Genomic DNA, 110049 nt, shown 5'->3' with positions numbered 1-110049 from the left:
ATGGTGGCATGGGCGCACACGGCACCGCACAGGACACCGCATCGCGCGCTTGACCCTTGATCACCCGTGCGTCAACGTCGTCCGCAGCCGGGCCTCCATCGGTGAGAGGCGGGCCCGGCGGACTCATCGTCTGCGACGAAAGGCCGGTCGACCCGCATGAAGCTCGTGACAGTGCTCAACAGCGTGACCGACAAGATCCTCGACCGCCTCGTCGGTGAGGCGACGGCGGAGGCCGGGGTGGTGTACTGCCGGTGCGTCTACAACCCGGTGGTCTGCGCCAAGACGGGTGGGGCGGAGCTGCTGTGCCACAAGCCCGGTGGCAAGGAGTACTTCGCCGGCTGCGGCTGTCCCTGAGTGATCCGCGCGGGGGTTCCGGGACGCCGCGGGTCGGTGGCCCGGGGCCTTCGCGTCAGTCGTCCCAGTTGAGCAGGTCGGCGATGGTGCGCCTGGTGTTCCGCAGCGCTTCGTATCCCGGCGGGGTGAGGTCCTCCTGGCTGCCCACCTTGCGGAGCCAGAGGTACCCGTACGCGCCGACCGCGACGGCGGCGACGCCGACGGCCGCGCCGGCCTTGAACCAGGCGGATCGCGATTTCCTTGCCATCGGTCGACCTCCGGAGCGGGACGGATCGGGAACTGGAGGATAGTTCCAGAAGGGGGCGAGGGCAAAGAAGAACGGCCCCGGATCTAGGATCCGGGACCGTTCCTTCGTGGTAGCGGGGACAGGATTTGAACCTGTGACCTCTGGGTTATGAGCCCAGCGAGCTACCGAACTGCTCCACCCCGCGTCGCTTGGTGCTTGCAAACCATACCCCGGGACTCGTGGATCAACAAATCGGGGGTCCGTGTGAGCTGTTCGCCCCGTTTTCACCCGGCTCGGCCGCGATGATCGAGCCATGACTGAACAGCGCGGAGGGCCGGTGTCCCCGGCCGACATCACGCCCCGGAAACGTTGGTACTGGATCGCCGCGGCCCTGGTCGTGGTGGGTGTCGTGCTCGGGTGCGGTGCCTTCTTCCTGACCGCCAAGATCTTCTCCGAGGCCCTCCCCGACGCGGGGAAGACCTTCCCGTCGGGGCAGGCGGCGGTGGTGCAGTTCACCAGTACCGATGAACTCGTCATCTACGTCCAGCTGGCCTTCGACATGGATCCCAACCAGTCGGTGCCGGCCAACACGACGGTCTGCACGGCCGGTTCGGACGTGACCTTGAAGAAGGTCACCGACCAGATCGTGCTGTCCGACCAGTCCGCGCGGCGCATGTGGCAGGCCGTCTACACGGCCAAGGCGGCCGCGACGGGCGACCATGAGCTGACCTGCGACCAGGAGGACGGTTCGGTCGCGACGTACGGGCTGGGCGAGATGCCGTGGGGTGGTTCGCTCGTCGCCGGGGTCGGGACCTTCGTCGTCGCGATCGGCCTGCCGTGCGTGTGCATCCTGGCGGCCGCGGTGATCGTGATCGTCGTCCTGGTCAAGCGGCGCTCGAACCGGCGCCGGCTCGCGGCGGGCTCGTCGGGCAACGCGGCCATCGACGAGTACCTGCGCAACAAGGGGCAGAATCCGCCGCCCCCACCGCCCGTCTAGGCGCTGTCCCGGGCCGGACCGCCCACCCGGCCCGGGGCCGCTCCCGCGGCCTCCAGGACACGCTCACGCCCCGCCTGGCCCTGTGCCTGCGGCTCGGCGTACCTCGTCAGCGCCAGCACCGCCCCGAGGGTCACCAGGAAGCCGACGGCGGCGAGCCATTCGCGTCCGGCGGCGATCTGGTCGCCGAGCAGGAGCAGACCGACGGCGGCGGCGGGTGCGGCGAAGGCCGCGTCCATCGACGCGACGGCCGCCGTGGTGCTGCCGCGCTGCATCGCCAGGGCGAGCAGGAGCTGCCCGGTCAGGGAGTACACGATCATCAGGTAGAGCAGCGGGTCGGTGAGGAACGCCTTCGCGTCGAGGATGTTGGACAGCGGCCGCGACGCGACGGCGGCGGCGCCGAAGGCGAGTCCCGCCAGTCCGCCGAGGGCGACCGAGCCGGTCACGCCCTGGAGCCGCGCGGTGAAGTACCCCGCGACGCCCAGGCCGATCAGGATCACCACGAGCGCGACGATCGCGGCGGGCGTGAGCTGGTCCGAAGGGGACGGCTCGGCCGACACGACGAGCGCCACGATCCCACCCGACAGCAGGATCAGCAGCCCGATCTCCGACTTCGGCAGGCGCCACTTCAAGAACACGACCCCGAGTACGGCGGTGATGCCGATCCCGGCGGCGACGCTGGCCTGCACGAGGAACAGCGGCAGGTAGCGGCGGGCCATGAAGGCCAGCACGAAGCCGAGGATCTGGCAGCCGATGCCGGCGAGGTAGACGCGGTGCACCGCCAGCTGCAGCAGCAGCCGGGGGTGAAAGGTCTTGTGCTCGCGCACCTTGTTGGCGGCGATGGCCTGTAGGAAGTTCGCCAGCCCGTAGACGGCGATCATCGCGACCAGGTACAACCATCCCGCCGACATCACCAGGCGAGAATAGTCCGCGTTGGCATACCCCCGCCGTCCAGCCGGTGAGCATCACCCCACGTATGTGCGGGGCGACACCACCGGACCGGTCAGGACGGGACGATCCGGGCGGTGAGGTCGCGGAACGCGCGGCCGCGATGGCTCAGCGCGTCCTTCTCCTCGGGCGTCAGCTCGGCCGTGGTCAGCTCGTGTCCTTCGGGAACGAACACGGGGTCGTAACCGAAACCGCCGGTGCCGCGCCGTTCGCGCACGACGTGCCCGCGCATCTCGCCCATGGAGACGAGCTCGGTCCCGTCGGGGTGCACGTACGCGGCGGCGCACACGAAGGCGCCCCCGCGGTGCTCGTCGGGGACGTCGGCGATCTGCGCCAGCATCAGGTCGAGGTTGGCCGCGTCGTCGCCGTGCTTGCCCGACCAGCGCGCCGACAGCACGCCCGGCATGCCGTTGAGCGCGTCGACGGTCAGGCCGGAGTCGTCGGCCATCGTCGGCAGGCCGCTGTTGCGGACGCCGTCACGGGCCTTGAGCAGGGCGTTTCCCGCGAAGCTCAGCTCGGTCTCGGGCGTGTCCGGGAAGGCCGGGACGTCGTCGAGGCCGACGAGCTCGATGCCCGGGGCGGTCTCGGCGAGGATCCGGCGCAGCTCGATCAGCTTCTTGGCGTTGCGGCTGGCCAGAAGTATTTTCATGACGAAAGCGCCTTCACGAAAGGAGCGCCTTCACCTGCAGGCCGGTCAGCTCCTTGCAGCCCTTGGCCGCGAGGTCGATCATCGCGTCGAGGGCGGCGCGGTCGAAGACGTTGTCCTCGCCGGTGCCCTGGATCTCGACGAACTCGCCGTCGCCGGTGAAGACGACGTTCATGTCGACCTCGGCGGTGACGTCCTCCTTGTAGCAGAGGTCGAGGCGCGGCTGGCCGCCGATGACGCCGACGCTGACGGCCGCGACGGACCGCTTGAGGACGTTCTCGGGGCGGCGGACCTTCTTCTCGGCGCCGATCCAGGTGATCGCGTCCTGCAGGGCGACGTAGGCGCCGGTGATGGCCGCCGTGCGGGTGCCGCCGTCGGCCTGGAGCACGTCGCAGTCGAGGGTGATCGTGTGGTCGCCGAGGGCCTTGAGGTCGACGCAGGCCCGCAGGCTGCGGCCGATCAGGCGGCTGATCTCGTGCGTGCGGCCACCGATCTTGCCCTTGATGCTCTCGCGGTCGCCGCGGGTGTGGGTCGCGCGGGGGAGCATCGAGTACTCGGCGGTGACCCAGCCGCCCTGTCCGCCGCCACGGCGCCAGCGCGGTACGCCGTCGCTCACGCTGGCGGTGCACAGCACCCGGGTCTGTCCGAACTCGACGAGCACGGATCCTTCGGGGTGCTCCGTCCAGTTGCGACGGAAGGTGACGTCACGCAATGCGTCGGGGGCGCGTCCATCGGGTCTACTCACTTCGTCAGGGTAGCTGTACGTGCCCACGGTGATATCGCCCGGTTCGCGTGCCGCTCCGGTTAATCTTGCGACTTCCGCAATATTGCGAGGCAAGAAAACTTGCGGAACACGCAAGTTTTGTTCTAGCCTGCACACATGGCCGGACTCCGCGAACGCAAGAAGCACGCCACTCGCCAGGCACTGGGCATCGCCGCCATGACCCTGGCGGTGGAACGCGGCCTCGACAACGTCCTGGTCGACGACATCGCCGAGGCCGCCGGTGTCTCCCCGCGCACCTTCAACAACTACTTCGCCAGCAAGTACGAGGCCATCTGCGCACTCGCCGTCGACCGCTCCCGCCGCGCCGGCGACGCCCTCCGCGCCCGCCCCGCCGACGAACCCCTGTGGACGGCGCTGACCGCGGCACTCGCCGCCGAACACCGCGACGACGGCCCCCCGACCCGCGAATGGGCCGACGGCGTCCGCCTCGTCACCGGCCACCCCGCCCTCCAGGGCGAATACCTCAAGGCCCAGGCCCTCATGCGCGACGCCCTCGCCGAGGCCATCGGCGAACGCGTCGGCGCCGACCCCGGCGACATGTTCCCCGCCGTCCTCGCCGGCGCCGCCGCCACCGCCACCGAGATCGCCCTCGACCGCTGGCTCGCCGCCGACCCACCGACATCCGTACAGCACCAGGTCGAACGCGCTCTCGACGAGCTCGCCGAGGTCTGGTCGCGCCCCTTGAAGGAGACAGCATGAACACCCTCGACGTGCCCGGCGCCCGCCTCCACTACGAGGTCTACGGCTCCGGTCCCACCACCCTGCTGCTCATCCCCGGCGGCAACGGCGACGCCGCCCCCTACAGCCCGCTCGCCCGCGCCTTCGCCGAGACCCACACCGTCATCGCCTACGACCGCCGTGGCTACTCCCGCAGCCCGATCGACACGCCCTTCGACGCCGACACCCGCCTGGACGCCGACGTCGCCGACGCCGTCGCCCTCCTCGACACCGTCGGCGGGGCCCCGGCGGACGTCTTCGGCAGCAGCTCCGGCGCCATCGTCGGCCTGCACCTCCTGACCGCCCACCCGGACCGGATCCGGACCCTCGTCGCCCACGAACCGCCGCTGGTCACACTCCTGCCCGACGCCGACGACGTCCTCGCCCTCCTCGACCGGGTCCACGACCTGCACCGGACCAAGGGCGTCGAAGAGGCCATGCGGGTCTTCGGCGAGGGCATCGGCCAGCCGCACGAACAGGGCCCGCCGCCGGACGGCCTGCCCGCGCCCGTGCTGGAGATGATCGCGCGCATGCGCGGGAACTTCCCGTTCTTCCTGGAGGAGGAGGTCACCCGCTACCCCCGCCGCGTACCCGACCGGACGGCCCTGAAGTCCCTCGCCGACAAGCTGATCCTCGCCGGGGGAGAGGACTCACGCGAAGAGTTCCCCTACCGGCCGAACCTCGTCCTGGCCGCCGAACTGGGCCTGACCGTGCACGACCTGCCCGGCGACCACATCGGCTACGTCAGCGCCCGCGAGACCTTCCCGCGCGCACTGGCGGCATTGCTCGACGCCCGCTAGAGCCCCTCGCGCGGCACGCTGAAACCGAACGGCAGCTCCAGCCGGTGCCGCGCGAGCAGCTCATCGTCGCCGAGCAGCTCGCGGGCCGGGCCGTCGGCGACGATCCGCCCGGCGTCGAGGATCAGCGCACGCTGACATAGCTGAAGCGCGTAGGGCAGATCGTGCGTCACCATCAGCAAGGTCACGTCCAGCCCCAGCAGGATCTCCGCGAGCTCCCGCCGCGCCGCCGGATCGAGGTTCGACGAGGGCTCGTCCATCACCAGGATCTGCGGCCGCATCGCCAGCACCGTCGCCACCGCCACCCGCCTGCGCTGCCCGAAGGACAGGTGGTGCGGGGCGCGGTCGCGGTGCTCCGACATGCCGACCGCGGCCAGCGCCTCGCCGACACGAGCGTCGAGCTCGGCGCCCCGCAGGCCGAGGTTGGCCGGCCCGAAGGCGACGTCCTCGGCGACGGTCGGCATGAACAACTGGTCGTCGGGATCCTGGAACACCACGCCCACCCGGCGGCGGATCTCGGTGAGGTTCTCCTTGACGACCGGCAGCCCCCCGACCGCGACCTCGCCCTCCCCGGACAGGATGCCGTTGAGGTGCAGCACGAGCGTGGTCTTCCCCGCCCCGTTCGGCCCGAGCAGCGCGACCCGCTCGCCCTCACCGACGCTCAAGTCCACGCCGTGCAGGGCCTCACGCCCGTCGGGATAGGTGTAGCGGACACCGGACAGGGACAGCACGGGCGACATGGAGTCGATCATGTCAGGGCCGCGGCCAGCGCCACGGCGCCGGTCGCCACCGGCAGCGCCAGCGCCGCCGCCCACTCGCCGGGCCGCGCCGAGCGGCCCTTCAGGCGAGGGAAGGTCCCGGTGTAGCCGCGCGAGAGCATCGCGACGTAGACGCGCTCACCGCGCTCGAAGGCGCGCAGGAACAAGGCCCCGGCGCCGGTCGCCCACGCGCGCAACTGCCAGAAGAAGCGCGGCCGGTACCCGCGCGAGAGACGGGCGACGCGCATGCGCCTCGCCTCGTCGGACAGCACCTGGAGGTAGCGGAGCATGAAGGCCGCGATCTGGGTGATGATCTGCGGGCAGCGCAGCCGCTCCAGGCCGGTGATCAGGTCGTTGACGGGCGTCGTCGCCGCCAGCACCAGCGACGACACCACGCCGAGAGTGCCTTTCACGGCGATGTTCCAGGCCCCGTACAGGCCCTCCACCGACAGGTCCACGCCCAGCCAGGCGACCGTCTCACCGGTCCCCAGAAAAGGCAGGATCACCGCCAGGATCACGAAGGGCACCTCGATCACCGTCCGCCGCGCGATCCACAGCGGACCGATCCGGCCCAGCGCCGCCACGACCGCGAGCAGGCCCGCGTAGACCGCGAAGGCCCACATCCGCTCGCGCGGCGTCAGCACCACCAGCAGGGTGAACGCCACCGAGGCGACGATCTTGACCTGCGGCGGGAGCCGGTGCACGACCGAGTCGCGCTCCAGATGGAGCACATGCGCGTGCCCGGCGCCCACCCCTACTCCTTCACTGACTTACGGCGGCGCATCAGCCAGAACAGGCCACCGCCGACCGCGAAGGTGATCACGACACCGAGGACGCCCGACAGGCCCGTCGACACGAACTCGTTGTCGAAACCGGCGATGCCGTAGTCGGCCAGCGGACCGCCGACCTCGTGCTCACCCGCCGCCTGCGCCATGCACTCGCCGCCGGTGATCTCGTCGTCGGCGTCGAAGGTGCAGCCTTCGCGGCTGACCGAGTCCAGGCCGTCGGGGTCGGAGGAGGCGAAACTGCTCACCACGCCGGCGAGGACGAAGGCGACCAGCAGCCCGCCGATGAGGAAGGCGAAGAGCTTGACCTTGGGCTTGTTCGTCATGCCGCACTCTCCACGGTGGACTTCGGCGTCGAGGGGAGCAGTCGCTTGCCGCGCAGCGCGTAGACCAGGTCGGGCCGGACCTTCGCCACGGCGAGGACCGTCGCGGCCGTGATGAGGCCTTCGCCGACGCCGATCAGCGCGTGCACGCCGACCATCGCGCCCGCCGCGCCACCCAGGGAGATCCCGTCGACCTGGCCGCCGATGGCGTACTGGAGCACGAAACCGAGGCTGCCGGCCACGACGCTGACGACCGCCGCGACGAAACCGGTGACGGCGACGCCCGTCGCGGTCCGGGGCAGGACCTTCAGCAGCAGCGCGAGGACGCCGTAGGTGAGGAAGGTGCCGATCAGCGCCATGTTGGTGACGTTGAGGCCGATCGCCGAGACACCGCCGTCGGCGAAGACCAGCGCCTGCACGATCAGCACGATGGTGACGCACAGCGCGCCCACCCATGGGCCGACCAGCATCGCGGCCAGCGCACCGCCGAGGAGGTGCCCGCTGACGCCGGGCAGGACGGGGAAGTTGAGCATCTGGACGGCGAAGATGAACGCGGCCACCAGGCCGGCCATCGGTGCGAGGCGATCGTCGAGGTCGCGCCTGCCGCGCAGGACGCACACGATCATCCCGGCGAGGGCGATCGCGGCGAACACGGCGGAGGTCGCGGGGTCGACGATGCCATTGGAGATGTGCATCGCCACGGTGTCCATGGGGGTCCTTCCAGACGGGGGCGACGCGAGCCTATGACAGGCACGAAGTTGTTGCAAATGTTTGGCAAGAAGGCCGACAGTAGGAATCGCGAACGCGGCCCGTCAGCTCGCCCGCCGGGAGCGCCGGAATGCGTCCGGTGATCGTCGCGGGCCGGAGTTCTTGATCTAGAAACACAGTTCACTGTCTCGCGACAACTACCGCAAAACGGCCCGTCTTCAATAGCATGTGCACGATCCGGACACACCCGGAAACACTCCTGTGATCTTTCACCACCCCCAGAAAGCAGGAACCATTCTCATGCGACACCACTTAAGGGCCCACCGGCTGATCGCCACGGGCGCCTCCCTCTTACTGGGCGCCACCGCGCTGGCCACGCTCTCCCAGAGCGCCTCGGCCGACGACGGCGCCCTCACCGCCCGTGAAGAGACCCGCGCCGAACTCGTCGCGAGCGTCTCCCCCGACATGGTCGACGCCCTGGGCGAGACCCTCGGCTTCACCGCCGACCAGGTCTACGACCGGCTCACCACCGAAAGCCTCGCGATGCGCGACCAGCCCACGGTCGCCTACACCCTCGACGAGGACTTCGGCGGCCTGTGGATCGGCTCCGGCGTCGACCAGGTGTACGTCGCGGTCACCGACACCGCCCGCATGGGCGACGTGTCCGCCTTCGGCTACATCCCGACGCTCGTCCGCTACAACGCCAAGCAGCTCAGCGGCTACCAGAAGGCCCTCGACGCCGGGAAGGCCGCGCCCAAGGGCGTGACCGGCTGGCACGTCGACGTCCCGACGAACGCCGTCGTCCTCCTCGCCAAGCCCGGCACGGCCGCCAAGGCCCGCTCCTGGGCCGTGGCGAAGGGCGTCCCCGCCGACGTCGTGCGCGTCGAGACGACCACGGCCAGCCCACGGCCGTACGCCGACATCGTCGGCGGCACCGCGTACTACATCGGCGGCTCCTCGCGCTGCTCGGTCGGCTTCTCCGTGACGCACCCCAGTCGCGGGCCCGGCTTCGTCAGCGCCGGCCACTGCGGCAGCACCGGCGCCTCCGTGACCAGCGGAACCGGTTCGGTCGGCACGTTCATCGTGTCGTCGTTCCCCGGCAACGACTACTCCTACATCGACGCCGGCGCCAGCTGGACCGCGAGCCCGCGCGTGCAGGGCAGCAGCCAGCAGGTCGCCAACGCCAACGTCGCGCCCGTCGGCTCCTCCATCTGCCGCTCGGGTTCGACCACCGGCTGGCACTGCGGATCCGTCCAGCAGCTCAACACGTCCGTGACGTACCCGCAGGGCACCGTCTCCCAGGTGACGCGCACGAACGTGTGCGCCGAGCCCGGCGACTCCGGCGGCTCGTTCATCTCCGGCGCCAGCGCGCAGGGCATGACCTCCGGCGGTTCCGGCAACTGCTCGTCGGGTGGCACGACCTACTTCCAGCCCGTCGGTGAGGCCCTCTCGGCCTCCGGTGCCGCGCTGACCACCAGCGGTGGCCCCGGGCCCGGCCCGTCCTGCGGCAACCACCAGAACAACTACACCGGCACCCTCGCCTCCAACGGCAACGCCTACCAGCCGACCGGTGGCTCCTACCAGTCGACGACGTCCGGGCTGCACTCCGCGTGCCTCGCGGGACCCTCCGGCACCGACTTCGACCTGTACCTGCAGAAGCTGAGCGGCTCCACCTGGACCACGGTGGCCACGTCGAACAGCCCCAGTAACAACGAGACCATCAGCTACAACGGCACGGCCGGCACCTACCGGTACCGCGTCCACGCCTACAGCGGATCCGGCACCTACGCGCTCGGCCTGACCAAGCCCGCGTAACACCCCGACGCGACCCTGCCCGCGCGGCCCACGCCGCCGGGTAGGGTCGTTTCGTGACCGTACGGCTTGAACCGGGCGACACCGCCCCGGACTTCACCCTCCCCACCGACACCGGCGAGAGCCTCAGCCTGTCGTCCCGCAAAGGACGCAAGGTGATCCTCTACGCCTACCCGAACGCGATGACGCCCGGCTGCACCAAGCAGGCCTGCGACTTCCGCGACTCGCTCGACTCGCTGTCGGCCGCGGGCTACGACGTCGTCGGCATCTCGCCCAACGACCCCGCCAAACTCGCCAGGTTCCGCGAACGCGACGGACTGACCTTCCCGCTCGTGTCCGACGAGGACAAGGCCGTGCTCACCGCCTACGGCGCCTACGGCGAGAAGAAGAACTACGGGCGCGTCGTCCAAGGCGTCATCCGCTCCACGTTCGTCATCGACGAGGACGGCAAGATCGAGCAGGCGCAGTACAACGTCCGCGCCACCGGGCACGTCGCCAAACTGCGGCGCGATCTCGGGCTCGACTAGACTGGCCTGGCCGCGCGGGGGACTCCATGCCCGCGCGGAAACGCGTGAGTGGCGGAATTGGCAGACGCGCTGGATTTAGGTTCCAGTGTCCACGGACGTGCGGGTTCAAGTCCCGCCTCGCGCACGGCACTGACCTTTGCTCGCTTCGCTCGCGGGCGAGGGAGACTCCGTCTCCACCCGCGCCCCCTCTGCAGGGGCTTCGCCCCTGGCCCCTCTCGGGTTGCCGCCCCGTGTTGGTTGCGGGCGGTGGTGGGTTGCGGTTTTCGGGGCTTCGCCCCTGGCCCCAAGGGCTTGCGTCGGCTTCGGTGGGGGAGGTGCCCGGCGTCGGGGTGGCGGGTGGCTGACTGGCCGAGCGCAATTCCGTAAGCGCACTCCGGCATGGGAGGGCACTCAACGACGACGCTTCATGAGCGGGTCACCGATGCCCCGGGGTTCAACGCCGAGTTGATCGAAGAGTCGAAACCACCGCTGACACCGGCGCCGCGTTCCTGGCACGTGTCATCGAGCTCGGGTTGACCCCGCCGGAAAGGCCGGGCGTGCTTCGGTGAGGGTTCGGGATCCTCGGTGAGGCCGACGGTGCCGAATGGCTCGTTTGGGATACCGAGTCGGTGGTGTATCCCGAGGACGCTCCAGAAGACGACGGCGCTCCGTCGTCGGCGTGAGGTTCAGGCGTCGAAGGCGCCGGACTTGAGGGCGGTGACGAAGCCCGTCCACTCAGGACGATCGGCCGTGAGGACGGGGCCGGTGCGGTCCTTGGTGTCGCGGACGGCGACGGTGTGGGTGCAGGTGCCGACTTCGACGCATTGGCCGCCGTTGCCTGAGCTGCGGGACGCCCGGGGTCGCGAGGGGCGGGCGGCGCCACTTCACACACCGCCAACGCCGTGAGCGCGTTCCTTCACCTTCCCCAGGTCGGCGCGCTCGGGTGGTCGGTGCCGCCCGCCCACCTCGCCGGACTTTCCTGAACGGAGCTTCACCATGCGAACCGTCAACCGTGAGTGGGCCGCCTACTGGCGCGCTCCTCGCCCTCGTCCGACACCGCCGCCAGCAATCCATCCTCCGCGAGCACAAACCCGGCCGCCGACGGATAAGGCTCGTCCGCTTCGCGGGCTTCCCCATCCCCGCCCTCGCCGCCCGCTGCCGGTGCTGCAACGCCATCTGGCCCTGCCGCGAACTCATCACCGTCCTACGCGACTGGCTCGGCTGGACACGACGACTCGACCGCGCCCTGGCACTGCTGCGAAGGAACCTGGAGATCACACACACCAGCCTTGACCGCGAATGAGCGACCGAGCATTGCGTCTAGTGTTGTCAACTGACAACACTAGACGCAATGGCGGCTCGCGTTCCGTAAAGCCTTCGCCGCCAGGATTCTCCAAGTGGCCCGGGCGTCGCGTTCGTGGGCGCCGAGGACCGTCCAGAGGCTGTCGTCGTCGGGCATCCGGGCGGCGGCGAAGCCGAGGCGTTGCCGGTCCTTCTTGTCGGTGCGTTCACGCAAGGCGAAGGGGTCATCGACGAGGCTGCACAGGAACGCCAGGTCGCGGAAGTGCCGGGTGGGCGACTTCAGCTCGATCTCGGTGGCGGCGGCCTTGATGACCAGCGCGCCCAGGAGGTCGGGCCGGGGGATGTCGGCGGTGCGGTCCTCGTACGTCACGTAACGGTGCATGATTCCATCCGGACTCGGCGGCCCGACCGCTTCGAGCCCGAGCCGTTCGAAGATCCCGACCAGTGCGCGCAACCCGTCCTGCTTCGCGCGCAGGTCGACCACCGTGTCGATGTCGGCGGACACCCGTGGGGCCTCACGGTCGCGTTCCAGTCCGTGCAGCATGACCATCTGGCCGCCGACGAGGGTCCACGGGACGGACGCGGCGTGCACGGCGAGGTCGATGAGCAGTGTCCACAACTCGCCGGTGGCCGCCGCGAGCGACGGCAGGCGAACCGGGGTGCGTTCCGGTGTCGTCATCGGGTCGGTGTCTCCCATGAGTCGAGTGCCCGTTCGTACAGGCGTCGTGCGCTTTCCTGTGAGCGGTCCTCACCGGAATCCCACAGGTCGAAGGCGACGCAGGCGGGGCCCGGTGAGGCGTCGAAGGGCCAGATCTCCTTCGGGACGCGGAGAACGACGTTGGCGTCGCCGGGTTCCGCCGGCGACGCCAGGAAGAACCGACCGGCGATGTCCTCGACCTGCTCGGCGGGCACGTAGGCCTCGACGAGCGCGAGGTCGACGATGTCGTTGTTCCCGGCCGAGGCCCCGGTCGGGAGGACCTCGGGTGCGTCGAGGACGAGCGGCAGGGCCGAACGGTGTCCCGCGAAACGGTGGAGTTCGCTTCGACGGCTCAGCCACCAGGCCGCCTGCTCCATGGAGGGACGTCCGCGCAGCCTGGCGCGCAGGCGGGACGCCTCCTCCGCGCGAAGCCACGGCACAGGCATCCCGTCCAAGAGGGCGACGAATCCCCACGCGATTCTGGCCGCCATGGGGCGGGACCGGAAGCTCCGCGCAACCGGGGCGAGTCCGGCGTCGTCGAGGATCCACTGGGCGCCGACCTTCCGCGCGGCCAGGCGACCCGCCTGAATGAAGGCGAGCACCTGCTGTCTCGACACTCCGAGACGGCCCGCCGCTTCGGCGACTGAGATGTCCACTGACCTGGCCTCCTTGCGTCTAGTATTGTCAATTGACAATACTAGACGCAACTACGAACGGTGTCGATCGGTTGACGTCCGGCGACGGCCGCATGTTGACACCGCACCACAACCATCGCGCCGATCCGTTCAGATCGGCACACTGTCCCGATGTCCCCGATCCCCGAACGCCGCATGTCCTTCAACGCCTCCGCCGCCGCCTACCACCGTGGGCGTCCGCCCTACCCCGACGCGGTCTTCGACCTCCTCACCACTCGCTGTGGGCTGCGGCCGGGTGTCCGGGTCCTCGAACTCGGGGCCGGGAACGGGCTCGCGACCGGACCGCTGCTCGCGGCCGGGGCACATGTCACCGCCGTCGAACCGGGCGCGGAGCTCGCCGCGATCCTCCGGGAGCGGTTCGCGGGCGACGAGCTGAGCGTCGTCGTCGCCGACTTCGAGACCGCCGAGGTCACCGGGTCCTTCGACCTCGCGGTGGCGGCGACGTCCCTGCACTGGCTCGACCCGGGGGTCTCGATCGCGAAGCTCGCGCGGCTCGTCGAGCCGGGTGGGTGGCTGGCGGCGTGGTGGACCGAGTTCGGCGACGTCGCGCGCCCTTCGCGCTTCCGCGACCGGCTCGACGAGGTCTACCGCGACCTCCTCCCGGACGAGCCCGGCTATCGCGACAGTCGTGCCCGCGGTCGCCAGTTCGAGCACTGGACCGGCGTGATCACGTCCGGCGGCCACTTCGGCGACCCCGCCATCGAGGTCATCGACTGGCACCAGACCCTCACCGGCGACGGCGCCCGCGAGCTGTGGTCGACCTTCCCCAACATCGGCGAGCTGGCTCCCGGCGCCCGCGCCGAGTTCCTCGACCGGCTGTCGCGTCTGGTCGACGAGGAGCCCGGGGGCACCGTCGACGACCCGCGGCAGACGGTCGTCTACACGGCTGAGCGGGTCACCGGCTGAGCCCGAAGTCCGTCGGCAGATCCATCACCAGGAAGTGCGCGACACGGTCGATGCCGCCGTCGCTCACGCCCAAGACAATCAGTCCGGCGGGTTTCCCGCCCAGGAAGCACCCGAACGCGGGCGCGCCGTTCGCCCGCGTCGGCACCAGCTCGAAGCGCGCCAGGTGCCCGCAGGCCGTGCGGGCACGCAGGAAACCCGCGACGGCCGCGCGCCCGACGTACTCGTGCGGCGCCGGCGGCATGCTCAGCCAGGCGTCGTCGGTGAGCAGCGCGACGACACCGTCGACGTCGTCGGCGCTGAACGCCGCCGCGAAACGCCGGGCCAGCTCACGCTCCTCGGCCGAGTCTGCCGACAAGGTCTCCCGCGGCGGGCCGACCGCCGACCGCGCCCGCTGGAGCAGCCCTTTCGCGGCGGTCCCGGTCGTCGCGAGCATGTCGGCGGCCTCGCCTGCCGAGTAGCCGAGCACGTCGCACAGCAGCAGGATCGCGGCCTGCCGTGGAGGCAGCCGCTGCACCGCCGCCACGAAGGCCAGCTCGACCGACTCGCGCAGCTCGTACCGGGCCGCCGGGCCCGGGGCGCCGTCGAGGAGCGCGTCGGGAAACGGCTGGAGCCACGTCACGTCGCCTCTCGACGACGGCTCCGGCGGCACGAACGGCGGCACCGGCTCGGCCGGTGGCACACGACGGTGGCCGTCGCGAATCGCGTTGAGGCAGCGGTTCGTGGCGATCCGGTACAGCCACGTCCGCACCGACGAGCGGCCCTCGAAGGCCGCGAGCCCGCGCCAGGCGGCCGTCAGTGTCTCCTGGAGGAGGTCCTCGGCGTCGGTGAGGGAACCGAGCATGCGGTAGCAGTGCGCGCGCAGCTCCCGCCGGTGCGGGCCCACGAGCTCGCCGAACGCGCGCTCGTCACCGCCGCGCGCGAGGTCGAGGACGGATCGGCTCACCGGATCAGTCTGACACCGTTCCGATCACGCCGCCCGTGGTGTCAACACCGTCGAGAGAGAGGAAGAACCATGAGCGACAGCACCGCCCTGCGCACCGCGCTGGCCTACCACCACGCCTGGACCGGCGGGGACTTCGAGGACGCGATGGCCTTCATCGCCGACGACATCGTCTGCCTCGGCCCCGCCGGCCGCGTCGAGGGAGCCGCGGCCTTCCGCGACTTCATGGGCCCGTTCAGCAAGATCGCGACGAAGGTCGAACTCCGTGCCGCCTTCGGCGACGACACGAACGCCGTCGTCGTCTACGACACCGACACCGTGCCGGTGAAGGACGCGCCCGGAGCCGAATGGGTGACCGTCGAGGACGGCCGGATCACCCGGATGAGGATCATCTTCGACCGGCTGCCGTTCGAAGCGGCGAGAGGGAACTAGCCGGGGACGGCCGTGACCGCGCGTAAGGGCGGTCACGGCCGGGCCGTTCGCCCATAGTGGACGGCGGCCCCGCCGGCGAGCCGCGCTTCGAGTTCGGTCGACCGGCCCGGGAGGAGTGCCTGGATCCTGTGAGGGCGACGAATGCCCGTTGCCCGTACGCCCGTTCAGCAAGGAGCCCGGCCCACGCCCGATGCCCCTGCCGGGGAGCCCGCATTCTGCTCGTCGCCGCGATCGTGCTCACGGTGGCCGTGGGCAGCACCGCAGGGAAACTCGCCGACAACCAGGATCAGCCGGCCGCCTCCGAGCAGACCGTCGAGGCCCGTACGGCGTGCATCGGCGAGGTCGAGATGTTCTTCGAGGCGTCGCCAAGCAGAGTTCCTCCGCCCTGGAGAAGGCCATCAAGGGCATGGACAAGACCTGTGAAGAAGCGGAGAACCACCGGTAGGACGCCGCGCACAGATCAGAGCCCACGCGTGCCTGAAACCACCGGCGGGAAGCCCCCGCGACACCCAGCCCCCTCCGACGCGACTCCGAGCCGACGTCGAGGTGGGCCGCTTAACGTCGCCGCATGAGCATCAAACGACGTACTGTCCTCGCCGCCGGTGGCGGCGTCCTGGGCGCGGCGGGCCTGGCTCTGGCGGGGTGTAAGGCGAGTGGCGACGGAAGTGCGGCGGCGCCGTCGGCGTCCTCGCCGGCCGCCGACGGCACCTGTGTCCTGACCAGCGAGCTCACCGAGGGCCCCTACTATCTCGACGGGTCGAAGATCCGCGCCGACATCACCGAGGGCAAGGGCGGCGTGCCGCTGATCCTGCGGGTCACGGTCCTCGACGCGACGGGCTGCGCGATGGTCGCCGACGCGGCCGCCGTCGAGATCTGGCACTGCGACGCGTGGGGCTACTACTCGGGCTTCACCGGCAACAGCCCGGGCGGCGAGGTGCCCGCCGAGGACGGCGTCGGCGACGACAAGACCTACCTGCGCGGCATCCAGATCACCGGCGACACCGGCGAGGTCGTGTTCACCACGATCATGCCGGGCTGGTACTCCGGCCGCGCCACGCACATCCACACCAAGGTCCACCTCGGCGGCACGGTCGACGGGGACCAGTACGAGGGCGGCACGACCATCCACACCGGACAGTTCTTCTTCGCCGACGACGTGGTCGCCTCGCTCGACGAGGTCGACCCGTACTCCCGCCACACCGGGAGTCACGTCTGGCTCGACGACGACATGGTCTACCAGGGCAAGGGCGTCCAGGACGGCCTGCTGACCATCACCGCGAACTCCGCGAGCCCCGCTGAGGGCTACACCGCGACCATCACCGTGGGCATCGACCCCGAAGCCAAGTCGACCGGCGGCGGAGCGCCCGGCGGCGGCACGCCACCCGATGGCGGCGCCCCTCCCGGCGGCGGTACCCCGCCCAGCGGGGCCCCGGGCGGGGGACAGCCGCCCGCATAGACGGGCACGGCGCCGGCGCGGAGTGCGCGTTCCGCGAGCGCCGCCGCCCACCCCGCCCGGCCGTCACCTCCCCCAGCGGCCGGGCGGGCTACCCTCCACCATGGACTCCGAGCCGAACCTTCCGACGATCACCGAGACGGTCGCCGAGATCCGGCGTCAGCTGATCGCCGCGCAGGCCGCGTCGCGCGCCGACGCCGACAAGAACAAGCGCGTCCCCTTCCCGATCGCCGAGGCGGAGGCGGAACTGGGGATCACGGCCGTCCGCGACGGCGACGCCGTCCGCGTCGGTGTCGTCGCCGCCAACGGCGAGGCGACGCACCACGTGCGGATCCGTTTCGAGCCGCGCAGTAAGAACGCGGCGATGTACGAGGTCTCCGACGACGGAGACGACGACGACTTCTAGCGGCTACTCCTCGCAGGCGACGCCGTTGCCGTCGGCGTCGTCGTACCAGTAGTACTCCGGGTCCTCGCCCATGAAGTAGTAGCCGTAACCGGCCTCGTTGGCCTCGCCGCAGCTCGCGAAGCGCGGGTCGGCGGGGCCTTCGGCGGGCGCCGGCTCGGCCGTGAACGGGTCGTCGGCGGTCGCGTCCTCGGCGACGGCTCCGCGGCCCGGTTCGGCGTCGGCGGGACCACTCCAGGCGACCGCTCCGGCGGCGATCCACAGCCCGGCGATCGCCGCGACGGCGAAGGCGCCGAGCACGGTCAGCGGGTTCTTGCGCAGGGTCGTACGCATGGCGAGGGGACTCCTGTATTTCGGGGCGTCGCCGGGGGATGGCAACCGTCACCCACCGTAACCGAGGGTCCGCTACCAGGCAATACTCCGATCGGGCTAGTGAGCCACACCGCTGCGGCGGGCCCGCACGAGCGCGCCGACGGCAAGCCCGGTGCCCACGCCGAGGGTCGCCACGACCATCGCCCGCCCGACGTCACCGGGCCATGGCGTCGGGGTCACCGCGTAAGCGAAGGACGTCACCCGCGACAGACCCGAGAACAGCGCGATGCAGACCCCGGCCACGCCCAGGGCGAGGTCGGCGGCGGGTTTCCCGAGGGCCGCGTACACCGCCGCGCCCAAGCCCACGAAGGCTCCGATGAGCGGCCACAGCTCGCTGTCGACGAGCAGTTTCAGCCACGACACCGACAGGTCCTCGGCGGTCACCGCGCGGCCGACCGCGTCGGCCAGCGCCGCCGCGCCCGCGACGCCCGCCGCGCCCGCCAGGGCCCACCGCGACACCGCAGCCGGGATCCTCGCCGCGATCGCCACGGCGGCCACGGCCGCGCCCGCCAGCAACGTCAGCGCGCCCCAGGTCCCCGCCGACGGGGGCGCCAGCCAGTCGAGGGTCCCGGTGACCGCGTAGTTCGTCACCCCGACGCGCAGCGGGATCGCCCAGTCGAAGATCTTCTGGTCGACGCCCGGGTTGTTCGTCACCTGCGTCGGCGGCGCCTCGTTCATCCAGTGCGCGCGATGGTCGAACCAGCGCACGCGCGGCTCGTCGGTCGCCTTCTGCCAGAACGGCGCCTGCGCGGGGGAGGCGTAGTCCGGCGCCGGGGTCGAACCCGCCGCGGTCTCGTTGAGGTAGGCCGCCGGAGAGAACACGTTGACGTAGACCCCGTCGGGCCGCACCTCCAGGTACGGCTCCCCGGCGTAGCCGAGGACCTCCACCGTCAGGGGCCCGCCGTTGTACAGCTCCAGCCTGCTGGCCGCCTCGACCGGGCGGATCTCCACGCCCGTCAGCTCCGGAGGCACCGAGGTGACCGTGACCCGGTAGTCGGAGTCGTCGACCCCGTCGGCGCCGTGCGCGGCAGCCATACCCGGAGTTACCAGGACAATGAGGACGACGAAAAGCCCGGCGAGGGCGGCCCCCATTCCATGCCGCCGACTCGCCGGGCTCACGTGCTATCCGTCTCCAGTTCTATGCGTCGTTCGGTGCTTCGCTCACGACGTGCTCGCGCTCGGGTCGGCACTCGCCCCGCCGGCCGCGCCGATCGCCGCGTCGAGCGCGGTGGCGAAGTCCTTGAGCTCCACCGACTCGCCGTTGATCTTCACATACGGCGTGCCCGACAGTCCGTCCTCGGACGCCTTCTCGGTGCCCTTGTCGATCCAGGCCGCGTAGGTCTGCGCGTTCGTGCAGTTCGCGAACGTGTCACCCAGCCCGACGCCCTTGCCGATGTCGGTCAGTTCGCCGTTGGTCAGACCGGAGGTGTTCTCCTGCGGCTGCGCGGCGAACAGGGCGGTGGAGAACTCGGTGAACTTCCCGTCGTTGGCCGCGCACACCGACGACGCGCCCGCGCGGGTCGAGTAGTCGGTGCCCTGCGACATCCGGTTCAGGATCGCCACCGGGTGCTTGATCAGCGTGATCTGCCCCGCCTGCGCGGCCTGCTGGAGCTGTTGCTCGTAGGTCTGCTCGAACGCCTTGCAGGCCGGGCACATGAAGTCGACGTAGAGGTCGACGGTGACCGGCCCGTTCCCGGTCTGGAAGCCGTAGTTGACGGTCGCCGCGATCGGTTCGGTCACCTTCGACTCCTTGTTGCCCTGGTAGATCCCGTAGCCGATGGCCCCGCCGACGACGAGGACCGCCACGGCGACCCCCACCGCGATGAGCGTCCGCTTCCGCCGCTGTTCGGCGGCGAGTTGTTCGCGGACGACCTGCGCGGCCTGCCGCTGCCTTTGTGCTTTACCCATGAACCTTCCTGTCCTGTCGCGTGCACACCACGTTGACGACCGGTGGGGTACCGGTCATGCGCCGCGGATCCAACGGTCGACGGAGAGGGGTGTACGCGGCCGGAGCACCAGTATCGCGGAGGCGAGGAGGAGGCCGACATCCCGGAGGATCTCCCAGAAATAGTTCGGGCTCTGCCCGGCGGCCAGTTCCCCGCCGTTGCCGAAGCAGCCGCAGTCGATGCTCATGCCCCGGGCCCACGCCGAGGAGATGCCGATGATGAAGGCGACCTGGAGCAGCCCCGACACCACCGCCGCGTACCGGGTGAACAACCCGGCCAGCAGCAGCAGGCCCACGGCGATCTCCAGTGGCGGCAGCCCGTATCCGACCACCGACGCCAGGCCGGTCGGCAGGAGCTTGTAGGCCTGCACGGCCCGCACCGACTCGGTCAGGTCGGGGAGCTTGAGCGCCCCCGCGGTGATCCACACCCCCGCCAGCACCAGCCTGCACGCCACGCCCAGCCAGGGGAGCGCGCGCCGCCACCCCGGATCGTCCACGGGCGGCGTCGATCCCACGTTCTCGGTCATCACCACTTAGTCGCTTCCTCGCGCCTCGAAGTTCCCCTAGGACGGGCGAGGATCGGCTCCCTCGCGCGCCGGGGACGCCATCAGCGTCTCCACCAGCTCGGCCCGCGCCCGCGCCACCCGGGACCGGATCGTGCCGACCGGTACCCCCTCCACGGTGGCCGCCTCAGCGTAGGGCAGACCCAGCACTTGCGTGAGGATGAAGGCGGCGCGTCGCTCATCGGACAAACGCGACAGAAGATCCAGCACGGTGACCGCGCCCGCCGGATCCGGCTCGCTCGGTGAGCGCTCGGCCTGCCCGACGATCTGCGCGGTGAGCCGCCTGCGGCGCACGACGGAACGCAGGTGGTCGGCGCACACCCGCCGCGCGATGCCCAGCAGCCACGTCCGGGCGGTGCTGCGCGCCTCGAACGACGGCAGGGACCGGAACGCGCGGAGGAAGGTCTCCTGGGTGAGGTCGTCGGCGCTGCCCCGGTCGATGAGGGACGCGCACAGCCGCCACACGTCGGTCTGGGTGGCGCGCACGAAGGCCGCCTGCGCGACCGGATCCCCGTCCGCGGCCGCCAGCGCCCACGAGGTCGCCTCGTCGCGCTCGGGGGCAGGGGGATGCGGCTCGCTCACATCCACAGAGAGTACGGGGCCGCGCGCGGGAACTAAACCCGAGTGCGTCTCGACTAATGCGTACGTGGACTGTGACACCGCGCGCATCGCGCTCTCGGCGATCCTGGACGGCGAGGCCCCCACGGCTTCCGAAGCGGAGCCCGAAGCCTTCGCCGCCGTGCACTCTCACCTGCGCACCTGCGCCGACTGCGGAGCCTGGCACCGCGAGGCCGTGCGCCTGCGCGGCCTGACGCTCGACGCGGCGACACCCGCGCCGGACCTCACCGCGCGCGTGCTCTCGGCCGTGCGCGACGAGGACGCCCGGCGCGACGTCTACGCCGAGTCGCTCAACGCCGGGCGCCGCCGGATCCTGCGCGTCGCCGTCGCGGTCGCCGCGGGCGTACAGCTCGCGCTGGCCGTCCCCGCGCTGCTCAGCGCCGCCGGGCTCACCGACTTCGCAGCCGTGCACACCAGCCGCGAGATGGCCTCCTTCGACATCGCCGTCGCCGTGGGTTTCCTGCTCGCCGCGATCCGGCCCGAACGCGCGAAGGCCTTCGTGCCCGTCGCGGTGGTCCTGGCCGCCTGCCTGCTGTTCAGCAGCTCCCTCGACGTGGCTCAGGGCATGACCGTGATGGCCGACGAGACCGGGCACATGGTCGCCTGCGTCCAGGCGGGACTCCTGTGGCTGCTGGGACGCGCGAGCGTTCGATCACCACGCCCGGCGACGGCGTGAGAACCTGCCGCATGGCCACCGGAACCGCGCACCGAACGCCCGCCCGCCCGACCACGCGGAAAGCCCTCCTGCTCGCGCTCGTCACCGTCCTCGCCGGGCTTTCGGCCGCGCTGTTCGCCACACCCGCCTACGCGCACGCGACCGTCGTGTCGACCACACCGCAGGCGAACGCGACCGTCGACACGCAGCCGGTCGAGATCACCGTCGTGTTCAGCGAACCGGTGAGCCCGGTCGCCGCCCAGACCTGGGTGGTGGCCCCCGACGGTTCCCGCGCCAACAGCGGCGACGCCGTCGTCCGCGGCAACACCCTCGCCTACCCCCTGCGCGCGGGCCTGCCCAACGGCACCTACCTCGTCGGCTACCGCGTCATCTCCGCCGACGGCCACCCCGTCCCCGGCGGCTTCACCTTCTCCATCGGCGAACCCTCGGCCTCGCCGCCGACCGCCGCCTCGCTGACCGGCCCGGACGTCGACCCCACCGTCGACGTCCTCGTCCAGGTCAACCGCGGCCTGGCGATCCTCGGCCTCGCGCTCGCGATCGGCCCGACGCTGCTGCTCATGACGCGCTGGCCGGCCCCGCGCAAAGGCGTGCTGAAACTGACCGCGACCGGCTTGAGCACCGTCGCGGCCACGGCCGTGATCGGCCTGTACCTCCAGGCGCCCTACACGACCGGCTCGAAGCTCTTCGCGGTCAGCGGCGAGGACGTCGCCGCCGTCGTCGACAGCCGCTTCGGGCAGGCCATGCTGCTGCGCCTGTTCGCGGTCCTCGCCGGACTGCCGCTGCTCCTGCTGTCCCTGCGCAGAAGCCCGCGCAAGGGCGACAAGTGGCTCCTGGCCGTCCTCGGGCTCGCGCTGGTGGTGAGCTGGCCCCTCGGCGGGCACGCGACGACCTCGCCGGTGCCGCCCTTGACCGTCGTCACCGACACCGTCCACGTCGGCGCGGGCGCGATCTGGCTCGGCGGGCTGGTCGCGCTGGCCGTGTTCCTCCTGCGCCCCGCACTGTCCGACGAGGCCGCCGAGTTCATGCCGGTGTGGTCGAAGTGGGCGTTCCGGCTGGTCGCCGCCCTGGCCGTGGCGGGCGTCGCGCAGGCGCTCATCGAGATCAGCGAACCGGCGGCGCTGTGGGAGACCACCTACGGGCGGCTCGTCATCGCCAAGGCCGCGCTCTTCGCGCTGCTCATCGGCATCGCCTCCATCGCCCGTAACGCCCTGCGCGGACGCGAACCCACCGAAGGGCTGTCGGGTGCCGAGAACGCCCTGCTGCGCCGGACGATGACCGTCGAGATCGTCCTCGCGCTCGCCGTCGTCTGCGTCACGGCGGTCCTGGTGCAGACGACGCCGGCGCGCGTCGCCTACGCCGACCAGCAGCGCAGCGAGGCGCAGCCCTTCTCGCAGCGGCTGTCGACGAAGTACTACCAGCTCCAGGTCGAGGTCACACCCGGCGAGGTCGGGCCCAACAGCCTCCACCTGTACGCCTTCGCGCCCGACGGCACCGAACTCGACGTCCTGGAGTGGAAGGCGACCGCGGCACTTCCGTCGGCGAGCCTCCCGCCGGTGGCGATCGAGCTTCTCGAACTCTCCCCGAACCACGTCACCGGCGAGATCACGCTGCCCTCGGCGGGGGACTGGGAGTTCAGCTTCACCCTGCGGGTCTCCAAGCTCGATCAGGCGACCGTCACGCAGTCCATTTCCATCCGTTGACCACCGGGAAGTGCCCGTCCGCCCGCGGAAGGCGGCACCGAACAAGAAAGAGAAGGATGACCACTCTGATGAGCAAACCCCCTGCGTCGCGGCGCGGACTCGGGCGCCTGGCGGTCATCGCCGGGATCGCCGCGATCGGCGTCGCGGCCGTGGCCGGCCCGGCATCGGCCCACGTGACCATCAACCCCGGCGAGGCCGAGGCGGGTTCGTACGCGCGCCTCGACCTGCGCATCCCCAACGAGAGCGACACGGCCAGCACGGTCAAGGTCGAACTGACCCTCCCGGCCGACCACCCCTTCGCGTCGGTGCGCACGTCGGCGATGGACGGGTGGAAGGTCGAGACGAAGAAGGCGACGCTCGCCACGCCCCTCGACGTGCACGGCCGCCAGATCACCGAGGCCGTCAGCACGATCACCTGGACCGCGGAGGACGCCGAGGCCGGCGTGCAGCCGGGCCAGTTCGCCGAGTTCGGGCTGTCGCTCGGGCCGGTGCCCGACGCGGTCGGCACGACCCTGGTGTTCAAGGCGATCCAGACCTACTCCGACAAGACCGAGGCCGCCTGGATCGAGGACCCGCCCGCCGAGGGCGCCGCCGAGCCGGAGAAGCCCGCGCCGACGCTGAAGATCGTCGCCGCCACCGGTGACGGACACGGCTCGGGCGCCTCGGACGAGGGGACCGCCGGGCACGACGAGGCCGCGGCCGACTCCGGTTCCGACTCCGCGTCCGACGAGGCCAAGCCCGCCCTCTACCTCGCGGTCGGCGCGGGCGCCGTGGCGCTGCTCGCGCTGATCCTCGCGTTCACCGCGCTGCGTAAGCGCTCGTCCTGACCCACGCCCACGAAAAAGGGCCGCCGGAGCGTTCCGGCGGCCCTTTCCCGTCGCGTTCATTCGACGCCGAGGGCCTCGCGGACCGGAGGCGAGACCAGGACCAGGCAGGTGGCCAGGCCGAGCAGCATGACGGGGCCGCCCCACCACCACAGGCCGGCCTTGATCATGAAGTAGCCGATGGGGAGCAGCATGAGCTGCAGGAAGATCGTGGCGTTGCGCGCCCAGGACCGGCGCTTGGCCATCGCACCGGCGAACACGCAGAGCAGCGTGGCCAGGACCACGGCGACGACGCCTTCGGTGATGCCGGCGCCGTAGGAGAGGGCCTGACCGGTCGTCGAGGAGGCGATCGCGAAAGAACCCAGCGTCACGAGGCCGGCGGCCTCCAGGACGAGGGCGACGAGGACGGTCTTGAGGGTGATGGGCAGCACGGCCCGCGGTGAACCGGTCACGACCGCAAGGCTAGCCGCAGTACAGTCCGCCCATGCGCGCCGTCCTCGTCGTCAATCCCAAAGCGACCACCACCACCGAGCGCGGACGGGACGTTCTCGTCCGCGCGCTGGGCAGTGAGGTGGACCTGGCCGTCGAGTACACCAGACGTCGCGGGCACGCCGCTGAGATCGCCACCAGGGCCGCGGCCGACCGTGTCGATGTCGTGGTGACCCTTGGCGGCGACGGGACCGTCAACGAGGTCGTGAACGGGTTGCTGGCGGGTGGGCGGACCGCCGATGAGGCGCCCGCGCTCGCGGTCGTGCCGGGCGGATCGACGAATGTCTTCGCCCGGGCGCTGGGCTTGCCGCGCGACTGGGCCGAGGGCACCGGCGTGATCCTGGAAGCCTTGCGCGACAAGCGTTACCGGCGGATCGGACTCGGTACGGCCGATGGTCGTTTCTTCACTTTCTGTGCGGGACTCGGACTCGACGCCGCGGTGATCCGCCGAGTCGAGCGGGCCCGCGTCAAGGGAAGTACCGCGACGCCGGCGTTGTATCTCAAGTCGCTGTTCGCCCAGTTCCTCGTCGGATCCGACCGGAGTCATCCGATGGTCACGCTAGAGCGCGCGGGCGAGTCGCAGAAAACGAATCTGGCGATGGCGATCGTGCAGAACACCGCGCCGTGGACATATATCGGCGGACGCGCGGTGAACCCCAATCCGAAGGCCTCGTTCGACAGCGGACTCGACGTCATGGGCCTGCACGCACTGACGACACCGGCCACTGTGCGTACCGCCGGACAACTGCTTTTCGGCGGTGAGGGACCTCACGGCAAGCAAGTCGTCACCCTGCATGACCTGGGGGAGTTCACATTGAAGAGTGAGCGTCCGCAGCCGTTTCAGTTGGACGGCGACTACGTGGGGGAGCGCGAGTCGGTGAAGTTCGTCGCGATTCCGGGCGCGTTGAAAGTTTTGACGTGATCTTGACGGAAAGGCCGACATTGGACGGCCGGAAGTACTAGGTTTGTAAGAGGCCGCCGTACAGGCAAGTGGAACGGCCTTGTGAAGCTTGGGCAAAATCGGACAAAAGCCCCGTGAGGTTCCTCACGTAGCCGAAGTTTCCTGGAGTTTCCCCCTTGACATCGCGCGAGTTCGTGAAAGCATTCACAAGGTCGCTGGTACGAGGCCGCGCATAGATGCGTCGCGCAACTTGAGCCACGTACGCGCATAGACGTTGAGTTTCGTTCGCAAGATCACTTATTCAGATCAAGGAGAGTTGTACTCATGGACTGGCGCCACCACGCCATCTGCCGGGACGAGGACCCCGAGCTTTTCTTCCCGATCGGCACCACGGGTCCCGCCTTGCTCCAGGTCGAGCAGGCCAAGACGGTCTGCCGGCGTTGCCCGGTCACCGAAGAGTGCCTGAAGTGGGCTCTTTCGAGTGGCCAGGACGCCGGAGTGTGGGGCGGAATGAGTGAGGACGAACGCCGGGCGCTGAAGCGTCGCGGTGGTGTTCGGACCCTTTCCGTCGAGGCCGTATAACCGGCAGGCGTTTTCCAGTCATCCCCCCATCCTGTTCCCCGGGATGGGGGGATGACTGCGTTCAGGGGTGGACGTGCGGGGTATCCCCGGAACGGGTGAGGCGCGATGGCGAATCCGGCGAACGACTCCGTTTCGCGGCGGCCGTGGCCCTCGAACGGCCCACCTCGCGGCGGCCCGCGAAGTCCGGGTCCGGACGGTCTCGGGCTTCTCGCGGTGCTCGGCGGTTCCCCGGAACGGGTGAGGCCACGGCGGAGAGTCCGGCTCTCGGTGATCGACCCGCCGGAACACCGAAAGGGCGTCCCGGGGGAAGGTTTAAGCGTTCCGGGGATCCACTTTCGGCCCATCGCCGGGACTGTGCGACTTGTGCGACGCGGGAACCGGCGTCCTAGTCGTTCCCGTCGGTGCGGTTCTTGACCAGGGTGATCGTCGTCGACGACTCCGACTCGCGCGTCGAGACCGTCCCCGTCAGCGCGTTGAGTACCCGCCACGGGATCGTGTCGGTGCCCAGCAGCCGTCCCGTGCCCGGTACCGACACCGAGACGGTGACGTCGGCCTCGGTCACGTCGAAGCGGCAGGTCATCTCGGCTCCGGGCGCGATCCCGCCCCCCGACGGGCCTTTGCCGCCACCGGCGATCAGCATCGCGGCGGCCTCGTCGACGGCGATGCGCAGGTCCTCGATCTCGCCGAGGGTGAAGCGCAGCCGCGTGGCCAGCCCGGCCGCGGCGGTCCGCAGGACGGCGAGGTACGCCGGGTCGACGGGCACCTGCACCTCGATGACCTCTGCCTCGTCCATGTTCCTCCCCGTGTCGTCCACGTCATGGTACGGAACCGTCTCGGCCGCGGCGTGTCAAGCCGACCTCGCCGGGGTCACGCGCCATTGAAAAGACCGCATCCGGCCCGCCCGGGCCGGATGCGGTCATGAGCCTGCTCAGGCCTGCTTGGTCTCCCAGAAGATCTTGGCGATCTCGTCGATCTTCGCCAGGAGCTTGTCGGCGACCTCGGGGTCGGCGGAGCCCTTCGCACCGGAGGCGCCGGCGAGCTTCGTCGCCTCGTTCACGAGCGCGTGGAGCTGCGGGTACTTCTCGAAGTGGGGCGGCTTGAAGTAGTCCGTCCACAGGACCCACAGGTGGTGCTTGACGAGCTCGGAGCGCTGCTCCTTGATGATGAGCGCCCGGGTACGGAACTCCGGGTCCTCATTGGCCTGGTACTTCTCGCAGATCGCCTTGACCGACTCGGCCTCGATACGGGCCTGCGCCGGGTCGTACACGCCGCAGGGAAGGTCGCAGTGGGCTTCGGCGACGGCGTGCGGCGTGATCAGGCTGATCACACGGGATAGACGCATCGGATCCTCCAGCTGTAGATGATCGTCCGAGCCGACCATACTCGCGGTCCTTACCGCAGAAGGCGGCACCCAGGAAATGGGACGCACCCGGCCGCCTGTGGGCCGGGTGCGCTTTCTGGGGTTAGTGTCGTCGGGTGGCAAATCCGCAGCATGACGCTATCTTCGCGGCCCACCGTGGCGGCAAACTTGAGATGTCCTCCCGAGTGCCACTGTCCACAAAGGAGGATCTGTCCATCGCGTACACCCCCGGTGTGGCCGAGGTCTGCCGCGCGATCGCGGCCGACGAGACGCTCGCCGCCGAGTACACGTGGACGTCCAACCTCGTCGCCGTCGTCACCGACGGCACGGCCGTGCTCGGTCTCGGCGACATCGGCCCGAAGGCCTCCCTCCCGGTCATGGAGGGCAAGGCCGCGCTGTTCCGCGCCTTCGCCGGCGTGAACTCCGTGCCGATCTGCCTCGACACCACCGATCCCGACGAGATCGTCGAGACGGTCACCCGCCTCGCCCCGTCCTTCGGGGGCATCAACCTGGAGGACATCTCCGCGCCGCGCTGCTTCGAGATCGAGCGGCGCCTTGAGTCCACTCTGGACATCCCGGTCTTCCACGACGACCAGCACGGCACCGCCATCGTCACCCTCGCCGCGTTGCGCAACGCCGTCCGGGTCACCGACCGCAAGCTCGGCGACCTCCGCGTCGTCGTAATGGGCGCCGGCGCGGCCGGTGTCGCGATCAGCCGGGCGCTGCACGCCGCCGGTGTCGGCGAGATCGTCGTCTGCGACTCGCGCGGCATCATCCACAGTGGACGCGAGCACCTCAACCCGGTGAAGGAGGAACTGGCCACCATCACCAACCCGAGCGGACTGCGCGGCGACATCGCCACCGCGCTGCGCGGTGCCCAGGTCCTCATCGGAGTGTCCGGCGGCAGCATCGACGAGTCCGCGCTCGAAGGCATGGCCGACGACGCGATCATCTTCGCGCTGGCCAACCCGACGCCCGAGGTCGCGCCCGAGGTGGCCCACAGGTACGCCTCGATCGTGGCGACCGGCCGCAGCGATCACCCCAACCAGATCAACAACGTGCTGGCCTTCCCCGGCATCTTCCGTGGCGCCCTCGACGCGCGCGCCACGCACATCACCGAGGCGATGAAGCTCGCCGCGGCCGACGCGATCGCCGACTGCGTCGGCGCCGACCTCGCCCCCGGCAAGATCGTGCCGAGCCCGCTCGACCCGAAGGTCTCCATCGCCGTCGCCGAGGCCGTCAAAGCGGCCTGGGAGGCGCGCAAGTAGCCGACGCGAAGGCCGGGAGCCGACGCCGCGACGCGAGTCGCGGGGGCTCCCGGCCTTTCGTGTGGGGGCAGCCGCATCGGCGAGGCGCGGGGTTGCCGCGGGCGGTTTGCTGGAGTGCGGAGGGTGGTGCGGTTCGAGGGGGCTGCCGCGACGCCCGCCGCCGGCTCGATCACCGCGGTGGTCCGGTGCCGCGGTTCCTGTTTCGGCAGCCCGGCGCGCCCGCGCCGCTGTTCGCGCCGCCGCTCGCGAGCGCGGACCGATGCGGGCAGCCGACCCGAGCGCGGATCGACGCGCGCAGCTGCCCCGAGCGCGGGGGCGGTGCGCCCGCAGCCGCGCGGGCCGGTCGGCTCCCGCCGCAGCCGACCCGAGCGCGGGGGCGGTGCGGCTCGCGAGGGGGCCTCCCTCGATCTCACCGCGCGGGCTTCACGGGCTTCTTGCGTTTGTCGGCGCGGCGCTCGGAGGGCCGGGGTGTCTCCGCGAACGCGGAACATCCGCGGGGCGGTTCACCGGAGTGTGCGAGGCGAGCGTGGACGCGAGGTCCCGCCTCCGGCTTCGCGAGACCTCGCGCCTTCTTCCGCGGCCTCGCTCGCCACGCCTTCCGCGCAGGGGGGACATCCGCGAGAGGTTCACCGGAGTGCGGGTCGCGCGCCCGCCCGTGAGGGTTCCGTCTTCCTGCTTTGGTCGCTCGTGGCGGCCGCGTCGTCTTCCGTGCACATCGGCCAACCGCGCGGCAGTTCGCTGGAGTGTGCGAGTCGAGCGCGGCCGCGAGGTCCCGCCTTCCGCGAACTTCGGCTGTTCGCGTGGCAGTCCGCTGGAGTGTGCGCGTGGAGCGTGACCGCGAGGTCCCGCCTTCCGCGAACTTCGGCTGTTCGCGTGGCGGTCCGCCGGAGTGTGCGAGTTGAGCGTGGCCGCGAGGTCCCGCCTCCCGCGCATATCGGCCATCCGCGCGGCAGTCCGCTGGAGTGTGCGCGTGGAGCGTGGCCGCGAGGTCCCGCCTTCCGCGAACTTCGGCTGTTCGCGTGGCAGTCCGCTGGAGTGTGCGCGTGGAGCGTGGCCGCGAGGTCCCGTCTTCCGTGCACATCGGCCATCCGTGCGGCAGTCCGCTGGAGTGTGCGAGTTGAGCGTGGCCGCGAGGGCCGCCTTCCGCGAACGGGGGACATCCGTGAGCGGTTCACCGGAGTGCGGGTCGCGCCCGCCCGTGAGGGTTTCGTCTTTCTGCTTTGGTCGCTCGTGGCGGCCGCGTCGTCTTCCGTGCACATCGGCCATCCGTGCGGCGGTCCGCTGGAGTGTGCGCGTGGAGCGTGGCCGCGAGGTCCCGCCTCCCGCGAACGGGGGACATCCGCGAGCGGTTCACCGGAGTGCGGGTCGCGCCCGCCCGTGAGGCTTCCGCCTTCCTGCTTCGATCGGCCTCGGCGCCCGCGTCGCCTCCCACGAACTTCGGCCATCCGCGCGGCAGTCCGCCGTAGCTCACGCGTCGAGCGCGGCCGCGAGACCACCAGCCACCACCACTACCCCCACCACCAGCTCCGCGGAGCCTTCAATCCCGCAGCAGGCCGCCCGAATGCGCACCCAACGCGGCCCGCAGCGCCGCCGTCGACGGCTTCACGTCGCGGAGATGGCACACGCGGTAACCCGGGCGGATCGCGGCGTCCCACATGGGGTCGAGTCCCGCGATGACGCCCCCGTGCTCGTGGGTGCGGATGATCAGCTGCTCGGTGCGGTCGTCCCTCACGATCGACACCGCCGTGATCCGGTCCCAGGGAACCCTGATCGGCGCGCTTCCGCGTGTCCTGAGGGTCAGCGCCTCGCCGTCGATCTCGATGTGGTTCTCGCGCTCGTTCTGGTCGAAGGACCACGCGGCCATCAGCAGCAGCGCGAGGCTGAGCCCGCGATCGGCCCACAGCGTCGCCTCGTCGGCGGTCCTCGGATTCAGCAGCAGGTAACCGGCGATGAGCAGCATCGTCACGCCCAGACCGGCGTAGACGACGTTGAACTCGTTCTTGGTGAGGAAGACCTCACCGCTCGGCCCGTGCCCGCGCGCGGCGACGTCCTTGGCGAGCCGGTACTGCCGCCACGCGAAGTACGTCCCGGCCGCGCCGGCGAGCACACCGACGACCTGTAAAGCCGTCTCCAGTTCGGGATCCACCCGGCAAGGCTACGGGGCACGTTCCGTTACCCCGCCCGGATCGCCGCCGCGTACGCGTCGAGTGTCTCCACGCCGCCCCAGGCCTCGGCGAGTTCCCACGTCTCGGCGTACGGCCCGTGCATCACGGCGTCCTTCGTCCCCTGGAACCACAGCCCGTCGATCGCGGCGTGCCACTCGGTCTCGCCGTGCGAGGTCAGTCCCGCGACCACGCTCAGCCCGGACGCCAGCGGCGCCAGGGCCGTGGCGTCGACGTCCATCCCGGTCGGCAGCATGATCCGCACGGACTCGGCGGACTCGCCGTCGAGGCTCTCCACGACGTCGACGACCAGCACGACCGTGGCGTCGTATCCGCCGGCCCGCGCGGCCGTGCTCTCGTCGGCGGAGGGCGCGAGCACGTCGGCGACCGTCCCGAGCACGATCAGGTCCGCGGCCTCGCGCGCGGCGGCGGGCGACGCGGTCGGCTCGTAGTCGAAGGCGATCCCGCCGCCGACCTTGCCGGTGAACGCGGCCGCGGAGGCCGAGCTCTCCACCGTGATCGGCAGCGCCTCGGCCGCCGGCGGGGCCACTTCGGCGGGCTCGCGGGCGCAACCGCCCAGGACGACGGCCGCCATCAGCGCTCCCGCGAAGATCCTGCTGCGCATGGGACTGCCCCTTCCTAAGTGACGGTGGACACTTGGACCGCGCGGAGGCCGGTTCGGTTCCCCTCGGGCCACAGTGGACCGCGCCGGGCCCGGTGGGAGGATGAGCGCGTGATCGTACGCATGTGGGAGGTCCAGGCCCACCCCGAAAGCCTCGCCGACGTCCTGTCCTGGGTGTGCGAGCGGGCGGTGCCCGCCATCGGCGCCGACCCGAACCTGGTCGGCACCGAGGTGTTCAGCTCGCTCGACAGCCGGATCGTGGTCATCACCCGCTGGCGGCGCGAGCCGCGTGAGCTGGAGGGACCGCCCGGCTACCTGGTGACGCGCAAACCGCACTCGTGGGATTTCTCTCCCGTCGAGCTCTGAGGCCCGCTCCGCCGGGTGCTCGCAGCCGGTATGGTCCGGGCATGTTCGCCGCCTATGCCGCCACCGTGAACGCCGAGGATCCGCTGTCCGCGCTGCGTGTCGGCGAACTGCCCGACCCGGAGGTCCCCGAGGGCTGGGCGACGGTGCGCCTGTCCGCGAGTTCCCTCAACCACCACGACCTGTGGTCCCTCAAAGGCGTCGGCCTGCCCGTCGAGCGCACGCCGATGATCCTGGGCTGCGACGGCGTGGGCGTCGACGAGAACGGCGACCCGGTCGTCGTGCACGCCGTCATCGCCGACCCGGACCTGCCCGACGAGACGCTCGACCCGAAGCGCACGCTCCTGTCGGAGCTGCACCCGGGCACGCTCGCCGAGCGCGTCTCGGTGCCCCGCCGCAACCTCCTTCCGCTGCCCGCCGGGTGGACCGCCGAACAGGCGGCGTGCCTGCCGACGGCCTGGCTCACCGCCTACCGCATGCTCACCACGCGCGGCCGCCTCCCCGAAGGCGGCTCGGTCCTGATCCAGGGCGCGGGCGGGGGAGTGTCGACGGCCGCGATCCTGCTGGCCACGGCGATGGGCGCGCGTGTCCACGTCACCAGCCGCGACGGCGCGAAACGCGACCGCGTCACCGAACTCGGCGCGCACGCGTACGAGCCGGGCGCGCGGCTCCCCGAACGCGTCGACGTGGTGATCGAGACCGTCGGGGCCGCGACCTTCGACCACTCCGTCAAGTGCGCCAAACCGGGCGCGCGGATCGTGGTGTCCGGCTCGACCTCCGGGCACGAGGCGGTCGTCGACCTGCGCCGGGTCTTCTTCCTCCAGCTGGAGATCGTCGGTTCGACCATGGGCACCCGGCGGGAACTCGCCGACCTGCTCGACCTGTGCGGGCGGACCGACGTGCGTCCGGTCGTCGACAGCACCTACGCGCTGGCCGACGCCGCCGATGCGCTGCGGCACCTGGCCGACGGGGACGTGTTCGGCAAGATCGTCCTGACCCATGGTTAGCTTCCGCCATGACGACTTTTCTCTGCTATCACCGGGACCGGCCGGGTTCCCTGCCGTTGCGCGAGAAGCTCGGCGAGGCCCACTGGTCCTATATGGACGGTTTCGAGGCGGAGCTGATCGCGCGCGGCCCGACCTTCGCCGACAAGGGTGAGACGCTCACCGGCAGCGTGCACATCGTCGAGCTGCCCGACGTGGCGGCGGTTCGCGCGTTCGCCTTCGACGAGCCGAACTACCAGGCCGGCGCGTACCGCGACGTGCTGATCCGCCGGTGGCGCAACGCCCTCGGCCGCACGATGTGGGAGTTCCCGGGCGGCGCCGAAGGCGGCGAGCGTTTCCTCGTGCTCGCGTTCGGTGAAGGCGAGGCCGCCGACCTTGAGGTCCCGGACCTCGACGGGCTGATCGCCTACGGCCCCCTGCTCTCCGATGACGGTGCGGCGTGGCTCGGTACGGCGATGCTGGTGCGGGCGGCCGACGCCGACGAGGCGCGCGGAATCCTGACCGCCGACCGCTACGCCGCCATCGAGGTCCACGAGTGGACTTTCGGGGGCCGCCGCTAGGTGCCGAGCGCCTCGGCGTTCCAGCGCCGGATCGTCTCGTGCTCGGGTTCCCACGCCGCCCACACCGCCCGGCCCCATGCCCAGACCAGGCGCCGGTGCTCCTCGGCGTCGCGTGCGGCGGCGACGTCGGCGACCGTCACGAGGCCCGGCGCCGGGGGTGGGGGCAGGGCGTGGAAGTCGGGCCTGCCCGCGACCATCCGCTTGTGCAGCGCGGCCCCGTCGCGCGGGTCGGCGTTCTTCTCGACGAACAGGCACAGCGTCATCAGGCACAGCGCGACGGCCGCGATCTGGCGCCGGGTCGACGACAGCGGGTGCTGCGCGATGTAGGCGTCGACGACGATCTGGTGCACCGGCCGGTATCCGGTGAGTCCGTAGGAGCGGGCCAGGACGGTCTCGTAGAGCTCCCAGCACCCGGGTGAGGCGTGGCGCTCGGAGGGGACGGGACCGGCGGACTCGCCGGTGACCAGGCCGCATCCCGGACATGTGACCATCGTCACTCTCGCTCCTCGGCTCGTGGGCGGCCCCGCGGGCGTATCCGCTGTTCGCCCGCTTCGACGGGTCGACGCTAGACCCTGACCTCGCGTCAGTGTCGAGGTTCGGGTCTCCCGCCGCCGCCGACGAGCGTGCATCGTGGAGGAATGTTGCGGATCCGGTTCACGATGGCCGACCTCGGGCGGGTGGTGGTCTCCGACGCGCCGATGATCGAGGTGGCGGCCTCGCTCGACGCACTGGGGACGCCGCCGCGCTCGGAGTTCGTCGAGCGCTGGCGGCGATGGGCGCTGCCGCGCATCCCGCCCTCGGCCCAGCGCGTCGTCGGGGTCCTGCGGGCCCTGCCGCACACCCCGCCCGAGATCATCCCGATCGGCTGCGTGCTGCCCTCCGGCGGTCCATTGTGGACGGCCTTGCGGGCGTACCACGAGGCGTGCCTCGGCGACGTGTGGAAACGCGTGCAGGCCAACAAGAGCGAAGCCGTCACGACCGTCACCAACGCCGTCATCAAGCACGGTGTCCTGGCCGGCCTCGGCGCGATGGGCCCGTCGATCCGCTGGCGGGGCGACCACCTGGAGGTCGACCACCACCGGGACGGCGAGATCCACCTCGCCGGACGCGGCATGCGCTTCGTCCCCTCGGTGTTCTGGCAGACCCCGCAGTTCACCGAGCGGGGAGTGCCGCAGCCGACGCTCACGTTCCCCGTCGGCGCCGCCCCCGTCGCCCGCGACGACGGCCCCGACGCGCTCGTCACGCTCCTCGGCCGCACCCGCGCCGACGTACTCCGTTCCGCCGTGACCGGCGCGGGCACCGGCGAGATCGCCCGCCGTCTCGGCGTCAGCCCGGCCTCGGTCTCCGAGCACGCGACGGCCCTGCGGCAGGCGGGGCTCCTCGACACCGTCCGTGCCGGGCGCGAGGTCCGGCACTCGCCGACGGAGCTGGGCCGCCGGCTGATCACGCCCGCGTCGACGGCGGTGGCCGACGGCGTTTCGGCGTGGACCGAAAAGCTCGCGCGGCAGGACGCCGGCCGCGCATGATCCTTGCGTTGCCGGGGTCGGCGGGCGGGTCGGCCCCGGCAAGTCACCACGACGGTGAACGGGGGATGGCGCGCGCTTCGGCGTGCGCCATGCCGTCATCCGGGCCGACACCCCATGCTTGACCCATGATCGACGGTCCCGCGCCCCTGTCCCCGCGTGTTCCCGACCTGCCGAGCCTTGAGCTGCTCGTCGGGGTCGCCCGCCTCGGCAGCATCGGGCGGGCCGCCGTCGCGTACGGCATCAGTCAGCCTTCGGCGAGCCACCGGGTCCGGACGATGGAGCGCCTCGTCGGCGTCCCACTGGTCACCCGTTCCCCACGGGGCTCACGGCTCACACCCGCCGGGACGCTGCTCGTGGAGTGGGCCGGCGCCGTCGTCGACGCCGCCCGCGTCCTCGACGCCGGGATCGACGCCCTGCGCGAACAGCGCGACCAGCGCCTGCGCGTCGCCGCGAGCCTCACCATCGCCGAGTACCTCCTGCCCGGCTGGCTCGTCGCCCTCCGGCGCGACCGGCCCGGCACCGCCGTCTCCCTCGGCGTGGAGAACTCCGCCCAGGTCGCCCGCGCGATCCTCGACGGCGACGCCGACCTCGGCTTCGTCGAAGGACCCGGACCGGTGAAAGGCCTGCGCTCGGCGAGCGTCGGCCATGACGAACTCGCCCTCGTCGTCGGCCCCGGACACCGCTGGGCGAAGCGCGGGAACCCCCTGGGGCCCGGCGAGCTGGCCGCCACGCCCCTCATCTGCCGGGAAGAGGGCTCGGGCACCCGCGCGGCCCTCGCCGCCGCCCTGCGCGGTCACGGTGAGCCCGCGCCCCCGCTGCTCGAACTGGCCTCGACCACCGCGGTGAAGGCCGCCGTGGCGGCCGGGGACGGCGCCGCGGTACTGAGCTCGCTGGCGGTCGCCGACGACATCGCGGCGGGACAGCTGACGCGCGTACCGGTCGAAGGCGTCGACCTGCGGCGCTCGCTGCGCGCGGTGTGGCGGACGGGCACGCGGCCGACCGGACCGGCGGCCGACCTGCTGGCCCTGGCGGTGCGGGGGAGGGGCTAACGCCCGGCCAGGAACCGTCCCGTCCGGTAGACGACCGCGCCCCATGCGCCCGCCAGGCCCGCGTACAAGCCGACCGCGAGCCAGCCGTAGGCCACCGCGCCGGTGTGCGCGGCCAGCACCGACGCCGCCGTCACGCAGGTGCCCAGCGGGAAGGTGAAACTCCACCACGTCGGCGCGAACGGCAGCCCCCTCCGGACGGTGCGGACGGTCACCGCCACCGCCAGGGACATCCACAGCAGCGCGAAACCGAAGACGCAGACGCCGTAGACGACGCCGAACAACGCCAGCGCCTCGGCGAGGTGAGCGTCTGCCGCCGTCCCCGCGACCGCGCCGAGCGCGCCCGCGGCGGTCACCGACTGCCCGAGCGGCCCGAGCACGATCCACAGGGTCGGCACGGTCGCCGCCGCACCGACCTTGTGCCTCGCCAGCCGCGACCACACCTGCGGCAGCACGACCACGGTCGCCAGCAGGCTCAGCCCGAACATCGCGTAACACGCCAGCAGCAGCGTCAGCCGCGCCTGGCCGGCGGCGGCGTGCGGGACGAGGGCCGCGCCGGTCGCCGCCGAGACCATCGGCGGCACCACGGGCATCAGCCAGGCCGGGACGGGCGCGTCGCCGTCAAGGCCCTCGCGGGTGAACATCGCGTACGGCACGCTCACCGCGCTGACCAGCCCGCCGACGGTCCCCAGCGCCCACAGGACCACCGCGACCGGCACCGCGGCGCCGCCCAGTAGAGGCGGCCCGTACAGCAGCGTGCCCGCGCCGACGGTGAGCAGCGCCATCGGCGGCGCTCCGTAGAACTGGACCGCCACCGCGTCGGCGTGATGCCCGCGCGCCCGCGCCGGATCCCGCAGCCACTGCGCGGCGAACGCGACCGTCAGCGTCACCAGCCACAGTGCCGCCAGCGCCCACACCACGCCCGCCGCGGCGTGCAGCCACGGCGGGCGGTGGGGGAGGGTCGCGGCGGCGTTGGCGACGATGCCGGTCCCCATGACCGAGGCGAACCAGTTCGGCCCGATGTGGCGTACGAGGGTGTGCGACTGGGTAGTCAGTGCGGGAGAGGTCACCGTTCCAGCCTGGTCGCCCCGGGCGGCGTGCGGCAGACCTCGTCTTGCTGCCGGGTCATAGTCGCCGACTATGACTCAGCGGCGGTCGTTTAGGGGACATAACCCGGCAAGGCGGCCGAAGCGCGCACATAATTTGATGCGAGGGTACGGCGGTCTCGAATGAAGGGGGCGCGGCGATGGCGATCGACACGGTAGGAACGGATGTACTGGTCATCGGTGCCGGGCCCACGGGCCTGACCCTCGCCGCCGAGCTCCGCCGGCACGGCGCGAGCGTCGTCCTCGCCGACGCCGGCGGCCGCGCCGAACGCGTCGCCCGCGGCTCCGGAGCGGTCGTGCTGCACGCCCGCACGCTCGAACTCCTCGGCCCGCACGGCGTCGCCGGTGAACTGGCCCGCCGCGGCCACCGCGCGCACGCCGTGCACCTGGTCGCCGGACCGCGCCGGACGGCCTCGATCGAACTGCACCGCCTCGACACCGCCCACCCCTACGTTCTCGTCCTGCCCCAGCCCGCGCTGGAGGAGGCGCTCCTCGACCACGCCGACGTGCGCTGGCACCACCGTGTCGAAGAGCTCACCGACCACGCCACCGGCGTCGGCGCCGTGCTCCAGGGCCCGGGCGGACCGGTCACCGTGCACGCCCGCTACGCCGTCGACTGCGGCGGCGCCGACAGCGTCCTCGCCGCCGGCCTCGGCGTCACCGCGCGCGGCGGGACGACGTCGGTCGCGGTGTCGGCCGACGTGCGCGTCGACGGCGACTTCGCCGCCGGGGTCGTCACCGCCTACTCCGCCCCCACCGGGGTCGTGCTCCTGCTCCCCTACCGTGACGGACACGTCCGCGTCAGCGTCCTCGACCTCACCGGCACCCCGCCCGAGCCGACGCTCACCGGAATGCAGGAGGCCGTCGACGCGATCGCGCCGATCCCGCTGCGCCTGAGCGACCCGCGCTGGATCGGCCGCCACGAGACCACCCCGCGCCTGCTCGACCACTACCGTGCCGGACGCGTCTTCTTCGCCGGGGACGCCGCCCACCGCTTCGCGCCGATCGCCGGGCTCGGCCTCAACGTCGGCATCCAGGACGCGGTCAACCTGGGCTGGAAACTCGCCTACGTGTGCCGCGGCCTCGCCTCCGACAGCCTCCTGCACACCTACCACGCCGAACGGCACGGTGCCGGGGCCAAGGCCATGCGCGCGGCCGAAAGCCTCAACGGCCTGCTGCGCAAGCAGTCGGTGTCACCGCTGGTCCGGAACCTCACCGGCCCGGTGATGCGCCGCCTGCTCGCGACCGAGACCGTGCAGGACCGCTTCGGGACGCTGTTCTCGCAGCTCGGCCTGCACTACCGGCAGACCCCCTTCTCCCGCTCGCACCGCGAACACGGCGCCCGCGCCGCCGGGGACCGCGTGCCCGACGTCCTCACCGCCTCGATCGGCGACCCCGACCTGCGGCTCTACGAACTGCTCAGCCGGCCGGGCTACCTGCTCATCGGCTGCACCTCGCAGGCCCAGCCCCGGGCCGAACGGGAGGCGCTCGCCGACCTCTTCGCGCAGGTCCGCGAGGCCTACGACGGCCTCGTGCGCCCGCACCTCCTCGTCGCCGAGGGCCTACCCGCCGACGGTGCCGTCCCCGTCCTGGTCGACACGCGCAGGCAGTTCCGTACGCGCCTGCGCGCCCAGGACGGCGACCTCCTGCTCATCCGCCCCGACGGCTACCTCGGCTTCCAGCTCCCGCGCGCCGGGGCCGGGCTGCTGCCGAACCTGCTCGGGGCCTGGGTCGTGACGCACGCGACGACGCCCGCTCTGACGCCCACGCATTCGGTGCTGGGATGACCACGTCCCCGCGGACACCGAGGTCCGCGGGGACGTGTTCTCACCCCGCCGACACGCAGAACAGGTGCCCCGCCGGGTCGGCGAGCACCGTCCACCCGTCGCCGGGCTGGAACTCCGGCACCGTCGCACCGAGCGCGGTCAGTTCCTTCACGGCCACCTCCACGTCGGCCACCGACACGTCGACGTGGGCCTGCTTGGCGTCGTCGGGCCAGCCGGGGGCGGTGTACCCCGCGACCCGCTGGAAACCGAGCTGGACGCCGGAGTCGTCGCCCAGGTAGATCAGGTCGTCGTCGCGGTAGCCGACGGCCATCCCCGTGAGCCGCTGATAGAACTCGGCGAGCACGGCCGGCTCGGGGCAGTCGAGGATGACGGCGGACAGTTTCCCAATGGCGCTCATGGCGTCTCCCTGGTGATCACTGGTCGATTCACCACGAGCCTCCGTCCATCCCGCGCGCACGGCTTGAACATTCTTGCGGCCTCGTCGTACCCCGGCGCTAGCCTGCGCCCATGCTGTCGGCAACGACCATCGCGCGACGCCCGGCCTTCGAGGTCAGCGCCGTGATCTGCCGCGACGACCACACCGGCTGGTCGCCGCCCGACGCCCACACCGGTCACCGGCTCGTCCTCGTGCGCGCCGGGCGCTTCCGGCGCCGCACACCCGGCGCGGTCACCGACCTCGACCGCACCACCGCCTACCTCGGCACGCCCGGCGAGGAGGACTCCTTCGCCCACCCGGCCGGCGGCGACGTGTGCACCGCCCTCCACCTCGCGCCGGAACTGTGGCGCGACATCGTGGGAGAGACACCGGTGCGGCCCTGGGCGTACGTCGACGCCCGCGTGGACCTCGCCCACCGGCGACTCCTCGCCGCGCGCGAAGACGTCGACTACGCACTGACCGAGCGGCTCCTCGCGCTGCTCGCCGCGACGATCGGGCGCGCCGCCACCGGCGCCGTCCCCGCCCACCGCCCCCACGACCCGGCCGCCGAACGCCTCGCCGCGGCCGCCCGTGAGGTCGTCCTCGCCGACGACCCCGCGGCCGTGGGCCTGTTGCCGCTCGCCGCTCTGCTGGGGGCATCGCCGTACCGCCTGAGCCGTGCGTTCAGCGCCGTGACGGGAGTGTCGCTGACGCGCTACCGCAACCGCGTGCGCGTCGCCCGCGCCCTCGACGGGATCGAGGCCGGGGAGACGGACCTGGCCGCGCTCGCCGCGCGTCTCGGCTTCGCCGACCAGGCGCACCTGACCAGGACCGTGCGGCAGCACGCGGGGGAGACGCCGAGCGGGGTGCGGAGGGGGTTGCCCGGGGGGTGAGGGCGCGGCCCTGCCGTTCCTCTCGACGCGGGCACGTCGCGCCGGGGTCACGTGGTTCGGGCGTTCGTGCGGGTCCGGCGGGGCCGGCACCCCAGGTCGATGCCGTCGTGGGTGTCGCGGACCTCGTGGTGTTCGGGCGTTCGTGCGGGTCCGGCGGGGCCGGCACCCCAGGTCGATGCCGTCGTGGGTGTCGCGGACCTTGTGATGTTCGGGCGTTCGTGCGGGTCCGGCGGGGCCGGCACCCCAGGTCGATGCCGTCGTGGGTGTCGCGGACCTTGTGATGTTCGGGCGTCCGTGCGGGTCCGGCGGGGGCCGGCACCGGTCTCGCGCCGTCGTGGGGTGGGCGGTGTTCGCCGTCGCCTCTCCACTCGGGCGCGCCGAGCTCGGGTCACGCGGTTCGCGCCCCCCGCGAGCGTCGCGGAACCCGTCCGGCGCAGCGGCGTCCCCCGGCCTCAGCCCTCCGTCGGCCGTGACCTCCGGTCGAGGACCAGATCCCCGGCCCGCGTCAGCACTTCCAGTCGTGTCCGTCCGGGGTGGTCGGCGGCGAGGAACTGGCTGCCGATCGCCAGGCAGAACGCCAGCAGGCTGCGCGCCTCGATCTCCTCGGGGTCCGTGCAGAAGGTCCCGATCGCGTCGCGCAGGAGCTGCATGCGCCCGTTGTCGACGCGCTTGAGCCGTTCGGCGACGGCGTCGTCCCGGCGGGCCCAGTCGCGGACGGCCAGGTCGATGGGGCGCAGCCGCTCCCCGGAGAAGGTGAGCCGTCCGGCCAGCCGCGCCTTGTCCAGGGCGTCGCCGCCCTGTTCCTCGATCTTTTCGAGGACGTCGTGGACGCTTTCGCGTTCCCAGACGTCGAGCATCGCCGACAGCAGCGCGTCCCGGTCGGCGAAGTAGCCGTAGAAGCCGCCCTTGGTCACTCCGAGCGCCTTGGCCAGGGCCTCGACGCGCACGGCGGCGACCCCGCCGTCGGCCAGCGCGCGCAGTCCCTCCTCGATCCACGCCTCGCGCGGTGTGCGCAGCGCGCCCATGACCCACCTCACTCCAGCAAGCCGTTGTACGGAACCGTATAACGGGTCTAGCCTCAACTTGTACGCCACCGTATAACAAGCCCGTGAGAACGGAGAGCTCCGATGATCAAATGGGCCGGACGACTCATCCTCCTGATCGGCGTCGGACACACCATCATCGCCCTCGCCCTGACCGCCCCGACCCACGCCGAAGCGTGGTTCACCACCGGCGTCTGGAACGAGCCCCTCACCGACATGAGCCAGGCCAACGGCGCCTACTGGTTCAGCCTGGGCAGCTTCGGGCCCCTCCAGATCGTCCTCGGCCTGCTCATCTTGTGGATGGACCGGCGCGGCATCGTGCCGCCGACCTTCATCGCCTGGATCTTCGCCGCCAACGCCGTCATCTGCGGCGTCATCTTCGGCCCGTCGCCCTGGCCCGTCGACCTCGTCTCGGCCGGGCTGCTCATCGCCGGAGCCCACCGCGCCCGCCGCGCGAACCGCACCCCGGCCGCACCCGCGCCCTCGGCGCCCTGACGAGACGGTCACACGTCACCCGCGAGCACGCCGGCACCTGCCGGCGTGCCCTTCGCCGTAGGCTGATCTTCGCGCCCTCACGCACGCGACAGACGGGAACGACATGACCGACACCATCAACTGGGGCATCCTCGCCACCGGCGGCATCGCCTCGTCCTTCACCAAGGACCTCCGGCTCGCCCCCGGCGCCGAGATCGTCGCCGTCGGCTCCCGCACCGAGGAGTCCGCCCGCGCCTTCGCCGACGCCCACGACATCCCCCGCGCGCACGGCTCCTGGGCCGGCCTGGCCGCCGACCCCGACGTCGACATCGTCTACATCGCCAACACCCACAACGCCCACCTCGCCGCCGCCGAGGTCTGCCTCAAGGCCGGCAAGGCCGTCCTGTGCGAGAAGCCGCTCACCCTCAACCGGGCCCAGGCGCAGCACCTGGTGGACCTCGCGGGCGAGCGCGGCCTCTTCTTCATGGAGGCCATGTGGATGCGCACCATCCCGGCGATCCGGAAGATGAACGAGCTCATCGCCGACGGCGCCATCGGCCCGGTCCGCGTCGTGCACGCCGACTTCTGCCTCACCGGCCCCTTCGAGCCCGAGCACCGCTTGCGCGATCCCGAACTCGCCGGCGGTGGCCTGCTCGACCTGGGCGTCTACCCGGTCTCCTTCGCGCACATGATCCTCGGCGCGCCCGAGTCCGTGCAGGTCTCCGGCTGGAAGACACCCGAGGGCGTCGACGCCATGGCCGGTCTCGTCCTCGGCTACGACAACGCGATCGCGATGCTGTCCTGCGGCATCGAGGGCGGTTCGCCGTGCATCGCCTCGGTCGGCGGCCCGCTCGGCCACATCGAGCTGCCGAGCCCCTTCTTCCGGCCGGGCGCGCTGGTGCTGAAGCGCGGTGGCGAGGTCGAGGAGATCACCGTCCCCTACGAGGGCAACGGCATGGTCCACGAGGCCGTCGAGGCCATGCGCTGCCTGCGCGAGGGGCTCACCGAGAGCCCGCTGGTGCCGTGGCGCGCCACCCTTGAGGTGATGGGCGTGCTCGACGAGGCCCGAGCGCGGCTCGGCGTCGTCTACGCCGACGAGTGAACCCCCGCCCCTAGCCCGGATTGGTTAATCTGCACCATATGCAGCCCTGGTACGGGCCGGTCCGCCCCGAATCCGGCGAACCGGTCATCGACCTGGGTCCGGTCGACGACCCCACCTCGTGGGGTCCGCCGTCCGACTCCCGGTCCACGCCCACCTCCACCGGTGCCGACACCGTCGGCGACGTCCGGCCGACGGCCACCCGCTGGCTGCTGGTCTCGGTCACGGTGATCGTCACCGTGCTCGCGACCGTCGCGGCCATGGTGCTCTTCCAGCGCGCGACCGCCGAGTCGCAGCCCGAGGCGGCCACCCCACCGTCCACGATGGACGAATTGCGCGCCTGGGTCAGCGCCGGCACACCCGCCGGGACCGACCTCGCGCCCCGGTTCCTCGAACCCGACGCCGGTTACCTCTCCGTCGGCGTCACCGCCCAGCCCGGCGTCTACCGCGTCCACCTGCGCTGCGGACGCCTCGGCACGGACCGCAAGGCCGAGAAGCTCGCCATCGACATGCGCACCACCGCCGGGGACTTCGCGCTCGAAATCCCGTGCCCGTCGGAGACGATGACGATGGAGCACACCCTGCGATTCGACCGTCTCGGCGCCCTGTGGTTCGACGCCTTCACCGAACCCAGCGAGGAAGGCGGCCCGCCGTGGCTCCTCGGCCTCTGGCTCGTCCCGGAGGCGACACCGTGAACCCCTACGGACTGCTCGGCATGATCCGCCGCCCCTGGTCGAAACCGGCGCTGGTGGGGGTCACCGCCCTCATCGCGGGCTTCGCCGGATACGCCGTCGCCGCCACCAGGCCCCCGGAGCACCCGCCGGTCGCCGCGCCGTCGATGGCCGTCGAGAGCTGGCTCGGTGAACTCGCGAAGGACCCGATCACCGAGACCACCGGCGAGTACGCCCAGAAGGCCCTCGCGGCGGCCCCCGAGGGCGTCAAGGTCGCCACCAAGACCGTCGTGGTGCAAAGCCCATACGCGATGAGCGGAAGCTCCCTGCTTGCCCTGCCCGCCGGGACGTGGAAGCTGTACGCGGCCTGCCGCCTCGACCAGGACTCCGACGCGGCGGCGGACCTGAAGATCGGCCTGACCGTCTACGGCGGGGACGACCCCGCGCCCGACCCCGACAGCGACGGCGAATACGTCGAACTGCCGTGCCCGGGCGACGGTGGCCGGCCGCTCAGCCTTGAGGTCCCCGTCGACACCGTCTACACCTTCTCGCTGTCCCCGGACATCGAAGCCGACCCCGAGAGCGAGGAGTTCTGGGAGCTCCAGCTGGCCGTCGGAGTCTTCATCGCCGCTGCTTGAGGACGACGTGAAAACGCGCCGCCGGTGAACACCGGCGGCGCGTTTCTGGTAGCTCTTCCTAGTCCTCGTCCTCGTCGTCGAGGCGCGCCAGCCAGGTGGCGAGCCGCTCGACCGGGACCTCGAACTCGGGGTTGTCGTCGACGAACTCCCGCAGCCGCGCGGCCAGCCAGTTCAAGCTGACCTCCTCTTCACCGCGCCGCTGCTCCAGCTCCTCGATGCCTCGATCCGTGTAGTACACCGTCACCCGGCCTTCGGCGCTGGAATGGCGACGTCCACCAGAGCCTGCTGCTCGATCTCGTGGATCTTCGCCGACCCGACCGACGGCGCCGCCGCCGCCGGACGCGACAGCCGCTGCAGACGGACACCGTCGAGGTGCTCCAGCAGGTTCAGCGCGATGTGCGACCAGGCGCCCTGGTTGGCCGGCTCCTCCTGCACCCAGGCGTGCTCGGTGGCGTTCGGGTACGCCGCCAGGGCCTCCCGGACCTCGTCCACGGGGAGCGGGTAGAGCTGCTCGACACGGATGAGGGCGGTGTCGGTGACACCGCGCTCCTCACGGGCCGCGGCGAGGTCGTAATAGACCTTGCCGGAGCACATGAGGACCCGCGTGACCTTGTTCGGGTCGACGACCGAGTCGCCAAGCACCGGCTGGAAACCACCGGTGGTGAAGTCCTCGACCGAGGAGACCGCGGCCTTGAGGCGCAGCAGCTTCTTCGGCGTGAACACCACCAGGGGCTTCTTCTTCGGCGACAGCGCCTGACGGCGCAGCAGGTGGAAGTAGTTCGCCGGGGTCGTGCAGTTGGCGATGCGCATGTTGTCCTCGGCGCACAGCTGGAGGTAACGCTCCAGACGGCCCGACGTGTGGTCGGGACCCTGGCCCTCGTGGCCGTGCGGGAGGAGCAGGGTCACGCCGGAACGCTGCCCCCACTTGGCCTCACCCGACGAGATGAACTCGTCGACGACCGACTGGGCGCCGTTGGCGAAGTCGCCGAACTGGGCCTCCCACAGCACGAGCGCGTCGGGGTTCTCCACCGAGTACCCGTACTCGAAGCCCATCGCCGCGTACTCGCTGAGCAGCGAGTCGTAGACGAAGAAGCGCGTGTTGTCGGCCGCGAGCGACCCGACCGGCACGTACTCGGCCTCGGACTTGTTGTCCACGACCACCGAATGCCGCTGCACGAAGGTCCCGCGACGCGAGTCCTGCCCGGCCAGGCGAACCTGGACGCCCTGCGCGACAAGGGAACCGAAGGCGATGATCTCGCCGAAGGCCCAGTCGATGCCACCGTCGACGGCCGCCTTCGCGCGCCGCTGGAGGACCTGCATGACCCGCTTGTGCGGGGTGAAGCCCTCCGGCAGCGCGACGTGCGCGTCACCGATGCGCTTGACCAGTTCGGCGCTGATCGCGGTCTCGACCCGCGGGTCCGGCTCGACGCTGTAGCGCCGCTGCGGCGGCTGCGTGTTCCCGTTGGCCTGCTTGGTGAGCCGGAAGACCTCCTCCAGCTTCGCCGAGTAGTCCTTCAGCGCCTCCTCGGCCTCCTCGACCGTGATGTCGCCACGGCCGATCAGGGCCTCGGTGTACAGCTTGCGGACCGAACGCTTCCCGTCGATGATCTGGTACATCAGCGGGTTCGTCATCGACGGGTCGTCGCCCTCGTTGTGACCGCGGCGGCGGTAGCACAGCATGTCGATCACGACGTCCTTGTTGAACGCCTGCCGGTACTCGAAGGCCAGCTTCGCGACCCGCACGACCGCCTCGGGGTCGTCGCCGTTGACGTGGAAGATCGGCGCCTGGATCATCCGCGCGACGTCGGTGGAGTACAGCGAGGAACGCGAGTACTCCGGCGCGGTGGTGAACCCGACCTGGTTGTTGACGACGATGTGCACGGTGCCGCCGGTGCGGTAGCCACGCAACTGCGACAGGTTCAGGGTCTCGGCGACCACGCCCTGACCGGCGAAGGCCGCGTCACCGTGGACCAGCACCGGAAGGACCGTGTAACCGGCCAGACCGAGGTTCAGGCGGTCCTGCTTGGCGCGGACGATGCCCTCCAGGACCGGGTCCACCGCCTCCAGGTGCGAGGGGTTCGCCACGATCGAGCTGGTCGTCACGTGCTCGCCGTCGGCGGTCGTGAACTTGCCCGTCATGCCCAGGTGGTACTTGACGTCACCGGACCCCTGCGTGCTCTTGGGGTCCATGGTCCCCTCGAACTCGTTGAAGATCTTCTCCACCGGCTTGCCGACGATGTTCGCCAAGACGTTCAGGCGACCGCGGTGGGCCATGCCGATGACGACCTCGTCGAGGGCGTTCCGCGCGGCCCGCGACAGCACCTCGTCGAGCAGCGGGATCAGCGACTCGCCGCCTTCGAGGGAGAAGCGCTTCTGGCCGACGTACTTGGTGGCCAGGAAGGTCTCGAAGGCCTCGGAGGCGTTGAGCCGGCCGAGGATGTGCTTCTGCTCCTCGGAACTCGGCTTCTCGTAGGGACGCTCCACGCGCTCCTGGATCCAGGCGCGCTCCTCGGGGTCCTGGATGTGCATGTACTCGATGCCGACACGGCGGCAGTACGACTCACGCAGCACGCCCAGGATGTCGCGCAGCTTCATCTTCGCCTTGCCGGCGAAACCGCCGACCGGGAAGACCCGGTCGAGGTCCCACAGCGTCAGCCCGTGTTCGAGGATGTCGAGGTCGGGGTGGCGGCGGATCTCGAACTCAAGGGGGTCGGTGTCGGCCATCAGGTGGCCGCGGACCCGGTAGGAGCGGATCAGCTCGATGACGCGGGCGTTCTTGTCGATCGTGCCCTCGGCGGTCCCGGCGACGTCACGGACCCAGCGGACCGGCTCGTAGGGGAGACGCAGCGAGGTGAAGATCTCGTCGTAGAAACCGTCGGCGCCCAGCAGCAGCTCGTGCAGGCGCTTGAGGAACTCGCCCGACTGCGCGCCCTGGATGACGCGGTGGTCGTAGGTCGAGGTCACCGTGATCGTCTTGGAGACGCCCAGGTCGGTGACGGTCTCCTCGGAGGCTCCGGCGAACTGCGCCGGGTACTCCATCGCGCCGACGCCGATGATCGTGCCCTGGCCCTGCATGAGGCGCGGGATGGAGTGCACCGTCCCGATGCCGCCGGGGTTGGTCAGCGAGATCGTGGTGCCGGCGTAGTCGTCCATGCCCAGCTTGTTGTTGCGGGCCTTGCGGACGATGTCCTCGTAGGCCTGCCAGAACTGCCGGAAGTCCATCGACTCGCAGCCCTTGATGCTCGGGACCACGAGCGTGCGGCTGCCGTCGGGCTTCTGCAGGTCGATCGCCAGGCCCAGGTTGACGTGGGCCGGCGTGATCATCTGCGGCTTGCCGTCGGCCACCCGGTAGGAGTGGTTCATCTCCGGGTGCGCGGCCAGGGCCTTGACCAGCGCGAAGCCGATCAGGTGCGTGAAGGAGACCTTCCCGCCGCGCCCTCGCTTGAGGTGGTTGTTGATGACGATCCGGTTGTCGCTGAGCAGCTTCGCCGGGACCGCGCGCACGCTCGTCGCCGTCGGCACCTCAAGGGAGGCGTCCATGTTCTGCGCGACCTTCGAGGCCACCCCGCGCAGCGGCGTCACCTTGTCGCCTTCGGCGGCCGGTGCCGCGCTCGCGGGCTTCGCCTCCGCCTTGGCCTTCGCCGGGGCGGGCTTCGCGGGTTCGGCCGGGGCGGGCTTGGCCGCCGGGGCGGCCGCGGGCTTCGTCTCGGCGGGCTTCTGGGCGGCGGGTGCCGGTGCCGGGGTCGCCGGTGCGGGTGTCGCCGGGGTGCTCACCGCCTGATCGGACTTCTGCGACGACTCCTTGTAGTCGGCGAAGAACTCGTGCCAGGTCGGTTCGACACTGGAGGGATCGGCGAGGTACCGCTGGTACATCTCCTCGACGATCCACTCGTTGGGCCCGAACTCGGCAAGCGTGTTGTCTTTGTTTGTCGAACTGCTTTCGGTCGACACGGCCGTCATCGCCTCTTCTGCAGCATGTTGAGTGGCTTGGGTACTCCGGGCTACAGGCTACGTCGCAGGGCACGGCGGGGCACACCCGACCACGGTCTTCGACGCCCCTGCGCTGGACGTTCCCCCTGGAAACACGGGCACGGTCCGACGGACACCGTCCGGCGGGGGTGCACTAACTCATAGTGGGTGTGGTTCAGGTCGCCCTGGTCGGGGCGACGGCGAAGGCGTCGGTGGTCTCTTCGAGCAGCTCCTGCGCGCCGACCACGGTGAACAGGCGGGTGATGAAGCGGCTGGGATTGGTGACCGTGACGGTCACCCCGACATCGCGGGCGATGCGGTAACCGACGACGAGCGTCCCGATGCCGGTCGAGTCCAGAACGGTGACGCCGGCGACGTCCACGTGGATCGACTTCGCCTTGTCGGTGGCGAGGATCTCGGTGATGGACTCCCGGATCCTCGGAGCGGTCGCGTAATCGACCTCGCCTCGTAGTGCCAGAGTCACTCGGCCGTCAGGGGCCGTGTGGGTCTCGATTGACAGCGTCATCGCACCCTCATCGTCGTCGACTCGTCTCTTGCTGACGTCTGCTCCGGCCCCGAAACGCATGCATCGGTGGCGGGGGACGCCTCGGCGGGAGTGTCCAGCGTAACCGATTTGTTAGCCGATTGGGACCTGGCGTCTGCTTGCCTTGGGCTGGCAACGGTACTAGGACCAGGGCGGTCTGTCGACGTGCACCGCGACTGTTTTTCCCCGCTGAACACCTGGGTTTCTTTCCATATTGGACGGTAGGTGCGCTGGTCAGCGGGCGATGGAGATCCACACCGCGGTCGCCTGGGCGAGCACCGTACCGGCCGTGTCGTAGAGGGTCGTGGTGACTTTCGCCTTACGTCCCTCGGAGGCGTCGAGACGCCCCATGACCAGGCAATCCGTTCCCGGCTGTGGCATTTGCCTCACTTGCCCCGTGAGGCGCCCCAACAGTCTCGGCGTCACCTCCAGCTCGTTGACCCAGCCGCCCGGGCAGTCGAGCGCGGCCCACACCATGGGGGCGGTCACGGCGGCGGGTACCCGCCACACCGCGGCGGTTCGTCCGTCCGGAATCCGACCCGGGAAGATCCGCAGCCCGTCGCCCTCGGCGCGTTCCGGGCCGCAGGTGAAGCACGTCGGGAACGGATGCTTCGTGAAACCGGGGTAGGAGTCGCCGACGGCCCGCGCCTCGTCGAGGGAGACCGCCGGTACCACTTCGGCGGTGACCGAACCCTCGACCGCCTCGGCCACCAGCACTTCGCCGTCGCGGACCTCGACGGTGTCGCCGCCGGTGATCGTCAAGGGCCTGCCGAGGGGAGGGGGCGTGCGGAGGGTCACGGTGACGGCCGGCCAGGCGAGGTGCCCGGCGATCAGGCCGGAGGTATAGCCCCCGTTGCCCGAATCGGGCGGTCCGCAGAAGCGCTGATCGAGCGTGATCGAGGCGTTCACAGCAATCTCTCAGTCCATGTTAAGTGTGGATCCAGTGACTCTGGATGAAGATAGAGGTATGCCGGTAGGGGAGAAGAAGGACGCCGAAGCGACGCTTCTGGTCGTCGAGGACGACCCGAACATCTGCGAGTTGTTGGCCACGAGTCTGCGCTACGCGGGCTTCGCCGTGCACACCGCCACGGGCGGTGAGGAGGCCGTGCGCGCGGTGTCGCGGCACCGGCCCGACCTGATCGTCCTCGACGTGATGCTGCCCGACTTCGACGGTTTCGAGGTCGCCCGGCGCGTCCGCTCCGGCTCCGACCGCACCCCGATCGTCTACCTGACCGCCCGTGACGCCACCGAGGACAAGGTCCGCGGGCTCACTCTCGGCGGCGACGACTACGTCACCAAGCCCTTCAGCCTCGAAGAGGTCATCGCGCGCCTGCGCGCGGTCCTGCGCCGCACCCAGGGCGACATCACGCCCCCGCCGCGGCTGAAGTACGCCGACCTCGAACTCGACGAGGAGACCCACGAGGTGTGGCGCGCGGGCCGGACGGTCCAGCTGTCGCCGACCGAGTTCAAACTGCTGCGGTACTTCATGGTCAACGCCGGGCGCGTGCTGTCGAAGTCGCAGATCCTCGACCACGTGTGGCGCTACGACTTCCGCGGGGACGACGGCATCGTCGAGTCCTACGTGTCGTACCTGCGGCGAAAGATCGACAACACCGAACCCCGGCTGATCCAGACGCTGCGGGGGATCGGTTACGTATTGAGGTCACCCCAGTAGATGAGCGATTCCGTGTTGAGCCGGCCTGTCAGCACCGTCCGCGGCGGCTGGCAGCGCACTCCGCTGCGAGTGAAGCTGATGGCCGCCGTGCTGCTGCTGGTGGCGATCGCGCTGATCCTGATCAGCGTGGTCAGCGTGACGCGTCTCGACTCCTACCTTCAGGATCGGGTCGATTCCGAGCTCACCGAGCGCGTGAACACCGGGCTGATCAAGGTCAACCTCACCACCAGTGACATCGAGGGCCTGCCGACGGACTACAGCCTGATCCTGATGCGCAGCCAGAGCGTCGCCGACCGCTTCAACGACGGCAAGTACGAACGCGACGAGCTTCCGTACACAAAGGACAACCCGGATCCGCAGATCATCCTGTCCAGTCTTCAGGCGCGCCTGGGCATGCCCCCGTACACGGTCACCGCGGCCGACGGGAAGACCCGCTGGCGGGTCGTGTCCCGCGAGGTCATCGAGGCCGGCACCGGCCGGACCTACCTGGCCGCGATCGGGGTCGACCTCACCGACGCCGACTCGATCGTCGCGCAGCTGACCACGATCAACCTGCTCGTCGGCGGTGGCGTCCTGGCCGCCGTCGCCGCGATCGGCATCGGCATGGTCCGCGCCAGTCTCCAGCCGCTGCGCCAGATGGAGGCCACGGCGGCCGCGATCGCCGCGGGCGACCTCTCCCGGCGGGTGCCGCAGCACGACATCGGCACCGAGGTCGGGCAGCTGGGCGCCGCCTTGAACACGATGCTCAGTCAGATCGAGACGGCCTTCGCCGCCAGTGCCGCCTCCGAGGCGCAGGCGCTGCGCTCCGAGGAGCGAATGCGGCGCTTCGTCGCCGACGCCAGCCACGAACTGCGCACGCCGCTGACGACCGTGCGCGGCTTCGCCGAGCTGTACCGGCAGCGGGGCGAGGCCGCCCCCGCCGAAGAGGTCGCGGCCTCGATGCGGCGGATCGAGGAGGAGGCCAAGCGCATGGGCCTGCTCGTCGAGGACCTGCTGCTGCTGGCACGGCTCGACCGGGAGCGCCCGGTCCAGCTGGAGCCGGTCGACATGCTCGGCCTGGCCGTCGACGCGGTGTCGGGCGCGAAGGTCACCGTCCCCGACCGGCCGCTGGAACTCAAGGTCGGCAAGGGCCCCCTGATGGTCCTCGGCGACGAGCTGCGGCTGCGGCAGGTCCTGTCGAACCTGCTGGACAACGCGATCGCGCACACCCCGCCGGAGACGCCGATCGAGGTCCGCGTCTACGCCGAGGCGCCCTACGTCTTCCTCGAAGTCGCCGACTCCGGGCCGGGCATGACGCCCGAGCAGGCCGAGCGGGTCTTCGAACGCTTCTACCGCGCCGATCCCGCGCGCGGCCGCAAGGCCGGCGGCTCCGGGCTCGGGCTGGCGATCGTCGCCGCCCTTGTCGCCGCCCACAATGGACTGATCACAGTGGACACCGATCTGGGTGTCGGCACGGTCTTCCGCGTCCGCCTGGAGATCGACCCCGCCGTCTTGGAAGACGACGAGCCGGACGACAGCGAGGACACGGACGCCGACGCACCGGAAAGTGACGCGGGCGACGCCGGGAAGGCGCCCCTCTCAGCGAACTCGCAGGACAGATCCAGCGATACCTGAGCGAACCCTTCCATAGTTCTATTCATGAACGAGCCGCAAGCACCAGCCACTCCGGAGCCCCAGCGCCCGGAGGACACGCAGCCATCCGTGGCTCCGGCGGAGTCCGCGGCATCGACCGAGGCCTCTCCTTCGACCGCGGCGACGCCGACGAGCGTTCCGTCCACCGACCTCCCCGCCGCCGCTCCGGCCGCGGCGCCGGAGGTCCCCCAGAACCCGCACCCGGCCCCGCCGGTCGTGCACAACGCGCCTCCCACCCCACCCCTCCCGCCGGCGCACATGCCGCCGCCGATCACCGGCCCCGCCACGCACCCGCTGGCCGCGCAGACGCCCAGCTGGGCGCGACCGCCGCAGCAGCAGCCGAGCTTCTCCCCGGGCGGTTACACCGGACCGCCCCCGTCGCAAGGCTTCTACACGAGCCCGTCGGCGACCTACCCCCCGACCACCCAGTTCCCGGCGCCCGCGACCGGCCCCACCGCCGTCCCCGCCTGGCGCAAACCACTCGCCATCGGCGCCATGGTCGCCGCACTCGTACTCGGCTCCGCCAGCGTCGGCGGCGTCGCCGGATACCTCGCCGCCGACGGGAACACGACCAGCTCGTCCTCCTCACCCTCGACGGCCGTGGCCGACGGAGCCACCGTCGCCGACGTCGCCGCCAAGGTCCAGCCGAGCGTCGTCGTCATCTCCACCGAACAGGCCGAAGGCTCCGGAGTCGTCCTCGACACCTCCGGCAACATCCTCACCAACAACCACGTCGTGTCCACCGCAGCCAACGGCCGCGTACAGGTCAAGTTCGCCGACGGCACCACCGCCACCGGACGCGTCGTCGGGACATCACCCGAGAACGACATCGCCGTCGTGAACGTCGGAGCCAGCGACGAACTGTCCCCCATCAGCTGGGGCGACTCCGAAGGCCTCCGCGTCGGCGACACCGTCCTCGCACTCGGCTCCCCCCTCGGCCTCGAAGGCTCCGTCAGCGCCGGCATCGTCAGCGCCCTCGACCGCTCCATCAGCGTCGGATCCGAAAACCAGAACCCCTTCCAGCGCGAAGCCGAGACACCCACCACACTGGCCGGACTCATCCAGACCGACGCCGCCATCAACTCCGGCAACTCCGGCGGCGCCCTCGTCAACGGCCGCGGCGAACTCGTCGGCGTCAACACCGCCATCGCCACCGACGGCAGCGGCTCCGGCAGCATCGGCGTCGGCTTCGCCATCCCGTCCAACACGGCGAAACAGGTCGCCGAACAACTCATCGCACAAGGGTCATAGACCCACAGACCTTGTTCTCCTCCCCGATGACAGACGGTGGAAGGCTTTGGGCGGCCTTCCACCGTCTGTCTTATGTCGGTTGGCTCGCTGCGCCTACCCCTCCCACCGCAGCGTCCGCAGCAACTGCCGGAACTCGACCTCCCCGCCCTCCGCGTCCTCGCCGGTGAGGAGGACCCGAATCCCCTCGGCGTCGATGGCGAACACCGTCGTCGGAGTGTCCACAGTGGCCAGGGCGTCGGCCACGTACAGCGGGTTGAAGGCCAGCCGCAGCAGCTCGCCTCCGTACTCGCAACCCAACGTCTGACTGCCGTCGGCGGCGCCGCCGTGGCTGCCCGACTCGACCGTCAGGTGGTCGCCCTCCGCGAACAGGCGCAGGCGTGAGTTCCGTTCCCCCACAAGAGAAACCCGCCGAACCGCCAGCGCCAGCGCGGCCGTGTCGACCTTCAGCGTCGTCGGATACTCCAGGGCGATCAACGCCCTCAAGTCCGGCAGGCGGCCGTCCAGGACACGGCTGACCGTCGAACGATCGCCCGCCGAGAAGCCGATCAGCCCGACGTCGCCGTCCTCGTCCGTGCTCGCCGCGATCGTCACGTCACCGCCCACCGAACTCAGCGACTTCGCCAATGCCGCCAGGGTCTTCGCCGGGATGAGGGCCTTCGCGCCCGGTGCCTTCGCGTCGGCCGGGTGCCAGTCGACCTCGGCCACGGCCATCCGGTAGCGGTCCGTCGCCGCGAGGCCGATGCGCTCGCCCAGGGCGAGTTCGACGCCCGTCAGCACCGGCAGGGTGTCGTCCCTGCCCGCCGCGACGGAGGTCTGCGCCACGGCTCGCGAGAGTGCGGTGGCGTCGGCGGTGCCCACGGTCTCGGGCATCGCCGGGGGTGTGGGGAAGTCCTCGACCGGCATCGTCGGCAGGTGGAAGCGCACGTCGCCGCACACGAGGCCGACCCGGCCTCCGTCCACGGTGAACTCCACGTCCTCCGCCGGCAGGGCCCGCGCGATGTCGGCCAGCAACCGGCCCGGAACCAGCGCGACCCCGGCCTCCCCGACCAGTGCCGCCACCGAGATCCGGCTCGACGTCTCATAGTCGAAGCACGACACCGACAAGCGATCCCCCGACGCCTCCACCAGTGCGCACGCCAGCGACGGCACCGTCGGGCGAGTCGGGACGTTCCTTGTGCCCCAGCGGACCGCCTCGGTGAACGCTTCGTGACCTATCAATGCCTTCACCGTCGTCTCCTTTGGCTGCGAGTCATCTCCCTGTAGGGGAGAGGTTGCCATCGGGGTACGACGGTTCAGGCGGCCAGTTCGGCGAGGGCCGCCATCTCGGTGAGGGGGTCGACCACGGGCTGGACGACGAGTTCGTCGATGCCGGCCTCGGCCAGCGCGGCGATGCGTGCGCGAAGGTCGCCGGGGTCGCCCACCAGGGCGAGTTTGTCCACAAGGGACGGCAGAATCAGGTCCCGGTCCGACGGTGCGATCCGCCCCAGATAGCCGGTGTAGAGCGCGGTGTGACGGTCCGGTGCGGTGGCCGTGGTGCCTCGCCGGTCGAGGAGCCGCCGGACGGCGTCGCGTTCCCCGGAGCCGAGGGTCTCGGCGAAGGACGGGGTGTCGGCGGCGAAGACGAGGAAGGACAGGACGCTGTGGCCGACGGCGTCGCGGGCGGCGTCACCGTGGGGATCCTCGCCTTCGCCGAGGATGTGCAGCGAGGTCATCAGATAGGAGTCGCCACCGAGAGCCGTGCCCGCGGCTTCCCCGCGAGCGTCGTGGAACGCGCGCCAGGCGGCGGGATCCAGCATCGCGAAAGAGACCAGGCCGGTACCGCGACGTCCGGCGACGGCGGCGGCCCGCGGTCCCTGTGCGGCCACCACGAACTCGATGGGCTCGGGACGATGCGCGTGCTCCCCGGCGTGCAGGAACCGGACGTCGCGGACCCGGTCGCCTTCGCGGTACTCGATCGAACGTCCGGCGCACAGGTCCTGCAGTGCGGCGGTGAACGTTTCGAGTTCGGGGCTCGTGGTCGCCCGCATGCCCAAGGTGCGGCGGGAGGAGTTCCCGGTGCCGACACCGCAGATGATCCGTCCCGGCGCGAGCGCGTTGAGGGCGGCGACGGCGTTCGCGGCGGCCGGTGCCGACCGCAACGCCGGTGAGGTCACGCCGATCCCGAGTTTGATGCGGCCGGTCGCCTTGGCGCACAGGGCGAGTGCCACGAACGGATCACCGTGGGCCATGGGCGTGTCGTAGACCCAGAAGGAGCTGTGGCCGAGTTCTTCGGCCCGCACGGCGAGTTCCTCGACGCCGGGACGTGCCGTGACGACGATGCCTGTGCGCACGATGCCTCCCGGGGCGCCGGAGTCTCGACTCGGCGGTCGGCGACCACGCTACCCAGGAAAGGCCCGGGCGGGTTCACTCCCGGCGGATCCAGGTGGTGAAGTCGAAGGACGGGGCACCGTCCACGAGCCCGGTGAACGTCGCCCGCGCCAGCCGGGTTCCGGTCGTCGTCACGATGCACTGCACGATGCTGGGCAGCGGGGCCGGCTCGACGTTGAACCTCCACTCCGGGCTGGTGGCCTCCGCCGCGACCTCGGCGCATCCTTCCGCCGTCTCGGTCCTCGCGGTGCCGCTCTCACCGGCGGTCACCGACGGCGCCGGAAACGCCCGCTGGTCTTCCCCGCATCCACCCTCGATGAAGTCGGCGGTCGCGGGGAGCTGCGCCATGTCCGGCACGAAACCCGAGTCGTAGTACCCGTCGAAGGGCTGGTCGAAGTCGATCCAGAAGTAGCCGCAGCCGTCTCCGACGCTGATGAGTACGCCCGTCTGGGCGAGCTCGAACTCCCATGCCGGGGGCGCGGGGGAGGGGTACAGCGGAGGTGCGACCGTCACCTCGGGCGGCGGGTTGTTCAGGATCGCCACGGTGACGGGCACGGCGGTCACGATCAGGCTCAGGGCGGCGATCCATAAACCGAGCAGGTTGTAGCGGCGGACCTTCCGGTTATGTGCGATCACTTCGGGATCGAACGGGTGATGGGCACTCATCTCGCCAGGGTAGGGCGGTGACCACCGGAAATTCTCGTCCCGGGGCCGCCGCTGTCCTCGATCCGACAGCCGAGCGGCCTCCGGTTCGCCCGTTTAGTCGACCCATCCCATCGACCGTTCGACCGCCTTGCGCCACTTGACGTAGTCGGCGTCCCGGTCGTGCTCCGGTCGCCACGTGACGTCGGCGCGCCAGTGCGAGCGCAGGGTGTCCAGATCCGGCCACAGCCCCACGGCCAGACCGGCGGCGTACGCGGCGCCCAGGGCCGTCGTCTCCGGCACCGCCGGGCGCACGACCGGGACGCCCAGGATGTCGGCCTGCGTCCGCATCAGCAGCGAGTTGACGGTCATGCCGCCGTCGACGCGCAACTCCGTCAGTTCGACGCCCGAGTCGGCGCGCATCGCCTCGGCGACCTCGCGGGTCTGCCAGCACGTCGCCTCCAGCACGGCGCGCGCGATGTGGGCCTTCGTGATGTACCGGGTCAGCCCGCAGATCACCCCGCGCGCGTCGGAACGCCAGTGCGGTGCGTACAGACCCGAGAAGGCGGGGACCACGTAGCAGTCCCCGGTGTCGTCCACAGTGGACGCCAGTGCCTCGATCTCGTCGGCGCTGTCGATGATCCCGAGGTTGTCGCGCAGCCACTGCACGAGCGCGCCGGTGATCGCGATCGACCCCTCCAGTGCGTAAACCGGTGCCTCGTCACCGATCCGGTAGGCGACCGTCGTCACCAGCCCGGCCTTCGACGCCACCGGCGTCTCGCCGGTGTTGAGCAGCAGGAAGCTGCCCGTCCCGTAGGTGTTCTTTCCTTCTCCGGGGGCGTAACAGGTCTGGCCGAACAACGCCGCCTGCTGGTCGCCGAGCGCACCGGCCACGGGGATCCCGGCGAGCTCGCCGCCGGCCTGACCGTAGATCTCCACCGACGGCCGGATCTCCGGCAACACCGCCCGCGGCACACCGACCGCGGCCAGCAGCTCCTCGTCCCAGTCCAATGTGGACAAGTTCATCAACATCGTGCGGGACGCGTTGGTGACGTCGGTGATGTGCCGCCCGGTCAGTTTGAAGATCAGCCAGGAGTCGACCGTCCCCGCGCAGATCTCGCCCGCCTCGGCCCGCGCGCGCAGACCCGGCACCTCGTCGAGGATCCAGCGGATCTTCGGACCCGCGAAATACGTCGCCAGCGGCAGCCCGGAAGCCGCGCGGAACCGGTCCTGGCCCCCGTCGGCGGCCAGTTCGGCGATGATCGCGTCGGTCCGCGTGTCCTGCCAGACGATCGCGCGGTGCACCGGCTCGCCCGTCCGCCGGTCCCACAGCACCGCCGTCTCGCGCTGGTTGGTGATGCCGATCGCCGCGACGTCCTTCGCGGTCAGCCCCGCCTTCGCGATCGCGCCCGTCGTCACGGCCAGCGCGTCCCGCCAGATCTCCCCGGCGTCGTGCTCCACCCACCCCGGCCGCGGGAAGTGCTGCGTCAGCTCCCGTTGGTCGACGGCGACGACCGCGCCGTGCTCGTCGAACACGATGCAGCGCGTCGAGGTGGTCCCCTGGTCGATGGCGGCGACATGCAGGCTCATGGGGGAGAGTGTGCCGGATCACGCCCGGATGTGGGGCGCCGAGGTCGCCGTGAAGATCGCCCCCGTGACAGCCGGCCCACCCACGACAGATCAAAACGTCACGCCCGAACCCGTCCCGTAGGGTGCCCCCCATGAGTGTCTCCATCCGGGTCGCCGACGTGCGAAAGAGCTACGGCGACGTGGTGGCCGTCGACGGCGTGTCCTTCGAGGTCGACCAGGGCGAATTCTTCGGCATCCTCGGGCCGAACGGGGCGGGCAAGACCACGACCCTGGAAATCGTCGAGGGCCTGCGGGAGGCCGACGCCGGCAGCGTCGAACTCCTCGGGATGTCACCGTGGCCGCGCAACACCGCGCTGCTGCCGCGCATGGGCGTCCAGCTCCAGGGCACGGCCTTCTTCGAACGCCTCACCGCACGCGAGCAGCTCGTCACCTTCGGCTCGCTCTACGGTGTCGGCCCCAAAAAGGCCGACGCGATGCTGGAGACCGTCGGACTCACCGACAAGGCGGGCACCCGCGTCGAGAAGCTGTCCGGCGGACAGGCCCAGCGCCTGTCCATCGCCTGCGCCCTCGTCCACGACCCCGAGGTCGTCTTCCTCGACGAGCCCACCGCCGCGCTCGACCCGCAGGCCCGCCGCAACCTCTGGGACCTCCTGCGCACCATCAACGGCGAAGGCCGCACGGTCGTCCTCACCACCCACCACATGGACGAGGCCGAACTCCTCTGCGACCGGGTCGCCATCATGGACCACGGCAAGATCCTCAAGATCGACCCGCCCGCCGCGCTCGTCCGCGGCCTCGACGCCGCCACCCACATCACCGTCGACAGTGGACACCTCGCGCCCGCCGACCTTGCCGCGATCGCCGACGGCGTCGCCGAGACCGAGGACGACGGCGCCACCATCACCTTCACCACCCGCGATCCGTCCACTGTGCTCACCGCGCTCGCCGAACACCGTGTCCTCAACGGACTGCGGGTTCGCGGCGCCACGCTTGAGGACGTCTTCCTGGAGCTGACCGGACGGGAGTACCGGGCGTGACCTCTTATCTCAGCCTGACCAAGGCGATGCTCATCGGGCTGTCCCGGGACAAGAGCACGCTGTTCTTCACCCTGCTGTTCCCGTTGATGTTCCTGATCATCTTCGGCGCGATCTTCAGCGGTGGCGGCACGAACCCGAGCAAGGTCGCCCAGGTCGGCGCGGTGCCGGTGCTGGATCAGTTGCAGGCGCAGGATCCCGACGCCCTGAAGGACGTCCTCGAACTGTCCACGGTGGACGATGAGGCCGCGGCGATCAAGATGGTCGAGGACGGCGAGGTCGCCGCCGCGGTCAAGCAGACCGGCGACCTCGTGCAGATCTACTACTCGGCCGCCGACCGCACCCAGGCCGGCATCGTCACCGGTGTCCTCAACGGCATCGTCACCCAGACGAACCTGGAGAAGCTGCAGGTCGCCGCACCGGAGGTCGCCGTCACGACGGTGCGGATCGACCAGGTCGAGGACGAGTCGCTGGGCTCGATCCAGTACCTGGCACCGGGTCTGCTCGGATGGGCGATCTCGATGTCGGGCGTCTTCGGTGCCGCGATGACGCTGGTCACCTGGCGGCAGAAGAAGACACTGCGCCGGATCCGGCTGGCGCCGGTGAGCGTCGGCGCGGTCGTCGGCGCGCGCGTCGGGAACACCCTGCTGCTGGCGCTGATCCAGCTCGCGGTGTTCATCGGGGTGGCGTCGCTGCCGTTCTTCGGGCTGAAACTGACGAACTACTGGTGGATGGCGATCCCGACCGTCCTCATCGGAGCGTTGGCCTTCCTGGCGATCGGCCTGCTCGTCGGGGCGGTGTCGAAGACCTCCGAAGGTGCCTCGGGTCTGGCGAACCTGATCATCCTGCCGCTGGCCTTCTCCTCGGGTTCGTTCTATCCGCTCGACGCGGCTCCCCAGTGGTTGCAGACGATCTCCTACGTTTCGCCGCTGCGTTACCTCAACGAGGCGATGCTGGACGTGATGGTCCGCGGCGAAGGGCCGTTGAGCGTCCTGCCGAACCTGGGGATCCTCATCGCCTTCGGGCTCGTCGTCGGCTTCATCGCGACGCGACTGTTCCGCTGGGACGACATCTAGGACCGGAGACGTGCGGCGGCCCGCTCGCGGGCCGCCGCACGTTGACTTCGGCCCGATTTCCCCGATATCTTTCGATGACGAGGCTGTGGGAGCGCTCCTGAGCAGTCGCGCGGGTCTCCGCGCACGATTTCGGAGCGAGCCATGAGACGCACCATCGCCTTATTCACCACGTCCCTCGCGGTCACGGCCGCGCTGGTCGCCGTGCCGCAGGCGGCTTCGGCGCACGGCGGCATGACCAGTCCGGCGACCCGGACCTACACCTGTTACCTCGAAGGCCCCGAGGACCCCGATTCACCCGCGTGCGTCGCGGCGGTCGCGCAGGGCGGAACGCAGCCGCTGTACGACTGGTTCGAGGTCAACATCCGCAACAACAACGGTCAGCACCGCACACTGATCCCGGATGGGCAGCTGTGCGGCGCGGGGCGGGAGAAGTACGCGGCCTACAACGCGGCCCGCGCCGACTGGCAGGCCACGGCGATTCCGGTCGGGACGTCGTCGTACACCTTCAAGTACGGCGCCTGGGTGCCGCATCCGGGCTGGTTCGAGCTGTACATCACCCGGGCCGGTTACGACCCGGCGCAGCCGCTGAAGTGGTCGGATTTGGAGGGCCCGTTCTCGACCTCCTACAACCCGCCGATCGTCGACGGCGCCTACCAGTGGACTTCGGCGCTGCCGGCCCGCACCGGAAGGCATGTGATCTATTCGATCTGGCAGCGCACGGACAGTCCGGAGGCGTTCTTCAACTGCTCCGACGTGGTCTTCGGTGAGGACAACGGGGGGCCGGGTGAGCCGCCTCCGCCGTCGTGTTCGGCTTCCGTGGCGGTCACGAACGCGTGGACGGGTGGTTTCCAGGCGGAGGTCTCGGTGACGAACACGGGTACGACGACGGTGAATCCGTGGACGCTGACCTGGTACATGCCCGGCGCGACGCTGAACAGTGGCTGGAACGCGACGGTGACGCAGTCGGGCGACATCGTGTCGGCGAGGGCGCCGTCGTGGAACCTGGCGCTGTCGCCGGGGGAGACGTGGAAGGTCGGGTTCACGGCGAACGGGAGTGCGAGTCCACCGCCGAGCGCGACGGCGGTGAACGGGACGGCGTGCGCGTAGCGCGTGGTGAGTAGCGAGGTGGTGGACGGGGCGGGCCGCGCCCGCTCCGTCCCGCCGCTCGGTTGTCGGGTCGGGTCGGGTCGGGTCGGGGACACGGGACACGGGACACGGCTCCCGCGAGCGCGCCACGCCGGGGACGCGGCCGCAGCGGTCTCGCTGAGGGTGAGTTTCGCTTCGTGGGGCGCGCAGGTCGGTGAGTTGGCCGCGCCGGATCCGCGCGCGTGAGCTTCGCTCCGCTCGCCCCCCCCGACACCGGGAACCCGGCCGCAGCGGATCTGCCCGCGCGAGCTCCGCTCGCCCGCCCACGCTGGGGACTCGGCCGCAGCGGTCTCGCTCTCGCTGAGGGTGAGTCCCGCTTCGCGGCTCACTCTGGCCGGGGACTTGGCCGCGCCGGCTCCGCCCGCGTGAGCCCCGCCCGCCCGCGCCTCGCCCGCCCGCGCGGGCACCCCGCACCGGCGGCGGGCCGAGCCCGATCCCCTACCTTTCAGGCGGTTTCGTTCGCGTCGCTCGAACAAACTCAGAAAGCGCTTTCCATCGTTGCCTTCCGGTGATCATCCGCCGGTACAGTCCGGTGGCATGGATGATCTGCGACTTGGCGTTGCGGGGCTCGGCCTGCGCGCTTCTGTGGCCCTTGAGGCCCACCGTCCCGGCGGGGGCGCGCGCGTCACCGCCATTTGTGACACGGATCCGGCGAGGCATGAGTGGGCGCGGGAGAAGTTCGGTGCGGATGTCTCGGTGACCGCTGATTTCGGGGAGCTGCTGGCTTCCGGCATCGACGCGGTGCTGATCTTGACGCCCGATGACACTCACCGCGCTCTGGGGGAGCGGGCGCTGGCGGCGGGTGTCGCGACGTTCATGGAGAAGCCTCTGGCGATCACGGTCGAGGACACCGACGCGCTTCTCGCGCTGGCGCACAAGCACGGCACGCGCCTGTACGTCGGGCACAACATGCGGCACATGCCGGTGATCCGCGCGATGCGCGAGATCATCCTCAACGGCGAGATCGGCGAGGTTCAGGCCGTCTGGTGCCGTCACTTCGTCGGGCACGGCGGGGACTTCTACTACAAGGACTGGCACGCCGACCGCCGTCGCACCACGGGCCTGCTGCTGCAGAAGGGCGCCCACGACATCGACGTCATCCACTGGCTGGCGGGCGCCTCGACGCGTCAGGTCACCGCAATGGGCGACCTGAAGGTGTACGGGCAGGTCACCGACCGTCAGGAGGTCGAGGGCACCAAGCGCGAGGACTGGTACCGGCCGGCGACGAACTGGCCGCCGCTGTCGCAGAAGGGCCTGCACCCGACCGTCGACGTCGAGGACATCTCGATGATGCTGATGCGTCTCGACAACGGTGTGCAGGCCAGCTACCAGCAGTGTCACTTCACACCCGACTACTGGCGGAACTACACCGTCATCGGGACCGAGGGGCGGCTGGAGAACTTCGGCGACACCGGCGGCGACGCGGTCGTGCGCGTGTGGAACAAGGGCCGCCGCAACTACGACGCGGCCGGTGACAAGGCCGTCGAGATCCCGAAGGCGACCGGCGGGCACGGCGGTGCGGACAGCAAGCTCGTCGACGAGTTCCTGCGCTTCGTGCGCGACGGGGGCGCGACGGACACGTCGCCGGTCGCCGCTCGCGACTCGGTCGCGGCGGGAGTGTGCGCGACGGAGTCGCTGCGCGACGGGTCGCGGCCGCGGACGGTGCCGGCCGTCGACGCCGAGCTGGGCGAGTACTTCGCGAAGGGGCAGCCGGGTAGCTGAGCGGGACTGTCCCGCTACTGGCACGAAGAGGGGATCGCGGCGGCGCCGCGATCCCCTACCTTTGTGTTCAGCAGGGAGGACGCCAAGGGGGCGGACCACACCGAGAGAGGGACTACCGTGAGCGACTTCGACTCGACGACCGACACCGACGCCACCGAGGGCACCGAATACGACGCCACGTTCAACGAGGCGATCGACCTCGACGGCAACGGAGTCGCCGACGACACCATCACCGTCGAGTACGCCGACCACACCGAGACGCTCATCGACACCGACGGCGATGGGGACGCCGAGGGTGTGGCCGTGGACGCCGACAACGACGGTGACTACGACAACCTGTACGTCGACGCCGACGGCAACGGGACGATCGACTCCGAGGCCCTCGACACCAACGGTGACGGCTACATCGACACCGTGGTCTCCGACTTCAACGGTGACGGCGTGGTCGACCAGGTCGCCGCCGACACCGATGGTGACGGGTACGTCGACGCTGTCGCGACCGACGCCGACGCCGACGGCGCGATGGACACCTTCGCGGTGGACTCCAACGGCGATGGCCTGGTCGACGAGATCGTGCTCGATGAGGACGAGGACGGGATCGCCGACGCGACCCTGACCGACACCAACCTCGACGGGTCGATCGACACCGTGACCTACGGGGACGCCTCGGTGACCGACCCGGCGACGACGACGGTGCCGCCGGTGGACCCGGCCGCCCCGGTTGTGAGCTAGGGGTTGTGACCCGGGGCGCGGCCCCGGCCGTGCCCCGGACGACCGCGACGTTGTGAGGCCGCGCCTCGCACCTGAACGCCGCGCCCGCCACGCTGTGCCAGCCACCGTGGCGGGCGTCGTGCTGTGCGGGTGGGCGTGCGGGCCAACTTGGCCCGCTATCGCAAAACGAACCACCCGTCGTGCTGCGGGGGTGGGCGTGCGGGGGTGCAGGTGCGGGTTGGGGGTGCGGGTGGCCCGGCGGCCGGGATCCGGCCGCCGCGCCGGTTCGCGCGCAGCCCTCAGCGGCACGCGTCCACACGAATCGCGCGCTCCCCCCACCGCCCCAAAGGGGCCCCAAAATTCACGATACGGGCGGGGTGTGACATTTCGTCACGCCCGATTCCGGCGGCCACCTTCGTCGCTCACCACCCGCCACCTTCCCGCCGCAGCTTCGTTGAATAACCGTGAGCTCACGCAGAGTCGACCATGCGCTCCGCTCGCCCGTGCGTGATCTGCGCGAGGCACGCGTCCCGCGCACCCCCCACGACCAGAACCCCCCGCACACCCGCCCCGTCCCGAACACCCGCGACGGGAGGCGCGATGCTGCGGCCAGGTGACGTCCTCGGCGAGCGGTACCGCCTCACCGGGCGCGTCGGCGGGGGCGGCATGGGCGACGTATGGGCCGCCGTCGACCTCACGCTCGGCCGCAAGGTCGCCGTCAAGGTCCTCCTCGCCCGCTACGCCGACGAGGCCGACTTCCGCGAGCGCTTCCGTCGCGAGGCCCGCGCGATCGCCTCCCTCGAATCACCCGGCATCGTCGACGTCTACGACTACGACGAGTGCCGGTTGCCCGGCGGCGACGCCGTCTCGTACCTCATCATGCAGTTCATCGAGGGCGATCCGCTCTCCCGCCGCCTCGGCAGCTGGGGCCGTCTGCACGTCGCCGACGCCATGCGTCTGGTCGCCCAGGCCGCCGAGGCGCTGCACGTCGCCCACGAGGCCGGCATCATCCATCGCGACATCAAGCCCGGCAACATGCTCGTCCGCCCCGACGGGCGTCTCGTCCTCGTCGACTTCGGCATCGCGCGCGACCCGTCGGCGGCGACGCTCACCGCCACCGGCGCGGTCCTCGGCACCGCCACGTACATGTCGCCCGAGCAGGCCTCGGGGCTGCGCGCGACGGCCGCGTCCGACATCTACTCGCTCGGCGTCGTCGCCCACCAGGCCCTGTCCGGCGAACCGCCCTTCACCGCCGACACGCCTTTCGTCGTCGCGTCGATGCACGTCCGGCAGCCGCCCCCGCCGCTGCCCGCCGACATTCCCGAGCCGGTGCGCGAGTTCGTCGCGACCTGCCTGGCCAAGGAGCCCTCGCATCGCTGGCCGAACGCCGGGCAGATGTCGCGGGCCGCGCGCCGCCTCGCCGACCGCCCGAACCAGACCGTCCCGATGCCCACCGCCGTCATCGCGACGGGAGGTGACCGCCGGCCCCAGGCGTCCAGACCGGTGCGCCCGGCGGCCCCCGAGCGGGAGCCGAGGCCGGGCGCGCACCGCCGCGACCGCCGGCGCCGCCAGTGGATCGCCGGAATCGTCGTCGGCGTGATGGTGCTGCTCGCCGCCGCGGCGACCGCCGTCGCCGGGGAGCTGTGGGGGCAGGACACGCCCACCGACACCGGCGGAGGCATCGGCCGTCACCTCGACGAGCAGCAGCCCATCGACGCCCACGTCCCGCCCGGCGGCGACACCGGCCCCGGCCCGGAGTCCAGCGCCTCGGCCGACCCGAGCGCGCCCGCCAGCGAGGTGCCCTCCGCGAGTTCGGTGCCGTCCTCGTCGACGCCGAGTCCGTCACCGAGTTCGAGCGACCCGTCGAAACCGGTCCCGTCGGTCGTGGGGATGACCGAGGATCAGGCCCGGCGCACGCTCGGGGACGAGGGCTTCGTGCCCGAGGTCGCGTATACGGGGGAGGGGACGCCCTGCACGGTGTCCGAGCAGGACCCGGGCTCGCAGGACCCGATGCCGCCGGGGACGACCGTGCGGATCACGGTTCAGCGGACGGCCGAGGCCTGCGTTTCTTGAACGCTGCGTGAGGGGGCGGCTGGGCTGTGCTGGTTGCCGTTGCCGCGCAGGCGCGGGATGCGGGGGGACCTGAGAGGTCTGGGGCGCGATGCCGCGAGACCCGCGCGGCCTTCGCCGCGCGCTCGGCGGCCGGCCGCGCCGCCATGCAGCGGCGCGCGATCTCGTGCTGCGCCCCCGCCACCGAACCGTGCCGCGAAACACGTCCGGCCGAAATGTCGTACCTCGCCCGTATCGTGATTTTTGGGGCCCCTTTGGGGTGTGCGGGGGAGCGCGTCTTTCGTTTCCACTCCCACCGCTTCGTGCCGCCCTCGCGCTGGAGGCCGCGCGGCGCTGCCCAGCCCCCGCCCACCCCGCCCTACGCCGTCTCCAAATACCCGCAATCCGCCGCGATGATGATCGGCAGCGCGTTGGCGAACTCCCCCGCGATGTCGTCGACGTCCACCTCCGGCAGGTCGCGGGTGAACTCCGCGCAGCTCGCCCACATCGAGGCGTCGCGGTGGCTCGTCGCCCACAGGAAGTACGCCGTGGCGCCCAGGTTGATGTCGACCTCGTCGTTGCGGCCGATGCCGAACCAGTCGGGCGTCTCGGCGGTGTTGCCGAAGGCGTGCCCGGTCGGGATGAGCCGGTGGCGGCCCAGCAGCGGCGCGAGTTCGTCGAGCTCCAGGTCGACGCGGACGAGCGCGCCGATCTTGAACAGCTTCTCCACGGCGGCGTCCACGTCGGACACGCCGGGGGCGGCCTCGGCGAGTTCGCGCAGGTGGTCGAGGGTGAATCGGTGCTCATTGTGCGCGTCGGCGTCCGAGTGCGCGAGCTCCCACACGGCGATCTCGTCGGCGCCGATCTCCTCGGTGGTGCCCCCGAGGTGCAGCTCGGTGTATTCGAGCGCCCCTTCGTCGTTGTAAGTGGGGCCGAGCGACTTTCCGACGGGGAGGATGATGCTGCCCAACGTGCCTGCTCCTTCGCGCGGACCGGTAGCGGCGCGGACGCGCACGCGTGCGGCTCATTGTCCCCGTCGGCCGCTCGGCGCTACTCCACGGGCTCCAGGTAGCCGCAGTCGGCGGCGATGATGACCGGCAGTGCCTCGGCGAACTCGCGCGCCACGTCGGCCGTCTCGACCTCGGGCAGGTCGGCGGCGAAGGCCTCGCAGGCGTTGAGGACGGAGCCGTCCAGGTACGACCGCGCCCACAGCGTGTACACCCAGCCGCCCATGGTGATGTCGGGCTCGTCGCCGGTGCCGACACCGCACTCGTCGGGCGCGTCGGGCCGGTTGCCGAAGGCGTGCCCGTTCGGAATGAAGCGGTGGGCGCTAAGGACGCTCTCCAGCTCGGGGCCGTCGAGGTCGACTTCGAGCATGGCGCCGCGCTCGATGAGCAGGTCGGCGGTCTTGCCGACGGCGTCGTCGTCGAGGGGCACCTCCGCCTCGCGGCAGGCGGCGGTCAGCTCGGCGCGGCCGAAACTCAGCTCGCCGTGCGCCTCGGGGTTGTCGTGGGCGCAGGCCCACACGTACATCTCGGCGGAGTCGAGGGCGTCCATCCGGTGGCCGAGGTGCAGCTCGTAGCTCTCCAGCTCACCCTCGTCGTCGAAGAACGGCCCCAGCGACCGTCCCACCGGAATGATGATCTTCCCCATCGTGCTCCTCCTCGGCGTGTGAGCCCTCATCTTCGCAGGCCGCGCCGCCGGGCCCGGCGGGATCCGCCGGATCGGTCAGCCGCGCAGGGTGAGCAGGACGAAGGCGGCGATGTCGACGACGGCCAGGGCCACGCCGAGGCGCGGGCTCTTGTACACGCGAAACTCGATGACCTTGGCGTGCTTGTCCACTGTGGGCACTCGCGGGCGGGCGACGGCGCCGATGGTGACGTATCCGGCGAGGACCCCGGCGACCGGCGGCAGGAACGCCAGCCACAGCGACAGGTCGTCGCCGTCGAGGCCGAGGCTCACGGCGAACTGGAGCACGAACACCACGGCGAGGATGCCGCCGTAGACGAGGGTGTTGCGGACGAGGTGGTGTGCCTTGGGGAGCAGCGTCGGTAGCTTCCCGGCCTGCACGGCGGCCTTGCGGGCCGACTCGGCGGTGGCGAGGGCGGCGTGCCCGGCGCGCAGTTCGGTGTCCAGAGTGGACTGTCCGGCGAGCGGGTCGACGGGCGCGCGCAGGTCGAGGACGGGCGCCGACAGGAGTCCGGCGGCACCGGCGAGTTCGTCGGCCTCGGTCTCCAGGGCCGCGCGCAGGGCGGCGACCTTCGCCCGGTCGCGGCGGAGGCGTTCGGTCGCGTCGGCGACCTCTTCGGCGTCGACGGAGCGGACGCGGGAGAGCTTGTGCAGCAGCTGGGCGTAGTCGTTCACAGTGGACCCTCTTCGTCCAGCCGGCCCGGTGCGACGAAGGGGACGCACAGTCGCACGGTGCCTTCGTGCCGGTCGACGGCCAGCGCGCGGTTGGTGCGCGCGTGCCATTCGATGGTGTGGTCGCCGAGGAAGCCGCCGATCTCGCTGCCGGGGACGTTGAGCACGACGAGGCAGGCGACGTCCTCGCGGTTGTGGGTGCCGCCGAGGTCGTCGGTGAAGCGGCGCAGGCCGCGCCACCAGCCGAGCACGTGCACGCCTCTGACCGGGCCCTGTTTGAACAGGATCCGCAGGTCGGAGAGGCCGGTGGGGCCGAGGAGGGGCGCGGCGGAGTCGGCGCCGAAGAGCACCAGGTAGCGAGGGTGCTCGGGATCGGCGTCGGCCAGCAGCGCGGGCAGGGCGGCGGCGAGGTCGGCGGGCCGCAGGACGGTGTGGTCGTGTCCGGCGGCGGCGAGCTCGGCGACCGTCTCGTCCACCTGGGCGTCGGCGGCGCCGACGAGGGGCGCGATGACGAACGCGGCGTGGCCCGGTTTGTGCTGGCGGACAAGGCTTCGCACGGCCGACTGGAGGACGTCGGCGCCGACCGCGCTGGTGCCCAGGACGGCCAGGTGGCGGCCCGGGATCGCGTCGAGTCCGAAGGAGACGGTGCTCTGGTCCACGTCGACGGCCCGTCCGATGAGTGTCGCGGGGCGGCGGCCGTCGGTGTTCAGCGTGGCGAAGACGGGGTCGTCGTCGAGGTGCTGTTCGGCGTAGCCGGCGAAGACGCGGGGGGCCTTCGAGGCGGGTTCGCGTTGCTCCCAGAGGTTCTGGCGCAGTTCGGTGAAGACCTCGGCGCCCGCGGTGGCGTCGGGGAAGCGGATGAGGCGGTCGGCGCCGTTGACGCCGCCGGAGTGGTTGACGACGGCGCTGCCGAGGGTGATCGTCTCGGCGGCGTTGTTGAGCACGTCGAGGATGCCCTTGGCGCCGGGAAGCGCGACGCGCAACGGGAACTGGCCGAAGATCGAGTCGGTCTTGTCGTAGAGGGCCTCGACACCGGAGATGGTCTGGCTGGCCAGGATCAGGTGCACGCCGTAGGAGCGGCCCTTGCGGGCGAGTTCCTCCAGGTGCGCCACGGCCCGGCGGGCGAGGCGGTCGTTGCCGGTGAACAGGACGTGGAACTCGTCGATGACGGCGAGGATGCGGGGGGTGTCCTGGTCGGGCAGGCGCCGGCGCAGCTCCGAGAGGCGGGTGACCCCGGCCCGTTTCATCGCCGTGGCCCGCCGCGACATCTCCCGCCGCAGTTCGGCGAGGACGGCGACGCCGTACTCCCGGTCGGATTCGACGCCGACCGCGCGGACCTGCGGGATCCAGGTCGGGTCGTGCTCGGAGGGCGTGAACTCGGTGAAGGACACGCCTTCCTTGAAGTCGAGCAGGTACAGGGCCAGCTCGCGCGGCCCGTAGCGGGCCGCGAGCCCATAGAGGACGTCGAGCAGGAAGACGGTCTTGCCGCCGCCGGTGCGGCCGCCGACGAGCCAGTGCGGGGTGGCGTCGTCGAAGGACAGCGACACCTCGCCGCGCTGGTCGCGTCCGACGACGGTGGACAGTCCGTCGACGCTGGACGCCCACCAGCGCTGCCGGGGGATCAGCGCGGCGACGTCCAGGGTGGTCTCACGGCGCATCGTCTCGGCGAGGCCGGTGTAGACCGCCCGGGCCAGCGCGGGGGGCGGTGCCGGGTCGAAGGACACCGGCGCGGCGATGTCGGCGACGGGATGGCGTTCCCCGACGCGGATGTAGGTCGCGTGGTCGATGGCGGGCGCGCGGTTCTGCTCCGAGGGATCGCGCCACCCGGCGAGGATCAAATGGAGGCGGTAGCGGGGACCGGCGTGGGCGAGTGCCGCGATCCGGGTCCGCATGCCGCCGCCGATCTGCGGGGGGAGGCCGGCGATGACGATGAGGCGGTGCGGGAGCTCGTCGAGCCCGGCCTGGTCGTGGAGGTTCTGCTGCGCCTCGCGGACGTGACCCTCGGCCTCGTCGAGGAGGAGGTCGAGTCCGATGTGGTCGGTGGCGGTGCGGCCCGCGATGCCGCCCTGCACCAGGGGAGCACAGGCGGTGAAGGCCTGGCCGAGCGTCACGCCGTCCACAAGGGATACCTGCGTGCGGGGGGTGGCGGCGAGGACGCGCAGCAGCAGGCTCTGCAGGAGCGCGGCCACGCGCGGGTCGGTGGCGTCGCCGTCGAGGACGAGATGCCCGTGCCCGAGCAGCGGAACGATCGCGGGAAAGGACGCGTCGGGAAGCGGCCGGGCGGTGCCGATCCGGACGTACTGGACGCCGTGCCGCGGTTCGGAACGCGGTGGCGTCGTCACATCGAGGGCGTCGAGGTCTTGCGTTAACCAGCCCGGCGCGGTGTACTCGGCGGCGCGGGTCAGTTCGAGTGCCAGTTCGCGTTGGCGGGCGGCGCTCGAATCGGCCGTGGGCAAGGCTTTCGCGGCCTCGGCGGCGAGCGCCTCGGCGCGGTCGAGATGGGCGGCGGCGGCACGGAAGGACCGTGCCGCGCGGTCGAGCTCGGCGCGCCAGCTCATGCTCCCCCTCCCGTGGACCGGATTCGTACTCCGAAATACCCTAACGGACCGACGGCACTTGTCGCCCCGGCAGCGGGCGCCCCTACTACTCCAGTGGACTGATGCGCTACGCCGATTTCGACCCCGAACCGGTCCGCCGCCCACCCCGGCGGCACGTCGCACTGCGCGAGGCGATCAGCGCGGCCGACTACCTCGCGTGCGCCCGGCTGATCGCGGCACGCGAGAACGGTGGACTGGGCACGTGGGTCGAACGCACCCGAAAACACGCGCAGGGGCCGCGCAACGCGCTGCTCGTCGCCGAGAGCGAACGCGACGGGATCGTCGCGTACGGGCGGGTGACGTGGGTGCCGCGAGCGCGCTACCCGGCGCCCGACGCCGCGCCGGAGGGCTATTACCTGGGCGGGCTCATCGTCGCCGACTCCCACCGCCGCATGGGGATCGGGCAGCGGCTGACGCTGGCGCGGCTGCGCTTCATCCAGCGGCGAGCCGGGGAGGCGTGGTACCTGGTCAACGTGGGCAACGACGCTTCACTGCGACTGCACGAGCGGCTCGGTTTCCACGAGGCGACGCGCCATTTCTCGTTCCCGGGCGTGATGTTCGAAGGCGAGGGCGGCGGGATGATCGGGCACAAGCGCTTCGACGGGCGGGGGTCGGTGTGCGCGGGGTGCACCGTTGAGGGACCTCAGGCTCCGGCGGGCGGGTAGGGCGGGATCAGGCCGTACAGCGGGACGCCCATGGAGAGCGTGGGTTCGATGCGGCGCGGCCACGGGGTTCCCGACGAGGCCCGCCCGGCGCTCGCCGGACGGGCCCCTGGATGCCTACTCCCGCAACGCCGCCAGATCCGTGTCCGGCACCGGCAGCGCCAGGTCGTCCAGGATCGCGTGCGTCTCGGCGTCGATGGGCAGACGCCAGGTCGTGAAGAAACCGCGCAGGTCGCGGCCGCCGACACGGCTGGCGTAGACCATCAGGTAGCGCAGCCTCGTGACGGCGTCGTCCCAGTTCGTCTGCGGGTTCTCCACGCGGGCGAGGCGGTGCAGCCGCGGCCAGAAGTCCGCACCGAAGGCGAGTTCGAACTGGCGCATCATGACCAGGCGCTCCATGACCGAGTAGGCGGCCGGGAACACCGTCGCGGGGTCGGCCATCTTCGCGAAGGCCGTGTCGTACAGGGTCTTGCCGGCCGCGTCGGATTTGACGAGGTTCGAGGTGAGCCCGAAGCGGCGCTGCGCGGCCAGCGAGTAGATGTTGACGGTGACCTCGTTGAAGTCCACGGGCCGGTAGCACAACTGCTGGTGCTGATGCCCCAGCTCATGCCAGACGCCCCAGCCTCGGTCGTGCAGCCCTCCGACGGCGAGCAGCCGGTCCATGTACCCGGCCGGATAGGCGGTGAAGCCGTGAGAGGCGTAGGCGCCCGCCCCGGTCGGCATCCGCGGCGACTCGACGAGGTGGAACGGCACCGGGCCGCGCTCGTGGAGCGGCCCGGAACCGTCGAGGCCGGAGATGTCGGCGTGCGAGGTGATGATCGCTTCGAGCAGGTCGAGGAGGGTGCCGTGGTCCTCGCTCCGGAAGCGCAGCAGGGACTCCCGCGTCACCGTGACGAACGCGTACGGCGAGAGCAGCTCGACCTGCGGTGAACCGTCGCGTTCGTCGAGCTGGGCCTGGAACTCCTCCTCGGTGGTGCGGCCCAGCTGGAACCAGGGCGCGAGCACCGTCGACCGTCCGAAGTGGACGACCGCCTTCTCCCGATCGCCGGCCGGTTGGGAGCCATCGGCCCCGGCGGCGGGCCCGACCCGGTCCCATGCCTGGCGGGCGGTTTCGTTCGCGCCGCCCGAAAAAGCAAGGTAGAGCATCCCGCCGCCGGGATCGGTGACCGTGTTGGCGCCCTTGACCAGCGGATACTCGCGCGGGGTCGCGTAGGCGGCGTCCGGGTGCGTCGCGGGGGCACCGACGACGAGGACGACGCCTTCGGCGCCGACGAGCGTCGCGGTCACCGGCGTGTTCGCCGGCAGGTACTGGCCCGTGGGCTGCAGGTCGGTCGAGCTGAGGAACCTGTGCAGCCGCAGCCGCTCGTCCTGCGCGGTCGGGCGGGCCACGGCGATCGCGACCCGTGAGGCGTTCGGCGGCCGCATGCGGTGAACGAGGCGGGGATCGTTGGAGGCGAGGGGAACGGCGGCCGCCGCGCTCGCCGAAAGAGGGACGGCGACGGCGGCGCCCGCCGCCACGGCGGAGGCGAGAACGGTACGGCGCTTCACGAGGTCCTCCGTGGTTCGCGCAGGGTGGCGGGGTCGACGGGCGGTGCGGGCAGGGCGAGCGGGTCGAGGGCGGCGTCGGTGCGCGGATCGACGGTCATGCCCCAGGTCCGGTAGAAGCCGCGCAGGTCGTGGCCGCTGACGCGGCTGGTGAGGGTCATGAGGTGGTGGAAGCGCAGCGCGTTGTCGTCGTAGGAGCCGCCGTCGGGCTTCTCGGCGCGGACGAGGCGGTGCACGCGCGGCCAGAAGTCCTCACCGTAGGCGAGCGTGAGCTGCTGGTACTGCGCGAGTTTCTGCATCAGGTTGAAGGCCGACAGGAAGTCCAGCCCGGGGGTACCGAGTTTGGCGAAGGCCTGGTCGTAGACGTCGGCGCCCGTCGCGTCCGGCACCGTCAGGTTCGACGGGAGCCCGAAGCGGCGCTGGATCGCCAGGGCGTAGATGTTGCAGGTGACTTCCGTGGTGGCACCGGGCTTGTAGGGGAACTGCTGGTGCTGGTGGCCCAGCTCGTGCCAGACGCCCCAGCCGCGGTCGTGCAGGCCTTCGACGGAGATCAGCCGGTCCATGTAGCCCGCCGGGTAGGCGGTGAAGCCGTGCGTGGCGTAGGCGCCCGCACCGGGCGGCATCCGCGGCGACTCGACGAGGTGGAAGGGCACCGGGCCGCGACCGTGGACCGGTCCCGTGGCGTCCATGCCGCTGGCGTCGGCGTGCGAGCGGATGATCGCCTCGAAGGTGTCCATGAGGGTGCCGTGGTCTTCGGACCTGAAGCGCAGCAGGGATTCCCGCGTCACCGTGACGATCGCGTACGGCGACACGAGTTCGGCCAGCGGCGCCGTGACGCGTTCGTCGAGCTGCTGCTGGAACGTCGTCTCCGAGGTCTGCCCGAGCAGGAAGTACGGAGCGAGCACCGTGGACGGTCCGAAGTGGACGACGGCGAGTTCGCCGTCACCGGTGAGTTTCAGATAGAGCATGCCGCCGCCGGGGTCGGTGACGGTGGTGGTCCCGGCGGCCAGGGTGTAGGTCCGGGGTGTGGAGTAGGCCGCGTCGGGGTGTGTCGCCGGAGCGCCGACGACCAGCGTCGGTGCCGGGCCGCTGGCGACCCGCACGTCGACGGCGGTGCCGGGCGGCAGGTACAGGCCGGTGGGCTGCAGATCCGTTGAGCCGAGGGCCTTCTGGAGGCGCAGGCGCTCGGGTTCGGCGGCCGGGCGGGCGACGGCGGTGGCCGTGCGGGTGGCGTTGGGCAGGCGCAGGCGGTGCGTCACCCGCGGGTCGGTGGGGACGCGCCCGGTCGGCGCTGCCGAGGCGGTCGCGCCGAGGGCGAGCGCGGCGGCGCCGGCGGTGGTGAGGGTGAGGCCGGTGCGCAGTAAGCGGCGGCGGTCGAGGGTCATCTCGGGCTCCCAGGGTCGTCGGTTGCCCGGAAGTATGTAAGCGCTTGCTACGCGAACACAAGATGATCGGCGGTTTACTACGTGTTTCCATGACCGTTTGTCACGGCGATGCCGGAATTGCGGGCTTACTGGCGTCGCTTCTTGCGGGCCGGTGCGACCGAATCGCGCAGCACCAGATGCGTTCCGAGGCGCACGTTGTGGGAGGAGACCGAGTAGGCGTCGGCGTACTCGTTGCCGTGCGCGACGGCGAGGCGGACCGCGCGGCGGCCCATCTCTTCGAGCGGGATGTTGACGGTCGTCAGGGCCGGCCGCAGCAGCGCGGCGACGGGGATGTCGTCGTAGCCGACGACCGAGACGTCCTCGGGAATGCGCAGCCCGGCCTCGTCGAGGGCCTGGTAGGCGCCGACGGCGGTGTTGTCGTTGGCGGCGAAGATCGCGGTGAAGTCGAGCCTGCCTTCGGCGAGGACCGCTTTGAGCCGCTCGTAGCCGAAGCGCTGGCCGAGGGCGCCGAGCTGGATCAGCTCCGGGTCGACCTCGATGCCGCGGCTGGCCAGGGCCCGTTTGTAGCCTTCGAGGCGGTCGACGCTGGTGGAGAAGCGCTTCGGGCCGCCGAGGTAGAGGATCCGGCGGTGGCCGTTGGTGAGCAGGTGGTCGGTGGCCGCGAAGGCGCCGCCGCCGTTGTCGTACTCGACGGCCGCGATGTCCTCGCTCGGCGTCGCCCGTCCACAGTGGATGAGCAGGCTTCCGGTGTCGCGCAGGGACTTCCCGCGCGCCATCACCTCACCCGCGTGCCGCTTGTCGCTGATCGAGCCGCCGACCAGGATGACCGCGTCGGCGCGCTGCTCGTGCAGCAGGTCGAGGAAGGCCAGCTCCTGCCGCGGGTCGCCGTGGGTGCAGCACACCAGGCACAGCCGCCCGGAGGCCGCCGCCTCCTGCTCCACGCCGCGCGCCACGAAGGCGTAGAAGGAGTCGACTATCTCCTGGATGATGATCCCGACCGTGCGTGTCGGGATCCCCGCAAGTGCGCGGGCCTGCGCGTTGGCGACGTAGCCCAGCTCGCTCACCGCCGCCTCGATGCGCGCCCGGGTGGACTCGGCGACGGGGTAGTTCCCCGACAGGGCGCGCGACACCGTCGCGCTGGACACGTTGGCCAGCGCGGCGACGTCGGCGATGGTGGCGCGACGGGCCATCGGACACTCCTATGGGTGGGGACGTCTCATGCTAGGTGGCGAAGGCGCTCGGCGAGCACTTCGCCGGGCATGGGACGGCCGTCGAGGTAGGCGGCCAGCTCGTCGACGGCGGCGTGGCCGAGCCGGCCGACCTCGTTGCCGAGCGCGCCGGCGATGTGCGGGGTGAACAGGACGTTCGGCAGGTCGTAGAGGGGTGAGTCGGACGGCGGCGGTTCGGGCGTCGCGACGTCGAGGACCGCGTCGAGGCGGCCGGACACCAGGTGCGGGAGCAGCGCCTCGTGGTCGATGAGGGATCCCCGGGCGGTGTTGACCAGGACCGTGCCGTCGCGCATGAGGGCGATGCGGCGGGCGTCGAGCATGTGCCGGGTCTCGGGGGTCGCGGGGGCGTTGACGGAGACGACGTGGCTCGTGGCCAGCAGGTCGTCGAGTTCGACGAGGGTCACGCCGAGTTCGGCGGCCTCGGCGGGCGTGCAGTACGGGTCGTGGACCTGGACGGCCACGTCGAGGCTCTGGAGGAGCGCGATGACGCGGCGGCCGGTGCGGGAGGCGCCGATGACGCCGATGGTGATGCCGTAGGTGCCCAGCCAGTGGACGCCGGTGACGTCGCGGGTCGTGCGGTGCGCCCGGTACCACTCGGCGAGCGGCCTGGCGCGTTTGGCGCCGAACAGGATCGCCGCGAAGGTGTACTCGGCGACGGGTACGGCGTTGGCGTCGGCGACCGAGGTGACGCGGACGTCGCGGGCGAAGACCTCGTCGGTGACGAAGGTCTTGACCGTTCCGGCGGCGTGGACGACGACGCGCAGTTTCGGCATCCGGTCGAGAACCTCGGCGGTGAGCCGGGGCGCGTTCCAGCCCGTGATCAGGACCTCCACGTCGGCGATGTCGCCCGCGGAGGCGTCGAGCGCGGCCACCGCGTCCGGCCGGACGAGGTCGACCAGGTGCTCAAGGCGCGCCCGCCGCCGCTCGTCGAACAACTGCGCGGGCAGCGACGGACTCATCGCCAGCAGGGCACGTGGACGTGGCATCGGCTCCCCAGAGTTTCGCGAAATCATGTAAGCGCTTGCTATGCGAGACCACCGTAAGCGCTCAATCCGTCATGGTCAACGGCTGGGCTCGGTGTCTCAACAGGAAAAAATATCGGTCTGGGTCTTGACGAGAAGGGTAAGCGCTTACCAGACTGCTGGTCATCCGCGCGTGGTCTGGGACGGCGCGCGGGGCCGAGACCAGTGGTGGTCAGGGACGGTTCGGGGTCGTGTGTGGTCCGGGACCGCGCAGACGAGAGGCAGAGGAGGAGACGAGATGGGGGCCAGAGCCTGTGCTTGTTCGGCTCGCTTCGCTCGCGATGCGGCCGGCGCCGCCGGGCGGTTTCGCCTCCGGGCCTTCGGCCCGCCTGCCGCCGCGTACGGCGTCCGCTTCCGCCGCCTTGATTCACCTGGAGATGCGATGACGAGGTTCGACGCCGTGCGTCTTGAGGGGCGGCTTCAGCGGCCACCGCACCGTACGCGGCAGAGTTCACCCTCGGTGGCCGGATGTCGTTCGGGGGTGTGCGCATGAGCGTCGAGACCGAAACCCCCGCCGTGACGGCCAAGGAGAAACCCAAGCCCCGGCCCCGGCGCAAGCTCACCCTCGTCCAGCGCCTCAAGCGCGACAAGGTCATGATCCTGCTCGCCGCGCCCGGTCTGCTCTACTTCCTGGTCTTCCACTACCTGCCGATGCTCGGCAACATCGTCGCCTTCCAGGACTACCAGCCCTACCTCGGCTTCCTCGACAGCGACTGGATCGGCCTGGAGAACTTCACCGACGCCTTCGCCGACCCCCGCTTCTGGAGCGCGGTCACCAACACCCTGGTCATCGCGCTCGTCCAGCTCGTCTTCTTCTTCCCCGCGCCGATCGCGCTCGCACTACTGCTGAACAGCGTGCTGAGCAGCAAGATCCGGCGCTTCGTGCAGAGCGTGGTCTACCTGCCGCACTTCATCGGCTGGGTCATCATCGTCTCGATCTTCCAGCAGCTCCTCGGCGCCGCCGGGCTCCTGCCGAACGTCCTCGACGCCATCGGCCTCCCGCGCTACGACATGATGACCGACCCCGACGCCTTCCCCTGGCTGGTGACACTCCAGCTCGTCTGGAAGGACATGGGCTGGGGCACGATCATCTTCCTCGCCGCGCTGCTGTCGATCGACCCACAGCTCTACGAGGCCGCGGCCGTCGACGGAGCCTCACGCTGGCGCCGCCTGTGGCACGTCACCCTGCCCGGCATCACGCCGATCATCATCCTGCTGCTCATCCTCAACCTCGGCAACATCCTGTCGGTCGGCTTCGAGCAGCTCATCCTCCAGCGCGACAACGTCGGCGCCGCCGCCGGAGAGGTACTCGACACCTACGTCTACTTCAACGGCATCCAGAACGGCGAGTGGGGACCGTCGGCCGCCATCGGGATCGTCAAGGCGATCTTCGGCACCGCCCTGATCCTCGGCGCCAACAAGCTGGCGCACTTCTTCGGCCATGAAGGGATCTACCGTGGCGCTGACAAGTAAGCGACCCGCCTGGATGGAGCGGCCGACCTGGTACGGCCTGTCCCTCAAAGGACTCGCGCTCGGCTTCATCGTGCTGGCCGTGCTCTACCCCTTCGTGTCGGTGGTGGCTACGAGCCTGTCCACCGACCGCGAGATCGTCGCCAACGGCGGCCTCGTCATCTGGCCGACCGACCCGACCCTCGACGCCTACCGCGTCATCTTCGCCGGCGGCGACGTCACCCGCGCCCTCGTCAACAGCCTGTTCGTCGCCTCGATCGGCACCGTCGCCAGCGTCTGCGCGACCGTGATGATGGCCTACGGGCTGTCCCGGCGGGGCGTGACCGGCGGCCGCTTCATCCTGATGATCGCGCTGTTCAGCATGCTCTTCGGCGCCGGCATCATCCCGAACTTCCTGCTGGTCAAGGAACTCGGGCTCTACAACACCTTCGCCGCGCTGATCCTGCCCGGCCTGATCAGCGCCTTCAACTTCATCGTCCTGCGGTCCTTCTTCATGGGCCTGCCGAGCGAACTGCTCGACTCGGCCAAAGTGGACGGTGCCGGGGACCTGCGCATCCTGCTGCGCATCGTCCTGCCCCTGTCGAAGGCGCCGATCGCGGTGGTGTCCCTCTTCTACGCCGTCGGCTACTGGAACGCGTTCTTCAACGCCCTCCTCTACCTCGACGACACCGAGAAGTGGACGCTCCCGCTCATCCTGCGCCTCTACGTCCTCCAGGGCCAGCCCATGGCCCAGGGCGAGGCCTTCGCCGGCGACGTCCCCCCGCCGCAGCTGGCGATCCAGATGGCCGTCGTGGTCGTCGCCCTCGTCCCGATCCTGCTGGTCTACCCCTTCCTCCAGCGCTTCTTCACCAAGGGCGTCCTCTCCGGCGCCATCAAAGGCTGACACCCCGCCCCGCACCGTCCTAAGGAGACACCCGACATGCCCGCAAGTAGACGCGACCTGCTCCGCACCGGACTGGGCGTCGCCGCCGTCGGCGCGCTCGGCACGCCCCTGCTCGCCGCCTGCGGTGGCGGCGACGACGCCGGTGGCGGCTCGTCCAACGCCGGCGTCACGCTGCCGAACTACATCCCCTTCGCCGGCCCGACGCCGGACCTGCCCGCCTCGGGCGAGGTCCCGCCGGGCTACTACACCTACCCGAAGAGCCTGGTGCGCAGCGTTTCCGGCACGCCCCTGGCGGGCGGGACGGTCAAGGCGACGACGATGACCTTCCTGCCAATCCCGCCCCCGCGCGGCGAGAACGGTGCCTGGACGGAGGTCGAGAAGCGCCTCGGCGGCACGCTCGACCTGACGATCGTCCCGGCCAGCGACTACGACGCGAAGTTCAACACCACCGTCGCCGGCGGCGACCTGCCCGACATGGTCCTGTACTCCGCCGGGCTCAACAACGTCCCGCAGTTCGCCGAGGCGACCTGCGTCGACCTCGGGGAGTACCTCGCCGGGGACAAGGTCGCCGAGTTCAAGAACCTCGCGGCGATCCCGACGGTGGCGTGGCAGAACTGCGTCATCGGCGGCAAGCTCTACGCGCTGCCGATCTGCCGGAACATCACCGGCGGCAGCGGCTTCGTGAACATGCGCTTCTTCAAGGAACTGGGTATCGAGGACCACACGAGGCTCGCGGCGAACGCCGACGAGTTCTTCGAGGTCGCCAAGAAACTCACCGACCCGGGCAAGGACCGCTACGCCCTGATCAAGTTCGCCAGCACGACCCTGTTCGCGCACATGTTCCGCGTGCCGAACAACTGGCGGCTCGACGGCGGCAAGCTCGTCGCGGCCCGCGAGACCCCGGAGTACAAGGAGGCCGTCGCCTTCATCCGCAAGCTCCACGACGCCGGTGTTTTCTACCCCGGCTCGGAGGGCTTCACCGGCGTGCAGCGCGGCAACGCGTTCACCGCCGGGCAGGTCGCGATGATCTACGACGGGCTGCCGGCCTACGCCGGGCACTGGACGAACCTGCGCGCGCAGCACGCCGACAACGACCCGCGCCCGTTCATCCCCTTCGGTCACGACGGCGGCGAGGGAGTGTGCTGGCAGGACAACATCATGCTCGCCTACACCTTCGTGAAGAAGGCCGACAAGGAGAAGGTGAAGGAGGTCCTGCGCGTCGCCGACTTCCTCGCCGCGCCCTTCGGTTCGGAGGAGTACGAGCTGCTGAAGTACGGCGTCGAGGGCACGCACTTCACCAAGGACGCCGACGGCAACCCCGTCCCCAGCGACCTCGGCACGCGCGAGCTCACCGTGCCGTGGGACAAGCTCGCGGCCAACCCGCCCGTGGTCTACAACGCCACCGGCGGCAAGCAGTACACCGACTACGCCCACCAGGCGCTGTCGAGCCTGCTGCCGATCGCGCTGCCCGACCCGACGGTCGGTTTCCGTTCCGAGACCCAGGACAGGGACGGCACGAAGATCGCGCAGCCCTTCAACGACCTGGTCAAGGACATCGTCAACGGCCGCGCCGAGGTCTCGGCGATCGACGCCGCCCTCGACGAGTGGCGCGCCGCAGGCGGCGACAAGATCCGCGGCGAGTACGAGAACGCCATCGCCGGGAAGTAGGACCACGGCGGCCCCGCGCGGATTCCCGGGTTCCCGCGCGGGGCCGCCGACGTGACCGACGGCGGCGGGTTCCCCCGCCCGCCGCCGTCCGGCAAGATCACCTCCGGGGGACCACGACTGGAGGGCAACCGGCAATGTCAGAGATCGCCTCTCTCGAAGAACGCTCGGCCTGGTTCACCGCCGATCGTTTCGGCCTCTTCGTCCACTGGGGCGTCTACGCCGCGGCGGCCCGCCACGAGTGGGTCCGTGCGCGGGAGAAGCTGACCGAGGAGCAGTACGAGCCGTACTTCGAGCACTTCGACCCCGACCTCCACGACCCGGTGAAGTGGGCCGAGGACGCGTGGAACGCGGGGATGCGGTACTTCGTCATCACGACCAAGCACCACGACGGCTTCTGCCTCTTCGACAGCGAGCTCACCGACTACAAGGCCGCGAGCACGCCCTACGGCCGGGACCTGATCGGCCCGATGGTCGAGGCGTTCCGGGCGCGCGGCTTCAAGGTCGGGTTCTACTACTCCCTCATCGACTGGCATCACCCCGAGTTCCCGGTCGACCTGTACCACCCGCAGCGTGACGACGCCGACTACATCAAGGCCACCGAGGGCCGCGACGTCACCGCGTACGCCGACTACCTGCACGGTCAGGTCCGCGAGCTGCTCACCAACTACGGCCGGATCGACCTGATGTGGTTCGACTTCTCCTACGAGGGCCGCGGTTTCAACGCCAAAGGCCCGAAGGAGTGGCGCTCGGCCGAACTGATGGCGATGTGCCGGGAGCTTCAGCCGCACATCCTCATCAACAACCGCCTCGGCCTCGGCATCGGTCAGGGGCCCGACACGGCCGACTTCACCACGCCCGAGCAGGTCCAGCCGCCCGGGCACGAGAACGAGTTCGCCGGCAGCGCCGTCCCGTGGGAGGCGTGCCAGACCCTCAACGGCTCGTGGGGTTACGACCGCGACAACCTCGACTGGAAGCCGCCGGGCATGCTCGTGCGGATGCTGCTCGACACCGTCTCCAAGGGCGGCAACATGCTGCTCAACGTCGGCCCGACCGGCCGGGGCGAGTTCGACCCGCGCGCCCGCGACGCCCTCGCGGGCGTGGGGGAGTGGATGCGGCTGCATGAGCCGGCGATCCGCGGCGCCGGGCGCAGCTCCTTCGTGCCGCCCGCCGACTGCCGGTACACGCAGCGCGGGAACCGCCTCTACCTGCACATCCTGTCGTGGCCGATGAAGCACCTGCACCTGGCGGGCCTTGCCGGGAAGGTCGCCTACGCGCGCTTCCTGCACGACCACTCCGAGGTCAAGCGCGTCGAGTACAACCCCGCCAACCCCTTCCACAACCACCTGAAGGGCCTGCCGGAGGGCACGCTCACCCTGTCGCTGCCGACGGTCGCGCCGGCCGTCGAGGTCCCGGTGGTGGAACTGATCCTCACCGACTGAACGCACGAGAGCACCGCTCGTGAACCTGTGCAGTGAAAGGCCCGGAACAGCATCCGGGCCTTTCAGTTATTCACGCTCCCGCATCATCCGCCCACCTGCCGATACGTTCCGCTACGCGTTGGGTACGTAACGACCTAGAACGTGTTGGAGCGTGACCGGATGATCACCGCTGAGACGTACTTGTGCGATCTGACCGGTTCCCGACAACTCGATCCGGTGAATGTCGGGCGAAAACCGCACGCGCAGCGCATAACCTGACCTACGCGCAACAACAAAGCTGGCAGTCGGCCTGTTCGGAGGCGGGTCGCGAGCGTCGACGGGCGATCGCGCACTCCTTCCAGCAGGCGTAATCCGTTAGCCGCCGATCGAATGGAAGGCGACGACGTCGCACACCCTGTCCGTCATGCACACCGGCATTTGCGGGACGATCGCGATTGCGGAAACTACAACAGGATCCCGTGGAACACCGTCCCCGGCCCTGTCGCCTGTCTGACAGTGACAGATATCCGCAATTCCACAACACCGTTGACCGCTGGCGTTCGCCGCAGCGGCCGACACCCTAGCCCAAGGTTCTAGAAAGGTGGGAGCAATGCTGACGAGGCAATGGCATAAGAGCTCTTACTCCGGTCACGAAGGTGCGTGCGTCGAGGCCCGACTCGACGCGACCTCCGTCGAGGTGCGCGATACGAAGGACAAGAGCGGGCCGACGCTGAGCGTCGGATTCGCCGAATGGCACCGTCTGATCGCCGATCTTCGTACCGACCGCATGTGACGAGTGACGTGGGGCCCGGCCACCGGTTCCGGTGGCCGGGCCCCACGTCCGTGTCCAAAAAGCGAACCGCTCAGACGTCGCTCACGCCGTCCTTGACGTCGCGAAGCCGCTGCCGCAGCCTCTCCAGGGTGTCCACCGGGCTCAGCGCCGCCGCCCGCAGTGAATCGAAGATCTGCCAGTAGGGCCGCACCTGCTCCTCGGTCTCCTCGTACACGTCGCCCGTCTTGCCCTCGATGTAGACGACGTCGGGATCGGCGCCGGCGAAACGCAGGATCGTGAAGGTGCCGAGCATCCCCGGATAGGCGCCGCCGTCGAAGGGCAGCACCTGCAAGGTCACGCCGTCGTACTGCGCGATCTCGATCAGGTGCGACAGCTGCTGCTCCATCACCTCCTTGCCGCCGATCATCCGGCGCAGGGCCGCCTCGTCGATGACCGCCCACAACTGCAGGGGCCGCGACTGGCCGGTCGGCTCGTCGTCGGACTGGTCGCGCAGCTCCGCGCCCTCCTTGAGCAGCCGCAGGCGCTCCTGCCGGTCCATCCGCAGCTGGATGCGCGTCCCGATCTGCTTGGGGTCACCCGCCGGAGCGAACTTGAAGGAACTTTCGGCGTACTCGCGGGTCTGCAGGAGGCCGTTGATGATGATGGCGTCGTATATGTAGAGGTAGTTGGCCTCGGACTCCAGGCCGATGTAGGTCGCGTACGGAGGCGAGATCGTGTCGGAGTACTTCGCCCACCACCCGCGCTGGCGGCCCTCCCGGGCCAGGCCCTCCAGCTCGCCGAGCTGCTCCTCGTCGTCGATCCCGTACCTGTTCAGCAGCGTCTTGACGTCGCGCGGCTTGATGCCGACCTTGCCGCGCTCGATCCGGTAGATGGTCGACGAGTGGACGTCGAGCGCCATGGCCGCCTCGTCGGCGGTGACACCGGCCTTTTCCCGGATGTCGCGCAGACGCGCGCCGAGACTGCGTCTGCGCACCGTCGGATTCGCCCCTCGCGACTTCGCCCCTGGTACCAACTCTTCGCCTCCTGGCGCGTTCCCGACTTCATCGGTGGACCCCACCGGTCCCCGCGCGTTCGATTCTCCTGCCATCTCACACCTCCCTGGGTCGGCCATCCGAGTGACCCGCCAGCCTGGATACAAAAAATCTTGTCCCCGAATCGCTGATCCCGGTTGCAGAGACAACCTGCATCTGCAATTCTCCACTCTAGAACATCACAACGGTGGGAACCCCAAAATGCGAGCCGCGGCAATCGTGGATCGTGATCATCACGAAGGGTGGGGAACGTGAGGAGCCCGTTCGACTTGAACAATCCGCCGCCGGAGGACGCCCCGGTGGGGGTCATCTGCCCCGGGCTGTGGACCGTTCAGGTCCGCTGGTGGAAGCGGCACACGCCGCGACTGGGCGAGAAGAAGTGCACCGAGTGCGGCCAGGCCTGGCCGTGCCACTCCTGGCTCTGCTGGGACGGACAGATCGGCGACGCGTGGGAGGCGTCGAACCGGTTCTTGCGTCACAACCCGGAGGCCGTCCCGGCCGCCATCGCGACTACGAGGCGCACGCGTGCCACTACCCGGACCAGCGCGCGCGAAGTGGAACAACGAGACGACCCGGCCCGTACGCTCTCGGCGGCCTGACGGGCCGGCGGAGCGATCGCCTGGACTTTCCCCCAGACCGCGATCGTGACGCCGGAGACGTCGATCGTCCTCCTCTCGCGCGTGGGGCGCGAAACGGGAGACGGCACCGAGAACAGGGACGAAGGCGTAAGGGGATGTCGCACCGATCGGTGCGACATCCCCTTTTCGCTGAAGCGCGAGGCCTAGACCTCCGCCGGCTGCTCCCGGCGCTGCTCGTGCGCGCACGCCGACTTCGCCATCCGGCGTGCCCACGGGCGGGTCTGCGCGCGGGAACTGACCGGGCGGGTCCGCGAGACCGGGCGCAGGTTGAGTACAGCCTGCTCGCCGTCACCGTCGACGCAGCACGTCGTGCCGATCCCGTGCGTGCCGACGAACTGCGCCTCGGGCACCGTCCGCGACGGCTCCGGGAGCCGGATCGCGTAGGCGGCGACGCCGACGGCCATCGGCAGCGCCGCCGAGACCACCAGCGGCAGCGTGTAGGAGCCGCCCGCGTCGTGCAGCAGCGTGAACATCAGCGGCCCGAAGGCGCTGCTGGCGACGCTGATCGCGGCCATCGTCCCGCGGATCGCGCCGATGTGCCGCACGCCGAACAGACGCGGCGCCAGGCCGTCGCCGACCGGGGAGATCAGGTAGCCGGCCGCGCCGAGGACGAGCCCGAAACCGATCGCCGACAGGCCCGGCGTGACGACCGCGGCCCACAGCATGCCCACGGCGAGCAGGCCGACGGTCACCGCGATGAGCAGGCGCGGGCTGGCCTTGTCGAGGATCATCCCGGCGCCCAGCGCGACGAGCGTGCCCGCGACCGTCTGCGGCAGGAAGTTCCCGGCGGCGTCGGCGGCCGACAGGCCGCGCGCGGCCAGCAGGTCGATCTGGTGGAAGGCGATCGCGGTCGTGAGCAGCGCCGTGACGCCGACGGCCGCGCAGAGCACCCAGAAGTACGGGGTGCGCATGGCCTCCGCGCGGGTCATGCCGCCCTGGTCGCGGAGGGTGTCGACGGTCGGGGCCTCGCCGTCGACGAACTGGCCGACGTCGGCGGGCCGGTTGCGCAGGCCGAAGACCGCGATCGGGATCGCGATCGCCCACACCGCGACACCCTGCACGAGCCATGCGGTCTGCCAGTTCGTGGCCGAGATCAGCCGCTCCAGGCCGATCGGGGCCAGGCAGATGCCGGCCAGCCCGAAGGCCGACACGACGCCGGTGGCGATGCCGCGGCGGCGGTCGAACCAGTGCGAGGCGATGGTCGTGGCGGCCAGGCCGAGCGCGCCCTGGCCGAGCATGCGGATCCCGATGAAACCGGCGGTCAGGCCGAAGATCTCACCGACCGCGGCCATCGCGACCAGGACCGCGCCGAGCAGCACGGCGATCACGGTGATGGCCCGGCGCGAGCCGTGCCGGTCGACGAGCTTCCCGATGAACGGCATCGCGACGGCACCGCTGAGCGTGCCGAGCATGTAGGCGATCGACACGGTGGAGCGAGAGATCCCGAGCCCGGCGAGCATGGGGTCGATGAAGACCGAGACGGCGGCGGTCTGGCCGGGCGCGGTCAGCGCGAGGAGCACGGCGGCATAGCCGACCATGCGCCATCCATGGAAGGTGCCGGAGGTGCCGGAGGCGTTGTGGGGGCGTGCGGGAGCGGCCGCGAATGCGGGCATGGGGATGCTCAACGGGTGTTCCTAGAAAGGTAGTGCCGGGTGGGAGAAAGGGCGGCCGCATCGCCGCGCCACCCATCATCACGCGGTGTTCGGCCATTTGGTGACACCGCGGGAATGTGACCTCGCTAACCCTTCCGCGCGCAGGCGCACGACCGCCCGATTACCATCTGTTCGGCCGATCCGAGGTCGTCTGTCCGGCGGTCCGATTCAAGGGCGCCACCTGGGGAAACACCCCCTCTTCCGGAGCTTCCCCGGGTGGCCCGGCGCGGGCGGCCCGGGGCCTTACAACTCACCGAGTGTGACGGGGACGTCCATGTTCGAATCGGCGCGGGTAATGGTCACCGTGACCTGATCCCCGGGCTTTTTCGAAGCGAGGAGGACATTGAGCTCGGTGACGGTCGGAATGGGAGTGCCGTCAATGGCCGTGATGATGTCGCCGGGCTGGATTCCGGCCGTCGCCGCCGGGCCCCCGGCGTTGACGGCGACGACCCCGACGCCGAGTGCGCGCGACTGCGAGTCGATGACCCCGCGGACGGTCACGCCGAGCGCGGCCCGGTCGGAGTCGACGACCTTCCCGTCGGCGATCAGCTGGTCGGCGATGCGGGTGGCGGTGCTCGCCGAGATCGCGAAACCGATGCCCGGGGCGGCGGCGCCGTCCTGCGCGCCGGTCGCCGCGAGGGTGGGGATGCCGACGACGTTGCCGGCGAGGTCGGCGAGCGCCCCGCCGCTGTTGCCGGGGTTGATCGCGGCGGTCGTCTGGATCATGTCGGCGAGGGTCGCGCCGGGGGAGTCGGCGGTGCGGCGTTCGGTCTCGGTGCGGCCGACGGCCGAGACGATGCCCTGGCTGACGCTGCCGGTGAGGCCGAGGGGGTTGCCCATGGCCAGGACGATCTGGCCGACCTTGAGCTGGGTGGAGTCGGCGAAGGTCGCGGGGCTGCCGGGGAGGTCGCCGCGCACCTGGATGACGGCGATGTCCTCGGCGGGGTAGCTGGCCACGAGGGTCGCTTCGAGGGTGTCGCCGCCGACGGCGGGCGTGACCTCGAAGGTCGTGGCGGAGCCGACGACGTGGGCGTTGGTGACGACGTGCCCGGCGTCGTCGTAGATGATCCCGGAGCCCAGGCCCTCGGCGGTGGTGATCTCGACGACCGAGGGGAGCACCTTCTCGACGACCTGCTGGTAGTTCTCCTGGAGGGTGAGTCCGTCGGCGGGTTCCTGGGCGTTCTTGGGGTCGAAGGCGCCGGCGGTGCAGCCGCCGAGCAGCAGGACGGCCGAGGCGAAGACTAGCGACGACAGAACGCGGGTGATCCTGGTCATTGCGTCATTTTCGCCTAAATCACCTTCTATCGGGATGACATGCGTGAATTACGCGTATGGGGCAGGATGGGCTCGGCGACAACCGAACTCCAGAAGGGAAGGGAAGTCCAGTGAGCTATCTCGTTGCGGTGGCGTACCCGGATCCGGAGACCGCGCAGACGGTGCTCGGCAAGCTCATCGAGATGCAGAAAGGTGAGCTGATCAAGCTAGAGGACGCGGTCGTCGTCGAGCGGCGGGGCGACGGCAAGGTCAAGTTGCGCCAGACCGGCTCGAACACCGCGATCGGCGCGACCGGCGGTGTCTTGTGGGGCGGGCTGATCGGCCTGCTCTTCTTCGCGCCGCTGCTCGGCATGGCGGTGGGCGCGGCGGCCGGCGCGGCCGGCGGCGCGATGACCGACACCGGCATCGACGACAACTTCATGAAGCAGCTGGGCACCGAGCTCCAGAACGGTGGGGCGGCGCTGGTGGTGCTGGTGCGGAGCGCGACGGAGGACAAGGTCCTCAACGAGCTCGGCCAGTACGGCGGCAAGCTCATGCACACCTCGCTCGACACCGAGGCCGAGAACAGCCTGCGCGAGGCCATCGAGGCCCGGCAGCGCGAGGTCGCCGGCCAGGCGGCCTAGTCCGCGTACGGAAACGGCCCCCGGGGGAAACCCGGGGGCCGTTTCACGTGTCCGTCACCAGGACAGCGACTCGCAGGCCTTGCTGCTTCCGGCGGGTTCGACCTGGAGGGTGGCGTGGTCGATGCCGTAGTGCTCGTGCAGCGCCTCGCGGGCCTCGCCGAGCACGTCGCCGAGGTCGGCGCCGGCGTTGATGGACAGGTGGACCGAGGCGACGTCCATGCCCGAGGTGAGGGTCCAGACGTGCAGGTCGTGGACGTCCTCGACGCCCGGCACCTCGTTGAGGGTGCGGGTGACGGCGTCGAGGTCCATGCCCTTCGGCGCCGACTGGAGCAGGATCCGCAGCGCGTCGCGGCCAAGCCGCCAGGTCCGCGGGAGGATGAACACGCCCACCGCGATCGCCATGATCGGGTCGGCGTACCACCAGCCGGTGAACTCGATGATCAGCGCGGCCCCGATGACGCCGACCGAACCGAGCAGGTCACCGAGGACCTCCAGGTAGGCGCCCCGGACGTTGATGGACTCCTTGGCGCCCTGCTGGAGCAGCAGGAAGCAGATGATGTTGGCGATCAGGCCGGCCACCGCGATGGCGAGCATCAGGCCCGTGCGGACCTCGGGCGGTTCGCCGACCCGCCGGACCGACTCCACCAGCACCCACACCGCCACGCCGAACAGCAGCGCCGCGTTGGCCAGCGCCGCCAGCACCTCCAGCCGGTAGAGGCCGAAGGTCCGGTGCGGGCGGCCGTCGGCGCGCCGGATCGCGAAGATCGCCGCGAGGGCCATGCCGATGCCGAGGGCGTCGGTGAACATGTGCCCGGCGTCGGAGATCAGCGCCAGCGAACCGGAGACGATGCCCCCGGCGAGTTCGAGCAGCATGAAGCCGGCGGTGATGGCGAAGGCCCAGAGCAACCGCCCCCGATGCGCCTCACCGAGGCTCTTCGCGCCGTGGTCGTGTCCTGCACCCATGCGTCGCCCTCCCTGACGTCGTGTTCCCGCAAGTCATTGTCCACTGTCACCGCTTATCGACACTTGCGTTCCGAAGTGTCGAAATTCAGGGAATGGCGTTCACGTCCGTCGACACGCGGGCTTTAGGCGGTCGGCGGCGGCCCGGCCCTCCTACCCTGTCCCAGTGACGGACATTTCTGACGCCGATGCGTTTTTCGGGCTCACGCTGATCTTCGCCGCGGCCGTGTTCGCGCCGCTGCTGTCGGACCGGATCGCCCGCTGGGTGCCCATCCCGTCGACGGTCCTGGAGATCGTGCTCGGCATCCTGCTCGGGCCCTCGGTCTCCGCGCTGGTCGCCGAGAACGACGTCACCAACCGCTTCCACGACCTCGGCCTGGCCATGCTGTTCTTCCTGGCCGGCTACGAGATCGAGTTCGGCCGGATCAAAGGCCGCCCGCTCGTCCTCGGCGGCGCCGGCTGGCTCATCGGCATCGTCGCCGCCCTCGGCGTGTCGACCGCCGTCACCCGCGACCTCGACGTCGGCCTCATCGTCGGCGTCGCCGTCTGCACCACCGCCCTCGGCACGATCCTGCCGATGATCCGCGACGCCGGGATGCTCCCCACCAAGGTCGGCGCGCACATCATGGCCATCGGCGCCGTCGGCGAGTTCGCGCCGATGATCGCCATCACCGTCCTGTTCGGCACGACCAGCACCGAGGACCATCCGGCCTGGGTGCGCGCCGGCTTCGTCGTCCTCGCCATCATCGCCGCCTGGGCGGCCATGCGGCCGCGCTCCGAACGCGTCGGGCGGCTGCTGTCGGCGACCCTCGGCACGAGCGTCCAGTTCGCCGTCCGCCTGGCGATGCTCATGGTCGTGCTGATGATCTGGATCTCCTACGAGCTCGGCCTCGACATCGTCCTCGGCGGCTTCGTCGCCGGCGTCGTCATCCGCCTGCTCATCTCCACCATCGAAGAGGAGGAGGCCGAACTCGTCGCCTCCAAGCTCGACGCCGTCGGCTTCGGGTTCCTCGTGCCCTTCTTCTTCGTCACCACCGGCATCGGCTACGACCTCAAGGCCCTCCTCGACAGCCCCGGCGCGCTGCTCGCCCTCCCGGCGATCCTGGCGATGTTCCTGCTCATCCGCGGCGTGGTCACCTTCGTGATCCTGCGCAAGGACTTCGACAAGGCCGAACGCACGACCCTGTCGCTGCTCGCCTCGACGCAGCTGCCCCTCGTCGTGGTCGTCGCCGGCATCGGCGTCGCCACCGGCCGGATCTCCGCGGCGACCGAATCGGCGCTGGTCGGCGCGGCGATGCTGTCGGTCCTGATCTTCCCGCTCCTCGCCATCCGGCCGCCCGGGGCCGTCCGCCGCCTCACCGCCCGCGACCACGTCATCAACGAACCCACATAACCCCCGGGCCGCACCGCTCGTTAACCCAGTGGTGCCGCGACCCAGATACCGCGTGGACTCACCTGGTCCACCCGCCATGGTCCGGGGGGATCATGCATCCGTTCACATTCCTTCTCCCGCTGCTCTCCGCCGGCGCGCTCGCGCACGGCGTCGAGCCCCGACCCGAACCGGGCCCCGATCCCTCGGTGGTCGACGCCGCCGAACTCGGCGCCACCATCGCCCCGAAACTCGTCGTCGACGTCGACAACGGCGTCGCCCGCCTCGCCGAAGGCGAGCCGGTCACCTACACGCTCACCGTCGGCAACGACAGCCCCGCCCGCTACGACGACGTCGTCGTCTCCCAGGCCCTCCCGCGCGGAGTGCGCCTCACCACCGCCGAGGGCTCCCACACCGTCGAGCCCGGGCAGGTCACCTGGCTCGTCGCGCTCGCCCCCGGCGAACGCCGCGTCCTGACCGTCACCGGGCGCGTCGGCGACGGCGGAGAGCACCTCGTCGCCACCGCCTGCGTGGCGCCGGGGCCGGGGCGGCCCCTGTCGGCGTGCGACAGCGACGACGACGCCTTCCGCCCCCTGCCCGCGCATGCGGGATGGGCGCCCGTGGCCACCGCCGTGCTTACCGGCATAGTGGTCACCGGCAGCGTGTGGCTGCTGAGGCTCAGGTCGAGACTGAACGACGCCCCAAAGGGTGGGAAGGCACGGCGATGGCGGCTCATCTGAACAGGACGGCCCGGCTGGCGGGAACGCTCGCGACGGTGCTCGCGGTCGCCGCTGCCTCGGCGGCCTGCACCGACACCCCCGACAAGGAGTACGGCCTGTCGCGGGACGGGAAGCTGTCGATCTGCGTCGTCATGCCGACCCCGATGTACGCCCAGACCGGCGCCGACCAGCAGCCGAGCGGCCTGGACGTCGACGTGCTCGCGCGGGTGACCGACAAGATCGGCCTCGAACCGAACTACATCACCATCGGCGCCGACTGGATCGGCACCGACAAGCCCTTCGACGACGCCAAGTGCGAGATCATCGCCGGTGGCCGCATCGTCGACGCCGCCACCCGCGACGTCCTCGACTACACCAGCCCCTACCTGCGCACGCACGCGTCGATGCTGGTCCGCGCCGACAGTGACGTGAAGGCACCGGACGACCTGTCGGGCAAGGCCGTGGCCACCCCCGGCGACCGCCCGTGGACGGGCATCATGTCCGCTTACGCCGCCGACTGGGGCGTCACCCAGGCCCCACAGGCCGACATGGTCGCCGCCCTGGCCGCCCTCGACGCCGGCGACGTGCCCGCCGTCCTCGGCGACGACGCCTCCCTGCGGTACCTGGCCGCGCAGTCGGCCGGGAAGTACCGCCTGGTCGAGGGCGTCGGCGAGCCCTTCTTCCCGGTGGCCTTCGCGACCTCGATCTACATCGAGACCGACCTGCGCGACGACCTCAACGAGACGATCCTGGAGCTGGAGGAGACGGGCGTGCTCGCCGAGGTCCAGCGCACCTGGACCGGGGTGTGAGCGTCGACTCGCTCCGGCCGCCGGCCGACTGAGAATCATTCACACCGACCTGGCCAAGCGGCCCCGCGTCTTAGTACTATTCGCCTTCGTACTTAGGAGGCGTAGGAGCATGGGCAAGAAGGGCCGCGGATCCCAGACGGGAACCCGCTCCGGCGCGGGCACCAAGGGTGCCGGCGCCACGAGGAAGCGCACCCCCATCGTGGTGCCCAAAGCGGGCCCGAACTGGGGCATGGTCGCGCTGTACGGGGTGGTCGGGGTCGTGGTCCTGGCGCTGCTCGGGTACATCGGGTTCACCGCCTGGGACAAGAGCCGCAGCATGACCGACCGCGCCGAGGCCATCAGCGGGGTGACCAACTTCCGGGCGAGCACCGACCTGGGCCGCGACCACGTCGACGGCGACCAGACCTACGGCCAGACGCCGCCGGTCGGGGGCAACCACAACGGAGCCTGGGAGACCTGCAACGGCATCGTCTACACCCAGCAGATCCCCGACGAGCACGCCGTGCACAGCCTTGAGCACGGTGCGGTCTGGATCACCTACCGCCCCGACCTGCCCGCCGACCAGGTCGCCAAGCTCGCGACCCGCGTCGAGGGCAAGGACTACACGCTGATGAGCCCGTACCCGGGCCTCGACGCGCCCATCTCCCTCCAGGCCTGGGGCTTCCAGCTGAAGGTCGACAGCGCCGACGACGCCAGGATCAACGAGTTCATCGAGATCCTGCGCCTCAAGGCCTCGGTCGAAGACGGCGCCACGTGCAGCGGCGGCGTCCAGGCCACCGGCACCACGCCGAGCAGCGGCGAAGGCATGTAGTCGCGGCTCGCGAGACGTGACGCGCCCACCCGCATCGGCGGGTGGGCGCGTTTCCTTGACGCCGCTCACCCGTCCCGGTTCGCGGCCCCCAGGCGTCTTGCCCGACGTTGCTAATCTCGGGTTTCCTTGCCCCCGAAGGAAAGCGGGTGCCCCTTGACCGCTCCAGTGCTCGTCGACACCGCCAAAATCAAGTCCGCCGCCACCAAGATCGCGGCGCTCGCCCCGCGTGCCGCCGGGATCGGCGCCCCCGTCCAGAAGGGCGCCGGTGAGGCCGGTACCGCCAATCGCGGGTACTACACCGCCGCCGCCGTGACCAACTTCGCCGAGCAGGTCGTCGCCGCCGCCACCGCCATCGAGAAGGTCATGTCCACCCACGCCACCAAGATGACCGGCTGCGCGACCGCGTGGGACGCCGCCGACGCGCGCAACCAGGCCCTGATCCAGCGCGCCGGCTCCGGACTGCAGAGGTAGGCGAGTGCCGCTCACCTTCGATACCGCCAAGGCCGGGAAACCGGCGGAGTTCAAGGAGCACTCCGGCGACATCAACACCGCCCACACCACCATGATCACGCTCCGGCAGAACTACCTGACCACCGTGAGCGGTCTGGAACCCTCCTGGAAGGGCCGCGACTACGCCGGCCTGCAGGCCCGCTCGAAGATCGTCGGCGAGAACATCGAGGACGCCGAACGGCGGCTCAAGGACGCCACCACGACCCTCGGCGAGCACGGCCCGCTGATGGAGGGGCTGCGGATGCAGATGGTCCGCACCGAGAACCAGGCGCGCCTCCAGCTGTACCTCACCCAGGGCGGCCGGGCACAGATCAGCCCCATCCAGATGGCCAGGCTGAACGCGATGGCGGCCACGCCGCCCCCGGCCGGGCAGGCGGCCTACGCCGCCGAGCTGGCCCGCCTCGAACTCGGCGTGGCGACCTACACCGGGCAGCTTCAGTACGAGTTGCTGGAGCTCATCTTCCAGGACCTGTCCTGCGCCGCCCGCATGCACTCGCTGGGCCTGCTGCTCAAACGGGTCACCGCCGTGCTCGGCGGCGACACCTCCCGGCGGCCGACGAACGTGACGGTCGCCGCCGACCCGGCGCAGCGCCCCGGCGGTTTCCGCGCCCAGACGATGCGCGACTCGGTGCGCAACACGCCGCAGAACCCGCCGGGCACCCTCCGCGACGCGCACGACGGCAGCGTCATCGGTCACGTGGACAGCACCGGCATGCCCCGCCGGAACCCCGCGAACCCCTTCGACGTCGGGCACCCCACCGGGCACGAGTCCATCCGGCACGAGGAGGCGGCCCGATTGTGGGGGCGCCGCAGGGCCGACGTCAACGCGCGCCACAACAGCGTTCCGTACCGCCTGGAGAGCCGCCCGACCAACCGCTCCGGCGTCAACGAGGGCCCGATGACCACGAACCTGTGGGTGCGCGACTACCTCGGCCACTACGACTACCCGCCCATGCCCACCATCCCGTAGGCGACCAAGGAGCACCGCATCGTGCAGCCACCCCCGCCCGTCCTCGTCGAGGTCGCCGACGCCACCGCGCAGGCGCTCGGTTCGCGCGCGCCCCACGACGTCACCGCGCACTGGGACGCGTCGAAGGGCAAGCGGGTCGACATCGTCCGCTACGAGGGGCACCCCGTCGGCGACGCCCGCACCTTCGCCACGATCGGGCTGTCGCAGCGCGCCCTGCGCGACCCGGAACTGCGCATGGAACTCGTCGCAGGGGTGCGCGCGAGCGTCTCGGGCTTCGACCGGGTCGTCGCGACGGTCGCCTTCAACATCATGGACATCGGCCAGGCCTTCCCCGACCAGGTGCACACCGATGCCGTCGGGATGTACTACCCCGGCTGCACCACGCCCCACGCGCTGCTGGCGATACCGGGCATGTGGGGCGACGCCTTCACTGTCCTGCACACCTCGGCCGGGCCGGTGGCCTGGCTCCAGCCGATCCCGATAACCGTGCCCGAACTCGACTACGCCTCCGCGCACGGCTTCGGCGCGCTCGACAAGGCCTACCGCGGACGGCCTTTCGACCCGTCCGACCTCTACCGGGAATCGGTGGTCTGACCATGGAGCAACGCCCCTTCGAGATGCCCGAACTGCCCGAGGACCAGGACGACAGGCTCCGGCTCGCGCGCGAGATGCTCGACTCCCTGCCGCCCGACCCGGCGCACGAGGAGACCCGGAGGATCCTCGACGCCATGCCCACCAGCGCCGAACTCGCGGCGATGGAGCGCGAGCGGGAGCTGCTCGGCGCGGCCGTCGCCGGGCTTGAGGAGGCGCGCTACGAGGGCAAGGACAAGGACGGTCTGGTTCGCGTCGTCATGGACTACAGCGGCGACCCCGCCGAGCTGGAGTTCACCGTCGGCGCCGCCAGGGCCGGCACGCGAGGCCTCGCCGAGGCGATCGTCAAGGCCTGGGACGCCGCCGAGACCTCCCGGTCGGACGGGATGGTCGAGTACGCCGAGGCGGTCGCCGACGCCGAACGCCGCCTGAGGGGGCAACGATGAGCCATGAGGTGCCCGCCGAGATCGCGGCGATCATCGAGGAGCAGCGCGGCCGGACCTTCGACGCGGTCTCGGCCGGCGAACTGTGCCGGGTCACCGTCGACATCGCGGGGCGCCTTACCGGCGTGGTCTTCCTGCGCAACGACGTCTTCGCCGCCGGAACCCGCGAGGAGGTCGCCGCGGAGCTGCGCGACGCGATCCGGGCCGCGCGGGCCGAGGCGGTCGACACGCTCACCGCGGTGATCGCGGCCGCTCAGGAGTGAGGGGCCGGCTTCGGCGCACGCGCGCCAGGACTTCCCTCGACCGGCCCTCCGGCACGCCCGCCGCCGCCAGCGCGCGCTCCAGCAGGGGCACGTCGGCGCCATGCCGCACCAGGTGCGCGAGGATCGGCGCCCGCCGGTCGGGCCGGTCGCGCACCAGCTCGGTCACCAGCCGCAGCTCCAGTCGCACCGCAGGCACCACCCGGCTCCCGCATCGCACGTCCACGTAGTGCCGCCACGCCCCCTTGCCGCCGGATTCGAGGAACACGGAACCGTCCGGGTGCTCGACCGTGCTCGCGCTGACGCGCACGCCGTCCAGCACGAACTCGGCGAAGTACTGACCGGCCTCGGGGAGCCACACCGGCGGCTGCCGGGCCTCCCGGTCGGCGAACGCGGCCGCGAAGGCGTCCACGCCTTCGCGGGCGGCGAAGAGGACGTCGATGTCGCCCGCCGGGAGCACGACCCCCTGGAGCAGGGCCGCGGCCGTTCCGACGAGTCGGTACGGGATCCCGCCGCTCGCGGGGTCGAGGAGGTCGAGGGTCGTCGCGAGGAGGGCCCTCAGGTCGGCCTCGTCGCGCAGCGGCCGGGTGTGCGTGTCCATCGGAAGATCGTCGCGTCCCGGTGTGACACGACCGCCGTGCGAACACCCGTGCGATAGTGAACGGGTGACCCTCCCGCTTCCGCGCGCCCGCGCCGAGGTCGCACCCGGCGCGGTCCACGTCCCCGACTGGCTCGCGCCCGCCCGGCAGCGCGAGATCCTCGACGCCGCGCGCGAGTGGTCAAGGCCCCCGGCCGGTATGCGCCAGACGGTCCTGTCGGGCGGCCGCAAGATGTCGATCCGCACCGTCTGCCTCGGCTGGTACTGGTCGCCGTACCGCTACACCCGCGTCTCCCACGACGGCACGCCCGTCAAGGCCCTGCCCGCCTGGCTCGCCGAACTCGGCCGCGATGCCGTCGCCGTCGCCTACGGCGCCCCGAAGCTCGCCGCCGCCTACGAGCCCGACATCGCCGTCGTCAACTACTACGACCACGCCGCCCGCCTCGGCATGCACCAGGACAAGGAAGAGATCAGCCCGGCCCCGGTGGTGTCGCTGAGCATCGGCGACACCTGCGTCTTCCGCCTCGGCGGCACCGAGAACCGCAACCGGCCGTGGGCGGAAGTGCTCCTGGAGTCGGGCGACCTGTTCGTCTTCGGCGGACGGTCACGCCTCGCCTTCCACGGAGTCCCGCGCACACTGCCGGGCACGGCGCCGGGGCATCTCGACCTCTCGGGCCGCGTCAACATCACGCTGCGGATGTCCGGGCTGTCGTAGCGCAGGGGCCGCGAACCCCCTCCGAAACGCTTATTCGGTGCGTAAACGGTCGTCATCGGAATTGGGGCGAATCGGCATCTTAGTCGCAGAATCGCGAGGGCTTAGGTAACAAATCAGCAGCATGCTGGCTTGTTCACCGTCTGTTCACCAACTGCCCGGTCGCCCGCTACCTGCCGCGCTTAGCTTCTGGATCGGTTGATGAAGTCAACCCCGGACTCGTCCCCCACGGGTCGTCCGGCCTGATGAGTTCTTGGAAGGGAACGACTCACGTGAAGCTGCTTCGGCACGGCGCGATCGCCGGCCTCGTCGTGTCCGCCACGCTCGCGATGGCGGCGTGCGGTTCGGACAACACGGACGGCGCGGGCAACAACGGGGCGCAGGCGCCGACCGGCGACTGCGCGCAGGGGACGCTCAACGTCCAGGGCTCCAGCGCCCAGAAGAACGCCATCGAGGCGTGGATCGCCGCCTACCAGGCCAAGTGCGCCGGGTCGACGATCAACTACAACCCCTCGGGTTCGGGCGCCGGCATCGAGGCCTTCATCGCCGGCACGGCCGACTTCGCGGGCTCCGACTCGGTCCTCAAGGACGACCAGCTGCCCGGCGCCACGCAGCGCTGCGCCAGCGGTGCTCCCGCCCACCTGCCCATGGTGGTCGGCCCCGTCGCGATCGCCTACAACGTCGAGGGCGTCGACAACCTCCAGCTGAAGCCCGCCACGATCGCCGGCATCTTCGCCAACAAGATCACCAAGTGGGACGACGCGGCCATCAAGGCCGACAACCCCGACGCGAAGCTCCCGAGCACCCCGATCCAGGCCGTGCACCGCTCCGACGAGTCGGGCACGACGGACAACTTCACCAACTACCTCAACACCGTCGCCCCCGACATCTGGACCAACGAGCACGCCAAGCAGTGGCCGCTCGACGGTGGCGTCGGCCAGAAGGGCTCCGACGGCGTCGCGGGCGCGATCAAGGACACCGCGGGTGCCATCACCTACGTCGAGCTCTCCTACGCCGACAGCCTGGGCCTGAACAAGGCCAAGGTCGCCAACGGCGCCGACGAGTTCGTCGAGCTGACCCCCGAGTCGGCCTCCAAGGCCCTGACCGGTGCCAAGGCCGTCGGCACGGACCAGGACATCAAGCTCGAACTCGACTTCGAGACCAAGGAAGCCGGCGCGTACCCGATCGTCCTGGCGACCTACGAGATCGTCTGCACCGCCGGCAACGGCGACAAGGCCGCTCTCATCAAGTCCTTCCTGACCTACACCGCCAGCACCGCGGGCCAGGCCGAGCTCACCAAGATCGGTTACGCCCCGCTCCCCGAGGAGCTGCGCGCCAAGGTCGAGACCCTCGCGAAGACGATCGCCTAACCAACCCGCTCACCCCACGGGATTTGAGACACATGACTGACGGTGACATCACTCGCCCCGCAGCGACGGGACCGTCGGTAATGCCCGCCCAGCGGCCAGGGAACACTCTGGCCGCTGGGCACAGCGGCGTCACCGGCGAGACCGTCTCGGCCCTGCCGACCGTCGAGGTGCCCGACAGGCCCGCGCCGGCCCGGCCCGAGGAACCCCGCGAGGTACACGTCGGGGAGCCCCTGCCCAAGCGGCGCCGCTACGGCGGCGAGACGTATTTCAAGTCCCTCACCACGGTGGGCGGTTCGGCGGTCCTGGCGATCATCGCCGCGATCGCCCTCTTCCTCATCATCGAGGCGGTCCCGGCGCTCAGCGCCAACAAGGAGAACTTCTTCACCTTCACCAAGTGGAGCCCGAACGCCCTGAACGACGCGCACTTCGGTATCGCGTCGCTGGCCTTCGGCACGATTCTGTCGGCCGCGATCGCCCTGCTCGTCGCCGTCCCGATCGCCCTGGGCATCGCCCTGTACCTCTCGCACTACGCGCACCGCCGCGTCGCCACGATCCTCGGCTTCGCCATCGACCTGCTCGCCGCCGTGCCCAGTGTCGTCTTCGGCCTGTGGGGCCGGGAGTTCTTCGCCGTACCGGTGCAGGACCTCTCCATCTGGCTGAACAAGTACCTCGGCTGGTTCCCGCTGTTCGCCAGCGACGGGCGCTTCGGGCACTCGGTCCTGCTGGGCTCGCTGGTGCTGGCCATCATGATCCTGCCGATCGTCACCTCCCTGTCCCGCGAGGTCTTCATGCAGACCCCGCGCGAGCACGAGGAGGCCGCGATGGCGCTGGGCGCCACCAAGTGGGAGGTCATCCGCACCGCGGTCCTGCCCTACGGCCGCCCCGGCATCGTCGCCTCGGTGATGCTCGGCCTCGGCCGCGCGCTCGGCGAGACCATCGCGCTGGCGATGACGCTCGGATCGAGTTTCGTGATCTCCTGGTCGGTCGTCGAACCGGGTGGCAACACGATCGCGGCCAACATCGCCAACGCCTTCGGCGAGGCCAACGACCAGGGCCGCAGCGCCCTGATCGCCAGCGGTCTCGTCCTCTTCGCGATCACGCTGATCGTCAACATGACCGCGCGCGCCATCGTCCGCCGCCGCAAGCGATTCCTCGCGGCGGCGACGACATGACCACCACCACGCTCGGCATGCGTCCGGCCCGTACCCGGGCCGGTGCAAGGAGTCGTCCGGGGGCTGCCGGACGTCGGTCACTGGGAGGTGGCGCCATGAGCGGATCCGTTACCCACGTGGACTTCCAGTCCCGCAAGGTGCGCAAACGCGCCGAACGCGCCGAAGGGGGCTGGCCGGTCCTCGTCGCCAAGCCCCTGCGCCCGTCGGGCAAGGCCGGCGCGGCCGGGCCCCTCACCGAAGAAGACATGGAGACGGCGGTATGACCACCCTGACCGCGGCCACCACGACGGCCGTCCAGCTCAAGGCGAAGCGCCTGCCGAAGTACGCCCCCTGGGCGATCGCGGCCGGCGCGCTGCTGGTCGGCCTCGGCGGCGTCACCTTCGCCGCCGACGGTGGGCCCGTCATGGGCGCGATCGTCGCCGCCCTGCTCTACTTCGTCGCGCTGATCACGATCGCGACCTTCGTCGAAGGCGGCCGCGCCGCCCGCAACCGCGCGGCCTCGGCGCTGATCGGCTCGGCCTTCGTGCTGGCCGTCCTGCCGCTGCTGTCGGTGGCGTTCACGACGATCTCGCGCGGTGCCGACCGGTTCGACGCCGACTTCTTCTACCGCTCGATGAACGGCATCACCGCCCTCAACGCCGGTGGCGGCGCCTACCACGCGATCCTCGGCACCCTCGAACAGGTCGGGATCGCCGTGCTCATCACGGTCCCGCTCGGCCTGGCCGGCGCGATCTACGTCGTCGAGTACGGCCGCGGCAAGCTCGCCAAGTGGATCCAGTTCTTCGTCGACGTCATGACCGGCATCCCGTCGATCGTGGCCGGCCTCTTCGTGCTCGCCTTCTGGGTCATGGTGATCAGCCCGATCTTCAACGACGGGCGCCCGGCCTACTCCGGCTTCGCGGCCGCGCTGGCCCTCTCGGTGCTGATGCTCCCGACGATCGTGCGCTCCGCCGAGGAGATGCTGCGGCTCGTCCCGACGTCCCTGCGCGAAGGCTCCTACGCCCTCGGCGTCCCGAAGTGGCGCACGATCCTCAAGGTCGTCATCCCGACGGCGCTGCCCGGCATCGTCACCGGCGTGATGCTCGCCGTGGCGCGCGCCGCCGGTGAGACCGCGCCGGTGATGCTCGTCGCCGGTGGCGCCTTCGCCATCAACGGCAACCCTTTCGCGGGCCAGCAGACCTCGCTGTCCCTGTTCATCTACGACCAGGCGAGCACGGCGTCGCAGTACGCGCCGGCGCGGGCCTGGACGGCGGCGCTCACGCTGGTGGCCCTGGTGCTGCTGCTGACGATCGTCGCCAAGCTCGTCGCCCGCCGCAGCAAGCTCACCCGCTGACATCCCAGAGGAACGAAAGACAGGTTATGGCCAAGCGCATCGAAGCGGACAACGTCACCGCTTACTACGGCTCGTTCAAAGCGATCGAGGGCGTCAACATGGTCATCGAGCGCAAGTCGGTGACCGCGCTGATCGGCCCCTCGGGCTGCGGCAAGTCGACCTTCCTGCGGTCGATCAACCGGATGCACGAGGTCATCCCAAACGGGCGCGTCGAGGGCACGATCAGTGTCGACGGACAGAACATCTACGACAAGGACGTGGATGTGACGGCCGTGCGCCGCATGATCGGGATGGTCTTCCAGCGCCCCAACCCGTTCCCGACGATGTCGATCTTCGACAACGTCGTCGCCGGGCTGAAGCTGGTCGGCGTGCGGAGGAAGGGCGAGCTTCAGGTCGCGGCCGAGAAGGCCCTCCGCGGCGCCAACCTCTGGGAAGAGGTCAAGGACCGCCTCGACAAGCCCGGCGCCGGGCTGTCGGGCGGTCAGCAGCAGCGCCTGTGCATCGCGCGGGCCATCGCCGTCGAGCCGCAGGTCGTGCTCATGGACGAGCCCTGCTCGGCGCTCGACCCGATCTCGACGCTGGCGATCGAGGACCTGATCGGTGAGCTGAAGGACAGCTACACGATCGTCATCGTCACCCACAACATGCAGCAGGCCGCCCGTGTCTCGGACCGGACGGCGTTCTTCTCCCTGGAGAAGACCGGCGACCCCGGCCGTCTCGTGGAGTACGACGAGACGCAGAAGATCTTCACCAACCCCGGTGAGAAGCGGACCGAGGACTACATCACGGGCCGCTTCGGTTAACGGGCGGAACCTTTCGGCGGACGGCGCCGGGTGGAGCGAAGGCTCCGCCCGGCGCCGTTCCACGTGTTGCCCGACGGCCCACCCCCACCCCCTCGACTTGTCCCGCAAGGGTTTTCCCCAATAGCCCGGCCCCGGTGGCGATCAATAGCGTCGTGGTGTCCCCGTATGACAGACCGGCCAGGGCCACGTGCCCTCCGGCCAGCCCGAAGGGAAGTCCATGAAGCCCCACATCTTAGGCAGGAGCGCGGCCCGGGCCGGCGTTCTCGCCGTATCCACCGCGGCGTTGCTGCTCGGCTCGTACGGGATGGCGGCGGCCGCCGCCGACGCGAGCGGCGAGATCCGCAACGCGGGTGGACCCGACGTCATCGCCGACCGGTACATGGTCGTGCTCAAGGACGGTGCCGCCGACCCCGGCGCGGCCGCCGTCGAGTCCACAGCGGACGGTCTGGCCACCCGGTACGGAGGGACCGTCCGTTACACCTATCACGCGACGATCAAGGGCTTCTCGGTCGAGATGTCCGAGGGTGAGGCGAAGCGGCTGGCGGCGAACCCCGCGGTCTCCTACGTCGAACCCGTTCGCATGGCGCGCATCGCCGGCGAGCAGACGAACCCGCCGAGCTGGGGGCAGGACCGCGTCGACCAGACCGACCTGCCGCTGAACCAGAAGTACGGCTACCCCGACACCGGTGGCCAGGGCGTGACCGTCTACGTCCTGGACACCGGCATCCGTTTCAGTCACGGTGACTTCGGTGGCCGCGCGGTCAGTGGTCCGGACTATGTGGACAACGACAACGACGCCGCCGACTGCCAGGGCCACGGCACGCACGTCGCCGGCACGATCGGCAGCACCACCTACGGTCTGGCCAAGAAGGCCAAGCTCGTGTCCGTCCGCGTTTTGGACTGCCAGGGCTCGGGCGCCTGGGACGGCATCGTCTCGGGCATCGACTGGGTGACCGCGAACGCCGCGAAACCGGCCGTGGTCAACATGAGCCTCGGCGGCTCGGGCACCAACAGCACCCTGGAGAACGCCGTCAAGCGCTCCATTGCCGCCGGTGTCCAGTACTCGCTGGCCGCGGGCAACGACAACACCAACGCCTGCAACTTCACCCCGGCACGGGTTCCCGAGGCGATCACGGTCGGCGCGACCGCGAACAACGACTCGCGCAGCACCTTCAGCAACTACGGTTCCTGCCTGGACATCTTCGCTCCGGGCACCAACATCGTCTCGACCTCCAACAGCGGCGGTTCGCAGACCATGAGCGGCACGTCGATGGCGGCCCCGCACGTGGCCGGAGCGGCCGCGCTGTACCTGGGCGCGAACCCGTCGGCGACACCGGCGCAGGTCCGCGACGCGCTGGTGAACAACGGATCCAAGAACAAGGTGACCTCGCCCGGCTCGGGATCGCCGAACGTGCTGCTCTACACCGGCTTCATCGGCGGCGGGGATCCCCCGGGCGACAACGACTTCGCCCTCTCGCTGAGCCCGGCGTCGGGCAACGCGCAGCCCGGTGCGTCGGTGACCACGACCGTCGCGACGCAGACGACCAACGGCAGCGCGCAGAACGTGGCCCTCTCGGCCACCGGTCTGCCCTCGGGTGTCACGGCGTCCTTCAGTCCCTCGACGGTGACCAGCGGTGCGTCCTCGACGCTGACGCTGAACGTCGGCGCCTCCACGGCGCAGGGCTCGTACACGGTGACCGTCAAGGGAACCGGCGAGGTCGCGCGGACCGCGACCTACGCGCTGACCGTCGGGACCGGTGGCGGCAACACGCCGCCGGTCGCGTCCTTCACCGGCCAGTGCTACTTCTACGGCACCTACTACGGCTACATCTGCTACCTGGACGCCTCGGCCTCCAGTGACGCCGACGGCTCGATCGCCTCGTACACCTGGACCTTCGGCGACGGGACGACCGGCACGGGCGTGGCCCCCAGCCACCGCTACACGCGGGCCGGGAGCTTCGTCATCACCCTGACGGTGACCGACGATCAAGGCGCGACGCACTCGATCAGCAAGACGGCGACCTTGAGTTAGTGGCCCCGGAGGACGTTCGGTGTGGACTCCCGGACGTTCTCCGGTACCAGCGGCGGCAGGCGGGCTGCCGCACACGACCCGCACGAACTCCCCGGCCGAGGGGCATCGGCCGACGGAGGATGGCGACCGAGCGGGTCTGGGAGGACCGGATGCCCCGCGACCGGAGAGGGGTCGCGGGGCATTCGTTCGTGTCGTGGGGAGTCGGATGCCGGGTACCGGCCCCCCGGTGGGCGCTTCAGGCCATGACGACGATCAGGTCGCGGTGGACGCCGTCGACGGCCGCGCGCAGGTCGGCTGCCTCGGGGTGGGCGGTCCCGGCGAGGTAGGAGTAGTAGCCCTCGACGACCTCGACGACCGTCATCCGCAGGTACAGCGAACCGGTGTCGCTCTCGGGGAAGTCGGCGCGCAGCGCGGCCGTCGCGGCCGGATGCCCGTCGAGGGTGAAGGCCCGCGAGGTCTCCTCCGCGAAGACCGCGTTGGAGCGCGAGTCGGACAGCTGGGCCCAGCCTTTCGCCAGCATCAGGGCGCCTTTCTCAAGGTCGTCGCCCGACGGGATCTCGCGCATCACCCCGGCCAGAACCGAGGCCTTGCGCTCCTCGTCGGGATCGTCGGCCTCGGTGCTCGCGATCGAGCTGGTCGGGCCGGTGCCGCCGTCTTCGGCGGCGACCCGGTGCCAGCCGTCGGGGATCGTGTAGAAGAACTGGGCGTGATCGTCCCTGATGAACGTGACGCCCTCGTTGGTCTCGTCGTACTGCATGCCGGGAATCCTGTCACAGCGCGACGTCCACGCGGGTACTCGCGACCGATCAGGTGGGACCGCGCGGTCAGCCCGTGAACGACTCCGGTCCGAAGCGGCCCCAGGCCACGAAGAGCGCGACCGCGAGATAGAGCAGCGTCGCGAAGGCCGGGACGGTCTCGCGGCGGCGCAGGTGCAGGACCATCGCGCCGATGAGCAGCAGCGCCGCACCGACGGCCGCGACGGGAACCAGCACCGGCGCGATGTCGAGCAGGGCGGGCAGGATCAGGCCGATCGCGCCGAGGACCTCGACGGCGCCGAGGGCCTTGACCGCGCCGGGAGCGACGGCCCCGGCCCATTCCCCGGACCTGCTCGCCGCCATCTTCGCGTGCGGGGTGACCAGCTTGAGAAGGCCGCTGGACAGCAGGACCGCGGCGAGGACTCCGGCGGCGATCCACAGTGCGATGTTCATGGGGTCTCCAAGGTGTGCGCGAATGCGTCGACACCCGAGACGAGACGGCCCGGCCGCCGGTGACATCGCGACGCCGCCACGTGACGAGCGCCATGTCCCGCCTACTTCCGCTCGCCGAGCCTCGCCGCCAGCTGAGCCCGCGAACGCAGCCCGAGTTTCCGGTACACGCGCGTCAGCGTCGCCTCGACCGTCTTCACGCTGATGAACAGCTGCGCGGCGGCCTCGGTGTTGGTCGCACCGGCGGCGACGAGCGCGGCGAGCCGCGACTCGGCCTCGGTGAGTGCGGCGTCGGACGACGGTCCACTGTGGTCGAGCCGGGCGCGTTCCGCGGCCGCCAGAGCGATCCAGGGCAGCGCACCGCATTGGGTGAACAGCGCCGTCGCCTCGCCGAGGACCGCGCGGGCCGCGGCCCGCCTTCGCCGTCGGCGTTCCAGCCGGGCCAGCGACAGCAGCGTGCGGCCTTCCTCCAAAGGCAGCCCGAGGAAGGCGAAACGCTCGCGGGCGCGCGCGAACAACTCCGCCGCTCCCGAGGGGTCGCCGCTTTCCAGCAGACACGCGGCCTCGGCGTGGTCGAGGCCGGGCACGATGTTGGCGCGTCGAAAGGTCTCGGCGGCCTTGCGGGCGTCGGCGATGAGGGCGGCCGCTTCGGCGAGTTCCCCACCGGCGGCCAGGGCCTCGGCCAGTTCCCGATGCCACTGGAGGATCGACGGATCGGCGATGTCGAAGGCGGTCTCGAAGGCCCGGACCTCCCGCAGGGTCTGCGCGGCCGCCGCGGTCTCGCCGGTGAACAGCTGGACCCGCCCGAGCGCGTACAGGCAGCGCGAGGTGAACAGCACGTCGTGGTCCTCGTGGGCCGACCGCAGGCCCTGGCGGGCGAAGCTGGCGGCCCGGGCCAGGTCCCCTCCGGCGGTCTCGGCGAGCGCGACGACGTACCAGACGGTCGCCGTCGAGGTGTCGGTGTCGGTGAGGCGTTCGGTGGCCTCACGGATGTAGTCCAGGGCGAGGCCGCAGCGGCCGGCGCGCAACTCGACCTCGGCGAGGGTGCGGTAGAGGTCGCTGAGGTCCTTGATGTCGCCCCGGCGCTGCGCCTGCGGCAGCAGGGCGAGGAGGTCGCGGCGGGCGGTGTCGACCTCGTCGTCGAAGAGCGCGTGGCGGGATCCGATGAACTGCGCCGAACCCCGGACGGCGCAGACGGTGACGTCGGGGTCGAGGGCGCGGGCCCGGTCGAGCAGTTCGTCTGCCTCGGGCCGCCCGAGGGCACGGGAGAGGCGGGCGGCGATGGTCAGCGCCTCGATCTCGGCCTCGGTGTTGCCGCCTTCGGCGGCGAGGCGACGCGCGGCGGTCGCCTCCTGGAGCGCGCGGTGGCTGTCGCCTTCGCAGATGTAGTAGCGCCAGGCGATCCACAGCCGCGCGACGGCCATGAGGCCCGGGTCCTCGGCGGCGGCCTCGGTGAGGTCGGCGAACACGTCGTCGATGCTGTCGAGGGCCTGCCCGGCGCATTCGACGACGGCGGTCAGCACGTTGACGCGCACGGCCGGATCCGTGGCGCGGTCGAGGATCACGGCCGCCGCGCGGCGGGTCAGGTCGAGGTCCCCGGCGAGCCCGGCGTCGGCGGCGGCCATCACGAAACGGCGCTGCATCCCGGCCTGGTCGGTGCCGGGCGTGTGTTCGGCGGCCAGGAACGACATCGCCGCCGACCGGCCGCGCGCGCCACGGCCCCGCACCGTCTCGGCCGCCGCGTCCAGTGCGGCGGCCAGCTCGTGCGAAGGCGCCGTCGCCAGGTGCGCGCGGTGCCACACGGCGGTCACCGGGTCGCCGGCGACCGACGCCAGCGCGGCGTGCGCCGCCGACAGTTCGGCCGACGCGGCCGCCTCCCGCACGGTGTCGCCGACCGCGCCCGAACTCAGACCGACGCTCCCGTCGGCGTGCACCGAGGTCAGCCCGGCCTCGGTGGTCTCCGCCAGGTCCTCGCGCGCGCCGGGACGGCCCGCGCGGGTGAGCAGCGACAGGCTCGGCCGCTCGGCGAGGGCCACGTGCAGAAGCGTCTGGCGCGCGCTCGCGGAGAGGGAGGCGAGCTGCGCCCGGATGGGTCTTCGGGCCGTCTCGGGTATCGGCAGGGGCGCGTTTCCGCGCCCCCACCCCCCGATCGCGCCGCCGAGCCGGACCGCGAGCTGCGGATTGCCGCCGCACGCCCGGAACACCCGCCCGGTCAGGCGGGTCGGGATGCCGTGCCCGGTCAGCAGCGCGGCGATCTCGTCGAGATCCCAAGGGGGGACGGCGATCTCGGCCGCGCCCGGCACCGCGACGTCGTCGGCGTCGCGGCGTGCGGCGACGAGCCACACCCCACCGGCGGGGGCGTGCTGGCGGGCGTAGTCGAGGACGTCGGCGCTCTCGGCGTCGACGTTGGCGGCGTTGTCGAGCAGCAGCAGAGCCCGCCCACCGGCCGACAGCAGCTCGGTCACCGCCAGCCGGACCGCGAGGTGGTCGATCCCGCCGTCCGGTTCCTGCCGCAGCAGCACCCGCACGGCCGAGCGTCGTGGGAGAGCGAGGGCCTCGACGGCGGCGCCGGGCACGGCGGAGAGTAATTCGGTGACGGTCGCGTAGGCGACCTCGGCGTCGCGCGCGGCCGGGCTCAGCCGCAGCACGCGCTCGCCGGGTTCGCCGAGGGAGGCCAGGATCGTGCTCTTGCCGCTGCCCGCCGGGCCGACGAGCAGCACCGCGCCGGTCTCGGCGAGTCCACGCCGGACGGCGGCGTGGACGTGCGGCCTGGTGACCGTCGCGGTCGTTCCCTGCACTGATCTGACCATCGCACGCTCCCTACGCGGCAATCCTACGTAACGCGGGGTTCATGACCGGCGTGTGACGTGTAGATCGACACGGCCTCCCCGCGCGCGAAGGTGAACACTTAGACTGATGACGATGGTCAGGGACGATTTCCACGACAGGCTGGCGGAACTCGACGCCGGTCTCGTCGTCATGGCGCGGACGGTCACCGACATGATGGGCCGCGCCAGCCGGGCCCTGCTCACCGCCGACGCGGAGCTCGCGCGGCAGATCATCGAGGCCGACGCGAGCGTCAATCAGCAGCGCAACACCGTCGACGACCAGGTCGCCGAGCTGATGACGATCCGCCCGCCGATGGCCGGGGACCTGCGCTTCATGCTCGCCGCGATCCGCATCACCGGGGACCTGGAACGCATGGGGGACCTGGCGAAGCACGTCGCCAAGATCACCCTGCTGCGGGCGCCCGGGGCGGCCGTTCCGGCCGAGGCGGCGCCGATGTTCACGCAGCTGGCCGAAGTGGCCGTGCGGATGGCCACGAAGATGACCCAGATCCTCGGCACGCGCGACCAGCTCGACGCGACCCAGCTGTCCCTCGACGACGACGAGATGGACGCGCTGCGCAAGCGGATGTTCGCCAAACTGTTCTCCGACTGGCCTTACGGCGTCGAGGCGGCGGTGGACTTCACGCTCCTGGGACGTTTCTACGAGCGCTACTCCGACCACGCCGTCAACATCGCCCACCAGGTCGTGTACCTGGTGACCGGAGACGTGCAGCTGCGGGACTAGCGCTTCGCCGCCCACGCCACCAGGCCGGGCAGGACATCGCCGTTGTCGCCGCCGTCGGGCGACAGCCGCTCCACATCGCCGGTGAGTACGACGGTCACGCCGAGATCCCTTGCCACGCAGACCTTCTGTCCGCCGAAGCCGCTGGCCAGGAAGACGGGCGAAGCGGCGTACACGTCGACCCAGAACAGGTACCCGAACCCTCGCGGATCGCCGCCGCCTGGCCGGACGCGCTCCCCGGTGGCCTCGGACAGCAGTGTGCCGAGGCCGAGCCGGTCGGTGCGCCACAGCTCGCCGAGCGCGGCCAGGCTCTTGGCCGACAGCTCCAGTCCGGCGCCGCCCCAGTTGACGCCTTCGGGGTCCCGGGGCCAGTTCCAGCGGGTGATCCCGGCGGGTGCGAGGATCCGTTCCGCCGCGAAGGCGTCGATGTCGCCGACGACCGTGCGCAGGGCTCCGGCGAGTACGTGCACGGCGGCGTTGTCGTAGGCGAAGACGGTTCCGGGCGGCGCGATCCGCGGCAGCGCGAGTAGATGATCGAGCCAGTTCGCCGGTTCGAGTCCGCGCAGGTCCAGCGCCGGTTCCGAGCCGCCGGTCATGGTCAGCAGGTGCCGGACGGTGACGTCGCGACGATGGCCGGGCACACGGGATCCGAGGAGCCGGCCGAGGGTGTCGTCCAGATCGAGGACACCGTCGGCGACGGCGAGCAGCGCGACCGTGGCGAGCACCGACTTGGTCACCGACTTGACGGCGGCCGGCTCGTCGGGATCGCCGCCGTGGAACGAGTGCTCGGCCAGCACCTCGCCGTCCCGGAGGACGATGAGCTGCTCGGTGTGCGCCAAGGGCGCGGCGGCCAGGCGGGCGATGACGGCGTCGGGGGAGTCCACATCGGACACGTTAGCGGCCCCCGTGGGTTTCCGCCGACCGCTTTCGGGCGGGTCAGGCCGCGCGGCGGGCCCGGCGGCGCTGCCGCCACAGGGCGAACACGCTGATCGCGATGAACAGCAGTGCGAGATTCAGCGTGAACCCGAAGGGGATGAAGCGCGCGCTTCTCCACAGCGGTTCGTCGAAATGCAGGCTGTCGGCCACCGAGAAGAACAGCAGCATCAAGGCGATGGCGACGTTGACGCCGATGAGGGCGAGTCCGAGGACGGCGAGCCCGGTCCAGGGGACAGGCGGGTGGCGGCGCCGGTGCCGCGCGAAGGCGGCCATCGCGGCGATTCCGGCGGCGCCGCCCAGGAGCGCGCCGATCCCCATGAGCCACGCGTGCGCGGCGGGCGGCACGCGGGCGATGTCCAGGTCGGGGGTGCGTCCCTCACCGGGCGCCCAGAAGTTCACCACGAGGGTTCCCCGGCGGCCCTGCACCATGGAGTCGTAGGGGCGGCTGACGTTCCATCCGGCGGCGGTGAGCGCCGCCTCGGCCTCGTCGAGCCGCCGGGCGTTGTCCTCCGGCGTCTCCGGGTAGCCGTAGGGCTCCTCGGTGGGTTCGACCCAGCCGGGCCGGTCGGGCCAGATGACGGCGGTGGTGTTGTCCATCGTGGCGTCGCCGAACAGGACCTGCGCCCAGCCCGGGATCCCCATGACGTCCTCGTGTTCGACCTGGCCGGCCCGGAGTTCCTCCGGCGTGGACTCCAGGACCCAGGACTCGTCGGGTTCCCGCTCGTCCCAGACGAGGCGCGCGATCGCGAGCACCTCGGGCCGGTCCGGCAGCGGTTCGTCGGTGCCGGCGACGCGCGAGCCGATCATCGCACCCAGGAGCGCGCCCGCGCCGACGGCGAGCACCAGGCAGGTGAGCAGGTCTCGGCGGAGGAGCGCGTCGGGATGGGGTGTCTCGGCCTTGGCGGTGAAGGTGTTCAGCACGGAACCTCCTCGCGGGACTGTGCAGACACTCTACATAGGGTCGCGGGCCCGGCGCCAGACCTCGATCGACGAGGGCCCTACGATCGACGCATGCCGCGAAGCAGCCCGTTCGTCTCCTCCACCCCGCAGGTCGGCTTCGGAGCCTGGCAGATCGGCGGTTCCTGGGGCGACGTCCCCGCCGACACCGCGCTCGGCACGCTCCGGGCGGCGGTCGCGGCCGGCACGACCTTCATCGACACCGCCGACGTCTACGGCGACGGCCGCAGCGAGAGACTCGTCGGCGAACTGCTCGCCGAGACCGATGGTCTGACGGTCGCCACGAAGATGGGCCGCCGGGTCGAGCAGACGCCCGGGGCGTACACATTGGACAATTTCCGGGCCTGGAACGACCGCTCGCGCGCC

At 70.8% G+C, this 110049-nt stretch carries 113 protein-coding genes, 2 tRNA genes and 1 pseudogene (1 of these 116 running past the window's edge); 63 read left to right on the top strand and 53 right to left on the bottom strand.

What is annotated here, in order from left to right; translation table 11 throughout:
- The first annotated feature begins 156 nt into the window (after nucleotides 1-156).
- The gene (locus tag HNR73_RS04520) at nucleotides 157-354 is read left to right on the top strand and encodes a hypothetical protein (protein ID WP_184785989.1); all 198 of its coding nucleotides are present in this window, start codon (nucleotides 157-159) and stop codon (nucleotides 352-354) included.
- 55 nt (nucleotides 355-409) lie between these two features.
- On the opposite strand, the gene HNR73_RS04515 is transcribed toward HNR73_RS04520, so the two are convergent.
- Nucleotides 410-601, bottom strand: coding sequence for a hypothetical protein (locus HNR73_RS04515; protein WP_184785988.1), 192 nt, complete (start codon nucleotides 599-601; stop codon nucleotides 410-412).
- A gap of 107 nt (nucleotides 602-708) precedes the next feature.
- Nucleotides 709-785: transfer RNA gene (locus HNR73_RS04510), tRNA-Met, on the bottom strand.
- 108 nt (nucleotides 786-893) lie between these two features.
- Between HNR73_RS04510 and HNR73_RS04505 the strand changes: the two genes are divergently transcribed.
- Nucleotides 894-1577, top strand: a complete 684-nt coding sequence (locus HNR73_RS04505; protein WP_184785987.1) for a hypothetical protein — start codon at nucleotides 894-896, stop codon at nucleotides 1575-1577.
- Here HNR73_RS04505 and HNR73_RS04500 read toward each other — a convergent pair.
- From HNR73_RS04500 to rph, 3 genes are all read right to left on the bottom strand, one after another.
- Nucleotides 1574-2455, bottom strand: a complete 882-nt coding sequence (locus HNR73_RS04500; protein ID WP_184786311.1) for a hypothetical protein — start codon at nucleotides 2453-2455, stop codon at nucleotides 1574-1576. The genes HNR73_RS04505 and HNR73_RS04500 overlap by 4 nt on opposite strands.
- Before the next feature lie 122 nt (nucleotides 2456-2577).
- Nucleotides 2578-3171 (bottom strand): RdgB/HAM1 family non-canonical purine NTP pyrophosphatase, encoded by a 594-nt coding sequence (gene rdgB / locus HNR73_RS04495; RefSeq protein ID WP_184785986.1) that lies wholly within the window; start codon nucleotides 3169-3171, stop codon nucleotides 2578-2580.
- Nucleotides 3172-3184: 13 nt separating this feature from the next.
- Nucleotides 3185-3913, bottom strand: coding sequence for a ribonuclease PH (rph, locus tag HNR73_RS04490; protein ID WP_184785985.1), 729 nt, complete (start codon nucleotides 3911-3913; stop codon nucleotides 3185-3187).
- Nucleotides 3914-4048: 135 nt separating this feature from the next.
- Between rph and HNR73_RS04485 the strand changes: the two genes are divergently transcribed.
- A complete protein-coding gene (locus HNR73_RS04485) occupies nucleotides 4049-4651 on the top strand; it encodes a TetR/AcrR family transcriptional regulator (protein ID WP_184785984.1) in 603 nt (200 codons plus the stop codon).
- Entirely contained in the window at nucleotides 4648-5469 is an 822-nt protein-coding gene (locus HNR73_RS04480) for an alpha/beta fold hydrolase (protein WP_184785983.1), read from the top strand. Before HNR73_RS04485 ends, HNR73_RS04480 begins: the two co-directional genes overlap by 4 nt.
- Here HNR73_RS04480 and HNR73_RS04475 read toward each other — a convergent pair.
- The 4 genes from HNR73_RS04475 to HNR73_RS04460 are packed head-to-tail and all read right to left on the bottom strand — an operon-like array spanning nucleotide 5466 to nucleotide 8042.
- Nucleotides 5466-6206, bottom strand: a complete 741-nt coding sequence (locus tag HNR73_RS04475; protein WP_373316591.1) for an energy-coupling factor ABC transporter ATP-binding protein — start codon at nucleotides 6204-6206, stop codon at nucleotides 5466-5468. The genes HNR73_RS04480 and HNR73_RS04475 overlap by 4 nt on opposite strands.
- Before the next feature lie 8 nt (nucleotides 6207-6214).
- Complete coding sequence (gene cbiQ, locus HNR73_RS04470) at nucleotides 6215-6976, bottom strand: cobalt ECF transporter T component CbiQ (RefSeq protein ID WP_184785981.1); 762 nt, start codon at nucleotides 6974-6976, stop codon at nucleotides 6215-6217.
- Nucleotides 6977-6978: 2 nt separating this feature from the next.
- Complete coding sequence (locus tag HNR73_RS04465) at nucleotides 6979-7335, bottom strand: PDGLE domain-containing protein (protein WP_184785980.1); 357 nt, start codon at nucleotides 7333-7335, stop codon at nucleotides 6979-6981.
- A complete protein-coding gene (locus HNR73_RS04460; RefSeq protein ID WP_184785979.1) occupies nucleotides 7332-8042 on the bottom strand; it encodes an energy-coupling factor ABC transporter permease in 711 nt (236 codons plus the stop codon). The genes HNR73_RS04465 and HNR73_RS04460 overlap by 4 nt, the downstream gene beginning before the upstream one ends.
- 298 nt (nucleotides 8043-8340) lie before the next feature.
- Between HNR73_RS04460 and HNR73_RS04455 the strand changes: the two genes are divergently transcribed.
- From HNR73_RS04455 to HNR73_RS04445, 3 genes are all read left to right on the top strand, one after another.
- A complete protein-coding gene (locus HNR73_RS04455) occupies nucleotides 8341-9855 on the top strand; it encodes a S1 family peptidase (RefSeq protein WP_184785978.1) in 1515 nt (504 codons plus the stop codon).
- Between the two features lie 53 nt (nucleotides 9856-9908).
- Nucleotides 9909-10379 (top strand): thioredoxin-dependent thiol peroxidase, encoded by a 471-nt coding sequence (gene bcp / locus HNR73_RS04450; protein ID WP_184785977.1) that lies wholly within the window; start codon nucleotides 9909-9911, stop codon nucleotides 10377-10379.
- Nucleotides 10380-10421: 42 nt separating this feature from the next.
- Nucleotides 10422-10503, top strand: a tRNA-Leu gene (locus tag HNR73_RS04445).
- A gap of 541 nt (nucleotides 10504-11044) precedes the next feature.
- Here the strand turns inward: HNR73_RS04445 and HNR73_RS04440 are convergent.
- Nucleotides 11045-11203: pseudogene (locus HNR73_RS04440) on the bottom strand (DUF397 domain-containing protein); the annotation flags it as partial.
- A 167-nt stretch (nucleotides 11204-11370) separates the two neighbouring features.
- Here HNR73_RS04440 and HNR73_RS04435 point away from each other — a divergent pair.
- The gene (locus tag HNR73_RS04435) at nucleotides 11371-11661 is read left to right on the top strand and encodes a hypothetical protein (RefSeq protein ID WP_184785976.1); all 291 of its coding nucleotides are present in this window, start codon (nucleotides 11371-11373) and stop codon (nucleotides 11659-11661) included.
- 39 nt (nucleotides 11662-11700) lie between these two features.
- Here HNR73_RS04435 and HNR73_RS04430 read toward each other — a convergent pair whose 3' ends face one another.
- A complete protein-coding gene (locus HNR73_RS04430) occupies nucleotides 11701-12339 on the bottom strand; it encodes a hypothetical protein (RefSeq protein ID WP_184785975.1) in 639 nt (212 codons plus the stop codon).
- Nucleotides 12336-13013, bottom strand: a complete 678-nt coding sequence (locus HNR73_RS04425) for a helix-turn-helix domain-containing protein (protein WP_184785974.1) — start codon at nucleotides 13011-13013, stop codon at nucleotides 12336-12338. The genes HNR73_RS04430 and HNR73_RS04425 overlap by 4 nt, the downstream gene beginning before the upstream one ends.
- A 150-nt stretch (nucleotides 13014-13163) precedes the next feature.
- Here HNR73_RS04425 and HNR73_RS04420 point away from each other — a divergent pair, with 150 nt between their 5' ends.
- Nucleotides 13164-13958, top strand: a complete 795-nt coding sequence (locus tag HNR73_RS04420) for a class I SAM-dependent methyltransferase (protein WP_203685936.1) — start codon at nucleotides 13164-13166, stop codon at nucleotides 13956-13958.
- On the opposite strand, the gene HNR73_RS04415 is transcribed toward HNR73_RS04420, so the two are convergent.
- Complete coding sequence (locus HNR73_RS04415; RefSeq protein ID WP_184785973.1) at nucleotides 13948-14901, bottom strand: RNA polymerase subunit sigma-70; 954 nt, start codon at nucleotides 14899-14901, stop codon at nucleotides 13948-13950. The two genes, HNR73_RS04420 and HNR73_RS04415, sit on opposite strands and share 11 nt — an antisense overlap.
- A 69-nt stretch (nucleotides 14902-14970) precedes the next feature.
- On the opposite strand from HNR73_RS04415, the gene HNR73_RS04410 reads away from it, so the two are divergent.
- From HNR73_RS04410 to HNR73_RS04400, 3 genes are all read left to right on the top strand, one after another.
- Nucleotides 14971-15330: a nuclear transport factor 2 family protein gene (locus HNR73_RS04410; protein ID WP_184785972.1), complete on the top strand. Its 360-nt coding sequence runs from the start codon at nucleotides 14971-14973 to the stop codon at nucleotides 15328-15330.
- A gap of 568 nt (nucleotides 15331-15898) precedes the next feature.
- Nucleotides 15899-16786 carry an intradiol ring-cleavage dioxygenase gene (locus HNR73_RS04405; RefSeq protein ID WP_184785971.1) on the top strand — a complete coding sequence of 296 codons (888 nt, stop codon included), beginning with the start codon at nucleotides 15899-15901 and terminating at the stop codon, nucleotides 16784-16786.
- Between the two features lie 100 nt (nucleotides 16787-16886).
- Nucleotides 16887-17189, top strand: a complete 303-nt coding sequence (locus HNR73_RS04400; protein ID WP_184785970.1) for a hypothetical protein — start codon at nucleotides 16887-16889, stop codon at nucleotides 17187-17189.
- A gap of 3 nt (nucleotides 17190-17192) precedes the next feature.
- On the opposite strand, the gene HNR73_RS39465 is transcribed toward HNR73_RS04400, so the two are convergent.
- From HNR73_RS39465 to HNR73_RS04375, 5 genes are all read right to left on the bottom strand, one after another.
- Nucleotides 17193-17519, bottom strand: coding sequence for an excalibur calcium-binding domain-containing protein (locus tag HNR73_RS39465; protein ID WP_184785969.1), 327 nt, complete (start codon nucleotides 17517-17519; stop codon nucleotides 17193-17195).
- A 96-nt stretch (nucleotides 17520-17615) separates the two neighbouring features.
- A complete protein-coding gene (locus HNR73_RS04390; RefSeq protein WP_184785968.1) occupies nucleotides 17616-18593 on the bottom strand; it encodes a hypothetical protein in 978 nt (325 codons plus the stop codon).
- A 126-nt stretch (nucleotides 18594-18719) separates the two neighbouring features.
- The gene (locus HNR73_RS04385) at nucleotides 18720-19466 is read right to left on the bottom strand and encodes a DsbA family protein (protein ID WP_184785967.1); all 747 of its coding nucleotides are present in this window, start codon (nucleotides 19464-19466) and stop codon (nucleotides 18720-18722) included.
- Between the two features lie 54 nt (nucleotides 19467-19520).
- Nucleotides 19521-20030, bottom strand: a complete 510-nt coding sequence (locus HNR73_RS04380; protein WP_184785966.1) for a MauE/DoxX family redox-associated membrane protein — start codon at nucleotides 20028-20030, stop codon at nucleotides 19521-19523.
- A gap of 36 nt (nucleotides 20031-20066) precedes the next feature.
- Entirely contained in the window at nucleotides 20067-20648 is a 582-nt protein-coding gene (locus HNR73_RS04375; protein WP_239122019.1) for a sigma-70 family RNA polymerase sigma factor, read from the bottom strand.
- A gap of 64 nt (nucleotides 20649-20712) precedes the next feature.
- Between HNR73_RS04375 and HNR73_RS04370 the strand changes: the two genes are divergently transcribed.
- The 3 genes from HNR73_RS04370 (at nucleotide 20713) to HNR73_RS04360 (ending at nucleotide 23887) form a co-directional block, all read left to right on the top strand.
- Nucleotides 20713-21360 carry a hypothetical protein gene (locus tag HNR73_RS04370; RefSeq protein WP_184785964.1) on the top strand — a complete coding sequence of 216 codons (648 nt, stop codon included), beginning with the start codon at nucleotides 20713-20715 and terminating at the stop codon, nucleotides 21358-21360.
- A gap of 11 nt (nucleotides 21361-21371) precedes the next feature.
- Complete coding sequence (locus HNR73_RS04365) at nucleotides 21372-23060, top strand: copper resistance CopC/CopD family protein (RefSeq protein WP_184785963.1); 1689 nt, start codon at nucleotides 21372-21374, stop codon at nucleotides 23058-23060.
- Between the two features lie 68 nt (nucleotides 23061-23128).
- Nucleotides 23129-23887 carry a YcnI family protein gene (locus tag HNR73_RS04360; RefSeq protein WP_184785962.1) on the top strand — a complete coding sequence of 253 codons (759 nt, stop codon included), beginning with the start codon at nucleotides 23129-23131 and terminating at the stop codon, nucleotides 23885-23887.
- A 56-nt stretch (nucleotides 23888-23943) separates the two neighbouring features.
- Here the strand turns inward: HNR73_RS04360 and HNR73_RS04355 are convergent, their stop codons facing one another.
- Complete coding sequence (locus tag HNR73_RS04355; protein ID WP_184785961.1) at nucleotides 23944-24336, bottom strand: hypothetical protein; 393 nt, start codon at nucleotides 24334-24336, stop codon at nucleotides 23944-23946.
- A gap of 32 nt (nucleotides 24337-24368) precedes the next feature.
- Here HNR73_RS04355 and HNR73_RS04350 point away from each other — a divergent pair, with 32 nt between their 5' ends.
- Both HNR73_RS04350 and HNR73_RS04345 read left to right on the top strand, forming a co-directional pair.
- Nucleotides 24369-25295 (top strand): diacylglycerol/lipid kinase family protein, encoded by a 927-nt coding sequence (locus tag HNR73_RS04350; protein WP_184785960.1) that lies wholly within the window; start codon nucleotides 24369-24371, stop codon nucleotides 25293-25295.
- A gap of 303 nt (nucleotides 25296-25598) precedes the next feature.
- Nucleotides 25599-25856 carry a WhiB family transcriptional regulator gene (locus HNR73_RS04345; protein ID WP_184785959.1) on the top strand — a complete coding sequence of 86 codons (258 nt, stop codon included), beginning with the start codon at nucleotides 25599-25601 and terminating at the stop codon, nucleotides 25854-25856.
- Nucleotides 25857-26241: 385 nt separating this feature from the next.
- Here the strand turns inward: HNR73_RS04345 and HNR73_RS04340 are convergent, their stop codons facing one another.
- Together HNR73_RS04340 and sodN are read right to left on the bottom strand one after the other, a co-directional pair.
- Nucleotides 26242-26649, bottom strand: a complete 408-nt coding sequence (locus tag HNR73_RS04340; RefSeq protein ID WP_184785958.1) for an ATP-binding protein — start codon at nucleotides 26647-26649, stop codon at nucleotides 26242-26244.
- A 135-nt stretch (nucleotides 26650-26784) separates the two neighbouring features.
- Nucleotides 26785-27198 carry a superoxide dismutase, Ni gene (gene sodN, locus HNR73_RS04335; RefSeq protein ID WP_184785957.1) on the bottom strand — a complete coding sequence of 138 codons (414 nt, stop codon included), beginning with the start codon at nucleotides 27196-27198 and terminating at the stop codon, nucleotides 26785-26787.
- Nucleotides 27199-27389: 191 nt separating this feature from the next.
- On the opposite strand from sodN, the gene HNR73_RS04330 reads away from it, so the two are divergent.
- Complete coding sequence (locus tag HNR73_RS04330; RefSeq protein ID WP_184785956.1) at nucleotides 27390-28484, top strand: NAD(P)-dependent malic enzyme; 1095 nt, start codon at nucleotides 27390-27392, stop codon at nucleotides 28482-28484.
- 1537 nt (nucleotides 28485-30021) lie between these two features.
- Here HNR73_RS04330 and HNR73_RS04325 read toward each other — a convergent pair.
- The gene (locus HNR73_RS04325) at nucleotides 30022-30630 is read right to left on the bottom strand and encodes a hypothetical protein (RefSeq protein ID WP_184785955.1); all 609 of its coding nucleotides are present in this window, start codon (nucleotides 30628-30630) and stop codon (nucleotides 30022-30024) included.
- Between the two features lie 26 nt (nucleotides 30631-30656).
- Nucleotides 30657-31271, bottom strand: a complete 615-nt coding sequence (locus tag HNR73_RS04320) for a hypothetical protein (RefSeq protein WP_184785954.1) — start codon at nucleotides 31269-31271, stop codon at nucleotides 30657-30659.
- Between the two features lie 108 nt (nucleotides 31272-31379).
- Between HNR73_RS04320 and HNR73_RS04315 the strand changes: the two genes are divergently transcribed.
- The 3 genes from HNR73_RS04315 to HNR73_RS04305 are packed head-to-tail and all read left to right on the top strand — an operon-like array spanning nucleotide 31380 to nucleotide 33195.
- Nucleotides 31380-31634 (top strand): hypothetical protein, encoded by a 255-nt coding sequence (locus HNR73_RS04315; RefSeq protein WP_184785953.1) that lies wholly within the window; start codon nucleotides 31380-31382, stop codon nucleotides 31632-31634.
- A gap of 41 nt (nucleotides 31635-31675) precedes the next feature.
- Complete coding sequence (locus HNR73_RS04310; protein WP_184785952.1) at nucleotides 31676-32638, top strand: zinc-binding dehydrogenase; 963 nt, start codon at nucleotides 31676-31678, stop codon at nucleotides 32636-32638.
- Nucleotides 32639-32646: 8 nt separating this feature from the next.
- Nucleotides 32647-33195, top strand: a complete 549-nt coding sequence (locus tag HNR73_RS04305) for a YciI family protein (RefSeq protein ID WP_184785951.1) — start codon at nucleotides 32647-32649, stop codon at nucleotides 33193-33195.
- On the opposite strand, the gene HNR73_RS04300 is transcribed toward HNR73_RS04305, so the two are convergent.
- Nucleotides 33192-33686, bottom strand: coding sequence for a DUF5946 family protein (locus HNR73_RS04300; protein WP_184786309.1), 495 nt, complete (start codon nucleotides 33684-33686; stop codon nucleotides 33192-33194). The two genes, HNR73_RS04305 and HNR73_RS04300, sit on opposite strands and share 4 nt — an antisense overlap.
- Before the next feature lie 147 nt (nucleotides 33687-33833).
- Between HNR73_RS04300 and HNR73_RS04295 the strand changes: the two genes are divergently transcribed.
- Together HNR73_RS04295 and HNR73_RS04290 are read left to right on the top strand one after the other, a co-directional pair.
- Nucleotides 33834-34721, top strand: coding sequence for a winged helix-turn-helix domain-containing protein (locus tag HNR73_RS04295; protein ID WP_184785950.1), 888 nt, complete (start codon nucleotides 33834-33836; stop codon nucleotides 34719-34721).
- 125 nt (nucleotides 34722-34846) lie between these two features.
- Nucleotides 34847-35770: a LysR substrate-binding domain-containing protein gene (locus HNR73_RS04290; RefSeq protein WP_184785949.1), complete on the top strand. Its 924-nt coding sequence runs from the start codon at nucleotides 34847-34849 to the stop codon at nucleotides 35768-35770.
- Here HNR73_RS04290 and HNR73_RS04285 read toward each other — a convergent pair.
- Nucleotides 35767-36837 (bottom strand): TDT family transporter, encoded by a 1071-nt coding sequence (locus tag HNR73_RS04285; protein WP_239122018.1) that lies wholly within the window; start codon nucleotides 36835-36837, stop codon nucleotides 35767-35769. The genes HNR73_RS04290 and HNR73_RS04285 overlap by 4 nt on opposite strands.
- 176 nt (nucleotides 36838-37013) lie before the next feature.
- Between HNR73_RS04285 and HNR73_RS04280 the strand changes: the two genes are divergently transcribed.
- Nucleotides 37014-38660, top strand: a complete 1647-nt coding sequence (locus HNR73_RS04280) for an FAD-dependent monooxygenase (protein WP_184785948.1) — start codon at nucleotides 37014-37016, stop codon at nucleotides 38658-38660.
- A gap of 40 nt (nucleotides 38661-38700) precedes the next feature.
- On the opposite strand, the gene HNR73_RS04275 is transcribed toward HNR73_RS04280, so the two are convergent.
- Nucleotides 38701-39057 (bottom strand): VOC family protein, encoded by a 357-nt coding sequence (locus HNR73_RS04275; RefSeq protein WP_184785947.1) that lies wholly within the window; start codon nucleotides 39055-39057, stop codon nucleotides 38701-38703.
- Nucleotides 39058-39167: 110 nt separating this feature from the next.
- Here HNR73_RS04275 and HNR73_RS04270 point away from each other — a divergent pair, with 110 nt between their 5' ends.
- On the top strand, nucleotides 39168-39968 hold the full coding sequence (locus HNR73_RS04270) for a helix-turn-helix transcriptional regulator (RefSeq protein WP_184785946.1): 801 nt from the start codon (nucleotides 39168-39170) through the stop codon (nucleotides 39966-39968).
- Nucleotides 39969-40420: 452 nt separating this feature from the next.
- Here HNR73_RS04270 and HNR73_RS04265 read toward each other — a convergent pair whose 3' ends face one another.
- Nucleotides 40421-40993, bottom strand: coding sequence for a TetR/AcrR family transcriptional regulator (locus tag HNR73_RS04265; protein WP_184785945.1), 573 nt, complete (start codon nucleotides 40991-40993; stop codon nucleotides 40421-40423).
- Nucleotides 40994-41095: 102 nt separating this feature from the next.
- Between HNR73_RS04265 and HNR73_RS04260 the strand changes: the two genes are divergently transcribed.
- From HNR73_RS04260 to HNR73_RS04245, 4 genes are all read left to right on the top strand, one after another.
- On the top strand, nucleotides 41096-41506 hold the full coding sequence (locus tag HNR73_RS04260; protein WP_184785944.1) for a DUF6463 family protein: 411 nt from the start codon (nucleotides 41096-41098) through the stop codon (nucleotides 41504-41506).
- 103 nt (nucleotides 41507-41609) lie between these two features.
- Nucleotides 41610-42587, top strand: coding sequence for a Gfo/Idh/MocA family protein (locus HNR73_RS04255; protein WP_184785943.1), 978 nt, complete (start codon nucleotides 41610-41612; stop codon nucleotides 42585-42587).
- A gap of 38 nt (nucleotides 42588-42625) precedes the next feature.
- Entirely contained in the window at nucleotides 42626-43279 is a 654-nt protein-coding gene (locus tag HNR73_RS04250) for a hypothetical protein (protein ID WP_184785942.1), read from the top strand.
- Nucleotides 43276-43893 (top strand): hypothetical protein, encoded by a 618-nt coding sequence (locus HNR73_RS04245; protein ID WP_184785941.1) that lies wholly within the window; start codon nucleotides 43276-43278, stop codon nucleotides 43891-43893. Before HNR73_RS04250 ends, HNR73_RS04245 begins: the two co-directional genes overlap by 4 nt.
- Nucleotides 43894-43951: 58 nt before the next feature.
- Here HNR73_RS04245 and HNR73_RS04240 read toward each other — a convergent pair whose 3' ends face one another.
- The 4 genes from HNR73_RS04240 to HNR73_RS04225 all read right to left on the bottom strand — a co-directional run bounded on the left by HNR73_RS04240 (nucleotide 43952) and on the right by HNR73_RS04225 (nucleotide 49315).
- Nucleotides 43952-44131 carry a DUF6104 family protein gene (locus HNR73_RS04240; RefSeq protein ID WP_184785940.1) on the bottom strand — a complete coding sequence of 60 codons (180 nt, stop codon included), beginning with the start codon at nucleotides 44129-44131 and terminating at the stop codon, nucleotides 43952-43954.
- Nucleotides 44132-44133: 2 nt separating this feature from the next.
- Nucleotides 44134-47853 (bottom strand): multifunctional oxoglutarate decarboxylase/oxoglutarate dehydrogenase thiamine pyrophosphate-binding subunit/dihydrolipoyllysine-residue succinyltransferase subunit, encoded by a 3720-nt coding sequence (locus HNR73_RS04235; protein WP_184785939.1) that lies wholly within the window; start codon nucleotides 47851-47853, stop codon nucleotides 44134-44136.
- Between the two features lie 184 nt (nucleotides 47854-48037).
- Nucleotides 48038-48388, bottom strand: a complete 351-nt coding sequence (locus HNR73_RS04230; protein WP_184785938.1) for an STAS domain-containing protein — start codon at nucleotides 48386-48388, stop codon at nucleotides 48038-48040.
- A 252-nt stretch (nucleotides 48389-48640) separates the two neighbouring features.
- Nucleotides 48641-49315 carry a hypothetical protein gene (locus tag HNR73_RS04225; RefSeq protein ID WP_221330714.1) on the bottom strand — a complete coding sequence of 225 codons (675 nt, stop codon included), beginning with the start codon at nucleotides 49313-49315 and terminating at the stop codon, nucleotides 48641-48643.
- A 58-nt stretch (nucleotides 49316-49373) separates the two neighbouring features.
- Here HNR73_RS04225 and HNR73_RS04220 point away from each other — a divergent pair, with 58 nt between their 5' ends.
- Genes HNR73_RS04220 through HNR73_RS04210 form a run of 3 tightly spaced genes read left to right on the top strand, consistent with a single transcriptional unit; the run spans nucleotide 49374 to nucleotide 52964 of the window.
- Nucleotides 49374-50081 (top strand): response regulator transcription factor, encoded by a 708-nt coding sequence (locus HNR73_RS04220; RefSeq protein WP_184785937.1) that lies wholly within the window; start codon nucleotides 49374-49376, stop codon nucleotides 50079-50081.
- Nucleotides 50082-51695 carry a sensor histidine kinase gene (locus HNR73_RS04215; RefSeq protein ID WP_184785936.1) on the top strand — a complete coding sequence of 538 codons (1614 nt, stop codon included), beginning with the start codon at nucleotides 50082-50084 and terminating at the stop codon, nucleotides 51693-51695. It begins immediately after the preceding gene.
- A gap of 24 nt (nucleotides 51696-51719) precedes the next feature.
- Entirely contained in the window at nucleotides 51720-52964 is a 1245-nt protein-coding gene (locus tag HNR73_RS04210; RefSeq protein WP_184785935.1) for a trypsin-like peptidase domain-containing protein, read from the top strand.
- A 93-nt stretch (nucleotides 52965-53057) separates the two neighbouring features.
- Here HNR73_RS04210 and dnaN read toward each other — a convergent pair whose 3' ends face one another.
- The 4 genes from dnaN to glpK form a co-directional block, all read right to left on the bottom strand.
- A complete protein-coding gene (gene dnaN, locus HNR73_RS04205) occupies nucleotides 53058-54191 on the bottom strand; it encodes a DNA polymerase III subunit beta (RefSeq protein ID WP_184785934.1) in 1134 nt (377 codons plus the stop codon).
- A 65-nt stretch (nucleotides 54192-54256) separates the two neighbouring features.
- Entirely contained in the window at nucleotides 54257-55294 is a 1038-nt protein-coding gene (locus HNR73_RS04200) for an LLM class flavin-dependent oxidoreductase (protein ID WP_184785933.1), read from the bottom strand.
- 73 nt (nucleotides 55295-55367) lie between these two features.
- Nucleotides 55368-55997, bottom strand: a complete 630-nt coding sequence (locus HNR73_RS04195; protein WP_184785932.1) for a hypothetical protein — start codon at nucleotides 55995-55997, stop codon at nucleotides 55368-55370.
- Nucleotides 55998-56090: 93 nt separating this feature from the next.
- Entirely contained in the window at nucleotides 56091-57563 is a 1473-nt protein-coding gene (gene glpK / locus HNR73_RS04190) for a glycerol kinase GlpK (RefSeq protein ID WP_184785931.1), read from the bottom strand.
- A gap of 131 nt (nucleotides 57564-57694) precedes the next feature.
- Between glpK and HNR73_RS04185 the strand changes: the two genes are divergently transcribed.
- The 6 genes from HNR73_RS04185 to HNR73_RS04160 all read left to right on the top strand — a co-directional run bounded on the left by HNR73_RS04185 (nucleotide 57695) and on the right by HNR73_RS04160 (nucleotide 65325).
- Nucleotides 57695-58600 (top strand): ABC transporter ATP-binding protein, encoded by a 906-nt coding sequence (locus HNR73_RS04185; RefSeq protein WP_184785930.1) that lies wholly within the window; start codon nucleotides 57695-57697, stop codon nucleotides 58598-58600.
- Nucleotides 58597-59673, top strand: a complete 1077-nt coding sequence (locus tag HNR73_RS04180; RefSeq protein ID WP_239122016.1) for an ABC transporter permease — start codon at nucleotides 58597-58599, stop codon at nucleotides 59671-59673. The genes HNR73_RS04185 and HNR73_RS04180 overlap by 4 nt, the downstream gene beginning before the upstream one ends.
- A 141-nt stretch (nucleotides 59674-59814) precedes the next feature.
- The gene (locus tag HNR73_RS04175; protein WP_184785929.1) at nucleotides 59815-60780 is read left to right on the top strand and encodes a lytic polysaccharide monooxygenase auxiliary activity family 9 protein; all 966 of its coding nucleotides are present in this window, start codon (nucleotides 59815-59817) and stop codon (nucleotides 60778-60780) included.
- Nucleotides 60781-61356: 576 nt separating this feature from the next.
- A complete protein-coding gene (locus tag HNR73_RS04170) occupies nucleotides 61357-62541 on the top strand; it encodes a Gfo/Idh/MocA family protein (protein WP_184785928.1) in 1185 nt (394 codons plus the stop codon).
- 117 nt (nucleotides 62542-62658) lie between these two features.
- The gene (locus HNR73_RS04165; RefSeq protein ID WP_184785927.1) at nucleotides 62659-63273 is read left to right on the top strand and encodes a hypothetical protein; all 615 of its coding nucleotides are present in this window, start codon (nucleotides 62659-62661) and stop codon (nucleotides 63271-63273) included.
- Nucleotides 63274-63852: 579 nt separating this feature from the next.
- Nucleotides 63853-65325 carry a serine/threonine protein kinase gene (locus HNR73_RS04160; RefSeq protein ID WP_184785926.1) on the top strand — a complete coding sequence of 491 codons (1473 nt, stop codon included), beginning with the start codon at nucleotides 63853-63855 and terminating at the stop codon, nucleotides 65323-65325.
- A 355-nt stretch (nucleotides 65326-65680) separates the two neighbouring features.
- On the opposite strand, the gene HNR73_RS04155 is transcribed toward HNR73_RS04160, so the two are convergent.
- From HNR73_RS04155 to HNR73_RS04140, 4 genes are all read right to left on the bottom strand, one after another.
- Nucleotides 65681-66271: a hypothetical protein gene (locus HNR73_RS04155; protein ID WP_184785925.1), complete on the bottom strand. Its 591-nt coding sequence runs from the start codon at nucleotides 66269-66271 to the stop codon at nucleotides 65681-65683.
- Between the two features lie 80 nt (nucleotides 66272-66351).
- Nucleotides 66352-66954 carry a hypothetical protein gene (locus HNR73_RS04150; RefSeq protein ID WP_184785924.1) on the bottom strand — a complete coding sequence of 201 codons (603 nt, stop codon included), beginning with the start codon at nucleotides 66952-66954 and terminating at the stop codon, nucleotides 66352-66354.
- Between the two features lie 75 nt (nucleotides 66955-67029).
- Entirely contained in the window at nucleotides 67030-67665 is a 636-nt protein-coding gene (locus tag HNR73_RS04145; RefSeq protein ID WP_184785923.1) for a hypothetical protein, read from the bottom strand.
- Entirely contained in the window at nucleotides 67662-70220 is a 2559-nt protein-coding gene (locus HNR73_RS04140; protein ID WP_184785922.1) for an FtsK/SpoIIIE domain-containing protein, read from the bottom strand. The genes HNR73_RS04145 and HNR73_RS04140 overlap by 4 nt, the downstream gene beginning before the upstream one ends.
- A gap of 101 nt (nucleotides 70221-70321) precedes the next feature.
- Here HNR73_RS04140 and HNR73_RS04135 point away from each other — a divergent pair, with 101 nt between their 5' ends.
- Nucleotides 70322-70924 (top strand): GNAT family N-acetyltransferase, encoded by a 603-nt coding sequence (locus HNR73_RS04135; RefSeq protein ID WP_184785921.1) that lies wholly within the window; start codon nucleotides 70322-70324, stop codon nucleotides 70922-70924.
- 114 nt (nucleotides 70925-71038) lie between these two features.
- Here the strand turns inward: HNR73_RS04135 and HNR73_RS04130 are convergent, their stop codons facing one another.
- The 4 genes from HNR73_RS04130 to HNR73_RS04115 form a co-directional block, all read right to left on the bottom strand.
- Nucleotides 71039-72469: a M60 family metallopeptidase gene (locus HNR73_RS04130; RefSeq protein WP_184785920.1), complete on the bottom strand. Its 1431-nt coding sequence runs from the start codon at nucleotides 72467-72469 to the stop codon at nucleotides 71039-71041.
- Nucleotides 72466-73851, bottom strand: a complete 1386-nt coding sequence (locus HNR73_RS04125; protein WP_184785919.1) for a M60 family metallopeptidase — start codon at nucleotides 73849-73851, stop codon at nucleotides 72466-72468. Before HNR73_RS04125 ends, HNR73_RS04130 begins: the two co-directional genes overlap by 4 nt.
- Nucleotides 73852-73976: 125 nt before the next feature.
- Entirely contained in the window at nucleotides 73977-75041 is a 1065-nt protein-coding gene (locus HNR73_RS04120) for a LacI family DNA-binding transcriptional regulator (protein WP_184785918.1), read from the bottom strand.
- 26 nt (nucleotides 75042-75067) lie between these two features.
- Entirely contained in the window at nucleotides 75068-76066 is a 999-nt protein-coding gene (locus HNR73_RS04115; protein ID WP_184785917.1) for a hydroxyacid dehydrogenase, read from the bottom strand.
- Nucleotides 76067-76591: 525 nt separating this feature from the next.
- Between HNR73_RS04115 and HNR73_RS04110 the strand changes: the two genes are divergently transcribed.
- From HNR73_RS04110 to HNR73_RS04090, 5 genes are all read left to right on the top strand, one after another.
- Nucleotides 76592-77575, top strand: a complete 984-nt coding sequence (locus HNR73_RS04110) for an ABC transporter permease (RefSeq protein ID WP_203685926.1) — start codon at nucleotides 76592-76594, stop codon at nucleotides 77573-77575.
- Nucleotides 77559-78455, top strand: a complete 897-nt coding sequence (locus HNR73_RS04105) for a carbohydrate ABC transporter permease (RefSeq protein ID WP_239122014.1) — start codon at nucleotides 77559-77561, stop codon at nucleotides 78453-78455. The genes HNR73_RS04110 and HNR73_RS04105 overlap by 17 nt, the downstream gene beginning before the upstream one ends.
- Before the next feature lie 36 nt (nucleotides 78456-78491).
- Nucleotides 78492-80123 carry an extracellular solute-binding protein gene (locus HNR73_RS04100; RefSeq protein WP_184785916.1) on the top strand — a complete coding sequence of 544 codons (1632 nt, stop codon included), beginning with the start codon at nucleotides 78492-78494 and terminating at the stop codon, nucleotides 80121-80123.
- Nucleotides 80124-80257: 134 nt separating this feature from the next.
- Nucleotides 80258-81562: an alpha-L-fucosidase gene (locus HNR73_RS04095; protein ID WP_184785915.1), complete on the top strand. Its 1305-nt coding sequence runs from the start codon at nucleotides 80258-80260 to the stop codon at nucleotides 81560-81562.
- 589 nt (nucleotides 81563-82151) lie between these two features.
- On the top strand, nucleotides 82152-82334 hold the full coding sequence (locus HNR73_RS04090) for a DUF397 domain-containing protein (protein WP_184785914.1): 183 nt from the start codon (nucleotides 82152-82154) through the stop codon (nucleotides 82332-82334).
- A 70-nt stretch (nucleotides 82335-82404) separates the two neighbouring features.
- Here HNR73_RS04090 and HNR73_RS04085 read toward each other — a convergent pair whose 3' ends face one another.
- From HNR73_RS04085 to HNR73_RS04075, 3 genes are all read right to left on the bottom strand, one after another.
- Nucleotides 82405-83307 (bottom strand): helix-turn-helix domain-containing protein, encoded by a 903-nt coding sequence (locus HNR73_RS04085; RefSeq protein ID WP_184785913.1) that lies wholly within the window; start codon nucleotides 83305-83307, stop codon nucleotides 82405-82407.
- A gap of 839 nt (nucleotides 83308-84146) precedes the next feature.
- Complete coding sequence (locus HNR73_RS04080) at nucleotides 84147-85616, bottom strand: MFS transporter (protein ID WP_221330713.1); 1470 nt, start codon at nucleotides 85614-85616, stop codon at nucleotides 84147-84149.
- Between the two features lie 282 nt (nucleotides 85617-85898).
- Complete coding sequence (locus tag HNR73_RS04075; protein WP_184785911.1) at nucleotides 85899-86930, bottom strand: S1C family serine protease; 1032 nt, start codon at nucleotides 86928-86930, stop codon at nucleotides 85899-85901.
- A 110-nt stretch (nucleotides 86931-87040) separates the two neighbouring features.
- Between HNR73_RS04075 and HNR73_RS04070 the strand changes: the two genes are divergently transcribed.
- Nucleotides 87041-87553: a DUF1269 domain-containing protein gene (locus tag HNR73_RS04070; RefSeq protein ID WP_184785910.1), complete on the top strand. Its 513-nt coding sequence runs from the start codon at nucleotides 87041-87043 to the stop codon at nucleotides 87551-87553.
- Nucleotides 87554-87607: 54 nt separating this feature from the next.
- Here the strand turns inward: HNR73_RS04070 and HNR73_RS04065 are convergent, their stop codons facing one another.
- Nucleotides 87608-88516 carry a cation diffusion facilitator family transporter gene (locus HNR73_RS04065; RefSeq protein ID WP_184785909.1) on the bottom strand — a complete coding sequence of 303 codons (909 nt, stop codon included), beginning with the start codon at nucleotides 88514-88516 and terminating at the stop codon, nucleotides 87608-87610.
- Between the two features lie 163 nt (nucleotides 88517-88679).
- Between HNR73_RS04065 and HNR73_RS04060 the strand changes: the two genes are divergently transcribed.
- The 9 genes from HNR73_RS04060 (at nucleotide 88680) to HNR73_RS04020 (ending at nucleotide 94998) form a co-directional block, all read left to right on the top strand.
- The gene (locus HNR73_RS04060) at nucleotides 88680-89906 is read left to right on the top strand and encodes a cation:proton antiporter (protein WP_203685922.1); all 1227 of its coding nucleotides are present in this window, start codon (nucleotides 88680-88682) and stop codon (nucleotides 89904-89906) included.
- A gap of 92 nt (nucleotides 89907-89998) precedes the next feature.
- A complete protein-coding gene (locus HNR73_RS04055) occupies nucleotides 89999-90622 on the top strand; it encodes a DUF11 domain-containing protein (RefSeq protein WP_184785908.1) in 624 nt (207 codons plus the stop codon).
- A complete protein-coding gene (locus HNR73_RS04050; protein ID WP_184785907.1) occupies nucleotides 90607-91410 on the top strand; it encodes a substrate-binding periplasmic protein in 804 nt (267 codons plus the stop codon). The genes HNR73_RS04055 and HNR73_RS04050 overlap by 16 nt, the downstream gene beginning before the upstream one ends.
- A gap of 109 nt (nucleotides 91411-91519) precedes the next feature.
- On the top strand, nucleotides 91520-92221 hold the full coding sequence (locus HNR73_RS04045; RefSeq protein ID WP_184785906.1) for a thioredoxin-like domain-containing protein: 702 nt from the start codon (nucleotides 91520-91522) through the stop codon (nucleotides 92219-92221).
- 153 nt (nucleotides 92222-92374) lie between these two features.
- Nucleotides 92375-92692 carry a hypothetical protein gene (locus HNR73_RS04040; protein ID WP_184785905.1) on the top strand — a complete coding sequence of 106 codons (318 nt, stop codon included), beginning with the start codon at nucleotides 92375-92377 and terminating at the stop codon, nucleotides 92690-92692.
- 4 nt (nucleotides 92693-92696) lie between these two features.
- On the top strand, nucleotides 92697-93701 hold the full coding sequence (locus HNR73_RS04035; protein WP_184785904.1) for a hypothetical protein: 1005 nt from the start codon (nucleotides 92697-92699) through the stop codon (nucleotides 93699-93701).
- Between the two features lie 21 nt (nucleotides 93702-93722).
- Nucleotides 93723-94295: a suppressor of fused domain protein gene (locus tag HNR73_RS04030; RefSeq protein WP_184785903.1), complete on the top strand. Its 573-nt coding sequence runs from the start codon at nucleotides 93723-93725 to the stop codon at nucleotides 94293-94295.
- Between the two features lie 2 nt (nucleotides 94296-94297).
- Nucleotides 94298-94738 carry a hypothetical protein gene (locus HNR73_RS04025; RefSeq protein ID WP_184785902.1) on the top strand — a complete coding sequence of 147 codons (441 nt, stop codon included), beginning with the start codon at nucleotides 94298-94300 and terminating at the stop codon, nucleotides 94736-94738.
- The gene (locus tag HNR73_RS04020) at nucleotides 94735-94998 is read left to right on the top strand and encodes a hypothetical protein (RefSeq protein ID WP_184785901.1); all 264 of its coding nucleotides are present in this window, start codon (nucleotides 94735-94737) and stop codon (nucleotides 94996-94998) included. Before HNR73_RS04025 ends, HNR73_RS04020 begins: the two co-directional genes overlap by 4 nt.
- Here HNR73_RS04020 and HNR73_RS04015 read toward each other — a convergent pair.
- On the bottom strand, nucleotides 94967-95596 hold the full coding sequence (locus tag HNR73_RS04015) for a hypothetical protein (RefSeq protein WP_203685921.1): 630 nt from the start codon (nucleotides 95594-95596) through the stop codon (nucleotides 94967-94969). The two genes, HNR73_RS04020 and HNR73_RS04015, sit on opposite strands and share 32 nt — an antisense overlap.
- A 64-nt stretch (nucleotides 95597-95660) precedes the next feature.
- Here HNR73_RS04015 and HNR73_RS04010 point away from each other — a divergent pair, with 64 nt between their 5' ends.
- From HNR73_RS04010 to HNR73_RS03980, 7 genes are all read left to right on the top strand, one after another.
- Entirely contained in the window at nucleotides 95661-96308 is a 648-nt protein-coding gene (locus HNR73_RS04010; RefSeq protein WP_203685919.1) for an alpha-ketoglutarate-dependent dioxygenase AlkB family protein, read from the top strand.
- 269 nt (nucleotides 96309-96577) lie between these two features.
- Nucleotides 96578-97675, top strand: coding sequence for a phosphate ABC transporter substrate-binding protein PstS (gene pstS, locus HNR73_RS04005; RefSeq protein ID WP_184785898.1), 1098 nt, complete (start codon nucleotides 96578-96580; stop codon nucleotides 97673-97675).
- A gap of 80 nt (nucleotides 97676-97755) precedes the next feature.
- Nucleotides 97756-98847 carry a phosphate ABC transporter permease subunit PstC gene (gene pstC, locus HNR73_RS04000; protein ID WP_184785897.1) on the top strand — a complete coding sequence of 364 codons (1092 nt, stop codon included), beginning with the start codon at nucleotides 97756-97758 and terminating at the stop codon, nucleotides 98845-98847.
- Nucleotides 98848-98942: 95 nt separating this feature from the next.
- Entirely contained in the window at nucleotides 98943-99110 is a 168-nt protein-coding gene (locus HNR73_RS03995) for a hypothetical protein (protein WP_184785896.1), read from the top strand.
- A complete protein-coding gene (pstA, locus tag HNR73_RS03990) occupies nucleotides 99107-100180 on the top strand; it encodes a phosphate ABC transporter permease PstA (protein ID WP_184785895.1) in 1074 nt (357 codons plus the stop codon). The genes HNR73_RS03995 and pstA overlap by 4 nt, the downstream gene beginning before the upstream one ends.
- A 26-nt stretch (nucleotides 100181-100206) precedes the next feature.
- Nucleotides 100207-100983 (top strand): phosphate ABC transporter ATP-binding protein PstB, encoded by a 777-nt coding sequence (gene pstB / locus HNR73_RS03985; RefSeq protein ID WP_184785894.1) that lies wholly within the window; start codon nucleotides 100207-100209, stop codon nucleotides 100981-100983.
- 217 nt (nucleotides 100984-101200) lie between these two features.
- The gene (locus tag HNR73_RS03980; protein WP_184785893.1) at nucleotides 101201-103015 is read left to right on the top strand and encodes a S8 family serine peptidase; all 1815 of its coding nucleotides are present in this window, start codon (nucleotides 101201-101203) and stop codon (nucleotides 103013-103015) included.
- Between the two features lie 235 nt (nucleotides 103016-103250).
- Here the strand turns inward: HNR73_RS03980 and HNR73_RS03975 are convergent, their stop codons facing one another.
- The 3 genes from HNR73_RS03975 to HNR73_RS03965 form a co-directional block, all read right to left on the bottom strand.
- Nucleotides 103251-103772 carry a hypothetical protein gene (locus HNR73_RS03975; protein ID WP_184785892.1) on the bottom strand — a complete coding sequence of 174 codons (522 nt, stop codon included), beginning with the start codon at nucleotides 103770-103772 and terminating at the stop codon, nucleotides 103251-103253.
- Nucleotides 103773-103839: 67 nt separating this feature from the next.
- Nucleotides 103840-104223, bottom strand: coding sequence for a DoxX family protein (locus HNR73_RS03970; RefSeq protein WP_184785891.1), 384 nt, complete (start codon nucleotides 104221-104223; stop codon nucleotides 103840-103842).
- Between the two features lie 101 nt (nucleotides 104224-104324).
- Nucleotides 104325-107030, bottom strand: a complete 2706-nt coding sequence (locus HNR73_RS03965) for a helix-turn-helix transcriptional regulator (RefSeq protein ID WP_184785890.1) — start codon at nucleotides 107028-107030, stop codon at nucleotides 104325-104327.
- A 112-nt stretch (nucleotides 107031-107142) separates the two neighbouring features.
- Between HNR73_RS03965 and phoU the strand changes: the two genes are divergently transcribed.
- A complete protein-coding gene (phoU, locus tag HNR73_RS03960; RefSeq protein ID WP_184785889.1) occupies nucleotides 107143-107793 on the top strand; it encodes a phosphate signaling complex protein PhoU in 651 nt (216 codons plus the stop codon).
- On the opposite strand, the gene HNR73_RS03955 is transcribed toward phoU, so the two are convergent.
- Nucleotides 107790-108674 carry a serine hydrolase domain-containing protein gene (locus HNR73_RS03955; RefSeq protein ID WP_184785888.1) on the bottom strand — a complete coding sequence of 295 codons (885 nt, stop codon included), beginning with the start codon at nucleotides 108672-108674 and terminating at the stop codon, nucleotides 107790-107792. The genes phoU and HNR73_RS03955 overlap by 4 nt on opposite strands.
- Nucleotides 108675-108726: 52 nt before the next feature.
- Complete coding sequence (locus tag HNR73_RS03950) at nucleotides 108727-109647, bottom strand: hypothetical protein (protein ID WP_184785887.1); 921 nt, start codon at nucleotides 109645-109647, stop codon at nucleotides 108727-108729.
- Between the two features lie 90 nt (nucleotides 109648-109737).
- Here HNR73_RS03950 and HNR73_RS03945 point away from each other — a divergent pair, with 90 nt between their 5' ends.
- On the top strand, nucleotides 109738-110049 hold the 5' portion of the coding sequence (locus tag HNR73_RS03945; protein WP_184785886.1) for an aldo/keto reductase. Its footprint extends 660 nt past the window's final position; the window shows 312 of its 972 coding nt (coding positions 1-312); the start codon lies at nucleotides 109738-109740; its stop codon lies beyond the right edge, outside the window.

Source organism: Phytomonospora endophytica, assembly GCF_014202425.1.
Taxonomy (GTDB): domain Bacteria; phylum Actinomycetota; class Actinomycetes; order Mycobacteriales; family Micromonosporaceae; genus Phytomonospora; species Phytomonospora endophytica.
This window is presented reverse-complemented; position numbering and strand designations above follow the sequence as displayed.

Excerpts from the sequence above, each read along its gene's own strand:
- HNR73_RS04300 (WP_184786309.1), bottom strand. The coding sequence starts at position 33,686 with ATGGTCACATGTCCGGGATGCGGCCTGGTCACCGGCGAGTCCGCCGGT.
- HNR73_RS04075 (WP_184785911.1), bottom strand. The coding sequence starts at position 86,930 with ATGACCAGGATCACCCGCGTTCTGTCGTCGCTAGTCTTCGCCTCGGCC.
- HNR73_RS04260 (WP_184785944.1), top strand. The coding sequence starts at position 41,096 with ATGATCAAATGGGCCGGACGACTCATCCTCCTGATCGGCGTCGGACAC.
- HNR73_RS04210 (WP_184785935.1), top strand. The coding sequence starts at position 51,720 with ATGAACGAGCCGCAAGCACCAGCCACTCCGGAGCCCCAGCGCCCGGAG.
- HNR73_RS04120 (WP_184785918.1), bottom strand. The coding sequence starts at position 75,041 with ATGGCCCGTCGCGCCACCATCGCCGACGTCGCCGCGCTGGCCAACGTG.
- HNR73_RS04505 (WP_184785987.1), top strand. The coding sequence starts at position 894 with ATGACTGAACAGCGCGGAGGGCCGGTGTCCCCGGCCGACATCACGCCC.
- HNR73_RS04215 (WP_184785936.1), top strand. The coding sequence starts at position 50,082 with ATGAGCGATTCCGTGTTGAGCCGGCCTGTCAGCACCGTCCGCGGCGGC.
- HNR73_RS03965 (WP_184785890.1), bottom strand. The coding sequence starts at position 107,030 with ATGGTCAGATCAGTGCAGGGAACGACCGCGACGGTCACCAGGCCGCAC.
- pstA (WP_184785895.1), top strand. The coding sequence starts at position 99,107 with ATGACCACCCTGACCGCGGCCACCACGACGGCCGTCCAGCTCAAGGCG.
- glpK (WP_184785931.1), bottom strand. The coding sequence starts at position 57,563 with ATGAGCCTGCATGTCGCCGCCATCGACCAGGGGACCACCTCGACGCGC.
- sodN (WP_184785957.1), bottom strand. The coding sequence starts at position 27,198 with ATGCGTCTATCCCGTGTGATCAGCCTGATCACGCCGCACGCCGTCGCC.
- HNR73_RS04090 (WP_184785914.1), top strand. The coding sequence starts at position 82,152 with ATGCTGACGAGGCAATGGCATAAGAGCTCTTACTCCGGTCACGAAGGT.
- pstC (WP_184785897.1), top strand. The coding sequence starts at position 97,756 with ATGCCCGCCCAGCGGCCAGGGAACACTCTGGCCGCTGGGCACAGCGGC.
- HNR73_RS04220 (WP_184785937.1), top strand. The coding sequence starts at position 49,374 with ATGCCGGTAGGGGAGAAGAAGGACGCCGAAGCGACGCTTCTGGTCGTC.
- HNR73_RS04280 (WP_184785948.1), top strand. The coding sequence starts at position 37,014 with ATGGCGATCGACACGGTAGGAACGGATGTACTGGTCATCGGTGCCGGG.
- HNR73_RS04265 (WP_184785945.1), bottom strand. The coding sequence starts at position 40,993 with ATGGGCGCGCTGCGCACACCGCGCGAGGCGTGGATCGAGGAGGGACTG.
- HNR73_RS04485 (WP_184785984.1), top strand. The coding sequence starts at position 4,049 with ATGGCCGGACTCCGCGAACGCAAGAAGCACGCCACTCGCCAGGCACTG.
- HNR73_RS04050 (WP_184785907.1), top strand. The coding sequence starts at position 90,607 with ATGGCGGCTCATCTGAACAGGACGGCCCGGCTGGCGGGAACGCTCGCG.
- HNR73_RS04045 (WP_184785906.1), top strand. The coding sequence starts at position 91,520 with ATGGGCAAGAAGGGCCGCGGATCCCAGACGGGAACCCGCTCCGGCGCG.
- HNR73_RS04330 (WP_184785956.1), top strand. The coding sequence starts at position 27,390 with ATGTCCTCCCGAGTGCCACTGTCCACAAAGGAGGATCTGTCCATCGCG.
- HNR73_RS04500 (WP_184786311.1), bottom strand. The coding sequence starts at position 2,455 with ATGATCGCCGTCTACGGGCTGGCGAACTTCCTACAGGCCATCGCCGCC.
- HNR73_RS04080 (WP_221330713.1), bottom strand. The coding sequence starts at position 85,616 with ATGCCCGCATTCGCGGCCGCTCCCGCACGCCCCCACAACGCCTCCGGC.
- HNR73_RS04365 (WP_184785963.1), top strand. The coding sequence starts at position 21,372 with ATGGCCACCGGAACCGCGCACCGAACGCCCGCCCGCCCGACCACGCGG.
- HNR73_RS04175 (WP_184785929.1), top strand. The coding sequence starts at position 59,815 with ATGAGACGCACCATCGCCTTATTCACCACGTCCCTCGCGGTCACGGCC.
- HNR73_RS04340 (WP_184785958.1), bottom strand. The coding sequence starts at position 26,649 with ATGGACGAGGCAGAGGTCATCGAGGTGCAGGTGCCCGTCGACCCGGCG.
- phoU (WP_184785889.1), top strand. The coding sequence starts at position 107,143 with ATGGTCAGGGACGATTTCCACGACAGGCTGGCGGAACTCGACGCCGGT.
- HNR73_RS04100 (WP_184785916.1), top strand. The coding sequence starts at position 78,492 with ATGCCCGCAAGTAGACGCGACCTGCTCCGCACCGGACTGGGCGTCGCC.
- HNR73_RS04140 (WP_184785922.1), bottom strand. The coding sequence starts at position 70,220 with ATGAGCTGGCGCGCCGAGCTCGACCGCGCGGCACGGTCCTTCCGTGCC.
- rdgB (WP_184785986.1), bottom strand. The coding sequence starts at position 3,171 with ATGAAAATACTTCTGGCCAGCCGCAACGCCAAGAAGCTGATCGAGCTG.
- HNR73_RS03995 (WP_184785896.1), top strand. The coding sequence starts at position 98,943 with ATGAGCGGATCCGTTACCCACGTGGACTTCCAGTCCCGCAAGGTGCGC.
- HNR73_RS04380 (WP_184785966.1), bottom strand. The coding sequence starts at position 20,030 with ATGACCGAGAACGTGGGATCGACGCCGCCCGTGGACGATCCGGGGTGG.
- HNR73_RS04465 (WP_184785980.1), bottom strand. The coding sequence starts at position 7,335 with ATGACGAACAAGCCCAAGGTCAAGCTCTTCGCCTTCCTCATCGGCGGG.
- HNR73_RS04195 (WP_184785932.1), bottom strand. The coding sequence starts at position 55,997 with ATGAGTGCCCATCACCCGTTCGATCCCGAAGTGATCGCACATAACCGG.
- HNR73_RS04310 (WP_184785952.1), top strand. The coding sequence starts at position 31,676 with ATGTTCGCCGCCTATGCCGCCACCGTGAACGCCGAGGATCCGCTGTCC.
- HNR73_RS04270 (WP_184785946.1), top strand. The coding sequence starts at position 39,168 with ATGCTGTCGGCAACGACCATCGCGCGACGCCCGGCCTTCGAGGTCAGC.
- HNR73_RS04390 (WP_184785968.1), bottom strand. The coding sequence starts at position 18,593 with ATGGCTGCCGCGCACGGCGCCGACGGGGTCGACGACTCCGACTACCGG.
- HNR73_RS04350 (WP_184785960.1), top strand. The coding sequence starts at position 24,369 with ATGCGCGCCGTCCTCGTCGTCAATCCCAAAGCGACCACCACCACCGAG.
- HNR73_RS04345 (WP_184785959.1), top strand. The coding sequence starts at position 25,599 with ATGGACTGGCGCCACCACGCCATCTGCCGGGACGAGGACCCCGAGCTT.
- HNR73_RS03975 (WP_184785892.1), bottom strand. The coding sequence starts at position 103,772 with ATGCAGTACGACGAGACCAACGAGGGCGTCACGTTCATCAGGGACGAT.
- HNR73_RS04410 (WP_184785972.1), top strand. The coding sequence starts at position 14,971 with ATGAGCGACAGCACCGCCCTGCGCACCGCGCTGGCCTACCACCACGCC.
- HNR73_RS04095 (WP_184785915.1), top strand. The coding sequence starts at position 80,258 with ATGTCAGAGATCGCCTCTCTCGAAGAACGCTCGGCCTGGTTCACCGCC.
- HNR73_RS04320 (WP_184785954.1), bottom strand. The coding sequence starts at position 31,271 with ATGCGCAGCAGGATCTTCGCGGGAGCGCTGATGGCGGCCGTCGTCCTG.
- HNR73_RS04110 (WP_203685926.1), top strand. The coding sequence starts at position 76,592 with ATGAGCGTCGAGACCGAAACCCCCGCCGTGACGGCCAAGGAGAAACCC.
- HNR73_RS04125 (WP_184785919.1), bottom strand. The coding sequence starts at position 73,851 with ATGACCCTCGACCGCCGCCGCTTACTGCGCACCGGCCTCACCCTCACC.
- HNR73_RS04055 (WP_184785908.1), top strand. The coding sequence starts at position 89,999 with ATGCATCCGTTCACATTCCTTCTCCCGCTGCTCTCCGCCGGCGCGCTC.
- HNR73_RS04360 (WP_184785962.1), top strand. The coding sequence starts at position 23,129 with ATGAGCAAACCCCCTGCGTCGCGGCGCGGACTCGGGCGCCTGGCGGTC.
- HNR73_RS04455 (WP_184785978.1), top strand. The coding sequence starts at position 8,341 with ATGCGACACCACTTAAGGGCCCACCGGCTGATCGCCACGGGCGCCTCC.
- HNR73_RS03970 (WP_184785891.1), bottom strand. The coding sequence starts at position 104,223 with ATGAACATCGCACTGTGGATCGCCGCCGGAGTCCTCGCCGCGGTCCTG.
- HNR73_RS39465 (WP_184785969.1), bottom strand. The coding sequence starts at position 17,519 with ATGCGTACGACCCTGCGCAAGAACCCGCTGACCGTGCTCGGCGCCTTC.
- HNR73_RS04460 (WP_184785979.1), bottom strand. The coding sequence starts at position 8,042 with ATGGACACCGTGGCGATGCACATCTCCAATGGCATCGTCGACCCCGCG.
- HNR73_RS04400 (WP_184785970.1), top strand. The coding sequence starts at position 16,887 with ATGGACTCCGAGCCGAACCTTCCGACGATCACCGAGACGGTCGCCGAG.
- HNR73_RS04025 (WP_184785902.1), top strand. The coding sequence starts at position 94,298 with ATGGAGCAACGCCCCTTCGAGATGCCCGAACTGCCCGAGGACCAGGAC.
- HNR73_RS04230 (WP_184785938.1), bottom strand. The coding sequence starts at position 48,388 with ATGACGCTGTCAATCGAGACCCACACGGCCCCTGACGGCCGAGTGACT.
- HNR73_RS04475 (WP_373316591.1), bottom strand. The coding sequence starts at position 6,206 with ATGTCGCCCGTGCTGTCCCTGTCCGGTGTCCGCTACACCTATCCCGAC.
- HNR73_RS04420 (WP_203685936.1), top strand. The coding sequence starts at position 13,164 with ATGTCCCCGATCCCCGAACGCCGCATGTCCTTCAACGCCTCCGCCGCC.
- HNR73_RS04520 (WP_184785989.1), top strand. The coding sequence starts at position 157 with ATGAAGCTCGTGACAGTGCTCAACAGCGTGACCGACAAGATCCTCGAC.
- HNR73_RS04115 (WP_184785917.1), bottom strand. The coding sequence starts at position 76,066 with ATGCCACGTCCACGTGCCCTGCTGGCGATGAGTCCGTCGCTGCCCGCG.
- HNR73_RS04150 (WP_184785924.1), bottom strand. The coding sequence starts at position 66,954 with ATGGGGAAGATCATCATTCCGGTGGGACGGTCGCTGGGGCCGTTCTTC.
- HNR73_RS04250 (WP_184785942.1), top strand. The coding sequence starts at position 42,626 with ATGCAGCCCTGGTACGGGCCGGTCCGCCCCGAATCCGGCGAACCGGTC.
- HNR73_RS04255 (WP_184785943.1), top strand. The coding sequence starts at position 41,610 with ATGACCGACACCATCAACTGGGGCATCCTCGCCACCGGCGGCATCGCC.
- HNR73_RS04480 (WP_184785983.1), top strand. The coding sequence starts at position 4,648 with ATGAACACCCTCGACGTGCCCGGCGCCCGCCTCCACTACGAGGTCTAC.
- HNR73_RS03980 (WP_184785893.1), top strand. The coding sequence starts at position 101,201 with ATGAAGCCCCACATCTTAGGCAGGAGCGCGGCCCGGGCCGGCGTTCTC.
- pstB (WP_184785894.1), top strand. The coding sequence starts at position 100,207 with ATGGCCAAGCGCATCGAAGCGGACAACGTCACCGCTTACTACGGCTCG.
- HNR73_RS04515 (WP_184785988.1), bottom strand. The coding sequence starts at position 601 with ATGGCAAGGAAATCGCGATCCGCCTGGTTCAAGGCCGGCGCGGCCGTC.
- HNR73_RS04385 (WP_184785967.1), bottom strand. The coding sequence starts at position 19,466 with ATGGGTAAAGCACAAAGGCAGCGGCAGGCCGCGCAGGTCGTCCGCGAA.
- HNR73_RS04290 (WP_184785949.1), top strand. The coding sequence starts at position 34,847 with ATGATCGACGGTCCCGCGCCCCTGTCCCCGCGTGTTCCCGACCTGCCG.
- HNR73_RS04235 (WP_184785939.1), bottom strand. The coding sequence starts at position 47,853 with ATGACGGCCGTGTCGACCGAAAGCAGTTCGACAAACAAAGACAACACG.
- HNR73_RS04405 (WP_184785971.1), top strand. The coding sequence starts at position 15,899 with ATGAGCATCAAACGACGTACTGTCCTCGCCGCCGGTGGCGGCGTCCTG.
- HNR73_RS04275 (WP_184785947.1), bottom strand. The coding sequence starts at position 39,057 with ATGAGCGCCATTGGGAAACTGTCCGCCGTCATCCTCGACTGCCCCGAG.
- HNR73_RS04185 (WP_184785930.1), top strand. The coding sequence starts at position 57,695 with ATGAGTGTCTCCATCCGGGTCGCCGACGTGCGAAAGAGCTACGGCGAC.
- HNR73_RS04065 (WP_184785909.1), bottom strand. The coding sequence starts at position 88,516 with ATGGGTGCAGGACACGACCACGGCGCGAAGAGCCTCGGTGAGGCGCAT.
- HNR73_RS04135 (WP_184785921.1), top strand. The coding sequence starts at position 70,322 with ATGCGCTACGCCGATTTCGACCCCGAACCGGTCCGCCGCCCACCCCGG.
- HNR73_RS04170 (WP_184785928.1), top strand. The coding sequence starts at position 61,357 with ATGGATGATCTGCGACTTGGCGTTGCGGGGCTCGGCCTGCGCGCTTCT.
- HNR73_RS04015 (WP_203685921.1), bottom strand. The coding sequence starts at position 95,596 with ATGGACACGCACACCCGGCCGCTGCGCGACGAGGCCGACCTGAGGGCC.
- HNR73_RS04020 (WP_184785901.1), top strand. The coding sequence starts at position 94,735 with ATGAGCCATGAGGTGCCCGCCGAGATCGCGGCGATCATCGAGGAGCAG.
- HNR73_RS04430 (WP_184785975.1), bottom strand. The coding sequence starts at position 12,339 with ATGACGACACCGGAACGCACCCCGGTTCGCCTGCCGTCGCTCGCGGCG.
- HNR73_RS04305 (WP_184785951.1), top strand. The coding sequence starts at position 32,647 with ATGACGACTTTTCTCTGCTATCACCGGGACCGGCCGGGTTCCCTGCCG.
- HNR73_RS04295 (WP_184785950.1), top strand. The coding sequence starts at position 33,834 with ATGTTGCGGATCCGGTTCACGATGGCCGACCTCGGGCGGGTGGTGGTC.
- HNR73_RS04160 (WP_184785926.1), top strand. The coding sequence starts at position 63,853 with ATGCTGCGGCCAGGTGACGTCCTCGGCGAGCGGTACCGCCTCACCGGG.